We start from the raw sequence: 115,343 nt of genomic DNA on the forward strand, positions 1-115,343 counted from the left end.
CACCGCAACGGGTGGGTGAGCGGGGTCGAGGTGCTCGGCCAGGGCACGGAGCCGGTTCAGGGCTGAGCCGTGGGCGGTGAAGTCACCCAGGTCGCGTAGGAGTTGGAGGGGGGTACGGGACGGACCGGGTCTCCGGCCGGGTGGCGGGCCCGGCTTCGGAGCGGGGGCGGGGCGGGGGCGGCCGAGGCGGGCGGTGTCTTCCAGTTCGGCGGCGGCCGGACGTCCAGGCCGAGGACGGTGGCGAGGGCCTGTAGGGTGCGGCGCTGCGGCCCCGGGTACGCCCGCGTTCCAGGTCCGAAAGAGCCCGCACGCTCGACCCCGCGGCCTGCGCCAGTTCCTCCTGGCTCAGGCCGGCACCCGTTCGCAGAGCATGCAGGCGCGCGCCCGCTCCCGGGCACCTGCCGAGCCAGAGCCATTGTCGACATACGTGTGGATCTGCTCAGTGCAGTGCGGGTGCACGACGCGCTCAGCTCGTCATGTCGTACTCGTCGACATCGAGTACCGCACCGGTGGCAGCGAGGAATTCCAACGCATCCCGGTCCAGGTGCCAGCCGAAGAGGTTGGGCTTGACGTTGGGCTCCGCCTGACCGGGCTCGTCGGCGTCTCCGAAATAGCGGACGATCTCCAACACCGCGACGTTGCCCGTGTCAGGCTCCTGACCCAGTTGTCCGACGAGTTCGACGATGCGGTCCGTGTGAGGCCGAAGCCGGTTCAGCACGCACGCTATCTGCTCGTCGACGCGCAGGCCCGGCTCCCGGCATACGGTCTTCCAACGATGGCAGACCGGTATCGCCGGCCGGTTGCCACGGCTTCCGCGAACCGTCGTCTCGTCCGGTTCCACGCCCAACCGCGCCGTCATCTCCTGCGCAGAGGTGAGTTCACTGGACAGCGCGAAGTAGACGTACTGATCAAGGGGCATCCCAGGAGCGTACCTGTGCACGTCCACTCGTACCGGTCTGAGCATCCGGGTGTACCGCGACAGCGAGGAGACGCCCCGGCCCCCACTCCCGTTCGCGCGGCCTCTGCCGCCTCCGTCTGCATGCGGAAAGTACGACCGGCCCGGCCGATCGCTCGGCCGGGCCGTTTCGGACGGCGGAATCGCGCACCTGCCAGGTGCCCGGATCAGGCCCGCGGGGTCATCCTCGCGTCGGGCAGACGTCCAGCGTGACCTTGCCGGCCTTGCCGCCGTTCGTCGCCGGGTCCAGGGTCAGGCACTTGCCGGTCCACCGGTTGATGAAGTACGTGGCGCGCCGCCCGCCGTACTACTCCGCCGGCATGATCTCCCAGAGCTGGTTGTCCGAGGCCCACCGGCTCTCGCACGGCCACCAGAACAGCTGCGCGCCATTGCCGGGCGGCACGCCCAGGTTCCACGGGACGGTGAGGCAGTTGCCGTTGGCCGCCTTGATCCAGTAGTAGTTCTGGCTGTCGTAGGCCGGCAGGGCACCAGTCACTGCGGGGTGACCCCGCCGGTGTCGCTCCGCTCGTGGCATGGCTGGCATCCGGGCCCCGTCAAGCAGCAATCGGGACCGCCGTACGCGTCGGATCGCTACGCGCTGCCCATGTCTCGGCGTCTCACGGCCCTCTTGGGCTGATGTCCGAAGTGGACGGTGCGCGGAGGTGACCCGGATGTCATCCGGCGAGTCGAGCGGCCTGTTCGAAAGGCAAGGTCGGGAGGGGTTGCCAAGTGGCCGGGACGTTGCGCATGACCAGGGCGCAGTCCAGGACTGCACTGCCCGGCGGGAAGCGGGTCGGGTCGTCGAAGAACGACGAGGCGGCGGAGCTGACCCGGCCGGCTTCTACGTGCCAGGCGTCGGAGCGCAGTTGCATGCCCTCCAGGTGGCGGCCGGTACTGGTGGGCGAGAGGCCCTTCGACCCGTGCTGGAAGAAGAGGGAGGCCTCGGCGAGATCGGCGAAGAGCTCGCTGCCACGCAGCTCGTCGGACATCTCGACGGTCACGTCGACCTGGGTGTCGCCGTCCCGTGTCGCCAGTGCGACGCGCATCCGATCGGGCGTCTCGTCCACCTCGAAGTCGGCGCGGCCGTGTTCACCGGGGAACAAGACGCCTCCGGCCCAGGCGTTGAGCCGGGAGGCGGTGTCGCGGCGGGGGATGTAGACGCCGGACTCCACGCCGTGCGGGCCGTCCCACTCGACGGCGATGCGATGGGCCACGTTCTCGCTGCGCACTCCGAGCGCTGCGGGTGCCCAGGTGGGCCGGACGCTGCCCAGGCGCAGCAGGCAGATACCGGCGACGGCGTAGCCGTTCACCAGCTGCGGGCGGAGGGGATCGGGCAGCAGGCGTGCCGCTGCTTCCGGTTCAACCCGGTAGTTCACGAGGAGGCGCCGTTCGATGACGCTGGACATGGCCGGCTGCTTCATGATCCCTCGCTCTGCGCCCCGGGGCGCCATTTGGTGTGGCGGAGCACGATCTGTTCAGGGCATACGGCGCTGAGGAACCGGCCGACGGCGGTGGCCAGGCGGTCCTCGGCGAGTGTGTAGAGGATCCGGTTCCCCTCCCGTCGCTCGGTGACCAGTCCGGCGCCCTTGAGTACGCCGAGGTGGCGTGAGATGGAGGGCGCGCTGATCGAGAACCTGGCGGCGATCTCCCCGGCCGCGAGCTCGCCGCCCCTGAGGTCTTCGAGGATCTGCCGCCTCGTCGGATCGGCCAGGGCGCGAAAGGCCCCCGCCTCGTCCTGAGCTTCCGTCATGCCCGCAATTTAGCTCATTAGCTAAACAGCTAACAAGAGGTGCGGTTCAGGTTCAGCGATTCCAAGTGCGGACCATGACGGCGAGCAGAGGGCTGTCCGGGAAGGGCCTGCCCCGGTGCCCCACCTGGGTGTAGGACCAGGATTCGTAGAGGTTCCGGACCTCGGGGTGCGCGGTGTCGACCAGGAGGACAGCGAGGCGCACGGCCGCACGGCCCCACGGCCCCACGGCCCCACGGCCGCGCGATGGAAGACGCCCCCGCGCCCTTTCGCCGAGGACCTGTCAGAACCAACACCCCTACGACCTCTGCTGTTCTGAGCCCTGGGCCGGCGTCAGGCCGGGGGGACCAAGCGGTTCTCGTGGGCGAAGACGACGGCATGGATCCGGTCGCGGAGTTCCAGCTTGAGCAGGATCCGCCCCAGATGGGACTTCACGGTCGCCTCCGCGAGGTACAGGGTGGCCGCGATCTCGGCGTTGGACAGGCCGCGACCGACCTCGACCAGGACCTCGCGCTCCCGGGCGCTGAGCCGGTCCAGCCGCTCGTCGCGGACGGCGGTGCCCCCGTCGGCCAGGTGCGGACGGAAGTCCTCCAGCAGGCGCCGGGTGATCCGCGGCGAGAGCACCGCGTCGCCCGCCGCGACGTTGCGGATCGCGGTGAGCAACTCCTCGGGCCGGGTGTTCTTCAGCAGGAAGCCCGAGGCCCCGGCGCCGAGCGCGGCGAAGGCGTACGCGTCCAGGTCGAAGGTGGTGAGGATCAGCACCCTGCTCCTCGGGGAGACCTCGACGACCTGCCGGGTCGCCTCGATCCCGTCCGTCCCGGGCATCCGCACGTCCATCAGTACGACGTCAGGCCGCAGCTCCCGGGAGAGGCGGACGGCCTGTGCGCCGTCCGCGGCCTCGCCGACCGGGGCCATGTCGGGCTGGGCCTCCAGGACCGTGCCGAAGGCCATCCGGAGCAGCGCCTCGTCGTCGGCGATCACGATGCGGATCGTCATACGGCGCCCGTCCCGCCGCTGCCCAACAGGAGCCGGGTCCGCACACCCCAGCCGCCGCTCGGAAGCGGCCCGGCCCGCAGCGTCCCCCCGTAGGCGGCCGCCCGCTCGCGCATACCCGGGATGCCGTGGCCGGACGGTGCGGGTGCGGCAGCGGGAAGCGTCGGCCGCGGGCCGCTGTCGGTGACTTCCACGCCGACACTCCCGGCCGAACACTCGACCAGGACTGTCGCGCGGGTGCCGGCGGCGGTGTGCTTGAGGGTGTTGGTCAACGCTTCCTGCACCAGGCGGTAGACGGTGAGTTGTGCGGTGGCCGGCACATGGGCGTGGCAGCCGCGGACCTCAAGGCCGGTCGGCAGCCCGGCGGCGGCCATCTGGTCCGCGAGTGACTCCAGTTGGGCGATGCCGGGCAGCGGATGGCGCTCGGCGTCCGGCTCGTCGGCCCGTAGGACGCCCAACGAGCGGCGCATGTCGGTGAGGGCCTGCCGACCGGTCTCGGAGATCTGCAACATCGCGGCGGTCGCCCGCTCCGGGGAGCGGGGCTGCGCGAAGACGGCGGCGTCGGTGAGCGCGACCATGACGGACAGATTGTGGGTGACGACGTCGTGCATCTCGCGGGTGATCCGTGCCCGTTCCTCGGCGACGGCAAGCAACGCCTGCTGCTCCTGGTGCAGCGCCAGCCGTTCGGCCCGCTCCTGCACGGCGGCGAGGTAGGCGCGTCCGGTCCGCTCGTTCACCCCGAGGACCGTTGCCGCGACCACCATCGCGGAGAGCGCGACGAACGGGGTCAGGAACGCGCCGTTCGACGCCCACCGCAGACAGGCCGGCACGGCCCCGCCCTCCACGACGGCCGCGGCGAGCAGCGTGCCGCGCCGGCCCGTGTGCGCGGCCGTCGTGTACAGGGCGATCAGCAGGGCGATGTCCGCGGCCAGTTGGACGTCCGCCAGCCATTGGACGAAGGCCGCGGCGACCACGGCGACGAACACCGCGAGCGGGGCCCGGCGCCGCCACACCAGGGGCAGCGCCAAGCCGGCGGTGAGCGCCGCCGCCACCGGCAGCTCCCCGGCCGGGTACGTGGTCACGACGTGGAGCAGGAGCAGCGCCGGCAGCACCGAGTCCCACACCAGGGGCGGTAGCCGGTCCCGGTGGCGCACCGTCACCCCTCTCCGCGGATCGGTCGTCGTGGCGGCCCGGGCGGGCCGCCGGCGCATACAGGCGCAGCCTAGGCCGCGGGTCCGCGCCGCACATGATCTCGGCGTCGGAGCGCAGCGGGCAGGGGTACGACCAGAGGATGAGACCCGCAACCTCCCACGGTCGCAGGCCGGCCGTCGGTCCGGGCACCCGGTTGCCACCCCGGTCGCACGGCGGCCCGCCCCGGTTGCCACCCCGGTCGCAGTCGGCGGCGACCCGGGGCCGATGCGGCCGCGCGGGCCCGGCGCCGAGCATGACCGGGTGACCGAAACCATCCCGGGCCTGTACCTGTCCCTTCCGGAAGTCCTCGTCCTGCTGGGCGCCGTCGCGCTGCTGGTGGCGTCCTGGCTCCCCCCGGCCGCCCGTCGGCCAGGCACCGTCGCGGCCGGGGCGGTCCTCATACCGTCGGCGATCGTGCTGGGCGTCGTGGGGATCCGCTGGCAGACGCTGCCGGTTCTGACCGGCGCCGCCGTCGCCTCGGGGTTCGCCCTCCCGCACCTGCTACGGCTCCGTACCGGCCGACCGGCGCGGCGGGCCCGCTGGTGGCCGGCCCTGCCGGGCTCGCTGGCCTGCGCCGGCCTGATCGCCACCGGCCCGGTGGCCGCCTGGGCCTTCCCCGTCCCCGTCTTCCCCGCGACGACGGGCGACTTCGGGGTCGGCACCCGGGTGGTGCAGTGGACCGACCCGCTCCGCCCCGAGAGCTTCACCGCCGATCCGGACGACCGGCGCACGGTGGTGGTCCAGCTCTGGTACCCGGCGCGGAAGAGCCCTGCGGGCGTCCCTCGGGCCCAGTACCTGGGACGCACGCAGGACGAGGCGCGGACCGTCGCCGAGGCCCTCGCCGACGGGGCCGACCTGCCCGCTTTCCTGGTCGACGGCGTCCCGAGGGCCCGCAGCCGCGCGGTCGTCGACGCCCCGCCGGCCGACGGGGGTGAACGGTTCCCGGTCGTCCTCTTCTCGCCGGGGTCGGGCGGGGTGCGGTCCCAGAACACCGCATGGGCGGAGGAACTGGCCGGCCACGGCTACCTGGTCGCCGCCCTCGACCACCCGTACGACTCCAGCGTCGTCGTCCTCGCCGACGGCCGCACGATCCGCGCCACCACCGCCTCCTCCGGAGACCGCGCCAGGGACGAGGAGCTGGCCGCCGGGTGGACCGCCGTCCGGGCCGCCGACCTCGGCTTCGTCCTCACCCAGCTGGAGCGACTGGACCGCAGCGAGACCGCCGACCCGCTGACCGGACGCCTGGACACCGGCCGCGCCGCGGTGGCCGGCCACTCCCTGGGCGGAGCCGCCGCCTTGCAGGCGGCCCGGCAAGACCGCCGGTTCGACGCCGTCGTCGACCTGGACGGCTACCCCCACGGCCCCACCGCGCCCGCCCTCGAACAGCCGGCGCTCGCGCTCACCCAGGAGATCACCGCTGGCACCGACCCGCGGTACCTGCCCCGGCTCACCGAGGCCCTCGAGCACAACACCGCGAAGAGCTACCGGCTCACCATTCCCGGCGCCCGGCACCTCACTTTCACGGACGGCCCGCTCTACCTGCCGCCGCTGCCCTCGATCGTCGGCACCCTCGGCCGCACCAAAAGCCCGCGCGTCGTCGCCGGGGCCACCCTCGCCTTTCTGGACGCCACCCTGCGAGGCCGCCCCGACGACCCGGCCGACACCCTCCGGGCCTACGGCACGGTCTCGTCATCAGGGGCTCGCGGAACTGCGACACCACCCCCGTGAGGCATGGCTCGTCGAGCACCGGTTCCTCTCACTGGACGCGGACGTCGACGGGATCCTCCGGCGCTGGGTGAACCCGTCGCCGGCATTCCTGCCCGGGACGGATCCGCGGGTCACGGCGGCCCGACACGGGTTTCCGTACGTCAGGGACGCGGAAGGCACACAGCGCACTGAGGATCCGGCTGTCGTCCACCCGTACGAGCCGGGGTCGTGGGAGGCGGTCCGTGAAGCACAGCGAGACGTGTTCGAGGACCCGCCCGTCTTCTCCTACCGCGATCTCCACGCACGGTAGCCCGCAGCGATGTCAGCGGCAGCACCGCTTCCGGCCCGAAGCCTGCTGCCACTCCCACCGACCAGGACGGCTCAAGCAGCCCCTGGAGCTACTTCCGAGGCGTCGGCGGCCGTGCGGTGAAGGACGTGCGTGTCGAGGACGATGGTGTGGCTGTTTCGGACGGTGCCGTGGAGGTCCGAGAGAGTCCCGTCGAGGTGGATGGTCCTTCCCTCCGTGCGGTAGGTGCCCGTGTTGATGCCGATCTTGAACACGGGGCAGTTGTCCAGGTTGCAGATCACGTTGTTGATCTGCTCGAAGCGGCCGTCCGTGGTAAGGGTCAGCTTCTGGATGTAGTGGGTGATTCCGGGGCGCTTCCCGTCGACGGACTCTGTCCACTGACCCGTCAGCCGGGCCTCGTGTGCGTCCGGGGCGGCCGGCTCCGTCACCTGGGCGGCGGCAGAACCGCCGGTGGCCGTCATGGCACCCAGGAGGAGCAGTGCGGTGCCAAGTACGGACTGGGTCTTCGTCTTCACAGGCGGGCTCGTTCCTTGTCCGTCGGTACTGCGGTCAGTAGAGGGATGCGGCCGGGAGCGGCGCCTGCACGACCGGGGTGCGTGGCAACACCCTCGCCCCGGCGCAGCCGCCGGCCGGCCACCAGTGAGTGCGGCCGGGCCCGACAGGCTCGACCGTATCCGTTCACCCGCTGATGCCGTTCCATCCAGACAGGCACGACGGCTCGTTTCGGTGGCTTCGCGGGCACGGAAAACATGCCTCGTCAACCGCATGGGACACCGGGAGCGGCCCCATGCCGACCTCCGGTACGGGGCACACCGGCAGCCACTGATTGGCCGGAGCACACCGCCGCCACATGCCCAACCGCGCTGCCCGTGGTTCACACTGCCGCGCTGCCGCCCCGAGCCACCGCGGCGCGGAACTCCCAAGTCCTCAGCGGAACCGAGCCGCTCGTTGACGTTCCCGTGAGTCCCCCGGGAACGCTGCTGCGCACCGGTCGTTCTCGTCGCGGTCGGCCTGGCGGGCCTGTGTCCAGCTGCGCAGGACGTCGAGGTTGATCGTGAGAATCGTCCAGGGCGAGCAGGATGGTCTGGGCGACGCGGCCGTGTGCGAGTCGCCTGGCCGGATCGGCGATGTCGATGCCGTGGATTTTGCCCTGCCGTTGAGGCCCTCGACGTTCGCTCGGGCAGGGCGATCACCTCGACGATCTCCCAGAAGTGGCCCACGAAGATCCCCGACCTCGTCACCGGCGATCAGATCTGCTTCTCCTCGCGGCATTCGACAGCGGCTGAATCGGGTACGACGAGCAGCTTGCCGGTGGTACGCCGAGCCTCCAGATCGCTGTGGGCCTGGGCGGCCTCGGACAACGCGTAGCGGCCCGTTACGGTGACCTCAAGCGCCTTGGAGCGCACCCACTCGAACACATCGGCGGCCCGTCGGAGCAGTTCGGACCGATCGGCGATGAAGTCCCCGAGGCTGGGCCGGATCAGGGTCAGCGAACCGCCGTGGGCGAGCCGAATCGGATCAAACGGCGGCACGGCACCACTTGCCGCGCCGAAGAGCACGAGATGGCCGCGGGTTCGCAGGCTGGCGAGGCTCGCATCGAAGGTGTGCGCGCCGACGCCGTCGAAGACAACCGGCAGTCCCTGACCGCCGTTGAGCCGCCTCACCTCGGCTGCGAGATCGTCGACCGCGGAGGAAAGGATCACCTCAGCGGCCCCGGCACGCTTCGCCAGCTCGGCCTTCGCCGTGGTCGACGTCGTGCCGATCACCCTGCCGCCGAGATGGGTGATGAGCTGGGTCAAAAGCAGCCCCATGCCGCCGGCAGCCGCATGCACGAGCACCGTGTCGCCCCCCTGAACCGGGTAGGCGTCCTTGACGAGATAGTGCGCGGTCATGCCTTGGAGGAGCACGGCGGCGGCTGTCTCGAAGCCGATATCGTCGGGCAGCGGCACCAGCCGGGAGGAGTCCACGACGGCCCGCTCGGCATACGTGCCGGGAATCTCCACCCAACCGACCCGGTCCCCGACCGCGACGTCAGCGACGCCGGGTCCGACTTCGACGACCGTGCCGGCGCCCTCAGCGCCCGGGGTGAAGGGCAGCGGGAGGCTGTAGCGGCCTTCGCGGTGGTAGACGTCGAGGAAATTGACCCCGGATGCGGCGACCTCCACGACCGCCTCGCCCGGACCCGGCCGCGGCTGGTCCACCACGACCTCCTGCAGCACCTCGGGACCGCCCACTTCGTACACCTGAATCGCTCGCATGACCCCTCCAATAACGGCTCATCCCCCACCAACCCCGTTGATGGCGATTCGATTCCCGGCAAGCAGACCAGCCCGCCGGCGCCACTCTCATGGGCTGGTACGGGGGCCGCGAGAGGTCGAACCACTCGCCGCCCATATGGGTCGACGCACGGCACCAGGAGCAGAACGCCGACTGCCCCGCAGTCGTGTCCCACTGCACCGCCCCCGTCCCACCACCGGGGAGAGAGGCCCGGTGGACCTTCCCTCGATCGGTGTGGAAGCCGACGGTCCCCCCGCCGGCACACCTCGTAGTTCCACCTGCCCACCATGAGTCGCGAGCCGCTCTCCCACCTCGGCAACGCGACAACCGGCATGGGCCGTGAACGACACGTCCACATCCGCAGACTCGGCGATCCGGCTGCGGCCGGCACGGACCCCGGCCAGGACTGTCTCCGCGCTCAGTTCCTCGGCGAAGACCACGGTGTGAGCGATGCCCGATCGCCCCCTCCAATTGGGGGTCGCTGTTGCCCTCGCCGGCCGCCAAGGCCTCGCGCCCCAAGGACGGCCGAGCGGCCCATGCCCTACATCAGGGACGCCGCCAAACCACCGACCCACACGTGTCATACCCTCCACTGTCATGGACATGAATCAAGCCACGGAGGCAGGACCCACGGCCTTGCGGACCGCCCGCTTCGAGTACGCCGCGCAGGCCCCGGACTACGACGCGGCCCTGCGGCGGTTCACCCTGGGGACCTGGCCTGGGCGCACCGGAACGCTCTGGCTGCCAGCCCTGTTGGCGGCCGCGGCCGGACTTCTGCGCGTGTGGCTGAGGCACATGGGCTGGGGCGGAGTCGCAGTTGTGGGAGTCACCGTCGTGATCGCCTCGCTCGGCATCCGGCAGTGGCACCGCAGGTTCCGAATGAAGGAGCTGTACGAGAACGATGCCGCCCTCGGCACCATCCGCACCACGCTGACCGGCGACGGCATACGCACCTGCGGCGCCGACGGCGAACAGGGCGAGGCCGACGAGTGGCGCGGCTACCCCTGGTGGTTCGAGACCCCGGAACTGTTCGTGCTCACCGGCAGCATGGGCTATTTCTTCGTGCTGCCCAAGCGCGGCGCGGCCTCGACCGAGGACGTCGACCGGGCCCGCGCCCTGTTCACGGAACACCTCCGGCGCATCTGAGAGCGGCGGAAGCCGGCGCGGCGAGGTGCGGTGCCGGACGGCTCGGGTTTGGGGAACAAGATCCGAAAGAAAGGCCTATATCCCTATTTCGGCCGTCGGGTCCCAGAGGCCGCCGGCTTCGCCGCGGGTGAGGTGGTCGGCGTACACGCCGACCTTGCCCGCGATGACGGATCGGCACTTCTCCAGTGCCCGGATCCGCGCGTCGACGCGCTCTTGGTGGGTTTCGAGCAGGCGCAGGCGTTCCGCCTCGTTGCCCGGTCCCCGACGCACCAGTTCGGCGAAGTACTTGAGGTCGGCGAGCGGCATGTCGGACTCGCGGAGCCTGACGCAGATCAGCAGCCAGTCGACGTCGGCGGCCGAGTAGCGCCGTCTGCCACCCGACGTGCGCCGGACCGGCCCGACGAGGAGGCCCTCGCGCTCGTAGAAGCGCAGTGCGTGCACGCCCAGCCCGGTCCGTTCGGCCACCTCGCCGATGCTCAGCGACTGCACGGCGACGTCGGCGGGGGCGTGGGTGTCGGCGGTCGTCGTCATGTCGTTCGCTCCCAGACTTGATCTAGACCTCGGTCTCGATCGTACCGTCAGGGCCATGACTACCACTGATCAGCGGCCACTCGGCTCGCCCTTCTCCGCCACCTCCCGCGCCGAGGACGTCGTGGCCGGCCGCGACCTCACCCGTACGACCGCCTTGGTGACCGGCGGCTATTCCGGACTCGGCCTGGAGACCACCCGGGCGCTGGCGGCCGCGGGGGCGCGGGTCGTCGTACCGGCCCGCCGGCCGCGCGTCGCCCGGGCCTCCCTCCAGGGGATCGGGGGCTGCGAGGTCGTCCCGATGGACCTGGCCGACCTCGACAGCGTCCGCGCGGCCGCCGCGCACATCAGGGACTCGGTCGGCCGGCTCGACCTGCTGATGGCCATCGCCGGGGTCATGGCCATCCCGGAGCGGCGCGTCGGCCCCGGCTGGGAAGGCCAGCTCGCCGCCAACCACTTCGGGCACTTCACCCTCGCCTGCGAGCTCTACCCGCTCCTGGCCGCAGCGGGCGGCGCGGGTGGGGCGCGGGTCGTCGTCAACAGCTCCGCCGGGCACTCCCTCACCGACATCCGCCGGCACGACCCGCACTTCCGCACCGGCTACGACAAATGGCTGGCCTACGGGCAGTCCAAGACCGCCAACGCCCTCTTCGCCGTGCACCTCGACGCGCTCGGGCGAGGCGACGGCGTCCGAGCGTTCGCACTTCACCCGGGCAAGATCATCACGGGTCTCCAGCGCGAGATGTCCCTCGGGGAACAGGTCGACCGCGGCTGGGTGGACGAGCACGGCAACGTGATCGGCGCCGGCTTCAAGACCCCGTCCCAGGGCGCCGCCACCGGCCTGTGGGCCGCCACATCCCCACTCCTCGACGGCCGGGGCGGGCTCTACCTGGAGGACTGCGACATCGCCCGCGTCTCCGCTCCCGACGCGCCCATGGACGATGGCGGCGTCCGCGCGTACGCGGTCGACCCCGAGGGTGCCGCCCGGCTCTGGGACCTCTCCGCCGCGGCGACGGGCGCGACGCCGGTCCCGCGATGAACCCGCGCGCCTAGATCGGCGGTCTGCGCCCGGGCGGACGCAGCGCTGTGGACGTCAGTCCCTCCGCCCCGCGCCGACGTGGCGGGGCCCACTCAGGAAGTACGCGCGGGCGGAAGCCGCCATTCCCCGGAATGGCCGGGCGGGAGCGCCAGGTCACGCCGTACGGCCGCGTAGTACCCCTCGCGTGCTGCGCGTTGGCGTTCGAGCATGGCTGACCAGGCTTCCGGGCTGTGGGTCCGGTCTCGCAGGAACCCTTCCATCTCCATCACCACGACGACCCACTCGCGGGCCCTCTCCACCACGTCCGTGCTGCCGAGCATCAACAGCGCCTCGCCGGCCGGGTCCCGGGCATCAGTGGCATCGGCCAGGTGCGGCGTCGCTTCCTCGGGTGACATGGGGTGCGGGTGGGGGTCGTTGCCGAGGTGCGCCGCGATCCGGTACGCCAGGGTGACGCTCTTCTTCAGCGCTCTGGCGTAGTCGGTGTAGGCCGTCATCCGCCGCTCGTCCCACCGGGCTGCCTGCTCGCGACGGAAGCGGGCTTGATCGCCGCGCGTGGTCGCCAAGTACGATCCGAGGGCGCCGACCACCACGCCGATCAGGGCGGGGAGTTGTTGTATGAACGCTGACATGGCCCACACGGTATGTGAACAGGCAAGCCCATGGCAGCCGGCCGTCCTCTTGATTGGGCTTCGTGGCAGCAGCTTGGCCATCGTGTGTCATCCCTGACCGTGGGCCCGGCTCCATGGGGAGGTCACAGCATGGTCGACGCTCTGGCGGACAGGGACAAACATCTCAACATCGTGATCCGGAGCCGGGGCGCAGCCCGGGCGTGACGGGGGGTCACAACACCACGTCCGCAACGGGCGCGGGCCGATGAAGCGGGCCGCCCATCGCACGCCCGCAGACCACCGCCGGGCATCAGTCGCGTGTAACGCGGCGGGCAGGCAGGCTCGTTGGGCAATTGGGTGCCGTCCGATCGGGCATGCTCGTGTCACCATTATCGTCGAGGAGACGATAATGGGCTATCGTCGCCACATGAACGAAGAACCGAACGAGAACACCGGCGCCGTGGACGGCTCGGCAGCCGAGCACGCTCAGCGGGTGGCGGCGCAGGTCACGGCCGAGGCGGCAGGTGACACGGCATGGAAGCGCGACCACATGACCATGACCTTCTTCCTGGCCGGCGCCCGGTCCTCGCACGAAGAAGACCACCACGCCCGGCGGTTGGACAACTGGAGGAAGCAACTCGTCGACTGCCTCGAGGCGGACGCCTACGCCGAGGTCGCCGAACTGCAGGAGCAGCTCCAGGGCTGGATACTGAAGGAGCTCCGGTACCGCGACAACGCCCTGGACGCGCTGTTGAAGGCGTACCCCCCGCCCACGCCTCGGCGCGAGGCGCGCCCGCAGGTCCCCGTACCGCCGGTGGAGAGCCACCCCCCGGGCACCGAGGTCCCCTTGTACTTCACCGACGTCTTCGCCTTCGTCACCGACTTCCTCGCCCCCACCGTCCGCCGCCCCTTGGACGGTACGTCCGCCACATGGTGCCCGCGCTGGTGGGAACACCCCGAGGCGGGGGCCCGGCTGTCCGCACTCTGGCTCGCGTGGGAGCAGTTGCGCCTCGAACCGACCCTCGGCCTGACCACCTGGTGGATCCAGCACGCCGATCCGCACCTGCGCGTTCTGATGGACCCCAAGCAGGGCCCTTTCGCCGCCTGCTCACCCAAGGGACACACACGGACACCGTTCGAACCCCTCCCGAACGACCCTTGCGACAACCCTGCCCTGTGATTCGGGTCGGAAATCCGCCGGCGGATGGCGCCCGGACCGGAGCTCATCCGCGGCGAACGGCACGGGCAGCGCCAGCCCATCGGAGCCGCACCCGCGCCGTCACCCACCGCCCTGAAGATCACGCTCGCCGCGCGGCTCCGCCTGCGGGGCCTGCCGGACATGGTCGGGGGCATCCGCGCCCAGGTCATCGACAAGGACCGGAACCCCCACTGGCCCCGGCCACCCTCCTGGCGGTGGACGAGACCACCGTGACGGCCTTCTTCACCCCGGCCGTGGGCGCGACGCGTGTCGCGCCGTAGCGGCCCGGGGACCTGTCGTGTTCCGGGTCGCGTTCCGGCCCGGCCGACGGCGGTGAGCACGGTCGCTGAAGGGGTGTCAGGCCGCCTCCATTCGGCCGTGATCACTCCCGCATAATGACGGGGCTGCAGAACAGGAGGCGTCGGGTGCAGGTACGGGAACGGATCGAAGACCGTTACGAGCTGGAGGAATTGCTCGGTCGCGGAGGCTTCGGGGAGGTGTGGCGGGCCTGGGACAACCGGGTCGGCCGGTGGGTCGCCGTCAAGATCGGATACCCGGGCACCGCCGATGACGTCCGCCGGCTGGAGCGGGAGGCGAACCTCGCGGGGAGCCTCTCGCACCCGAACATCGCCACCGTCCACGACGTGGGCCGCGGCGTGCGGGAGGGCCAGGACATGGTCTTCCTGGTCATGGAGCTGGTCCAGGGAGACACCCTGGCCGGCCTCATGAGGGCGGGCCTACCCGAGGTCGCGGACGTCCTGGAGTGGGCCGTGCACATCGCCGACGCGCTCGGCGCCGCACACCGGGCGGGCATCGTGCACCGGGACGTCAAGCCCGCCAACTTGATGGTCACCACGAGCGGGGTCGTGAAGGTCCTCGACTTCGGCATAGCCAAAGCGCAGGGCGGACCGGCGCCGGCCCTCACGAACCTGACGGCCACTGGCATGATCATCGGCTCGTTCCCCTACATGGCTCCGGAGCGCTGGACCGGCGGCGCGGACGGGGCGCCGGTGGACGGGCGGGCCGACCTCTACGCCTTGGGCTGCGTCCTGGCCGAACTGCTCACCGGACGGTTGCCGTTCACCGGCGGCGAGCTGCACGAGCTGCTGGCCCAGCACCTCCAGGTCCCGCCGCCCCCTCCGAGCAGCCTGCGTCCCGGGATTCCAGCCGCGCTCGACCGGCTGGTCCTGGACCTGCTGGCCAAGGACCCCCGGCAGCGTCCCGCAGACGCGGAGGAAGTGGTCCGCCGTCTGAGGGACATCGCGCACGCGCAGGCCGCCGTCCCGGCCGGGTCTGCTGCCGCCATCCCGCCCGCAACCGTCGTGGCCGCTCCCGGAGCGATCCCGCCGCGCCCCTCCCACCTTCCGACGGTCCACGAGGCCGTACTCGACAAACGCTCCCCGCCCGACCCGGCGGGCGACCCGATCCGCCTCATGCTGGACCGGCGTCTCGCGCAGCTCGTGGCGAGCCGTCACGACAGTCCGTCCGATTACGGCGCCCGGCTGCGCGTGCTCGCGGATGACCTCACCGCAGAGCTCGGCCCCGACGACTGGCTGACCGTGGAGGCCCTGACCCTGTGGGCGTGGGACGTCCGCGGCGAGATGCCGAACGAGCTGGAACGGATCCTGCCGCGCATGATGCGGGTCTTCGGAGTGGACCACCGGGAGACCATCACCGCACGCGTCATGTGCGTCGGCAGGGCGGCGGCATACGGCCCCGGCGACGGCCTCCGGTACGAGGGCGAGCTCCTTGAGATCGTCGAACACGCCACCCGGGTGCTCGGCGCCTCCCACTCGGCCACCCTGGCGGCTCGCTACTACCTGGCCTGCGCCTCGTACCGCGGTTCCGGAGTTCTGGACGACACGTGGGCGCAGCGCACTCCCGAGGAAGCGGCCCGGCAGTACGCGCTGCTGGCGCCCCTCGTGCCGGATCTGCTGCTGGCGGACTACGGCCGGGGCGAGGCGGACGACCTGTGCTATCGGGTGGTCCACAACGCCTGGCTGACAGGCGATTTCCACACGGCCGCCGCCTTGTACCGCCAGCTCTACTGGAACCTGGACGAGCTGGCCGAGCGGAAGAACGAGGAGTTGGCGTACCGGGTGGCCCGCAGCATCGGTGAGGCTGGTGACCCTGAGCAGGCCCTGGCCATGATCCAGCCGCTGCTGCAGCGGGTGGAAACCGCCTTTGGCAGCAGCCACTGGCTGACCCGGGAGGTGACGGAGGCCCGCAAGCGCTTCCGCAAGGCCATGCGGGAGCAGCAGCGTGCTTCCGGCTCGGGCCGCTCGTGGGGGTTCGGCCCGCGCTGACAGCAGGGTCGCTTCCCACCCGGGCCACGGGCGCGCTCGAAGCCCCGCAGGTGTCCAGGCCCACGTGGGTGATCGCGTATCCACGCCCTGGCCCGCGCGCCGGCAGTCGGATCACCCGAGACCACGTGCGAACCGGCTGCCCGACGCCGGGAGGCGGGTGGCACGGAGGCGGCGTACCGCCTCCTCCGGCACGCCGCCGACGCGGGCCACGTCCGTCCGGCCCACCTGCTGTCCCTGCCGGTCGAGCGGGCCGGTGACCGGACGGAGGCCGAGGCCCTGGCGCGGCGGGCCGCCGACGGCGGCAGCGTCGAGACGCTGTTCGACCGTGCCGTCCTGCGGGCCTCGACCGGAAACGCCATGCCGATCTCCTGCGCGGTGTCAGGGAGGTCTGCGGACGGGCAGGCCGCGTCGGAACAGAGGTCACTCGCGTACGCCCGCCGGCTCCATCGCCCTACGGCGCAGGCAGAGGCCGGCCGGAGCGACCGCCGACACGACGGCGAGCACCGCGCAGGCGGCCAGGGCCGCCGCGAGCGTCGCCCATGGGAACTCGATGGACGTCCGCACCGAGAGCAGGCCCAGCGCGCCCCACATGCCCACCAGGTTGAGCCCGGCGACCAGCGCTCCCAGCAGTCCGCCGACCATCACCACCATCAGTGCCTCGGCGCCCACCAGCCGCAGCACCTGCCATCTGGTGGCGCCGGCCAGCCGCAGCACGGCCAGCTCGCGGACCCGGTCGGAGGTCGCCATCACCATCGTGTTGGCCAGTGAGATGCCGGTGTAGAGGAGAGCGATCCCCGGCCCGGGTTGGTCACCAGGGCCAGGGCCAGTGTCACGAGCACGGTGATCAGCAGGGCCGCGCCGAACAGCCGGCGGCCCCACGTCATCGGCCGGGTGTCGACGGACGCCTCGCGCAGTGCCTCGGTGGGACCGGTGCGCCCGGCCCGCCAGGACGCGGCCAGTACGCCGCACAGGGCCACGAACAGGCCCGTCCAGAAGGCCACGTGGTAGGGCCAGGTGTAGTCGCCGATGGTGAACCAGCGGGGCGCAAGGCTCTCGCCGACCGCCCACTGCACGAGCTTCGGAGCCCCGTGGAACCGAGCACGCAGCCGGCGGCCGAGGCGAGCACTCCGACCGCGAGCGCCTCGTCGCGAGGTGCTGGCACTGATCGCCGAAGGCAAGTCCAACGGCGCCATCGCCAAGGAGCTGGTGGTTTCCGAAGCGGCGATCGGCAAGCACATCGGCAACATCCTCACCAAGCTGGACCTGCCTCCGACGGACAAGACCCATCGCAGGGTCCTGACCGTCCTCACCTACCTGCGGGCATGACCCACCGAGGGCACCGAGCCGCTGTACCTGGCTGACATCAGCAGCAAGGCTCCGCCGGCCTTGGCCGGTCAGCGGGCGGCCGGGACCGAGGCCATCCAGTGGCCTGTCGTGGTCCAACCCTGGAAGCGGCGGGCCAGGCCGGCCAGTGCGGTGCCGTCCGCGTCGAACGTGCCGCCGCCCGCGACGAGGCGCAGTCCGGCGATCACCGGGGCGAGGCGGGCCGCCGTGTGCCACGGCTGCCCGGCGGCCTCCGCCGCCATCCGCTGGACGAGCGCGGCCTGCCGGCCGGGCGGGCACAGCGACAGGAAGAACAGCGTCTGCCGCCAGGCGTACGCCGCGTCCTTGATGGTGCCGAGCGGGCGCGGGTGGCCGTGGACGCGGGCGACGAGGCGGCACACCGCGGCGAAGCCCTCCTCGGCCAGGGCCTCCCAACCCGCCTCCGGGGCGATGCCCGCGTGCCGCACCAGGACGGCCAGGTTGTGGGTGGTCAGGATCTGCGCCTGCTCGATGACCGTGCCGTTGCCGGCCGGCGACCAGGAGCGGGCGGTGCCCGTACCGGCCCGTTCCCCGCACAGCCGGTCGAACGCGGGTGCCGTCCGGGCCGGACGCGTGCGACCGATGCCGTCGGCGGCGTGCACCACCGCCATGTTGCGTACCGCAGCGCAGTCGATCCCGTAGTAGCGGGTGTAGAGGCTGTCCTCCAGGAGGTCGGCCGCGGTGCGCGCGGCGGTGAGGAACTTCGGGCTGAAGGTCCCCATGAAGATGTCGGCCGCGAGCTCCTCGGTGAACGGCGCGGAGAGGTCGGCCTGGCGTGCGAGGTGGGACATCTCACGCACCAGCGGGTTCGGCAACAGCGTTCCGGGGAATGCGCCGACGGCCAGGTCTCCGAGGCGGCGCAGCGCGGCCTCCGCGGCCGCCCGCGCCCGTTCCTCCGTATCGGCGTCGCTGCCGTGGCCGGCGAGCGCGCGCACCCAGGGCAGCTCGTCCACCCGTACCTGGTGCGCCAGGTCGAGCAGCAGCAGCGAACGCCGGTTGCGGAAAGCCCGGTACGTGGCCGCCGCGAGGGTGCGCAGGGCGGGGTCGGCGTAGCGCTGTGCGGTGGCGTTGGCCACGAGCTGCGGAACGAGCTCGGCCAGCACCTCCGCGGACGGGACCAGGCCGCGCGCGACGAGTTCCTCCGGCGGGGCGCTGAGCGCGGTGCGGACCACCTGCCGAAGTCGCGGCGGGACGACGGTGCCGGTGGGCAGGCCGGTGCCGGACGCCTCCGTCTTCGTCACCGGTGCGAGCAGCCCGTCGATGTCGGGCGTGCCGGCCCGCTGGTCCAGCGGTGTGAGGCGCTCCGCCACGGCGGCGGCGATCTCGTGGTGTGCCGGCAGGGCCGCCTGGCGCGCCTGCTCGGCGCGCAGCCGGGCGTGCCGGTCCGAACCGGGCAGGCCCCGCTTGGCGATGACCGAGGTCACCGCGTGGCGCAGCAGCCCGGCGAGCCGGGGCGCGAGCGGGCGACCTGCGGCGGCCTCCTCCAAGGCCTGCAGCATGATGCCCGTGTTGGACTTCCGGTCGCGGTGCTTGCGGCACTGCGTGTGGACCTCGGCCAGGGCGCGGTAGCGCTCCAGCAGGGCGGCCGCCTGCACGCGCGCGTCGCCGCCACCGCGGCCGGTGCGGGGAGTGGTCGGGCCGGGGCCGGGCACGTGCTCCGGTCCGGGTCGATCCGCTGCGGCCCGGACCGGAGCGGTCGCTTCGCCGTGCTGCAGCCAGTAGCCGAGGAGCTCGTCGTCGAAGGGCCGCCACACGCCCAGGGCTTCGCGCTGCACCTCGATGGCGGTCTTGGGCCCGCGGGCCCGCAGCGCGTCCGAGACCTCGCCGACGCTGCGGCGGTGCACGGCGCTCGCGTCGGGGGCGGGCCGGTCGGCCGGGCGGGGCAGGAAGCGCAGTCGGTCGGCGAACGGCCGAAGTTCCGTCACCAGGGCTGCGGCCATGTCGAAGTCGTCGGCCCGTACCAGCCAGGCGACGGTCAGCAGGGCCGCCTCCTCGGGCAGGGACACCTCGTAGCGACCGGTGTCCAGCAGTTCCCACAGGTCTTCGAGGCCGTGCTCCGTCAGCGCGTGGGCGAAGAGCGCCGCGCGGTCGGCCGGTACGCCGGCCCGGCGGGCGGCGTCCGCTTCGTACGGGGCGAGGGGCCCGCCCGCGCCGGGCGTTCCGGTGGCGAATCCGCCGCGGAGGACCTCAGGGGTGACCCAGGCTGGCAGTCCGGCGACCGGGGTGCGCGAACCGATGGTGAGGCTGCCGTCCGCCATGCCCGCGAGCACTGCCCGCCACTTCTGCATCCGGCCGAGGGCGCGGTCGCGGGTGGCCGGCTCGGCGTGGGAGGCGGAGGTGCGCAGTGCACGTGCCAACTGGCCTGCGGCGTAGGCAGACGAGGCGGTGGCCAGGCCGGTCGTCGCGTCTGCGGGCGCACCGGCGGGACGGCCGGACTCGGTCGGGGGCTGCTGGTCAGCGTTCGCGTTCATAAGCCGGCGTGGCAGGATCTGCCCCTGCGCCCCCCGGGTAGGAAGCCCGGTGCTCTGACTGACTGAGCTACACGCCGTTCGATGCCCTGACCCTAGAACGATCTCCCAGGCCCGGCAATCGAATTGCGAGCCACCGGCCGAGCGGCGGCCGGGAACCGTTCGCGTTGCTGATCCAGCCACTCCTCAACGGCGGCATCGGTGTGGCGGTCCGAGGTGATGTCGCCCAGAATGCGGTCACGGTCAGGGTGGGCGCCGGCTCGTACCAGCTCGGCGGCAGCTGCGGAACCTCCGGTGAGCAAGTGGTAGAGGTGGTAGCCGAGAGCCGTGTCGAAGCTGATGTTCTTCGCGGTCCAGTGCAGCCAAAGGTCCTCCGCCTGCCGGTGCTCGGCGACCAGGAAGCCGGCCAGCGTCAGGTCTGGGGCCAGTCCCCCGGGGACGGCTTCCCGGTAGTAGGTGGTCTGCTCTTGGAGGAGGAAGCGCAGGAGCGGTAGGTCCTGGGGGCGGCGGTCGTATTGCAGTGCCCACAGGACCGCGAAGCGGGCGGCTCTGTTGCGGTCGGTCACGGACCCTTCGTCGGTGTCCTGGACACGGCAGTAGGCGAGGTCCGCCCACGTCGCCGGGTCGCGCCGGGCTCGTTCGAGTGCGGTTCTGGGTCCCCGCAGGAGTCTGTCCTGCTCGTCGGCGGTACTCATCGTTGTCCCCTCGCTTGGTCTCGCGTGATTCTCTCGCCTCGTTGTTCGCCCGGTGCGCCGGCCAGTTGGTCGCGGAGGCGGCGGTTCTCCTCCGCGAGTTGCCGGACGCGGGTGCTCGGCGGTGTGCTGCCCGCAGGCGCTCGACTTCAGCTCGCGGGTCTGGCCGGCCATGGAGCCAGGACCGTGAGACGCCCGCCTGCTCGGCGACGGCATCGAAGATGACCGGCTCCGGCCGCGTCGAGGGAGCGCAGTGCCTGGATGGCCTTGACAGGCGGCGTCGTCCGTGTCCGCACGATGCAGTCGAAAGCGACATTGCCACACGCGGCATCGGACGACGCGGGCTTGACCGGGAAGATCCGGAACAACACGCCCTGGCGGTCGCCCCGGCCAGGGGCACCGTCGTCGGGGGCGGGCCGCCCGTGGTGGGATGGTCTGGTGATCGCCACAGTGCTCTGGGAGCGCGAACTGCACCAGCGGGGTCGGCATTCCGCTTTCGTCGTCGGGCCGGACTGTGTCGTCCTGCACGAGCGGCACACCCGGCTGGTCTGCCTGGAACGCGCCGACGGCTCGGTGCGCTGGGACGTCCCGCTCGGTACCTGGCCGCGCGGGATCGTCCTCGCGGAGGACAGGGTGCTGGTCTTGCCGCAAACACCGAACAACCTGCTGTCCTGCATCGATCTACGGACGGGTGCGTCGTTGTGGAGCGCCTCGACACCAAGGTGGACGGGGAACCTCACGGTCCACTCGGACACCGTGGTGATAGGCGGTTGGCGCGGCTACACCCCGATGAGCGGCCTGGATCTCGCCGACGGGGGTGTCCGGTGGACGACACCGTCGCCGGTGACCTCCGTACGGACCCTCGCGTGGGCCGGCGGGGTGCTGACCGGCAGCGGGCACGAGGCAGTGCTGCTCGATCCGGCCGACGGGAGCGACCTGGCGCGGTGGCGGCTGCCGGACCGCTCGCGGAATCCGACGGGAAGGCGTTCGTCCCGGTGGGCGCGGAGCGGGTGGTGGCGGTCTGCGAGGCCTCGTCGCTGGTGACCTTCGGGATCGGCACGGACGAGCCCGCCCGGCTCGGATCCCACGATCCGTTCTGGGAGGTCGGACACGCCCACGGGTCGGTCTGGATGCTGCGGTCGGACGGAGGGCTCCTTGCCGTGGATCCCGCCGACGGGACGTCACAGTGGTCGGTCGAGGCGGATCGGCGGACGGTGGCCGACCCGCTGCCGTACGCCGACGGCCTCCTGGTGGGGGACGCCAACGGCGGCATCCGGCGGCTGGGGCCCGACGGCCGGAAGACGGCGGGGTGTTCCCTTCCTGGCCGACGCCTGGACGCGCTGGCCGCCGCGGGTGACGGCGGACTGTTCTTTGCGGCGAAGGGCACTTTCGGCTCGTTCATCCTCCTCCCGCAAACCCTGCGGCCGACCACATCCGCAGCCGGCGCGGGAGCCCTCCCCGTCCGAGAGTCCAGTCGACAGGATCCGAAAGAGGGGCCCAGGCCATGACCTGCTCGGCCGGCGCGCACGGCAGCCGCTTGTCGGGGCGGGGGAAGTCGTCGGGGTAGTACGTCGAGCTCGCCGGGAGGGTGTCGTCCCACCCGTGGCGACGCTGCGGCCGATGCTCCGCCGCCCCGTCGCAGTGGTCGGGCGGCGAAGCACCGCAGTTCCCGCGAACCGTGGAGTTTCGCGTACGAGCTCGCCGGACCCGCCGTCACCTGCCGCTGCCACCCGCGTGGTTCGGGTGTCGTGCCGGAGGGGAAGGATGCCGGCAGTCCTGGTGGAGGGGGTCCGCTATGAGTGCCGGTCTCGGGGCCGTTCCGCAGGCCCCCGGGCACCTTCCGCTCCTCGGGCACACGGCCGCGATGCTCCGTGACCGGCTCGGGTTCCTCGCCTCGCTCCCCGCGCACGGAGAGCTGGTGCGGTTGCGGTTCGGGCCGCAGACCATGGTGCTGGTGTGCGATCCCGAGCTCGTCCAGCAGGTACTGCGGGACGACCGCACCTTCGACAAGGGCGGTCCCTTCTTCGACCGGGCCCGGGAGATCGTGGGGGACGGGCTCGCGAGCTGTCCGCACGACCGGCACCGCAGACAACGCCGGCTGTGCCAACCCGCGTTCCGTCCCACACGGCTGCCCGACTACACCGGGGCCATCACGGCGGCGGCCTGCGAGGAGACCGCCGCCTGGAGCGACGGGGACGTCATCGACATCGACCGGGCGATGCCGGCCGTCGCCAACCGGGCCCTGGCACGGACGATGTTCAGCAGCCGCCTGCCGGCGGAGACCACCGGGCAGATCACCGAAGACACCACCACCTTGATGAACAGCGTCATCCGGCGCATGCTCACCCCCGCCCCCTTCGACCGCGCGCCGACCCCGGGCCACCTGCGCTACGAGCGGGCCCGCAGGCGTCTGCGGCAGACGGTCACCGGCATCGTCGCCGACCGGCGCGCCGACGGCGCCGTCGATCACGACCTGCTCTCGGCGCTCCTGTCGGCGGCCGATCCGGAAACCACCGAGGACGGGCCCCGCTCGCTGACCGACGAGGAAATCGCCGACCAGCTCGTCACGTTCTTCATCGCCGGGACCGAGACCACCGCCGGCCTGTTGTCCTGGATCCTCTACGAACTCGCCCGCCACCCCGGGATCCAGGAACACCTGCACGCCCACACCGACGGCGTGCTGCGTGGCCGACTGCCGCAGGCAGCGGAGCTGCCCGCCCTGACCTACACCGAACAGGTCATCAACGAGTCGTTGCGCCTGCACTCCCCCGTCTGGTTGCTCACCCGAACCGTCACCACCGACGCCCGGCTCGGCGGTGTGCGGCTTCCGGCCGGTACCGCCATCGCCATCAGCCCGTACACGGTCCACTGGAACCCGGCCCTCCACCCCCGCCCGCGGGCCTTCGCCCCCGACCGGTGGAACAGCCTGAGCGCCGATCGCAGCGCCTACCTCCCCTTCGGGTCCGGTCCGCGCCGCTGCATCGGCGACCGGTTCGCCCTGCGGGAAACCGCCGTCGTCCTCTCCATGCTGATCAGCTCCTGGAGGTTCGCCATGGTCACCGAACGGCCCCCCAGATCGGCTCTTTCCGCGTCGTACGTACCCCGCGGACTGCGCCTGCGCGTCCATGCCCGCCGACCCGGACACGGAGGTGGACCTTGACCAGCGCCGCCCCGCCGTCCTCGCGGAGTCCGGCGCGGGGCCTGATACCCACCGGCCGGAACGTGGTCCGGCTCGTGCTGCGGGAGCCGTGGCTGAGTTGGCAGTTCATCAAGAACGATCCCTGGGGCGGCCTCTACCCCGGTGTCGTCTTCACCCTCGCCGTCGCCGTTGCCGTCCACCACCAGCCGCCGGGCCGCCTCGCCGTGACCGCGGTGGTGTCGACCGTCTACTTCTGGCTCTATCTCTACACCTTCTGCCTCACCAACCAGCTCGCCGGGCTGCGCGAGGACCGTCTCAACAAGCCCTTCCGCCCCCTGGTGAAGAAGTCGGTCACCGCCCGCGGAGCAGTGGTCCGCACCGCTGTCGCCTTCACCCTGTTCCCCCTCGTCGGATGGGCGGCGGGGGTGCGGCAATGGGCTCTGCTCTGGGAGGCCATGACCCTGCTGCACAACCTCGGCGGCTCCCGGCACTGGATCGTCAAGAACGCCGTCATCGGTTTCGGCGTCCTGCCCATGCTCGGTGCCGCCTGGCAGATGACCGGCCCCCTCACCCCCGACGCCTGGCGGTGGATGCTCACCCTCGCCCTCGTGGTCCTCCTCCTGATCTCCGTCCAGGACCTGCGCGATCTGCGCGGAGACGCCGCCACTCACCGCAGGACCTTCCCCCTGGCCTTCGGCGAAGCGTTCTCCCGCCGCTTCCTCGCGGCGGGCTTCGCCCTCCTCCCGCTCGCCACCCACTTCCTCCTCGTCCGAGCGGCCACCCCGGCAGCCTGGTGCGCGGAAGCGGCCACAGCGGCTCTGTGCTGGACCACCGCACGCCGCGTCGTCGAGCGCCGCGGCCCCGCCTACGACCACCGCACGTACCGCTTGTTCGAGTACTGGTACACCGCGGTACTCGCCACCGCCTTCCTCACCCTCTGACGGTGACGGGGACGGTCTCGGGTCGCCGAGCGGGTGCGCCGGTCGACGGGACGACTTCGGCACGGTGGGGCGGGTGACGGGCCACGGAGCGCGGTGGCAAGTCGATGCCAAGTCGGCGCCAAGGGGCTGCGGGCACCGTTCGGTATCCGTTGCCGACGAGCGATCCAGGAGTACCCGAGCATGTCCCCCAGCAGTTCCCACGCACGCCTCCACACCCATGCGACGGATGCGACCCGGCGCGTCCTGTGGAAGGTCCGTGCCGATGCCCGCACCCTGCGCGCCCCGCGCCACGCCGGAGCGGCCCGATGACGGTCATCGACTCCGCTCCGCACGAGGTCCTGGATGCCTACCGGACCTGCGAGTTCGTCACCTTGGCCAAGGACGGGACCCCGCTGGCCTGGCCGACGGCCGTCGCCCGCCGCGACGACGGGACCCTCCTGCTGACCACCTCACTCGCGTTCGCGCAGAAGGCGTTGAACATCCGTCGTGACGGACGGGTCGGGCTGCTCTTCTCGGACCCGACCGGAAGCGGTCTCGACCACGCCCCGCAGATCTACGTCGGGGGCCGCGCCCAGTGCCCCGACACAGTCATGGCCGGTCCGCGAGGGGCCGAGGAGTACTGGCGCAGACTCTTCGAGCGGCAGCCGCACAGCCGCGCGTACCTGCTGCGTCCCATGAGGCCGGTGATGTCCTGGTACTACCTGCGTCTGCTCATCACCGTCGAACCCGAACTGGTGCTGGTCCGGCCGCCCCTCGCGGAACTGCCGACCCTTGGAGTGCCGGCGCCCGCGACCGGAACCGTGGCCCTGCCCGGGGCAGCGCAGCTGGCGAGCCTGCCCAGTGCCGTGCTGGCGGGGGCGCGACGCCTCGGGCGCACCGGTACTCACCCGCACCCGGCCGCGGCCGACACCGGCGGGCTACCTGGTCGACGTACCGGTGGACTGCCCCGTGGAGCGGGGCCCGGCGAGCCTCCTGGTGCACCGGCACGACGAACGGCTCGACCACATGTACAACGCGCTCGTACGAGGAGACCTGCGCCGCACCGACGCCGGGTGGCTGATGGTGCCGTCCACCGTGATCGAACCCATGGGTTCGGGCCGGGCCGCGGACGCCCTGCGCGTCCTGCGCCGCACGAAGCGGTCCACCGACCGGTACCTCGAACGGCGCGGCCTGCGCCGCCCGAAGGTGCAGTGGGACCAGTTCCGCGCCCTCGCGGACCCGGCGCCGCGAGCGGGGGCGGGGCGCAGCCGGCATCCCGCGGTGACGGGGTCGCCGCACCACTGAGCGCCGACGAGTCGATCCGGGCCGGACCGTGTGCGTCCGTCCGATGCGACGGTGCTCTTCCGTCCGGCCTCCGTGGGTGCTCTGCGGGCCGATTACGATGTTCTTGTCATGATCACATTGAAGGTGCTCGGCTCGTTCCGGGTCGAGGTCGACGGCCGTCCGGCCGAAGCGCGTGGTCGGCTCGCACGGATGGTTCTGGTCCAACTGCTGCTCGCCCGCGGCGCCGTCGTGCCCACGGAACGGATCATCGAGAGGCTCTGGCCGACGAGCGTCCCGCCGAGCGCACAGGCCTCGCTCCACGCCTACGTCGCACGTCTGCGGCGCTCCCTCGAACCGGAACGCGCACCGCGGACCCCCGCACGGACCCTGGTCAGCGCCCCCTACGGCTACGCCCTGGCCCTGGAGCCGGCAGCCGTGGACGCATGGGTGTTCGAGGACCGGGTGGCGGCCCGCGCGACGGCGGGGACACCGCCGCACCTCGCCGAAGAGCACCTGACCCGGGCGCTGGCCCTGTGGGGCGGACAGCCGTACGCGGAATTCGCGGACGAGCCGTGGACCGCGAGCGAACGCACGCGCCTGGAGGAGCTGCACCGCAGTGCCCGCGAACGGCTGGCCGCCGCGAGGCTCGCCTGCGGAAAGGCCGCACAAGCGGTCGCCGACGCAGGTGATCTGACGACGGAGCAGCCCCTGCACGAGGAGGGCTGGCGGCTGCTGGCCCTGGCGCTGTGGGCCCGTGACCGCCAGGGGGACGCCCTGGCCGCGCTGCGACGGGCCCGGCACGTCCTCGGCGAAGAACTCGGGGTCGAGCCCGGGCCCGCCCTGCTGGAACTCGAACAGGCCCTCCTGCACCAGCGTCTCGACCTGCTCCACCGCTCGACCACGGCACCTGTGCGCACTGGCACGGCCCCCGCGGTGCGCACGGTGCTGCCGGTGGAGCCGGTGCAGCCGACGGCGCCCCCCGTCACGGCCGTCGGGCCGGCGGCGCCGGCCGGGCCCACGGTGCTCACTGCCGACCGGCTCCTGGGCCGCGACGCGGAACTGGCCCTGCTCGCCGCCGCGGCGGACCGGGCGCACCTCGGCCGGGCGCAGGTGGTCCTGGTCTCCGGTGAGGCGGGAATCGGCAAGTCCAGCCTCCTGGACGCCGCCCTGCGGCAACTGCCCGGACAGGGCTGGCTGGTCGGCTCCGGACAGTGCCCGGAGACCGAGGGTGCCCCGCCCGGCCGTGCCTGGTTCGACATGCTGCCGGATCTCGCACGCACCGCCCCACCGGGAACGTACGCCGATGAGCTCGCTCCGCTCCTGGACCCCGGCGCGAGTGGCGCCCCGGGACGGACGGACGGCAGCCCCGCACAGCGCTTCCGCCTGCACAGGGCCCTGCTCGGATGGCTTCGGGACACCGCCCTGCGGCAGCCGCTGGCGATCGTCCTGGACGACCTGCACCGGGGCGACCGGGAGAGCATCGAGCTGTTCCTGCTCTGCGCCGAACAGCTGCGCGACGTACCGCTGCTGTTGGTCGGCTCGTACCGCACCGGCGAGGGGGACCTGACCGAGGCACTGGCGCGCCTGGCCGCCCGCTCTCCGGTGCGACTGGCCCTCGTCGGCCTCTCGGATGCCCAGGCGAAGGCACTGCTGCGCCGTGTCGCGACCGGCATGACGGATCGGGCGGCGACGGCTCTGGCCGAACGGGCCGGGGGCAACCCCTTCTATCTGCGGGAGAGTTCCCTGCTCCTGGCCGGTGAGGGCGAACAGCAGGCGCTGGCCCGCATCCCGCAGGGGGTCCAGGACGTCCTGCGGCGACGGCTGGCCCTGCTCGCGCCGACCGTGACGGCCGGATTGCGCCTGGCCGCCGTGGCGGGCCGCGAGGCACCGGTCGCGCTCCTGGTCCATGCCGCGGACAGCGATGCCGATCAGCTCCTCGACGCCCTGGAGGCCGGTGTCGACGCCGGTCTGCTCACCGAGCCGCGTCCCGGCACGGTCCGGTTCAGCCACGCCCTCGTACGGGACGCCCTGGAGGCCGACCTCACGCGGCTGCGGCTGGCCCGGATGCATTCCCGGCTCGGCAGGAGCCTGATCGCCCTCGACTCCGACGACGTCGCCGCCACCGCCCACCACCTGCTGCGGGCGGCCACGGTCGTGACCTCCGACGCGGCGTCCGCCGTCCATCACGCCCGGCTCGCATGCGAACAGGCCGTACGCCGCTACGCTCCGCAGAACGCCGAGGACCTCCTGAACGCGGCCCTCGGACTCCTCGCCGACCATCCGGCGGCCTTCGCGGACCAGGACGCCGCTCTGCTGCGCGTGACGCTGCTGGGCCAACTGGTGGACTGCCGGATCCGGATGGGCGCCGTGGTACCCGCCCGCGAGGCGCAGCAGCAGGCCGTGGCAGTGGCCCGCGAGGAGGGCCGGGCCGACCTGCTGACCGCCGCCTACACGACCTGGACCGAGCCGACGCCCTGGCGCGTGCGCCCCTACGCGGCGTCCGACCCGGAGGCCGTCGCCGAACTCGAGGTCCTGCTGGAGGAGCCGGGACTGACCGACCGGCAGCGGTGCCTGCTCCTCGACCAGTTGGCCGACGCGCTCGACGACACCGATCCACGTGCCGTGGCCGAGGCGCGCCGGGCGGTGGAGCTCGCCCGGGCCGCCGGCGATCCCCGGCTGCGCGGACTGACCCTCACCTCCCTGCTGCGCAAGGTCGACGGCGAACTCGAACCGGCAGCCTACGGGAAGCTCCACCGCGAGCTCACCGAGGTGGCCGAGGCCCAGGACGGCCCCGAGTACGCGTGGATGAGCGCCTACGTCGCCGCCCGGATCGCCGCCGCCCGCAACGACCCGGTGGAAATGGAGCGGTGTCTCGCACGATCGGACGAGATCGCCGGCACGTACGGGCTCCAGGGCGCGTTCGCCGTGGCGCGGCTGCGCCGTCCCATGCTCGCCATGGCCCAGGGCCGTTTCGAGGAGGCGGAGCACGCCATGGGGACGGCGGTCGCGGAGCTGCGGGCCCGCGGAGCGGTGGACCTCAGCGGGCTCGCGGCGCTGAGCATCGGGTGCATGCGGGTGCAGCAGGGCCGGCTCGCCGAGATGCTGCCCGTGCTCCTCGCGGTGTGGGAGCAGTACAAGCCCCACAACGAAGCCCTCGCCGCACTCGCGCTGCAGGCCGCGGGACGCCCCGAGGAGGCGCGGGAGGTCTTCGGCCTGCGCGTGCCGCTGCGGCGCGACTTCGCCTACTCCATCCTGGCCGGACTGCGCGGGGCCGCCGCCATCACCTTCGGCGACCGGACGGCGGCCGCCGAGGTCTACCGGGACCTGCTGCCGCTGCACGCACTGGCGGGAGGCGCGAGCAGCCTCAGCCTCGTCTTCCGCCCCGTCGCGCAGACCCTCGGAGACCTCGCCCGGTTCCTCGGGCGCCCCGAGGACGCCCGGCGCCACTACCTCGAAGCCGCGGAGGTGGCGGCCGCCTGGGAGTCCCCCCTCTGGGCGGAGGCCGCCCGCAGCGCCCTCGACGGGCTGGGTCCCGTCGTCGAACTCCCGTCGTCACGCTCCCGTCGTAGCCCGGAGGGCGGCCCCGCGGGGCAGACGGGAGTCTGACGACGGGCCTCAGGGCCGGGGCGGGACGGGAGGCCCTGATCGAGCGGGCTCGCCCAGCTCGGCCAGGAACTGCGCGGCCAGGTCGAGGAAGTGCTCGGGCGAGTCGGTCGTCAGCTGGAGGTCCACGAGCACCTCGTCGGCCTCCGCCCCGCACATCAGCCTGAGGTGGTCGCAGATCTGGCGCACCGTCCCGCGCTGATGGATCTCCCCGGGCGCGGCCTCCGTCGCGGTGACCTCGGGATTCACGCGGAACACCCGGCGCAGTGCCGCCGGGTCGCGTCCCGTCCGCTCGGCGGCCTCGACGGCCACCGCCCACAGACCGTGGAAGAAGGGCAGCGGCATGGACGCGCCGAGCCATCCGTCCGCACGCCTGCCGACCCGCTCCAGGGCGGCCGCGGTGAAGCCGCCCAGCAGGATGGGCGGCCTCGGCTCCTGCCACGGTTTGGGCAGCACGGTCGATTCGGCGATCCTCCACAGGGCGCCGGTGTGCACGACGGTCCCGGGCCCCCACACGGCCTCCAGGACGTCCAGGGTCTCCTCGAGCCGGGCGCCGCGCCCCCGCCACGACACCCCGGCGGCCTCGTACTCCTCGTGCATCCAGCCCAGGCCGAGGCCCACGTCCAGACGTCCGCGGCTGATCAGATCGAGGGTCGTCAGGGCCCGGGCGAGCACGAGGGGCGGCTGCCAGAGGGCGTTGAGCGTGCTGCTGCCCAGGCGTACCCGCTCGGTCGCCGAAGCCGCCATGGCCAGCGCGAGCAGCGGGTCGAGATGGGTGCCGTACCGCACGGACATCGGCTTCCCGCCCGCGTACCCGTCGGGCGGGACGACCGGGGCCAGGAGCCGGTCGGCCACCCAGAGGCTGTCGCAGCCGAGCGCTTCCATGGCCGTACACATCTCGGCCGAGCGGTGAGGGTCGGCGAACGGGCCGAACTGAGGGACGGAGAATCCGATGCGCATCGGTGAGAACTCCTCGATCGGTACGGGAAGGGCGAGGCGGACGAGCCGCACCTCATGCGCCGGCGCGCCGGCCACGGATCCGCCGGGTCTCACGGCGGTACTGGCGCTGCCCGAGCAGCTTCCACAGCACCCTCGCCGGTACCGGCAGCCTGGTGAGGAACTCCCGGCGCTCCTCGGGCGAACTGTCCTCCAGGATGGCGCCCAAGGCGATCATCAGCCGGTCGCGGGGCGTTTCGGCGAGCCCCCTCTCCCCCACCGCGCGCCACTGCTCCTCGGTCACGTGGAGCGAGACGAGCGGCATGACCTCCCGCTCCTCCTCGTCGAGATGGGCGCACAGCTGCCGGTGGTGCCTGCGCAAGGCCTCGGCCAGCTCGTCCCGGTCCTCGGCCAGAGCCCGTGCCTGCCAGCGGTCCATCAGCACCCGGACCTCACCGATCCCGTCGGTGAGCTCGCGGTGCTGCGCCTCCATCGCCAGCACGTGCTCGGCATCGAGATCCAGGTGGGGCAGGATCGCGGGCCAGAGCATCTCGTCCTCACCGGTGTGGTGGGCGTGCAGTCCGATGGTGTAGAGCCGCCAGTGCTCGGCGAGGATCCGGGCGCGTGCCGTGTCGGCGGGCTGGACCTCCTGGACGAGTTCGGCCAGCAGCCGCGACTCGCGGCGGAACACCTGGTGGATCATCGCCATCTCTCGGGTGTAAGCGTGGACAGGGGAGTCTGAAACCTTGTTCGTGGTCATGTGTCCCAGTCTTCGGAGGCTGATTGCAGGGCACTTGCACCTGACTTGCCGCTTCCGGCCACCGTGGCCCCGAAGGTGGCCTGAGACGTCGTCCGAAGGGGGCGTAGGACCCTTCGCCGACTCGGTGCCGGTGTCCTCGTCTGCCCGCCGTCGCGGTCCCGACGTTCCGGCGGGTGGCGCGGAGGTCTGCGGGCTCGTTCACGTGCGGAGGGCGGCGAGGGCCGCGGAGACGGTGTTCGCCAGGGTGCGCCGCGGCGGAGATGAACACCGTCGAACACATCCGGTCCCGGGGAGGGCACGTGGACGACGAGCAGAACGACCAGGCGCAGGCGCTCGCCGAACTCCGCCGGCAGCTGGTCGACGGACTGGCCACTGCCCGGCTCGACAGGACGCGGCTCGCCCGCCGGGCGGGACTGGGGCGCACCACGGTGTGGGAAGCGCTTTCGTCCGGGAAGCCGGTCCCGTCCGCGGAAACAGTGGCGGCGCCGGCCCGCGCGCCGGCACTGCCGGCACGGGACCTGCCGGCTCTACACCGCGCTGCGTCCCAGGAGTGCACTCCCTGCGGGCGGGCCGGGGCGCCCCATCGGGACTGGGAGCCGCACGAGTCGGAGGTGCATCCGGCCGGTCCTGGTGGTGGCGCAGCTGATCCTGACGCGTTCGCTCTTCGGGCATGGCGGCCTCGCAAGGTGGTCTGGTTGAACGAGGCCCAGCGCTACCTCGGCAACCCGGAAGTCGACGAACGGATCGCGGCGGCCGTGCACCACCTGCCGGTGACCTCGGAGCGCGGACCGGTCCTCGTGCTGGGCACGCTCTGGCCCGAATACGCCGCCCGGTACACGGCCCTCCCCACCTCAGGTGCGGACGTTCGGCACAGCCGAGTGAGGGAGCTGCTCGCCGGCCGCACCCTGCCCGTCCCCGACGCCTTCGACGCTTCGGCCCTGGTTGCCGCCGCGGTCCTGGCCGAAGACGGCGACCGGCTGCCGGGTGACGCACTCGCCCGCGCCCGGGACGACTGAAGAGTGGCCCAAGACCTCGCCCGCGCCATCTTCCGCACCCCCTACCACCACCGCGACAGCCCGCCCACTAGCAGGAGTTCAACCGCGACCCTGCCAGACCGAGAGCACCCGGCGAACGCGCCTTCGCCCAGTTGAAGTCCTGGCGAATCCTCCGACGAACCGGGCGCTCGACCCGGCGCATCAGCAACATCGTCCAGGTCATCCACACGCCGCCGACCTGCATCCATTCAGGATAAAAGAGCGCTCACCGAAGGAATCAAGCCGGACTCCTCGCCTATGGCTTCACATCGAGACGCACGAGCGCGCCGATCTCGACGAGTTGGTCCGGCAGCGCCAAGTCGGAAACGCCCATGACCGTGCTGGTGGGCCGGTGCTTCCCGAAGTACTCGGCGTGGAGGCGTGCTGTCGTGTCGAAGTTCTCGCGCAGGTTTCTCACCAGAACCGTGGTCTCTACTATCTGGCTACGCTCGGCCCCGAACTGCCTCAGTATCAGGTCCAGATTCTCCAGCGCGGTGCGGACCTGCAGTTCGAAGTCGTCGGCACCCACGAAGTTTCCGTGACTGTCATGAGACAGCTGCCCCGACACATAAACCGTGTCACCGACCTGAGTGGCCTGACTGTACCCGTACAACGATTCCCACGGCATGCCGAACCCGAAGGCCTTCACCTGAGAATTCATCACTCACTCCCTTGATACAGCTTGTGGGCCGTCAGTTGCAGATCGGCTCCTTACGCACAGAAGTTACGTGTTCGCGCAAACGATGCTTGTCTGGCAGCGCCTTCGAAGTGTTCTCTGCGCGCACAAAAATTGGCCGCATCGGACCTTTTCATCCTGTGCCGGGAGGGTGAAACGTCCTGCCCCCGATCGTTGGGGTGGCGATCGAAGCAAAGGCAGCACGGCGTGAACGCCCAGGTCACCGCCCGGCCGGACGGCACACCGCTCTGGTTTTCCCGGGCCACACCGGGACGCACCCACGACCTGACCGCCGCGCGGGCCCACCGCGTCGTCCAGGCCTGCCTCACCAGGCAGATCCTCGTCCTCGCGGACCGCGCCTGCCCAGGCGCCGGCGCCACCGTCCGCACCCGCTACCATCGCCATCGCGAACAGCCCCAGCACTACCAGCAGTTCAACCGCGACCACGCCAGACTCCTAGCGCCTGGCGAACGCTCCTTCGCCCTGCCGAAGTCCTGGCGACTGCTCCGGAGAGCCCCGTCACGTGGAAGTCCCCACCTCCGGTCCCACTGGTCACCGCGAGGTGAGCAAGGCGGCGAGAGTACTTCCCGCGGCCGTACCGAGAGCCGCCACGAGCCACATGGGCAGACGCTGGACGGTCAAGTGGAGCCCACCCCAGCGCAGTTCAAACTGTGGAGGGGCGGAGGAGGCAGGCCGGTACTGTCGGCCATCGCGGTGCTGCTCCAGTGCGGCTCTACGGCTCATGGGGATGTCCTTTGAACTCGACTGCGGGCGCACGCCCTTGACTTCGGTCGCCTGCAGTTGCGGGAGGTATCAACGCTAGGCCACCCGACCCCCCAACCGGATGGGCTCGCATCCGTACAAAACCAAGGGACGGCCTTTGACGGTCTGTATAGATACCCCTCAGACCTGCACGTGGTTCGGGAATGCGTCCGTCCGCGACGCACAGTGCGTCCCGCTTGGGGTACGGCCATTGGCAGTGCGACCACGCCGGTGTGCAGGTAGTAGCGCTGAAGGACCGTTTGACCCCTGTCACGTTCCTTTCCAGTCCCAGTCCGCGTGCTTGCCTCCCCCCCCGTCCGATGTTTCGCTGATCACGTGAGCGCGCTGAACCATCGCGGGGACCAACGCGTGATCCGCACGGCGAGATTCCACTCGCCGACCGGGCGGCGTCCTCTCCGACCAGGTCACCAGCCGGACCCGGGACGAGACGGGCCCGCCCCAATCGCGCGATGCCCGGGAATCCAGCCGGCACCGGAACGAGAGCCATGGCGAGGGGAGATCGGGACCCGATGGCGGCGTTTGACCGCTGGTCGTCAAGCCATCGACGCACCAGCCGCCGAACCTTGACTCGCGACACGGGGCGAGGACGTACGGTTCGCCCATGCCGACCAAAAATTCCGCTCCGGTCCACAACGCCCCGTCTGACAGCCCCTCCACCCTGCCCGCCTCCGCCGTGCGGGTGATCGCCGGGTTGACCCTGTGGTGGTCGGCATCGCCCGTCGCCTTCATCCTTTCCACGGTCGTCGGCCTCGGCTCGCGCGATCGCGATCCGTTCTGGGAAATCGTCTCCGTCGTACTGCTGTGGTCAGGCATCGGCGGCGTGGTGGTCGCCCCCGCCATAGGGCTCCTCATCGCCTTCCGCTTACGGCAACGGCCGGCGCGTCGGCGCTTCGCGATCATGGGTGCGGTGTCCCTCGCCGTGTGCACCCTCGCTCTGCTCTTCTGGGAGTTCGCCATGGAATGCGCACCCGGCCACACCTGCTGACAGTGAGCGCTCGTAGCCGGCTCCGGGCTGAACGGACGGCTGGGCGGTGGAGCGGCCCGGTCCGTCGAATCCGGCGCCGAAGACGAGCAGGGTAGGAACGGTGATGGCGGGAATCTCGGCGCTCCGGTCGTATTCCTGCCGCTTCAGCTCGGCATTCCTGCCCACCGTTCAGGCCTTCTTGACCACGCTCGACTTGAGCTGCATGGCGCCGAAGCCCTCGATGCGGCAGTCGATGTCGTGGCCGTCGACGCCGTCGACCAAGCGGATGTTGCGGACCTTGGTGCCCGCCTTGATGCCCGAGGGGCTGCCCTTGACCTTCAGCGCCTTGACGACGGTGACGCTGTCGCCGTCGCACAGCACGTTGCCGACGGCGTCCTTGACCACCCGCGCCCCGGTGGCGCCGGCGTCGCCTTCAGCGCTCTCGGCGGGCACCCATTCGTGGGCGCACTCCGGGCAGACCATCAGGGCGTTCATCTCGTAGGTGTACTCGCTGGAGCACTTGGGACACGGAGGCAGGTTGTCGCTCATTCACTCAGGTTTCCGGTCGTCGGGAAGCGGGCGCGCCCCGGGGCGTGACCGCCGGCCGGTCGACGGGCGTCCGCGCGTTGGAGTAGCCACATTATCAAATTGCAGAATTCTGCAATTTCATACATGCTGTGGGAGCTGTGTCCGTAGGTAGCCGCGGACACGGCACCAGGCGTTCGCCCCGTTCGGGGTGGTGAGAAGGGTGCGCGACCGTGCCGGTTCCGCTGTACGAAGCCAAGGCCGAGTTCTTCCGCATGCTCGGGCACCCTGTGCGGATACGGGTCCTTGAACTGCTGCAGGACGGCCCGATGCCGGTGCGGGACCTGCTGTCCGCGATCGAGGTCGAGCCCTTCGCCCTGTCCCAGCAGCTCGCGGTCCTGCGCCGCTCGGGAATCGTCACGTCGGCGCGTGACGGCTCGACCGTGGTCTACGAACCGGCAGGCGGGGACGTCGCACAGCTGATGCTTGCCGCGCGTCGTATCCTCACCGAGGTTCTGGCGGGGCAGCGAGTACTGCTGGAGGAACTGCGCGAGTCCGGGGTCCCGGCTTCGTGACCCCGAACGACTTCCTGACCGCCACGCTCGGGCGGCTCCGCTCGGTGCTGCCGGTCCGGGCCGACTTCAAAGCGATGGGCCGCAGCCCCCGCCGGGATCTCCTGGCCGGCCTGACCGTGGCGATCGTCGCCCTCCCGCTCGCGCTCGGCTTCGGCGTCTCCTCCGGGCTCGGCGCCGAGGCGGGGCTCGCCACCGCCGTGGTCGCCGGCGCACTCGCCGCACTGCTGGGCGGCTCGAACCTCCAGGTGTCCGGTCCGACCGGTGCGATGACCGTGGTACTGGTGCCGATCGTCGCCCGGTACGGGCCCGGCGGCGTTCTCACCGTTGGACTGATGGCCGGGATCCTCCTGGTCGGGCTCGCTCTGCTGCGGGCCGGCCGGTACATGCGGTACGTGCCGGCGCCGGTGGTGGAGGGGTTCACGCTCGGGATCGCGTGTGTGATCGGACTCCAGCAGATGCCGAACGCGCTCGGCGTCGACAAGCCGGAGGGCGAGAAGGTCCTGCTGGTGGCCTGGCGGTCGGTCGTGGACTTCGCGGCATTCCCGAACCGGACCGCGATCTGCCTCTCGGTCGGGGTCGCGGCGCTGATGCTGCTCGGGGCCCGGTGGAAGCCGGCGATCCCGTTCTCGATCGTCGCGGTGATCGCCGCGACTGCGATTGCCCAGGTCTTCCACCTGGACGAGGCGACCCCGATCGGGGAACTCCCCTCCGGCCTCCCCGCCCCTTCCCTCGCCTTCCTCGACGTCTCCGCGTTCGGATCACTGCTCGCCCCGGCGGTCGCAGTGGCCGCCCTGGCCGCGCTCGAGTCCCTCCTGTCGGCGACGGTCGCGGACGGGATGACCGTGGGGCAGCAGCACGACCCGGACAGGGAGCTTTTCGGTCAGGGGATCGCCAACCTCGCGGCCCCCCTGTTCGGCGGTGTTCCCGCCACCGCCGCCATCGCCCGCACGGCCGTCAACGTCCGCACGGGGGCCTCCTCCCGCCTCGCCGCCCTCACTCACGCCGCCGTGCTGGCGGTGATCGTGTTCGCCGCCGCTCCCCTGGTCTCGAAGATCCCCCTCGCGGCGCTGGCCGGCGTCCTGCTGGCGACGGCGGTCCGGATGGTAGAAGTCGGATCCCTGCGCGCGATGGCGAAGGCGACCCGCTCGGACGCCGTCGTGCTCGTCCTGACCGCCGTCGCCACCCTCGTCCTCGACCTCGTGTATGCCGTGATCATCGGCCTGCTCGTGGCTGGGGCCCTCGCGTTGAAGGCGGTGGCGAATCAGGCGCGGATGGAGCAGGTCGACTTCCGTGCGGACCTGCCCGGCGAGCACGGCGACGAGGAGCACGCACTGCTCGCGGAGCACATCGTCGCCTACCGCATCGACGGCCCCGTCTTCTTCGCCGGCGCCCACCGCTTCCTGCTGGAACTGTCGGAGGTCGCCGATGTGAGGGCGGTGATCCTGCGCATGTCGCGGGTGACCACCGTGGACGCCACCGGAGCACTCGTCCTCAAGGATGCGGTGGAGAAACTCAACCGGCGCGGCATAGCCGTCTTCACCTCCGGCATCAGGCCCGGCCAGCGCCAGGCCCTGGACGCCGTCGGCGCCCTGGACCTGCTGCGTCTGGAGGGCCGAGAGTACGCCACCACCCCCGAAGCCATCGCCGGGGCCCACACGTACCTGGAGCGGACAGGGCTGATGCCCCGGGGACTCCGACGACACCGCATCCGGAAGGCCGCACGATGACCGCCCCCGCCGATCGCCACCTCATCGAAGTCTCCGGCACCGAGGCCCTGTGGCTCCTCGAAGGCTCCGGTCGCGGCCGCCTCGTCTACATCCAGCGGGAGATGGCGATGGTCCGCCCCGCCACGCACGTGATGGAGTACGGGCGGCTGATCGTGCGCGTGCCCGTTCAGTCCGCCGCAGTGCTCGGCCGGTCCCTGCTGACCTACCAGGTCGACGAGATCAACGACACGACCGGAACCGGCTGGATGGTCACCGCCCACGGCCACGCCGACGTCATCGGCAACCCCGTCGAGGCCGCCCACCACCGGCGCACGCTGACCGGCTGGACCCACGGCCCCCACGACACCCTGCTGCGCCTGCACCCGCGGCAGGTGTCCGGGTTCCGCCTGGCCCGCCCCGTGACGGGGGCGGGCCAGTGAGCATCCAGGTCGAGAGCATGCCCTTCCGGCACGTGCTGAACGTACCGGCCATGGGTTCGGCCGTGCGCATCGCCCGCGAGACCACCGAACTCGTACTGGTGGAGTGCGGAGTGGGGCTCGGTCATCCGAGCGTGGGTCCGGCGTTGCTGATCCTTGCCGAGCTGGTCACCAACGCCGTCCGCCACGCGGCCGTGTGCTCTCCGATGGTCACGGTGACGTACGCGCACAGCCCGGGGGCGTTCGCGTTCGCCGTCCATGACCGCCACCCCTACCAGCCGGCCCTGTACGGCGCCCTGGCCTCTGCCCCGGGCAGCGGCCTGGCCACGGTGGTCGAAATGACAGTGGAGCTCGGCGGCACCGCGGTCGTGCGCCCGGACGCGGACGGCGGCGGCAAGGCCATCTGGATCACCCTCCCCCTCTGAAGCCGAGGAACTGACGAATGACGATCGAATGGCGCTACACCACCCGCCGGGACGTAGGCGTGCTGTCCCTGGCGGGATACCTCGGCGCCGATGCCGTGGACCGGTTCACCGGCGCCGTCGGCTGGGCACTCGCCCGGGGCACGGGCCCGGTCATCCTCGACATGACCGGGCTGCTGGGCTGGTCGGCCGGCGGGCAGATCTCCGTCGCCCAAGCCGCACGCCGCCTCGCCGAGAACGGACGCCGCCTCGAACTGGCGGCGATCCCCGCGGACGGCTCCCTCGTACCGGATGCCGGCAGCCCGCCCGTCATCGTCCACTGTGACCTCGCCGCCGCCCTGGCCGCCCACGGAGCCCAGGACGCGGTCAGGCAGTGGAGCACCGACGACTGGCCAGACCCGCGCCATCCGGCGGCACCCGCCCTCGCCTGAATGCCGGCACCACCATCGATATCGGGCACGAGCCACAGCGGGCGGGGGCCTGGTCCTTCGCGCAAGAAGGCCCGACCGGCGAACGACCTGTTTGCCGGGTCCAAACGTCACGAAGGCCGCCCGCCAGGTCCCGGGAGTTGCAGGGATCTGCAATTGTGGAGGTCACAAGGCATGGAGGGGCGCGTGGGCGCCCCCACGAGGGAACGGTTTCGGGTGGATGAGATGGGCAGTCAGCGCAGGGGGACCCAGGTGAGCACACCGCTCTACCAGCTCAAGGCGGAGTTCTTCAAAACGCTGGGGCACCCGGTGCGCATCCGCGTCCTGGAACTCCTGGCCGTGCGCGAGCACGCGGTCGCCGAGATGCTGCCCGAGGTCGGGGTGGAGGCCGCGAGCCTGTCCCAGCAGCTCGCCGTCCTGCGCAAGGCCAACCTGGTGGTCACCCGCCGCGAGGGCTCCAATGTGTACTACAGCCTCACGCACCCGCAGATCGCCGAACTGCTGCGGGTCGCCCGCGGGATCCTCTCCGGCGTACTGGAGGGCCAGGCCGAAATCCTCGCCGACCTCCGCGCCACCAGCCACACCTAGGCCGTCCCTTCCGGATCTTGCCCAGCCCGCGCCGCCCGGCAAGATCCGAAAGAGACGACCCAGTCGGCACATCGCGGCGCAGGGCCCACGGGCCCACGCCCCCGCATACGGCGGCCGTCTTCCGTTGGTGCTGGTTCAGCCCGCGCTTCTGACACCGGGAGACGGCCGCTTCTCACTTCTGGGCATGCCGGCCCAGATAGAACAGCAGCCAGACGAACCCGGCGAACACATGGGTGCCGAAGATGTAGAAGAAGGCACGGAGCGCAACGCCCTTCTCCTTCCACTTCTCACGATCGGCGGCCTTCCCCTCGGCGAGGGTGTCATCGGTCATGACGCGTCTTCCTTCTCGGGCCCGTCGTGCGGGCGCATGGAGGGGCGGGCCGGCACTCGCAGGCCGCGCTCGCCGGCATGCATGACGACGGCCGCGACTTCCCCGGCACCGGCGGAGCCGGGAACGGTGTCCGGTTCACCGGCTGTCCTCGGGGTCGGTGGTCACGCCGTGATCGCGGGCCACACGCAGGGCGTCCTCCAGCTCCTCGGCGGCCGCCGCCTCCTCGAAGGCATCATCGGCCTGCACTGCGGCCGCCAGCCGGGCCCGCGCCACGCGAACCCGGTCCAGCGCCGCTTCCTCGAACCCGGCCACACCCCAACTCCTGTCCCCGAGTTTCAAGAACTATCCACTTGCAGAACTCTGCAAGTCTAGCCGGTGCGGTCCCCCGGACACTCCCCGGTGGCGGGATCAGCGGACCGGCTGCCCCAGCCCACGCCGGCGCGGCCGGTGGTCAGGGCGTTGGTGCGGCCGTCCTGGCAAGCTGTTCGATCCTCGCGAAGTGGGCCGCACGGGCCTCCTCGTCGATCGGCCGCTCGATTTCGGCGCGCATCCCGGTCCGGCCGTCGACGCCCTCGCGCAGGATGTCGGCGTGCCCGGCATGCCGGATGGTCTCGCCGAGGACATGGACCATGACGGCGAACAAGTTCGTGTTAGGACTAGGCTCCGACCACCAGGGCACGTGGCCGGGGGCATCGAGGGCAAGCTCGTTGATCGTCGCGTCCGAGTGTTCCCAGGTGCGCCGGTAGAAACCGATGATCTGATCGCGCGTCTCGTTCTCGGCCGCCCATTGATCGCTGCCGTCGGAGTCCTGCCACCGGCACAACGGTTCCGGAGAAGGGCGGTCGAAGACCTCACCGAAGTACCGGGCCTCGACCGTGGCCACGTGTTTGACCAGGCCGAGGAGGTTGGTCCCGGTCGCCGTCAGAGGCCGGCGCGCATCGTATTCGGACAAGCCGTCGAGCTTCCAGAGCAGCGCCTCACGGTCCCGCCGCAGTCTCTTGTGCAGGTTGTCCTTCGCGAACTCATCGATCATGTGGCCCGAGCCTGCCACGGGCCGCTCACGGTCTCAAGATCCCGTACACGGTCCGCAGCGACAGTCGTCCGGCCCGCCGCTGCGGCCAAGTGTGCTCAGAAGTGATCAGGACCCGACCAGCTGTACCAGGGGCCGCTGACGTGGACGTACTCGTCGCTGTGCGGCGTCGGGCCGTTCGGCGGGAGGTAGGCGTAGCCGTGACGCGCGAAAAGGCCGGAACCTCCGATGGCGAACTTCAGGCCGCCGTCGGCGAGTTCGGCGTCTCGAACCGGGTAGCCCCCGATCCAGGTCTGGTGGTGGTCCACCGAGCCCGTGGCGAGGGCCTGCTCTGCATAGGAGGTGAGTGCGGGCCGGGCGATCGCGAATCGCGCCTGGAGGGGAAGGCCGTGGTGGATCAGCAGCACCGTGGCCCCGACCAGCAGTGGGGCTGCCGCCCAGCGCCAGAGGCCGCGCAGCCGCCCCGCTCCGGCCCCCTCGGTCGGCTCCGCGGTACTCGCCATCTGCCAGGCGAACCAGGCGAACGGCAACAGGCCGAGCACCACCAGGCCCATGGCCAGCATTCCGAGGTCCTCACCGGGCACGCTGTAGCCCAGCGCGACGGCACCCGACGCCAGCAGGCAGCCCAGCAGCACACTGTTGCCCGGGCGGCGGAGCCGCCGTACGCGGCTTCGCGCAGCGGGTGAGACGGCCAGCCTCACCAGGCCCCATGCGAGCATCGCCATGAGCGGCACCGCCGCGAACAAGCCGGTGAGCACCGTGCCGAACACCACGCGCTCGCGTACAGGACTGTCCGGCGCCGCGATGACGGCCAGCAACACGGCCAGAAGCAACGGCCCCCGGTATCCGGGCATGGGCAGACGGTGGAGCCTGGCGGTCAAGGACGGCGGGTTCGTGATCACGTCGCCATCCCTACCATGCCGTGGATCTCGTCCGAAAGGCCCGTTCGATGGCGCGACCGCGGCCGGGGTCCGCCCGGGCCGGCCCGGCCCGGTGAGCGCCTGACGCCGACGTCCGTGCCCGCGCGTGTGGCTCGACATCGATGTCAGGATCCGCGCCCGCACCGTCGGCTCCTCCCTGGTCCCCGGGTGCGCCGCCGATCGCGGTACCTGGATCCGCCTGTCACGGGATCGCGGTACCGGGGATTTCTCCGGGCGGATCGGGCGTCGTCAAGAGGCGTATTAGTGGGACTTTCGGGACCGTCCGGCCGTCGCGGACAGTGGCCTCACGTCGTCGTTGATCGACCGATCCGACTGAGGAGACTGACCACCGCATGCCCACTCACGACCGCGGGCCGCTGCCCCTGACCCCGCCGCAGAACGGCGTCTGGTTCGCACAGCAGCTCGACCCCACCCGCCTCGACTACACCATCGCCGAGTACCTGGAGATCCGCGGGGCGGTGGATCCGGAGCTGCTCGCCGAGGCGGTGCGCACGACGGTGGCCGGAACCGAGACGCTGTGCGTCCGCTTCGCCGAGGTGGACGGAGTGGTGCGCCAGATACCCGCCGGGCCGCCGCCGCTGCGGATGGAGACGGTCGACGTCAGCGACCGCCCGGACCCGGACGCCGAGTCCGAGCGGCTGATGCGCGCCGAGCTGGCCCGGCCGACGGACCTGGCGACCGGGGACGTGTGCCGGCACCTCCTGGTGCGGACCGGTCCGGCGACGTACCGCTGGATGCAGGGCTACCACCACCTCGTCGCGGACGGGGTCACCGGCTCGATCCTCGCCCGGCGGACCGCCGAGGTGTACTCGGCGCTGGTCGCGGGCGAGCCCGTACCGGCCGTCGAGAGCACGCCGTGGGAGCGGATCGTGGCCGGGGAGGAGGAGTACGCCCGCTCCGAACGGTCGGCGGAAGACCGGGAGTTCTGGCGGGGACGACTGGACGGCGCCCCCGAGCCCGTCTCCTTCACCGGCAGCGTCCCGGCCCCCGCCTCGGGTACGACGGTGCGGGTGAGCGGCGACCTCGACCCCGATGACGCGCGGACCCTGCGCGAGGCGGCACGCCGGCACGGCACGCGCTGGTCGGCGCTGGTGATGGCCGCGGCCGCCGCCCACCTGCACCGCGCGGGCGGCACCGAGGACGTGGTCCTGGGTCTGCCGGTCACCGGCCGCACCACCCCGGACGCCCGCCGGACACCCGGCATGTTCTCCAAGGTGCTGCCGCTGCGGCTGACGGTCACCGCGGACACGACGGTCGGCGATCTGCTGCGCGGCACCTCGGCCGGCATCAAGGAGGCCCTGCGCCACCAGCGGTACCGCATCGAGGAGTTCACCGGGACCGGACCCCGGTTGTGGGACGCCGCCGTCAACCTCATGTCCTTCGACTACGAGCTGTCCTTCGCCGGTGCTCCCGCAACCGCGCACAACCTCTCGGTCGGCCCGGTGGAGCACGTCTCCCTCAACGTCTACGACCGCGGCGGCGACAGCCCGCTGACCGTGCAGGCCGAGGGCGACGCCGCCGACCTCGATCGGGTCGAACTGGACGCGCTGCGGGTGCGCTTCACCCGCTTCCTGGTCGCCCTCGCCTCGGCCGAGGACGAGGCTCCGGTCGGCTCGCTGCCCTTCCTGACCACCGAGGACGAGGAGCGGCTCGCCGCCTTCGCCGAGGGCGGCGTCGACCCCGTGGCCGGGGGCGCGTCGCTGCACGCGCTCTTCGAGGAGGTGGCGGCGCGCACCCCCGAGCGGGCCGCCGTGATCTGCGCCGGCCAGGAGGTCACCTACCGGGAGCTCGACGCCTGGGCCGAGGACATCGCGGACCGGCTGCGGACGGCCGTCGAACCGGGCACCCCGGTCGGCGTCTGCGTGGAGCGCTCCCCGTCGATGGTCGCTGCCCTGCTCGGCGTCCTGAAGGCGGGCGGCTGCTACGTACCGCTCGACCCCGGCCTGCCGCCCGAGCGCATCGCGTACATCGTGCGCGACGCCGGGCTGCGCACGGTCGTCGCCGGGCCGGGCAGCCGCGACCGGCTGCCGCACGACCTGCCGGGCGTGGTCGACGCGAGCGCGCCGACCGACGGGTCCCGCTCCGGCCGGAGGTCCGTACCGGTGCCGGCCGCGTCCGCCGCGTACCTGCTGTACACATCGGGCAGTACGGGCGAGCCGAAGGGCGTCGTCGTCCCGCACGCGGCGGCCGTCGACTTCGTGCGCGGCCACCTCGCGCTGTGCGGCGCGGGCGACACCGGAGCATCCGCGACCGGGCGTACGGAACGGTTCCTCGGGTTCGCCTCGCTGTCGTTCGACGTGTCGGTCCTGGACGTGTTCGGTTCTCTGCTGAGCGGTTCCACCCTGGTCCTCGCCACCGACGCCGAGCGGGTCGACGTCGACCGGCTCCAGGCGTTGCTCGCCGAGCACGCGGTGACGGTCGCCGACCTGCCGCCGGCGCTCCTGCCGCTGCTGGACCCGGCGGGACTACCGGCGCTGCGGTTCCTGTCCACGGGCGGTGAGGCCCCGTCCGGGGACGCCGTGGACCGCTGGGCGACGGACGGCCGCGAGGTCTGGAACGCGTACGGGCCGACCGAGGCGGCCGTGTCCGTGACCATGCACCGCGTGGTTCCGCCCTCGCACGGCCGGATCCCGCCGATCGGGCGCCCGATGGTCAACCACCGTGCGTACGTGGTCGACCGGGGGCTGCGGCTGCTGCCGCCGGGAGCGACCGGCGAGCTCTGCGTGGCCGGGGCGGGTCTCGCCCAGGGGTACGCGGGGCGCGCGGCCATGACCGCGGACCGTTTCGTGCCGGACCCGTTCTCCGGTGTGCCCGGTGCGCGGATGTACCGGACGGGGGACCTCGTGCGCTGGACGGCGCGGGGCGAACTGGAGTTCGTGGGGCGGGTGGACCGCCAGGTCAAGATCAACGGCCACCGGATCGAACTGGGTGAGATCGAGGCGGTGCTCGGCCGGCAGCCCTCGGTGGGGCAGGCCGCGGTCGTCGTGCACGCCCCCGCGGGCGGAGCCCGCCGGCTCGTCGCCTTCGTGGCCCCGCCGGCCGGCGGCGGCCCGGTGCCCGAACCGGATGCGCTGGCAGCGGAGTTGGGCCGGGTCCTGCCGGGCTACATGGTGCCCCGCACCTTCGTGGCGGTGGACCGGCTGCCCCTCACCCCGGGCGGCAAGGTCGACCGCGCGAAGCTGCGCGTACCCGAGGTCGCGGCCCGTCCGGAGCACCCCGAGCGGGTGTACGGCGCCACCGAGCAGACCCTCGCGGCCCTGTTCTCCGAGGCCCTCGGCGTCACCGCGACCCCGGACGACAACTTCTTCGAGCTCGGCGGCGACAGCATCACCGCCCTCGGCCTGACCAGCCGGGCGCGGGCTCGGGGCTTCTCCTTCACCCTGCGCGAGGTGTTCGCGCACAAGACCCCGGCCGCCCTCGCCGCGGCCGTCGGCGAGCCGGGCCATGGTTCCTCCCAGGCCGCCGGTCCGATGGTTCCCGAGCACGGTCCGCTCCCCGCGACACCGGTCATGCGCTGGCTCCTCGACGGGCCGGGTCCCATCGGCCGGTTCAGCCAGTCCATGGTGCTGACCCTGCCCGAGGGCGCGGACGACGCGACGCTCGTACGGGTCCTGCAGTCGGTCGTGGACCGGCACGGGGCGCTGCGCCTCGGCGTGACCGTCGGCCCGGAGGGCCGGCTGTGCACGGTCGGCGAGCCCGGTTCGGTCGACGTGTCCCGGCTGTACCGCACCGTCGACGTGGCCGGGTCGGACGAATCCGCCCGCGTCGCGATCATGGCGGAGGCGGCCCGGGAGGCGGCCGGACAACTGGACCCCGCGACCTCGGCGATGCTCCGGGCCGTGCGCTTCGACACCGGTGGGGCGGCGCCGGACCGGCTGCTGCTGTGCGTGCACCACCTGGCGGTGGACGGGGTGTCCTGGCGGATCCTGACGGCCGACCTGGCCACGGCCTGGGAGGCCGCCGTCGCCGGGCGTCCGCTTCCGGCCGCGGACGGGGAGGTCTCGTTCCGCGCGTGGGCCCACCATCTCGAACTCCAGGCGGGTTCCGCGGACGTGCAGGCCGAGCTCCCCTTCTGGCGCGCGACGCTGGACACCCCCGGGGACGCCCCGGGGACGCGCGAGCCCTGGCAGCGGATCCCCGACCCGGCGCGGGACACCGCCGGCGCCACGCGCACGCTGACGCTCGACCTGCCCGCCGAGGTCACCGGCCCGCTGCTGGTCGGCGTGCCCGGCGCGCTGCGCACCGGCCCGGCCGAGGTGCTCCTCGCGGGACTGGTCCTCGCGGCCCACCGCCTGCGCTCCCCCGGCACCGCCCCGGGCTCGCTGCTGGTCGACCTGGAGGGCCACGGCCGCGTCGACCGCACCGGCCGGCACGACCTGGCGCGCACCGTGGGCTGGTTCACCACCCAGTACCCGGTCCGGTTCGACGTGGACGGCCTCGACCTGGACGCGGCGGCCCGGGGCGGCGACGCCCTCGCCGAGCTGGTCGCGCGGATCCACACGACGGTCGCCTCCGTACCGGACCACGGCACGGGCTTCGGCCTGCTGAGCCGGCTCGATCCGCGCAGCGCCGCGGAACTGTCCGGACTTCCGCGCCCCCGGGTCCTGTTCAACTACCTGGGCCGGTTCTCCGGCGGGGACGGGGCATCCTGGAGCCCCGCCCCCGAGGCCGGCGGCCTGCGGGCCGAGGTGGATCCGGCGATGCCCGTCGAGCACGCCCTGCAGATCGACGCCATGGCCGTGGACGGCTCCGACGGACCCGCCTTCACCGCGGTCGTCACCCATCCCGCGGAGCTGTTGACCGAGGCCGAGGCGGACGCCCTGGTGTCGGCCTGGGAGGATGCCCTGCGCCTGTTGGCCGGCTGGACGGGCGCCCCCCGGCCTCGCCGCCTCACTCCCCGTGACCTGCCGCTGGTCCGGCTGACGCAGCCGGAGACGGACGCCCTGGCCGCGCGCTACGCCGGGCTCTGCGACGTGCTGCCTCTCTCGCCGCTCCAGGAGGGGCTCTTCTTCCACTCCGCCTTCGACACGGGCGCGATGGACGCCTACACCGGCCAGATCGTCCTCACCCTGGACGGCGCCCTGGACGAGGACGTCCTGCGGGCGTCCTGCGACCGGCTGCTGCGCCGCCACACCGCGCTGCGCTCCGCCTTCACCGACCAGGGTCTGGACGGGCCGGCGCAGATCGTCGTCGAGTCCGTCGAGGTGCCGTGGGAGGCCGTGGACCTGGGCGGACTCGGCGCCGCGGACCGGGAGCAGGAGTGGCAGCGGCTGCTCGCGGCCGACCGGGCCCGCCGCTTCGACCTGGAGCGGCCTCCGCTGGTGCGCTTCACCCTGGTCCGGTTCGGCGCGGCCGAGCACCGGCTGATGATGACGAACCACCACATCGTCTGGGACGGCTGGTCCTCGGCGGTCCTGCTGCGCGAACTCCTCACCGGATACGCGGAATGCGGCGGCCCCGGCGGCCCGGGCGCGTCCGGTCCGGTCGGCGAAGGGGTCCCGTACCGCTCGCACCTGGACTGGCTCGCCCGCCAGGACGACGGCGCCGCCGAGACCGCGTGGAGCACCGCGCTGGCCGGGCTGGAGGAGCCGACGCTGCTGGGCGCGGCCGATCCGAACCGGATCGACGCGCTGCCCGAGCGGTTCCCGGTGGAGCTGTCGGCCGAGCTCACGGCCCGGCTCACCGCGCGGGCCCGTACCGCGGGCGTGACCCTCAACAGCGTGATCCAGGGCGTCTGGGCGATGCTGCTGGGCCGGGTGACCGGGCGGGACGACGTGGTGTTCGGCGGAACGGTCTCGGGACGGACCGCGGACGTGGCGGGCATCGAGGAGATGGTCGGCCTGCTGATCAACACCCTGCCCGTGCGGTTCCGGATCCGCGAGGACGAGCCGCTGCTGGCGGCGCTCGCCCGGTTCCAGGACGAGCAGGCGGAGCTGATGGACCACCAGCACGTCGGGCTCGCCGGCATCCAGCGGGCGGCCGGGCTGGGCGCCCTCTTCGACACGACGGTCGTCGTCGAGAACTATCCGCTCGACCTTGAGTCGATGCGGGACCTGGCCGGCGGACCGCGACTGACCGGGGTGGAGGGCTCGGACGCCACCCACTACACCGTCAACCTCATCGTGCTGCCCGGGGAGCGGCTGCGGCTCCACCTCGACCACCGCACGGACGTGCTGGACGCACGGACGGCGCGCAGCCTGGGCGAGGCGCTGGAGCGGCTGCTGACGGCCGTCGCCGACGCCCCCTCCACCCCGGTCGGGGAGGTGGACCTGCTCTCCGCGGAGCAGCACCGGCTGATCCGGGAATGGAACGGCACGGCCGTGCCCGTCCCCGACACCACGCTGGTGGAACTGTTCGAACGGCAGGTGGCCCGGACCCCCGGCGCCCCGGCGACCGTCTTCCGCGGCGAGCGCCTCTCGTACGCCGAACTCGACGCCCGCGCCGAACTGCTGGCCGGCGAGCTGTGCGCCCGGGGCGCCGGTCCGGAGCGGATCGTCGCGGTCGCCCTGCACCGCTCCACCGAGATGGTCGTCTCGCTGCTGGCCGTGCTGAAGTCGGGGGCGGCCTACCTTCCGGTGGACCCCTCGCTGCCTGCGGACCGGATCGCGTACCTGCTGTCCGACGCCGAGCCCGTCCTGCTGCTCGCCGACGACGAGGTGGCGGCGGCGCTGCCGGCCGCGGCGGACCTGCCCCGGCTGGATCCGGGGGCCGTGCCCGACGGGAGCGCCACCGGTGCGGTGCGGCAGGCCCCCCTGCCCGCGCACCCCTCGTACGTGATCTACACGTCCGGGTCGACGGGGCGGCCCAAGGCCGTCGTCGTGGAGCACTCGGCCATCGTGAACCGGCTGCTGTGGATGCAGGACCGCTACCGGCTGGGCGCCGACGACCGGGTGCTCCAGAAGACCCCGTTCGGCTTCGACGTCTCGGTGTGGGAGTTCTTCTGGCCGCTGATCACCGGCGCGGCCCTGGTGGTCGCCGAGCCCGGCGGGCACAAGGACCCCGCCTACCTCAGCCGGGTGATCCAGGAGGAGGCGGTCACCACCGTCCACTTCGTCCCGTCCATGCTGGCCGCGTTCGTCGAGGACCCGAAGGCGGGCGGCTGCCGGTCGCTGCGCCGGGTCGTGTGCAGTGGCGAGGCGCTGCCGGAGGAGCTGAAGAACCGCTTCCTCGACGTGCTCGACGTGCCCCTGCACAACCTGTACGGACCCACCGAGGCGGCCGTGGACGTCACGCACTGGGACTGCCGCCGCGAGGACGCCGGGCCCGTGCCGATCGGCCGGCCGATCTGGAACACCTCGCTGTACGTGCTCGACCCGCGGGGGCGCCCCGTCCCGGTGGGCGTCGCGGGCGAGCTGTTCCTGGCGGGCGCGGGCCTCGCCCGCGGGTACCTGCGCCGCCCGGCGCTCACCGCGGAGCGGTTCCCGCTGGACCCGTTCGGCCCGCCGGGCTCGCGCATGTACCGCACCGGCGACCTGGCGCGCCACCGGGCCGACGGCTCGGTGGAATACCTGGGCCGCACCGACGACCAGGTGAAGATCCACGGCTTCCGGATCGAACTCGGCGAGATCGAAACGGCGCTGGGGCGCCTCCCCGGTGTCGGGCGGGCCGCGGTCGTGGTCCGCGAGGACGTCCCGGGCGACCGCAGGCTCGTCGGGTACGTCGTCCCGGAGGCCGGGGCCGACCCGGCTCCGGTACTGGAGCCCGAGCCGATGCGCGCCGAACTGGCCCGCTCCCTCCCGGAGTACATGGTTCCGGTGCTGGTGGTCGTGGACGGGCTGCCCGTCACGGCGAACGGCAAGCTCGACCGCCGGGCGCTGCCGGCGCCCGCCGCGGCGGCCGCCACCGGGTACGAGCCGCCCGCCGGCGAGACCGAGGAACTGGTCGCCATGGTGTGGGCCTCCGTACTGGACGCGCCGCGGATCGGCCGCCACGACGACTTCTTCGCCCTCGGGGGGCACTCGCTGAGCGCCACCCGGGTGGCGGCCCGACTGCGCCAGTCCCTCGGCCTGGACCTACCCCTGCACACCCTCTTCGAACAGCGGACCGTCGCCACGCTCGCCATCGCCGTCGAGACGGTGCTGCTGGCCGAACTGGAGGCCGAAACGGCCCCGTTCGCCGCGGACACCGCCGACGCCGTTCCTTCACTCGTACTTCAGGGAGAGACCTCGTGACCACCCAGGAGAGCCTGCCGGCCACCGGCACGGACAGCCGCCTGGCCGCCGCCCGGGAACTGCTGCGCCGCCGGGTGCGCGCCGCGCTGGACGACTCGGCGGCCGGCGCGGCCGCCACGACGGCCCCCACCCCCACCGCCGGCCCCGGCGGTCCGGGCGCCGAGCCCGTCGCCTCGTTCGCCCAGGAGCGGATGTGGCTGGTGGACCGGATGATGGACGGCACCCCCGGCTACGCGATCCCCGAGGTCGTACGGCTGCGCGGCCCCGTCCGCCCGGACCTGCTGCGCCGGAGCCTGACGGCCGTCGTGGCCCGCCACGCACCGCTGCGCACCGTCTTCGAGGAGCGCGACGGCGCCCCGCACCCGGTGGTCCTGCCCGCGCCGGAGGCCGTCCCGCTGCCGGTGCTGGACCTGGGCGGCGCTCCCCTCGCCGAACTGGAGGAGCGGGCCCACGCCCTGGCCCGGGAGGAGGTCCGCAGACCCTTCGACCTCGCGACGGGACCGCTGCTGCGCGCCCTGCTGATCCGGCTGGGCGCGGAGGACCACCTGCTGGTGCTGGTGGTCCACCACATCGCCACGGACGGCTGGTCCATGGGCCTGCTCTGGCAGGAGTTCTCCGAGGGCTACGCAGCCCTGCTCGCGGAGCGGCCCCTCGCCCGGGCACCGCTCGCACTCGACTACCAGGCGTACGCCCGTACCCAGCGCGACCGGTTCGCGAGCGGTGCGATGAACGGGCAGCTGCGCTGGTGGGAGGAGTGCCTCGCCGGACTGGAACCCCTCGAACTGCCCGCCGACCGGCCCCGGCCCACCCGCCGCAGCGGTGACGGCGCGAGCCTGGACTTCACCCTCGACGCGCCGCTCACCGCACGGCTGCGCGGGATCGCCGAGAGCTCCGGCGCCACCCTCTTCATGACCCTGCTGGCCGGCTTCCAGGCGGCCCTGGCCCGCTACGCCGGCCGCACCGACATCGCCGTCGGCACTCCGGTGGCCGGGCGCGACCGGGTGGAACTGGAGCCCCTCGTCGGGTTCTTCGTCAACACCGTGGTGCTGCGCGCCGACCTGTCGGGCGATGCCGGGTTCCGCGAACTGCTCGGCCGGGTCCGGCGGGCGACGGTGGACGCGTACGACCACCAGGAGGTGCCGTTCGACCGGCTGGTGGAGCACCTGAGCCCCGAGCGCGTCGGCGACCGCAACCCGCTCGTGCAGGTGATGTTCGCGTCGGCCCCGGACGAGACGGCCGGGCTGCGACTGCCGGGGCTGGACGCGCAGTCCGTGCGGACCGACTTCGGCGGATCGCTCTTCGACCTGAGCGTCTTCGTCTCCGAGGGCGCCGAAACCTGCTCAGGCTCGCTCGTCTTCGACACCGACCTGTTCGACCGGGCCACGGCCGAACTCGTCCTCGGCCACTACCTGGAGCTGCTCTCGTCCGCCGCCGAGGAGCCCGACCGCCCCGTGGCCGAGCTGCTGCCCTCCGCCCCGACCGCGGCCCGGCTCGCCGCCGAGGGCCACGGCGCGGTCCGCCGCGACCTCGCCCCGGCCGGCCTGGTGGAGCTGTTCTCCGAGCAGGTCCGGCGCGCCCCCGGCGCCGACGCCGTGGTCTGCGGCACGGACCGCCTCAGCTTCGCCGAACTCGACTCCCGTTCCGACCGGCTGGCGGCCCGGCTGGCCGCCGCCGGGGTGGGGCGCGAGACCCCGGTGGCCCTGCTCATGGAGCGCTCGGTCCAGCTCCCGGTGGCGATCCTGGCCGTCCTGAAGGCCGGCGGGGTCTACGTCCCGCTCGGCGAGGGTTTCCCCGTCGCCCGGCTGCACTGGATGCTGGAGCGGACCGGCGCCCGCCTGCTGCTCGCCGATCCGGCGACGGCCGGCCACGAGGCGGTCCGCACGTCGCCCGTGCCGGTGCTCGACGTGAGCGCCCCGGCGGACGCGGTCCAGGCCGGACCGGTCCCGTACCCGCCCTGCGCACCGGACCAGTTGGCGTACGTGATGTACACCTCCGGATCCACGGGAGAGCCGAAGGGCATCGGCGTCACGCACGCCAACGTCGCGGCGCTCGCCCGCGACACCGCCTTCGGCGCCGCGCACCGGCGGGTGCTGGCCCATTCCCCGCTGTCGTTCGACGCCTCGACGTACGAACTGTGGGTGCCGCTGCTGTCCGGCGGCCAGGTGGTCATGGCGCCGCCCGGCCGGGTGGACACCGCGGCCCTGGCCGCGCTGGTGGAGGAGCACCGGATCACCTCGATGTTCCTCACGGCCGCCCTGTTCAACCTGGTGGTCGAGGAGTGCGTGGAGCTCCTGACGCGGGTGCGGGAGGTGTGGACGGGCGGCGAGGCCGCCTCCCCGCACTCCTTCGCCCGGGCCCTGGCGCAGGCTCCGGACACCGTCCTGGTCAACGTGTACGGTCCCACCGAGACCACCACCTTCGCCACGGGCCACCGGCTGGACCCCCGCGCCGGCGCCGTCGTGGACGGCCGGATCCCCATCGGCACGGCCCTGGACGACACCCGCCTGTACGTCCTGGACGAGCGCGGCCGCCCGGTACCGCAGGGCGCCGTCGGCGAGCTGTGCATCGGCGGCACCGGCGTGGCCCGCGGCTACCTGGGCCGACCCGGCCTGACCGCGCGGCAGTTCACCCCGGACCCGTACGGCGCCCCGGGCGCCCGGATGTACCGGACGGGCGACCTCGCCCGGCGGCGCCCCGACGGCACCGTCGACTACCTCGGCCGCAGCGACCAGCAGGTCAAGATCCGCGGCCACCGGATCGAGCCGGGCGAGGTCGAAGCCGAGCTGACCCGCTGCCCGCAGGTCGGGCACGCCGCGGTGGTGGTCCGCGAGGACACCCCCGGCGAGCAGCGCCTCGTCGCCTACGTGGTGCCCTCGCAGGAGCGGTCGGCCGAGCCTGCCGAGCTGCACCGGGCCCTCGCCGCCCGGCTGCCCGCGTACATGCTGCCCTCGGCGATCGTGCCGCTCGCGGCCCTGCCGGTGACCCCGAACGGCAAGCTGGACCGGCGCGCGCTGCCCGCGCCCCCCGAAGAGGGTGTGCGCCGGGCCGAGTTCGCGGCGCCGGCGACCGCGACCGAGGAACTCGCCGCGGCCGTGTGGGCCGAGGTGCTGGGCACCGGGCGGATCGGCCGCCACGACGACTTCTTCGCCCTCGGCGGCCACTCCCTGCGGGCCACCCGCGCCGTTTCGCGGCTCGGCGCCCGCCTGGGCACCGGCGTACCGCTGCGGCTGCTGTTCGAGCACCCGACGCTGGAGCGGTTCGCGTCGGCACTGGACGCCCTGCGCGGCGACGGTCCCGCCGCGGCCGCGGCCGCCGTCACCGCGATCGGCGCCCGGCCCGCCGGGGAGCCGGCCCCGCTGTCGTTCGCGCAGCAGCGGCTGTGGTTCCTGGACCAGCTCCAGCCCGGCCGGCCCGACTACAACATCCCCGTCGCGACCCGGCTGCGCGGCCCGCTCGACGCCGACGCCCTGGCCGCCGCGCTGTGCGCGGTGGTGACCCGGCACGAGGTGCTGCGCTCGCGGATCACCGAGGGCCCGCGGGGCCCCGTACAGATCGTGGAGGCTCCGGAGGTCTTCGCCCCCGTCCGCACCGACCTGGGGGACCTGCCCCGCGAGGAGGCCCGCTCGCGGGCGCTGGGCCTCGCCCACGCGGACGCCGCCGCCCCCTTCGACCTGGGATCCGCTCCCCTGCTGCGGGCCCGCGTGGTGCGGGTCGCGGACGACGAGCACCTCCTCGTCCTGGTCCTGCACCACACCGTCGGCGACGGCTGGTCGATGCCGGTGCTGTGGCGGGAACTGTCCGGGGCCTACGCGGCGCTGCGCCGCGGTGAGCGCTCCGCGCTCCCGGAACTTCCGGTTCAGTACGGCGACTTCGCGCACTGGCAGCAGCGCCGGCTGGCGGACGGCGACGCCGACGCGGGCATCGCCCACTGGCGGGCGGCCCTGAGCGGCCTCCCGGCCCTGGACCTGCCCACCGACCGGCCGCGGCCCCAGGTCCGCTCGGGAGCGGGCGACGCCTTCGTCTTCGAGGTCCCCTCCGAGCTCGCCGAGCGGCTCGGCGCGCTGGCCCGGGAGCGCGGCGCCACCCTGTTCATGGTGCTGCTCGCCGGGTTCCAAGCGCTGCTGGCCCGCTACACGGGCCAGGCGGACATCGCGGTGGGCTCTCCCATCGCGGGCCGCGACCGCACCGAACTGGAGCCCCTCGTCGGCTTCTTCGTCAACACCCTGGTGCTGCGCACCGACCTGTCCGGCGACCCGGCGTTCGGCGAACTGCTGGGCCGGGTGCGCCGGACGGCGCTCGCCGCGTACGAGCACCAGGACGTCCCCTTCGACCGACTGGTGGAGGAACTGAGGCCGGAGCGCGACCTCAGCCGCAACCCGCTCTTCGACGTCCTGTTCCAGCTGCATCCCGAGCAGCTCGACGCGCTGCCGCTGGAGGGGGTGGAGGTCGAGAGCCTGGACACCTCCAACGGGACGGCCAAGTTCGACCTCAGCCTCGCGATGACCGAACACCCCGGCGGACTGACCGGCACCGTGAGTTACGCGACGGACCTCTTCGACCGGGACACGGTCGAGCGGTTCGGCGCGCACTACCTGCGGCTGCTGGCCGGTGCGGCCGAGACCCCCGACGCACCGCTGTCGCGGCTGGACGTGCTGTCCCCGCAGGAGCACGCCGCCCTGCTCGGAGAGGAGTCCGCGCCGCGGACGGACCGGCCGGCGGCGCGGACCCTGCACTCCCTGGTGGCGGAGCAGGCCCGGCTGCGGCCGGACGCCCCGGCCGTGACCTGTGAGGGCCGCACCACCGGCTACGGCGAGCTCGACGCGGCCGCCAACCGGCTGGCCCACCGCCTGCGGGAGCTCGGGACCGGCCCCGAGACCCGGGTGGCCGTACTGGCCGGGCGCGACCCGCGCATGCTGGTCTGCGTCCTCGCGGTACTGAAGGCCGGCGGCGCGTACGTCCCCCTCGACGCGGGCCATCCGGCCGAGCGGATCCGCACGGTCCTCGCCGACAGCGGCGCCCACCTGGTGCTGACGGCGGGCCTGCCGGACGGGCTGCCCTCGGACCTGACCGGCGACCTGACGGTCCTGGACCTGGACGCCGAGCGGCAGCTGGTCGACGCGCTGCCCCCGACGGAGCCGGCCGCCCCCGCCTCCCCCGCGCACCTCGCCTACCTGCTGTACACGTCCGGATCCACCGGCCGCCCCAAGGGCGTGGCCGTCACCCACGCCGCGATCACCGGCTATCTGGAGGCGTTGACCTCCACCTTCGGCCTCGGCTCCGAGGACGCCGTGCTCGCCCGCACCGCCCTGACCTTCGACCCGTCGGTGCGCGACCTGTTCGCGCCGCTGACCACCGGCGGGCGGATCGTGCTGGCCTCGCAGGACGAGGCCGGGGACCCGGAAGCACTGGCCCGGCTGCTGCACGCCGAGGGCGTGACGGCGCTGCTGTCGATCGTCCCGTCGATGCTGGAGCCGCTGGTCTCCGCCGTCACCGAACCCGCGGCCGCGCTGCGGCTGGTGATGACCACCGGTGAGGCGCTGACGCCCGGACTGGCGCGCGCCGCCCACACCTTGGGCGTGCCCGGCCGCCTGCGGCTGGTCAACCAGTACGGTCCGACGGAGTGCACCAACACCACCACGTACCACGTGGTGACGGACGCCGACATCGAGGCGGGCCGCATCCCCATCGGGCGTCCGCTGCCCGGCGCCCGGGTGCTCGTGCTCGGCGAGCACCTCGAACCACTGCCCCGGGGCGCGATCGGTGAGCTGTTCATCGCCGGGCGCGGGGTGGCCCGCGGGTACCTGGGCGATCCGGCGCGCACCGCCGAGGCCTATCCGCCGGACCCGTACGGGCCGCCCGGCGCGCGCATGTACCGCACCGGTGACCTGGCGCGGCTGCGCTCCGACGGCGTGCTGGAGTTCCACGGCCGGCGCGACAACCAGGTCAAGGTCCGCGGCCACCGGATCGAACTCGGCGAGGTCGAGGCCGCCCTGCTGCGCCACCCCGACGTGGCCCGGGCCGTGGCCGCCGCACACGGCGAGGGCGCCGACCGGCTGCTCGCCGCGTACGTGGTGTGGCGGGACGGGAGCGGTGATCCGGCCGCCGTGCTGGACTTCGTACGCGCGGCCCTGCCGGCCGCGATGGTGCCCTCCGCGCTGGTGGTGCTGGACGCGCTGCCGCTGACCCCGAACGGGAAGACCGACCGCCGGGCGCTGCCCGCGCCGGAGGCCGGCTCGGCCGGTGGGCACCGGGCGCACGTCGCTCCGCGCACGCCGCTGGAGCGGACGGTCGTCGAGGTCTGGGAGGAGGTGCTCGGCGAGGGCCCGATCGGGGTCCGCGACCACTTCTTCGAGCGCGGCGGACACTCCCTGCGCGCAACCCGGGTCATCTCCCGGCTGCGCGCCCTGCTGGAGCTGGACATCCCGATGCAGCTGCTCTTCCGCCACCCGGTGGCCGAGGACCTCGCCCGGGCGCTGGCCTCGCCGGTCGCGGCGGGGGCGAAGGGACCGGCGATCCCCGCGCTGCCCGAGGGGCCCGGCCCGCTGTCCTTCGGACAGCAGCGGCTGTGGCTGCTGGACCGGCTCCAGCCGGGCCGGCCCGACTACAACATGCCCGGTGCCGTGCGGCTGACGGGGGAGCTCGACACCGACGCGGCCCTGGCGGCCCTGACGGACGTCGTCGCCCGCCACGAAGTGCTGCGCTCGCGAATCGAGGAGTCCGGGGAATCCGGGAAGGACGGCGGCGAGGGCGCCTTCGCGGCCCGCGTCGTACCCGGTCCGGCCTCGATGTTCACCCCGTCCTTCACCGACCTTTCGGAGCTGGGCGCGACGGCGGCCGGGGAGCGGGCGCGGGAGCTGGCGGCGCACGACGCCGCACTGCCCTTCGACCTGGCGGCCGCGGGCCCGCTGCGGGCCCGCCTGGTGCGGATCGCGGCGCGGGAGCACCTGCTGGTGATCGTCGCGCATCACATCGCCTTCGACGGCTGGTCGGTGGGGGTGTTCTGGCGGGAGTTCTTCGCCGCCTACCGGGCCCGCACCGTCGAAGGGTCCGAGTCGCTGCCGGAACTCGCCGTCTCCTACCGCGATTTCGCGTCGTGGCAGCGCGACCGGCTGGGCGGTGACGCGCTCGCCGGCACCCTGGAGCACTGGCGGGAGCGGCTCGCCGGGCTGGCCCCGCTGGACCTCCCCACCGACCGGCCCCGGCCGGCCACCCCGTCCGGGCGCGGCGAGCAGTTCCCCTTCCTCCTGCCCGAGCCGCTGCTGCACGGGCTGCGCGAGCTGGGGCGCCGGCACGACGCCACGCTGTTCATGGTGCTGCTGGCCGGCTTCCAGGCCCTGCTGGCCCGCTGGTCGGGCAGCGAGGACGTGGCGGTGGGCTCCCCCATCGCGGGCCGCGACCGCACCGAACTGGAGCCGCTCATCGGCTTCTTCGTCAACAACCTGGTGCTGCGCACCGACCTGTCCGGCGACCCGGCCTTCGGCGAACTGCTGGACCGGGCCCGGGAGACCGCCCTGGGGGCGTACGCCCACCAGGAGGTGCCGTTCGAGCGTCTGGTGGAGGAGGTGCGGCCGGAGCGCGACCTGAGCCGCAACCCGCTGTTCCAGGTGATGCTGGTGCTCGACGAGGAGGCCGCCGCGCCGCCCGCCCTTCCGGGGCTGGACGTCGAACCGCTCTCGCTGGCCAGCGGGGCCTCGAAGTTCGACCTCTCGCTGTACTTCGTGGAGGAGGAGGGCGCGCTGCGCGGTGAGGCAGTGTTCGCGACCGACCTCTTCGACCGGGCGACCGTCGAGCGCATGACCTCGGCGCTGACCGAACTGCTCACGGCCGCGGTGGCCGATCCCGCGACGCCGCTCGGCGCACTGCCCCTGATGGGGCCGGCCGAGGAGCGCCGGATCCTGCGTGCGGGCGGCGGGTCCGCCCTGCCGGCCGCCGACCGGCCGCTGCCCGCGCTCGTCGGCGAGCAGGCCTCCCGTACTCCGCAGGCCGTGGCCGTGGACGACGGGGAACGGAGCCTGTCGTACGCCGGGCTGTGGGAGGTCTCGGGGCGCCTCGCCCGTGAGCTCGCCCGGCTGGGGGTGGGTCCGGACACGGCGGTGGCCGTCTGCGCGGAGCGCTCCGTGCTGCTCCCGGCCGCGCTGCTGGGCGTCCTGCGCTCCGGCGGCCTGTACGTGCCCGTCGACCCCGGCTATCCGGCCGACCGGATCGGCTACATGCTCGCGGACAGCGGCGCCCGGGTGCTGGTGGTGTCGGGGCTGTCCGGCACCGCGCAGGCGCCGGACGGGGTCGCCGTGGTGGACCTCGACGCCCTGGCCGGTGACGGGAACGCACGGGCCGACTTCGCACCCGTGCGACTGGAGCCGGAGCAGTTGGCGTACGCCCTGTACACCTCGGGCTCGACGGGACGCCCGAAGGGGGTCACCGTCCCGCACCGGGCGCTGGCCAACTTCACCCGGGACATGGTGCGCAGGCTGGAGCTGACGGCCGGTGACACGGTCGCGGCCGTCACCACGGCCTCCTTCGACATCGCCGTGCTGGAGCTGTTGGTCCCGCTCGTGTGCGGAGCCACCCTACGGGTCGTCGACCGGGAGACCGCGCGGGACGGCACCCTCCTCGCGAAGGAGCTGGACTCGGCACCGGTCACGGTCGTCCAGGCCACTCCGGCCACCTGGCACCAGCTGATGGAGTCCGGCTGGCAGGCGCCCCACGTCCGGGCTCTGTGCGGCGGCGAGGCGCTGCCGTCGGCCCTGGCCGAGCGGATGCGTACGGCGCTGGGCACCGTCTGGAACGTGTACGGGCCGACGGAGACCACCGTCTGGTCCACGGCGCACCGGCTGTCCGGTCCCGTCGGCGACGGGCCGGTGCCGATCGGCTCGGCGCTCGCCAACACCCGGCTGCACGTGCTGGACGCGGGCCTGCGACCGGTGCCGGTCGGGGTGTTCGGCGAGCTGTACATCGGCGGCGACGGCGTGGCCCGCGGCTACCACGGGCGGCCGGCGCTGACCGCGGAACGGTTCGTGCCCGACCCGTACGCGGCCGGCGAACGGCTGTACCGCACCGGTGACCTGGTACGCCGGCTCGCGGACGGCAGGCTGGAGTACCGGGGCCGGGCCGACGGCCAGGTGAAGGTGCGCGGTCACCGGATGGAGCTCGGCGAGATCGAGTCCGCGCTCGCCCGCCACCCGCGGGTGCTGGCGGCGGCCGTGGCCGTCCACGGCACGGGGGTGGACGCCGTCCTGGCCGGCTACGTGACCTGGCGGGACGAGGAGGGCGACGTGCGCGAGCTCGGCGACTTCCTGCGTCAGGACCTCCCCGAGTACATGGTCCCGTCGGTCCTGACCGCCTTGGAGCGACTCCCGCTCACCCCGAACGGCAAGCTCGACCGCAAGGCGCTGCCCGCCCCTTCGGCGGACGCGGCGCGCGGCGACGGCGCGGGGCGGGTCGCGCCGCGCGACACGACGGAGCTGCGGATGGCGCGGCTGTGGGAGCAGACCCTGGGGACGGCCCCGATCGGGGTCCGCGACGACTTCTTCGCGCTCGGCGGACATTCGCTCAAGGCCTTCGCCCTGATGGCGGCCGTGCGCCGGGAGTTCGGCGTGGAACTGCCGCTGAACCTGGTGTTCCGTCGGCGCACCGTGGAGCTGCTCTGCGAGGCGCTGCCGGACGCGGGGGCGGCCGCCGCCAGGCTGCTGGTCCCGCTGGCCGACGGGGACCCGTCCCGGCCGCCGCTGGTCCTCGTCCACCCGCGGGGCGGCGACGTCGTCTGCTACCGGGACCTGGTGCGGGACCTGTCCGCCCGTCCCGGGGGCGACCGGCGGATCCTGGGCCTGGAGTCGGTGGGCTACAACACCGGCGAGACCCCGCTGGAGCGGGTGCCCGAGATGGCCGAGCGCTACCTGGCCGCGCTCCGCGAGGAGCAGCCGCACGGCCCGTACCTGCTGTCCGGCTGGTCGTTCGGCGGGACGGTGGCCTACGAGATGGCGGCCCGGCTGGAGGCCGCCGGTGAGGAGGTCGCCTTCCTCGGCCTGATCGACGCGGCGGCGCCGGGCACGGCTCCCGGGAGCCGAGCCGGTGCGACGGGCGGGGCGGGCGATCCGGACCTGCTGCGGTACGGCATCGCCGCCGGGATCGACGCCGGCTCGGCGCGCGAACTGGACGAGGAGGAGCTGCTCGACGTCCTGGTGCGCCGGGGCCGCGAGGAGGGCACGCTCCCCCGTACCTCCCCCACGGAGGCCCTGCGCAGACTGCTGCGGGTCGCCGAGGCGAACGGGGCGGCCTCCGCCGCCTACCGCACCGACGCGGTACTCGCCGTGGACCTGCACCTCTTCACGGTCGACGAGCGTCACCCGGAGCTCGCGACCCCGCTGGTGGACCCGGCGGGCTGGCGGCCGCGCACCGCGGGCGCCGTCGTACGGGCCGCGGTCCCGGGCAACCACCACGACCTGGTGGACCCGCCGCACTGCGCCGCGCTGGCGGAGCTGCTGGCCGCGGCCCTGCCCTCCTGACCCACCTGACCCACCTGAAGCGCCGTACCCCGAAGACCCTTCCGCATTAACGATCCCACGAGGAGAACACCGTGAACGAGTCGTCCCCGCAGCAGTACCTGGTCGTCGCCAACGACGAGGAGCAGTACTCCCTCTGGGAGGCCGGCCGGCCCGTCCCGCTCGGCTGGCACGACCAGGGCGTGCGCGGCACCAAGGAGGAGTGCCTCGCGCACATCGAGCGGGTGTGGACCGACATGCGCCCGCTCAGCCTCCGCGTGAGCATGGCCGGCTGACCCGACGACCCCCGGGCACCACGCCGCCCGGCAGACCCCACCGGGGGCTGCCGGGCGGCGCGGCGGTGCCGGAAGGAACCCCGTATGACCAGCTCGTACCCCGGCGGCTCCGCGTCACCGCGCCGCCGCACCCCGCTGGCCGCCCTGGTGGCCGCCTCCGGGATCTCCTCGCTCGGCATGGCGGCGACCCTGGTCGCCGTGCCCTGGTTCGTCCTGCACACCACCGGCAGCGGCACCCGGACGGGTCTCGTCGCCACCGCCGAGGTGCTGGGCCTGCTCTGTTCCGCCGTGTTCGCGGGTCCGGTGGTCGACCGGCTGCCCGTGCGCGCGACGAGCATCGGAGCGGACCTGTCGACGGCCGCGGCGATCGGCCTGATCCCCCTCCTGCACGCATGGGACGCCCTGCCCCTGCCCGTCCTGATCGTCCTGGTCTTCCTGGTGGGTGCCGCGCGCGCGCCTTCCGACACCTCCAAGCAAGTGCTCCTGCCGCAGGCGATGGCACGTGCGGGGGTCACGGCGGAGCGGGCCACGGGAGCCGTCGAGGGAGCCCGCCGGATCGGCATGATGGCGGGGGCGCCGCTGGCCGGTCTGCTCATCGCGACGGTCGGCCCCGTGCGCACCTTGTACGCGGACGTGGCGGCGATGGCGCTGGTCGCCCTCCTCGTGGCGACCTCGGTGCCGGCGTCGGCCCGCGCCCGCGCGGCCGACGGCGTACCGTCGCGCGGTGCGTACGGGCAGGAACTGCGCTTCGGGCTGGGGCAGTTGCGCAGGGACCGGCTCCTGGGGGCGATGGTGGGGGTCCTGATGCTGACCAACGCCTTGGACGGGGCGCTGAACGGCGTGCTCTATCCGGCGTACGGGACCCAGGTGCTGCGCAGCAGCGCCCTGTTCGGGGCGATGGTGACCTCCATGGGCGCCGGAGCGCTGCTCGGGGCGACCCTGTACGGCTGGGCGGGCCACCGGATGCCACGGCGCGCCGTCTTCGTCGGGGCCTTCGTCCTCGTCGGGGCGGTGCGGTGTGCCGCACTGGCCGCCGAGCCCCCGGTGGCGGTGCTGCTGACGGTACTGGCCCTGTCCGGCATCGGATCGGGGGTCGTGGGTCCGCTGATGATGTCGGTCGCCTACGAGCGGGTGCCCGAGGAGGTCCGCGGGCGGGTGTTCGGTCTGCTGGTGGCCGCCGCGCTGGCGGCGACCCCGCTGGGGATGCTCGGCGCGGGACTGGCCCTGGACGCCCGGGGTCTGGTGGCGGCGCTGCTGGGCACGGGGGCGCTGTACCTCGCGGTCACGCTCGCGCCGCTGGTCTTCCCGGTGTGGCGGGAGCTCGACGCCCGGGTCCCCGCGGAGGCCGCGGAGGCGCCGATCGGGCGGGAGGTGGGCCCGCCGGTCGCCGTAGGGGCAGGCATCCTGACCGAATAGGTGAGACATGAGAGGATTTGCGGCCCCTCACCATCGCGCCAGGCAGCTTGATGAACAGTCTGATCGATCACCGAAGTGCCCCGGGCACGGCAAGGTTGGTCATGCACCGACCGGCGCGGACGGCCCACAAAGTGGTTCGCGCCGAGACCAGACCGCTCGTACTCCTGGGGATCCCATGCTCAAGCGTTACGTCATCGCCCTGTCCGTGACCGCGGCCGCTCTGCTGCTGCCCGCCGGCGCCGCTCAGGCCGCCGACGACACCTCGGACGCGACCACCGTGACGACCACCACCGGGGGCGAAGGCAGCACGACCACCCCCCAGGCGCCCCGTCAGATCGTCACGCCCTCCGGCCACGTGGTGACCGTCGGCGCCACGACGAACGGCCGGGGGCGCGACACGAACGACAGCTCCTGGGGCGGCTGATCACCCCGGCCCGCAGGGGCCGAGGAATCGAAAGGGGGGAGGGAGGATCGCGACGAGATCCTCCCTCCCCCCTTTGGTACACCGAGCCGTCAGTCACCCGCACCGTCGAGGGAGACGACGGCGTACCGCGCCTCCGGTGCACCGACGCACCTGCGCGACCACCGGGCCGGTACGTACAACAGCTCGCCGGGCAGCAGCCGGCACTGGAAGGACTCCTGCCGGCCGCTCTCGCCGGTCCCGGTCAGCTGCCAGGTCACGGCGCCGGCGATCTGGTGGATCAGCAGGTGCTCCCGGTCCCCGGGCTGCCCGGTCCAGACGGAATCCACCCCGACGCCCGGGGCGGACCCGACCGTCTCCACCCGGTCCAACCGGACCGACAGGCCTGTCAGGGAGGCCAGTTCGGCGGTGAACCGGTCCACCTGCGCGGGGCGCACCCCGCCACCCGCCGGACCCGCCCCGGCACCGCCGGCGCCACGGGTGCCGTCGGGTCCATCCGCTTCTTCGACGTCGTCGGCGTCGTCGACGTCATCGACGTCGCCGAACGCCGGGTTGTCGTACTCGGGCCACAGCACACCCGGCGCCCGGTCCAGGTGGACCGAGAGGAACAGGACGATCTCCCGCAGGTGCGGGGCCTCCCGTTCGCAGGCATCATCCGGCATGTCCATCACGTGCCCCTCTTGTTCGGCTGCTCCGCAGCTCCCATCCCAGCAGCATGCGACACGCCGGCCACCCGCGACAGACACGAGAACGCGTGACACCAGGTCAGGAGGGCTGCACCGGGGCGCCGTCCACATCCGCTTCCAGGTCCAGCAGGCCGCGCGCGGCGGCGGCCACACCGGCCTGGAAGCGACTGCCCGCACCCAGCTCCTGCATGATGTCGGCGATGTGGCGCCGGGCCGTGCGCAGCGACATGCCGAGGCGCCGCGCTATGGCTTCGTCCTTCAGCCCGGCCGCGAGCAGCCGGATGATGGTCTCGTGGATCTCCCGGGCCACCTCTTCGAGCCCCTGGCCCGCCGCGGCCGAGAACGGCGAGGCCAGGTCCCAGGTCTGGTCGAAGATGTCGCACAGGTACGCGACGGTCGAGGGCTCGCGTATGACCACGGCGCCCCAACTTCCGTCCGAGACGGGTATGAAGGCCAGTTCCCGGTCGAAGGCGATGAGCCGGCCGAACAGTTCGTGCGCGGTGCGGTACTGCGCCCCCAGTGCGGAGGTGGCGGCGACGTAGGCCTGGCTCGGCCCGTTGAAGCGGGCCGTGTGGTGGTAGAGGGTCCGGATCGAAATCCCCCGCTGGAGCATCGTCTCGTCCCGCCGCAGCGCTTCCTGCATCGCCTCCGGCACCCGGCTGCCGCCCCCGGGCTGCGAGCTGAGCATCTCGGTCGTGCAGTTGAGAGAGGCCCGGTTGAGCGCCCCGCGCACGTCCTCCAGGCTCTCCAGGACCTCCAGCGACTCCCCCGTGGAGCGGCGGCCCAGGTAATGGGGCAGGAAGCGCCCCAGGTCCTCGCGGATCCCGCTGATCTCCCGCTGCTGCTCGCGGATCCGCGCCTCCAGGGGCGCGACGAGCTGTTCGGCGGCCGTGTCCGGGGCCACCGCGAAGGCCACCGCCGGGTCGATCGGACTCACGTGCAGCAGGCGTGAGGCGCGCAGGCGTGCCACGCTGCGCCGGACCCCGTCCGTGTCGTGCCCCGTACCTGCGGCCACCGCGTCCACGTCCACCGTGCGGTGTTCGAGCACCCAGCCGTAGACATCGATGTCAACATCAGCGTTGTTCGGATCCGGCTCCACGTCAGATGTCTGCATTGCCCCACTTTGCCTTTTTCGCCCCTGGTCGCTTTACTGCCAGGCACTTTGGTGAGGTGCCCGCCCCCTGGCGCCAGGATATGCAGGGCGAAAGGCTGTACCCGTCGAACAGCAGCGGGTGTCCGGCCACTTCAGGCCCCGGACGTCCGAAACGGTGCGATCACGCCCGGCGTGATCGCACCGTCACCGTCACCGGGGCCCCGAGCCCCGCTGTTCGCCACTCCCCTCCACCTTCGATCCGGAATCCGGAGCCCCACATGCTGCAGACCACGCTCACCGCCCGCGCGCCGGAGCTGCCCGCCCTGACCCCCCGCGAGCGGGAGGTGCTCGCCTACCTCGCGCAGGGGGACACGTACCGGATGATCGCCGGCCGGATGGGGCTGAGCCCGCACACGGTCGACACCTACCTGCGTCGGCTGCGCAGCAAGACCGGCGCGGTGAACCGGACCCAGCTCACCCACATCGCCTTCCGGCTGGGCTACTGAGCCGGCCGCGCGGCCCCGGCCTTGGCACCGGCCCCGGCCTCGGCACCGGCCCCGGCCCCGGCCCCGGCTACGGCACCGGCCTCAGGGGCGTCGTCCTCGAACTCGCGCATCCGCCGCAACGGGGAGCAGAGCAGGACCAGCGGGGCCGCCGACAGGGCGGCGGCGCACAGCCACAGCGCGTTCCGCACGCCCAGCAGTTCGCCGAGGAGTCCCGCCAGCAGGCCGCTCAGGGGCAGCACGCCCCACACCAGGAAGCGCATGGTGGCGGTCATCCGACCGAGCAGGTGCGGCGGGCAGACCGTCTGCCGGTAGGTGACCTGGCAGATGTTGTACAGGGTGACGCCGGCCGACTGGACGAGTGACCCGAGCACGAACAGGCCGATCCGCCAATCGTCGTCGGCGAGCGGGAGCAGCAGGCCGAAGGGCATGGTCACCAGCAGGGACAGCCACGTGAGCCGGGCCGCGCCGACGGCCCGGGTCACCCGGTCCGCGGCGGTGGCCGCGAGCACCGAGCCGATCGTGGCCGTCGTCAGCACCCAGCCGATGGCCGCGGGCGGCAGCCCCACGGTCCGGGTCAGGAAGAGCACCTCGATGGCCATCACCGCGCTGAGGAAGAGGTTCACAGCGGCCGTGTTCAGGGCGATCAGCCGCAGGATCCGGTGGCTCAGGACATAGCCCAGCCCCTCGCGGATGTCACGGAGCAGGTGCCGGCGCGGGGCGGGCTCCGGCTTCTCCTCCCGGGCCCCGATCCGCCCCAGCAGGACCACGGAAACCATCGAGGTGACCGCCTGCCCGGCCAACGTCCCGGCCGCGCCCAGCAGTTGCACCAGGAAGCCGGCGATGCCGGGGCCGGCGAACTCGGCTCCCGAACGCACGGTCTCCAGCTTCGAGTTCCCCGCGATCAGGGTGTCCTTGCCGATGAGGGTCGGCAAGTAGCTCTGATCGGCCACGTCACCGAAGAGCCGGGCGCAGCCGAGGAGCAGGGCGACCGCGTACAGCAGCGGCATCGAGTGCAGGTCCAGCAGGTAGGCCACCGGCAGCGCCGTCAGCAGGACGGCGCGCGCCAGATCGGCGCCCATCATCACGCGGCGCTTGCGCATCCGGTCCACCCAGGCTCCGGCGGGCAGGCCCAGCAGCAGGAACGCCGCGTGTTCCGCGGCGGACAGCAGACCGGCCTGCCACGCCGAGGCGTCGAGGGTGAGCACCGCCATCAGCGGCAGGGCCACGTACGTGATGCTGCCGCCGAGCTCGTTGCAGACGTGCGAGGACATGAAGAGCCGGAAGTCCCTGCGCCGCCGGCGCTGCACGGCCTGCACGGACTCGGCGGACCCTGTCGGCTCGGCGGACCCTGCCGGCTCGGCGGACCCTGTCGGCTCGGTGGACTGTGTCGGCTCGGCGGACTCGTCGGTGGTGACGGACACGGGTGCGTTCCTTGTCTGGTCGCGGACCGGGTCCGCGGGCTGCTGGTTCATCGGAAGTCGGGCGCGGGGAGCGCCCTGGGGTCGAGCTTGCCGCCCGGGGTCCGCGGCAGCCTGTCCATCAGTGTCACCACGGCCGGTACGAGGTACCCGGGCACCTTGGCCAGAAGGTGACGGCGCAGGGCGTCCGGGGTGAGAGGGCTGCCGGGGGTGACGGCGGCCCAAGCGGCCAGTTGCGGACCGTCGGCCCCCTGGGCGGCGCGGGCGACCACGTCGACGACGTCGGGGTGGTCGGCCACGGCCGCCTCCACCTCCTTGAGTTCGACCCTGTGGCCGCGGATCTTGACCTGATCGTCGGCGCGCCCGAGGAAGACGATCGGGCCGCCGGGCGCGCGGGTGACGCGGTCGCCCGTGCGGTACATGCGCTCGCCCGGGGCTTCGGCGAAGGGGTCGGCGACGAACCGCTCGGAGGTGAGCCCCGGTCGGCCGTGGTAGCCGCGCGCCAGGCAGGAACCCGCCAGGTACAGTTCGCCCGCGGCGCCGGGGGGTGCCTCGCGCAGCTCCTCGTCGAGGACGTAGGCGCGTACGCCCGCCAGCGGTTCGCCGAGCGGAATCAGCTCATCGCCCGCGAAGGCGGCCGGTTCGGCCGGTCCCGGTTCGTAGGAGGTGGCGGTGATGGTGGACTCGGTGAGGCCGTAGCAGCTGATCACCGGGGGACGACCGGCGGCCGTCCAGCGTGCCAGGTCCGCGGTGCGGCCCGCGTCGCTGCCGATCACCACGCGTCGCAGTGCGGACGGCAGCGGCCGCGGGGAGCGCTCCAGGTCCTTGGCCCACTGCGACCAGTACGGGGTCGGCAGGTTGACGACGCTGATCCGCTCCTCGTCGAGGAACGGCTCCAATTCGGCGGGCGAGAGGACGTTGTCCTTGACGAAGACGGCCGTGCCGCCCGTGCACCAGGTGGGCAGGGCCTCTTCCAGGCTGACGTCGAAGGCGGGGGCCGCGAACTGCAGGACCGCGTCCCCGGCGGTCAGCCCGTAGCGTTCGGCCAGGGTGCCGACCTGTGCGGCGAGTCCGGCGTGGCCGACCGCCACGGGCTTGGGCTGCCCGGTGGAGCCCGAGGTGAAGAGGACGTAGGCGAGGGAGCCGGGGGCGACGTCGGCGGGCCGGACCTGCGACGCGGGGGCCGCGGTCGAGGTGGAGGCCCAGAACAGCTCGCTGCCGGTGCGGCGTTGCAGCATCGCCGCCGCGTGGGTGTCCGGCGCGACCGCGTGCCGGGTCCCCGCCGCCCGCAGCAGGGTGCGCAGCCGATCGTCGGGGGCGTCGAGGTCCACCAGGAGGGGGGCCGCGCCCGCGTACCAGATCCCCAGCAGCCCCACCGCCCAGTGAACGCCCCGGCGCACCCCCAGGAGCACGGTGTCCTCCGGCCCGGCGCCGGCGGCGCGCAGTTCCTCGGCCACCGCACGCGCCCGCCGGTCGAACTGCCGGTACGTCAGCTCCCCTTCGGGTGCGCGGACCGCGGTGGCCTCGGGCGTGAGCCCGGCCCGGTGCGCGATGCGCTGGGGCACGGGGGTGGTATCGGTGGGGCTCATGGTGGTGGTGTCTCCTGGGGGTGCGGGCGGGGTCTTCGCAAGGGGGGTGCGGCCTGTGACCGCGTGGCCAGGGGCCCGAGGGCGCCCGGCCGCGCGGTCACGCGTGGTCAGCCCTGATCACGGGAGCGGGGGCGCAGGGCGGGGCGGGCGGGTGCGGTGGCGGCCTCGGCCAGGCGGGCGGCGATGCCCGCCGGCGTGGGTGTCTCGAAGAGGTCGCGGATGCCCAGTCGTACGCCCAGCTCCGTGCCGATGCGGCCGGCGAGCCGGGTGGCGAGCAGCGAGTGGCCGCCGTGGGCGAAGAAGTCGTCGTCCATGCCTGCCTCCTGCAGACCGAGGACGGACGCGAAGAGCTCGCAGACCGTCTTTTCGGCGGGCGTGGCGGGCAGCCGGCCCGCCGGCCGGTGCACGGTGGCCGGGTCGGGGAGCGCCTTGCGGTCGAGCTTGCCGTTGACGGTGAGCGGGAACCGCGGCAGGTGCAGGAACAGCGACGGCACCATGTAGTTGGGCAGGTTCCTGCCCAGTTCGGTACGGACCTCCTCGGCGGTGGGCGTGCCGGTGAAGTAGCAGACGAGCCGCTGCTGGCCCGCGTGGTCCCGGTCGACGGCGACGACGGCCTCGCCGACGCCCGGTACGGCGCGCAGCGCGGTCTCCACCTCGCCCAGTTCGATGCGGTTGCCGCGGACCTTGACCTGGTGGTCCTGGCGGCCGAGGAAGTCGAGCTGGCCGTCTGCCCGCATCCGGGCGAGGTCGCCGGTGCGGTACATGCGGCTGCCGGGGACGGCGGAGAACGGGTCGGGGACGTAGCGCTCGCTGGAGCGGCGCGGGTCGCGCAGGTATCCGGGGCCCACGCCGGTGCCGCCGATGAAGAGTTCGCCGGGCACGCCGGGCGGTACGGGGGCGAGCGCGGCGTCCAGCAGGTAGAGGGTGTTGTTGCGCAGCGGGCGTCCTACGGGAAGCCGGCCGTGCTCCAGCTGGGCGTGCACGTCGGGGCCGATGAAGGCGTGGGTGTTGTCGTCGGAGCACTCGGTCAGGCCGTAGGCGTTGACGATCGCGGCCTTCGGATGGCGCGCGTACCAGCGGGTGCACAGTTCGGGGGGCAGCACCTCGCCGTTGACGATGAACCAGCGCAGCTCGGGCAGGGCCGGCGGCAGTACGCCGGTGTCCCAGAGGTCCACGGCGGCGCGGACGAAGGAGGGCACGGTCTCCAGGACGGTGATCCCGCGGCGGGCGGCGTCGTCGAAGAGGGCGGCCGGGTCGCGGGCGGTGTCGCGGGTGACCAGGTGGACCTGTCCGCCGGTGATCAGCGGGGCGAGCATCTGCCACACGGAGATGTCGAAGGTGAGCGGGGCGTTCATCACCACGCGGTCGCCGTCGCCGAGGCCGAGGTCCTCGACCTTGGCCAGGAGGTGGTTGTTCATGCCCCGGCGGTGGACCATGGCGCCCTTGGGCTTGCCGGTGGATCCCGAGGTGAAGCAGACGTAGGCGAGGGCGTCGGGTCCGCCGGCCGGGGCCGGCCGCTCGTCCGGGGCGGCGGCCGCGTCGTCGATGACCAGGACGGGCAGGCCTCCGGGGACGGCGGCGGCGATCTCCTCGGCGCGGACGCGCTGTTCGGGGGCGGCCAGCAGCCGGGCGATCCCGCCGCTCGCGAGGAGGTCGGCGGTACGGGTGACGGGGCCTTCGGGGTCGAGGGGGACGTAGGCCGCTCCGGCGCCGAGGATGCCGAGCATCGCGACGGGGACCCGGGCGGTGGGCTCGCTCAGCACCGCGACGAGGTCGCCGGGGCGCACCCCGTCGTCGATGAGGGTCAGGGCGAGGGCGTCGGCGCGGGCGACGAGGGCCGCGTAGCTCAGCTCGCGGCCGGCTTCGTCGGTGGTGGCGACGGCGTCGGGCCGGCGCTCGGCCTGCTGCCGTACGCGCTCGACCGCCTCCGCGTACTGCTCGTCGCGCGCCGTGTCGTTCCATTCGACCAGGACGCGGTGGCGTTCGGCGGGCGAGAGCAGGTCCACGGTGCCCACCGGGCACGACGGGTCGTCGGCGACGGCTTCCAGGAGCCGGGCGAGCCGTTCCAGGAGGGCCTGGGCGGTGTCCCGTTCGAACACGTCCGGCCGGTAGTCGATCTGCAGGCGCATTCGGTCACCGGGGATGGCGGTCAGCGAGAGCGGGTAGTGGGCGGCGTCGAACGGGTCCACTCCGGTGACCCGGAGCCCGCCCGCTCCGAGGGCGGCGAGGCCGGCCTCGTCGACCGGGTAGTTCTGGAAGGCGACGCAGGAGTCGAAGAGCTCCCCCGCTCCGGCGAGGCGCTGGATCTCGACCAGACCCAGGTGGTGGTGGTCGATCAGGCGCGCCTGCTCGTCCTGGAGCCGTTCGAACAGGGCGACGAGGGACTCCGCGGGGTCGATCCGCACGCGGACCGGCACGGTGTTGATGCACAGGCCCACGATGTCGGCGACGCCGGGCAGTTCGGGGTCGCGGCCGCTGACGATGGCGCCGAAGACCACGTCCTCGGAGCGGATCTGCCGGCCGAGCAGGAGCGCCCACGCGCCCTGGAGCAGGGTCCCGGAGGTGATCCGGTGGCCGCGCGCGAGCGCGCCGAGCCGCTCGGTCAGGGATTCGGGGAGGTACGTCTCCACGCGGTCGGGCAGGACCGAGCCGGGCGGCGGGGACACGGGCGCGGTACGGGTCCCGCCCGCGAGGCCGTCCAGGGCGCGGGTCCAGGCGTCCTGGGCGGCGGCCGTGTCGCGGCTGTGGAGCCGGCCCAGGAAGGCGGAGTACGGGGTGACCGGGCCCAGGGGCGCGTCGTCGGCGTGGTGCAGGGCGAGGAGTTCGCGCACCAGGACCGGCCAGGACCAGCCGTCCATCAGGACGTGGTGGTAGGTCAGCAGCAGCCGGTGGGACAGCGGACCGGTGCGGATGAGGGTGAAGCGCAGCAGCGGCGGCCGGGCGAGGTCGAAGCGGGTGGCCCGGTCTTCGGCGAGGAGGGCCTCGACGGCGACGGCGCGCTCGGCCGTGCCGAGTCCGGAGAGGTCCGTCTCCTGCCAGGGGGCCCGTACGCCGCGCTGGACGACCTGGGCGGGCTCGCCCGTGGCGCGGCGCAGGAAGCCGGCGCGGAGGTTGGCGTGCCGTTCCAGGACGGTGTCGGCGGCGGCGCGCAGCCGGTCCGCGTCGAGGGGGCCGTCGAGGTCGAGGAGGAGCTGGGCCACGTAGACGTCGTGTTCGTCCTCGTCGAAGAGGGCGTGGAAGAGGATGCCGTCCTGGAGCGGGGAGAGCGGCAGGACGTCCTCGACCAGGGACCGTGCGGCGGGTGCGGCGGCCGGGTCGGGAGTGGTCGGCGGGTGGTTCACGGTGGTGTTCCTTCTGTGGTCAGGCGGTCTGGGTGCGGCGGGCCCGGCGGACGATCGGCGGGTCCTGCGCGGTGGCGCCGGCGGCCGCGGCCGCGGGCAGGGCGGCGGCGAGTTCGGCGACGGTGGGGCCGGTGAAGAACTGGCGGATGCCGACGGCGGCTCCGAACCGTGCCGTGACCTCGGCGAGCAGTCGGGTGGCGAGCAGGGAGTGCCCACCGAGGTCGAAGAAGCTGTCGTGGACGCCGATGCGCGGCAGGCCGAGGACCTGTTCCCAGATCGCGCACAGGGCGCGCTCGTCGTCGGTGCGCGGTTCCTGATGGGCCCCGGCGGTGCCGGCCGTGGCCGGGTCCGGCGCGGGCAGGCCGGTCAGGTCGGTCTTGCCGTTGGCCGTCACGGGGAAGGCGTCCAGCAGGGTGAGGGTGGCGGGCACCATGTAGTCGGGGAGCCGGGCGCGCAGGTGTTCGCGCAGTTCCCGGGGGTCGGGTGCGGGGGTTCCTTCGGCGGGGACGGCGTATCCCGCGAGCGCGGGTCCGGCGGCCGTGTCCACGACGGTGACGGCGGCCTGGCCCACTGCCGGGTGGGCGGCCAGGGCGTGCTCGATCTCACCGGGTTCGATGCGCAGTCCGCGGATCTTGACCTGCCGGTCGGCGCGGCCGAGGTACTCGACCTGGCCGTCGGTGTTCCAGCGGGCCAGGTCGCCGGTGCGGTACATGCGTGCGCCCGGCGGGCCGTACGGGCAGGCGACGAAGCGTTCCGCGGTCAGTGCCGCCCGACCGAGGTAGCCCTGGGCGAGCCCGGCGCCCGCGATGTAGAGCTCGCCGCTGACGCCGGGCGCCACGAGGCCGAGCCGCTCGTCCAGGACGTGGAGCTGCGTACCGTCGAGCGGCCGGCCGATGGGGACCTGCCCGTCGGGGGCCTCCTGGCCGGGGCCGACGGCGAAGGTCGCGGCGAAGGTGGTGGTCTCCGTGGGGCCGTAGGCGTTGGTGACGGTGGTGCGGGGGCAGGCCTCGCGGACCCGGCGGACCATGGACGGCGAGGCGGCCTCTCCCCCGGTCATCACCTCGTGCAGCGTGCCGAGTGCGGGCAGGCAGCGGTCGGCGAGGACGTTGAAGAGGGTGGCGGTGAGGAAGGTTCCGGTGACCTCCGTTTCGGTCATCAGTCGGGCCAGCGCGTCGACGTCGAGTTCGCCGGGCGGCGCGACGACGACCAGGCCGCCGTTCAGGAGCGGTACCCACAGTTCGTAGGTGGAGGCGTCGAAGGCGTGCGGGGAGCGGAACAGGACCCGCTCGTGCGCGCCGCCGCGCCAGCGCCCGTCGGTGGCGAGGGCGACGACCTCGCGGTGGGAGACGGCCACGCCCTTGGGGGTGCCCGTGGAGCCGGAGGTGTACATCAGGTAGGCGAGCGCGTCGGGATGCCCGGGGGTGCCGGCCGTCGCGGCGTCCGCGGCCGTGTCGGCGACGGCCCCGTCCGGGCGCAGTACGTGGCGCGGGCCCGCCGGTACGGGCTCGCCGTCCGGGAGGTCGGTGACGAGGACGGCGGCCGCGGCCGCCGTGATCACGGCCTCGGTACGGGCGCGCGGGGCCCTCGCGTCCAACGGCAGGTAGGCGGCGCCCGCCTTGAGGATGCCGAGGCAGGCGGCGACGAGGTCGGCGGAGCGGTCCATCAGTACGGCGACCGACTCGCCCGGTCGGACACCGAGGGCGCGCAGCCGTCCGGCGATCCGCTCGGCCCGGGCGTCGAGTTCGCCGTACGTCGTCTCCCGGCCGGCGCACAGCACGGCGGGGCGGCCGGGGTGGGCGGCGGCCCGCTCCTCGAAGGCCCCGTGGACGGTGCGGGCGTCGGGGGCCACGGGCGCGCCCTGCCAGTGCTCCAGCAGGTCGTTGCGCTCCCCGGGCAGGAGGACGTCGAGTGCGGACAGCGGGACGCCGGGCTCGCGGACGACGGCGCCGATGAGGTGGACGAGGCGGTCCAGCAGGCGCCGGGCCGTCGCCCCGTCGAACAGGTCGCTCGCGTACTCCAGGCCGAGGGCCAGGCCCCGGGGTTCTCCGGTGGCCGGGTCGTGGAGCTCCTCGACCTCCAGGGTGAGGTCGAACTTGGCGGTGTCGGTGCGGACCGCCTCGACCCGCGCGGCCAATCCCGCGAAGGCGGGGACCTGCGGCTCGCCGCGCTGGGCGGAGACGGCGACCTGGAAGAGCGGGTGACGGGCGGGTGAGCGCGCCGGGTTGAGGCGTTCGACGAGGGACTCGAAGGGCAGTTCCTGGTGGGCGTAGGTCTCGAGGGCGGCGGTGCGCACGCGGCCCAGCACCTCCGTGAAGGTGGGGTCGCCGGAGGTGTCGGCGCGCACGATGAGGGTGTTGACGAAGAGGCCCACGAGGTCGGTGAGGGCTTCGTCGTCGCGGCCGTCGACGGGGCAGCCGAGCGGCAGGTCGGTGCCGGCGCCGAGGCGGGTGAGCAGGACCGCGAAGGCCGCCTGGACGGCCATGAACGGGGTGGCGCGGCCGTCCCGGGCCAGCGCGGCCAGCCCGGCGTGGACGGCGGCGTCGGTCCGTGCCTCCACCAGTGCGCCCCGGTGGCCGGCCACGGCCGGACGCGGCCGGTCGGCGGGCAGTGCCAGTTCCTCGGGCAGACCGTCCAGGACGGCCGCCCAGTGGGTGAGCAGCCGGCCGTGCAGGGAGCCGGGGTCCTGGGCCGGGCCGAGGAGTTCGCGCTGCCACAGGGCGTAGTCCGGGTACTGGACGGGCAGTTCGGGCCATTCGGGCGGGCGGCCGGAGCACCGGGCGGTGTAGGCGGCTGCCAGGTCGCGGACGAGGACGTTCACGGAGTGGCCGTCGCCCGCGATGTGGTGCAGGACCAGGAGCAGGTAGTGGTCCTCGTCCCCGTCGGTGAACAGGTGGGCGCGCAGGGGCGGTTCGGTGGCGAGGTCGAAGGGCCGGGACGAGGCTTCCGCGGCCTGCCGGGCGCGCTCGGCGGGCGGGCATACGGTGACGGTGAGTGCCGGAGCGGCGTCCGCGGGGTCCAGGACCCGCTGGTGGGGGCGGCCCGCCTCGTCGGGGAAGACGGTGCGCAGGGCCTCGTGGCGGTCGGTCACGTCCGCGAGCGCGCCGTGCAGGGCCGGGCGGTCCAGGGCGCCGTGCAGCCGCAGCCCGATGGGGATGTGGTACAGGGCGCCGTCGGCGCCGTCCCGGGCGTGGAACCACAGCCGCTGCTGGGCGTGGGACAGAGGGATCACAGCAGGGCTCCGAGCTGGGATTCGAAGGTGTCGAGGTCGGCCTGGCTGACCTGCGCGAGGGAGACGTCGGAGGGGGTCAGCCCGCCGGCGTCGGGGCGGGCGGCGTGGGTGACGACGGCGCGCAGCATGGTGAACCACTCCCGCGCGAGGTCGTGGACCCACGGACCGGGGAGGGCGTTGCCCGCCCAGGTCCAGGTGGCGCTGAGGGTGAGGCCGTCCGGACCCTCGTGGGCGGCCGCGTTGACCTCCACGGCGTGGGCCATCGGCAGGCCTTCGTCGGCGTCGTCCAGGGCGAAGGCGTGCCCGGGCGCGGCGTCCCAGGGGGCGTCGCCGCCCATCGGGAACCGGCCGAGGTAGTTGAAGCCGATCTGGGGGATGCCGCGTGCGGCGAGGTCAGGCCCGGTACGGGAGTTGAGGTGGCGCAGCAGCCCGAAGCCGATGCCCTTGTCCGGTACGGCGCGCAGTTCCTCCTTGACTAGGCGCAGGGCGGCGCCGACGGCGGGTCCGCCGGCGCGGGCCTCGTCGAGGTCGGGTCGACCCAGCGCGAGGCGGACGGGGAACACGGTGGTGAACCAACCGACGGTGCGGGACAGGTCCGTGCCGTCGGCGACGTCCTCCCGGCCGTGGCCCTCGACGTCGACGAGGACGGCCCCGTCCTCGTCGGCCCCGTCCTCGCCGTCGGCGTCGCGCCGGCCGAGCACGGCGAGTGCCAGGGCGGTCAGCAGGACGTCGTTGACGGTGCCGTTGACGAGTCCGGGCGCGGTGGTGAGCAGGGGGCCCGTCACGTCCGGCCCGAGGGTCAGGGTGAGGGTGTTCTCCGGACTCTCGGGGTCGAGGCCGCCGACCGCGCGGACCCCGGCGAGGGGGTGCGGGGCCTCGCGCAGGGCGGCGGCCCAGCGGTCGGTCTCGGCGGTCCGGCGGCCGGAGGTGGCCTCCGCGCGCAGCAGGTCGGCCCAGTGCGCGAAGGGGGTGTGTGCCGGTTCCAGGACGGGCTCGCGGCCCTCGGCGAGGGCCGCCGCGCAGGTCCGCAGGTCGTCCTGGAGGATCCGCCACGAGACGCCGTCGACCACGAGGTGGTGGATGACGAGCGCGAGCCGTCCCTGCTGTCCGGCTCCCCGGTCCAGGAGTACGGCGCGCAGCATGTGGCCGTCGCGGGGCGAGAGCAGCCGCCGCGCGGCCCGCATCCGCTCCCGGGTCAGGGCGGGGAGTTCCGCCTCGCCGGTCCCGCGGGCGTCCACGTGCTCGATCAGGTCCGCCGCGGTGACGGAGCCCGCGGGCGGCACGAGCGGTTCGGCGCCGCCGGCCCCGATCCCGTCGGGCAGCCGCAGGCGGAGCATCTCGTGGGTGTCGAGGAGGGCCTGGACGGTGCGTTCGGCGGAGGCCGCTCCGAAGCCCGGCGGGGTGCGCACGACGAGCGACTGGTTGTACGTGTCGACGGGACCGCCGAGTTCGGCGAGCCAGCCCATGATCGGGGTGGGGGCCACCGGGCCCAGCCGGCGCGGGGGCACGGCGGGGCCGGCGCCCGCCCCCGCCCGGCCGTGGGCACGGGCGGTGGCGGCGAGCGCGCTCACGCTCTCGGCACGGAGCACGTCGCGGGTGCTGACGACGAGGCCGGCCGCGCGGGCGCGGCTGACGACCTGGATCGCCTGGATGCTGTCCCCGCCGAGCCCGGTGAAGCTCTGGCCCGCGTCGACCTCGGCGCGGCCGAGCACCTCCGCGAAGAGGGTGCGCAGGGTCCGTACGGGGTCGGCGCCCGAGTCGGTGTCGCTTCCGGTGTCGGCCGACTGCCCGGTGGGGTGGACGGGCTCAGCCACGGGGCGCGTTCCCGGCGAGGGCGGCCACCAGGGAGGCGGGACGCATGTCGGTCCAGACCCGCTCGACGTGGTCCAGGCACGCCTGCCGGCCGTCGGGGCCGTGCACCACGGTCCAGCCGGCCGGGACGGGGTTGGCCGCGGGCCACAGTGAGTGCTGGAGCTCGTCGTTTCGGACCACGACATAGGAGGCGTTGTCGTTCTCGAAGGGGTTGCTCATGGCGGTTCGCCTTTCGGGTCGGGTGCGGCCGTACGGTCGTACGGCCGCTTCGTTGGACGGGGTGCGACGGTGGGTCAGGAACGGGGTTCGGTCTCGATGTCGAGGCGGAGCAGGGCCCGCGCCGCGTCGAGGGCGGCGTGCACGCCCTCGGGCTCCGGATGGCGGGCGATCACGTGCCCGAGGCGGTCGGAGGCGCTGCGGGGCTTGCGTACGGGCGTGCCCGGGGCGGCGGTGACCAGCACCGACTCCACCCCTTCGACGGCGGCGGCCTCCCGGGTGCCGTGGGCGGCCGTGAGGGTGCCGTCGGCGTCGGCGAGGACGAACTGGATCCCGGCGTGGCCGGCCCCCTCGGCCTTGAGGTGCGGGGGCACGCCGAGGGCGACGCGGAGCTGTTCCCCGAGGAGGTCCACCCCGGTGGCCAGTCGGATCAGTTCGGGGATCATGCCGCCGGCCGGGCGCGGGTTGATCTCGATGAGGGCGGGCCCGTCGGCGGTCAGTTTGACCTCGGTGTGGGTGGCGCCCAGGCGGATCCCGGTCGCGTCCAGGGCCGCCGTCACCGTCTCGGTGATCTGCTGGGCGGTGGCTGCGGGCAGCGGGGCGGGGAAGAGGTGACGGTGCTCGACGAAGTGCGGGCCCTCGGTCACGGACTTGGCGGTGATGCCCACGCACACGGCCTGCCCGTCCCCGCCGAACATCTCGACGCTGTACTCCGGCCCGTCCAGGTACTCCTCGACGAGGACGGTGCGGGCGGTGGGCATGCCCCGTACGTTCGTGTCGATCGCGAGGATCTTCTCGATCTGCGCGCGGACCTCCGACTCGTCTGCGCAGAGCAGGACGTTGGTGGAACCCGAGTCGTCGGCCGGCTTGACCACGCAGGGCAGTCCGGTGCGGGCGACGGCCTCCGCCGCCCCGGCCGGCTCGCGCACGAGGGCGTACCGGGGCTGGCGGACGCCCTCGGCCCGCAACCTCTCGCGCAGGGCGGCCTTGTCGCGGCAGACGGCCACGGCGTCGGGCGGGTTGCCGGGCAGGCCCAGCCACTGGGCGATCCGGGCCGCGGCCGGTACGTAGAAGTCGCTGGTGGTGGTGACGCCCGCGATCTCCTCGCGGCGGAACCGCTCCTGTACGGCGGCGCGCAGGGCGGCGTCGGAGTTGGTGTCGCAGCGCACCACCTCGGCCCCGGTCTCCGCGAGGCCTCGGTAGCGGTCGGGGTCGCCGGTCAGCAGGACGGGTACGGTGCCCAGTTCGCACGCCCGGTCCAGCGCGAGCATGCCGGTGCCGGTGGTGTTGGACTCCACGAACAGCAGGTGCCGGCCGATCCCGGCGGGCGGGCTGTAGGCGACGGTGGACCAGGTGCGGGCGGTCCCGTCGGGTCCGAGGGCGGCCGGCGCGGTGGCGGTGGGCACCTCGCGCAGCCGGTGGGCGTCCCAGTGCTCGTCGTCGTAGACGGTGTCGGCGTAGCGGTCGCCGCGGTCGGGCAGGATGCCGACGATCCGGCTCCCGGGCTCGGCGAGGGCGGCGAGGCCGGTGAGGACCCGGTAGACGGAGCCCGAGGTGTTGCCGCCGAAGATCTGCTGCTCGCGGGCGAGGTCCCAGGTCGCGGCGAAGGCCTCGTGGTCGTTGAGCCAGTGCACCTCGTCGACGAGGGTGCGGTCCAGGTTCTTGGGCAGCAGGCTGTTGCCCAGCCCGCTCTGCAGCCGCTGCGGTACGTCGGGCTGGCCGAACAGGGCGCTGCCCACGCAGTCGACGCCGACGACGTGCAGGGCGGGCAGGCTCTCGCGCAGCGCCCGGGCGGTGCCGCACAGGGAGCCGCCGCTGCCGACGGCTCCGACGAGGGTGTCGAACCGGCCAAGGTCCGCGAGGAGTTCACCGGCGAGGGTGCGGTAGGCGCCGGGGTTGTCGGGGTTGGTGTACTGCTGCGGCCAGAAGGCGCCGGGCAGTTCGGCGAGCAGCTCCGCGAGCCGCTCCAGGCGGGCGCTCTGCCAGCCGTGGCTGGTCATGGCCTCGACGACGTGCACCCGGCAGCCCAGGGCGCGGAGCTTGGCGAGGGTGACGGGGTCGATGCGCGGGTCGGTGACGATGTGGACCTCGTGGCCCAGGGAGCGGCCGACGAGGGCGACGCCGAGGGCCATGGTCCCCGAGGAACTCTCGATGACGGGGTCGCCCGGCTTCAGGGTGCCCAGTCGCCGGGCCTCCAGGAGGATGTTGCGGGCGACGCGGTCCTTCATGGCGAAGAGGTTCTGCAGTTCCAGCTTGGCGTAGACCTCGACGCCCCGGGCCTCGCCCAGACGCAGCCGGACCAGCGGGGTCCCGCCGATCGCGTCCGTCACGGTGTCGAACAGCATGCTCAGATCTCCAGCTCGGTGGGGTGGGCGGGCGGGGCCTGCGGGCTCCAGCTGTCGTCGGCGCCGAGGGAGCGGTGTACGGACACCTCGCCGCCGAGAGCGGCGCAGCCGGCCCGGATGTGCTCGGTCTTGCCGGCGAGGGCGGGGTCGTTCGCCTCCAGGAGGACGCCGAGCATGGTGCCGCTGTGGGCGAGGACGAGGCCCAGCCCGTCGACCTCGCGGCACAGGGCGTGCAGTTCCGTGAATCCGGCGCGCCGGCGGCGGTGGGCGTTCATCTCGGCGCTGCGTGTGGCGACGGCGCCGACCTCGGCGAGGTCGCCGCGGGCCACTGCGTCGGTGAGCCGGTCCAGCAGGCGTGCGTACTCCTCCCGGTCGGCGGCGTCGATGGCCCGGGCGCCCCGGTTGTGCGCGACGGTGTCGACCTGGCCGCCCTCGTCGTGGGCGACGACGGTGAGCGGCGGGAGCACCCCGAGGCGGCGGCCCAGGCGCACCTCCCGGTGGTGGAAGGCGACGATCTCGTCGTACATGACCCCGTCGGCCGGTTCGATTCCGCGCAGGAAGTCCTCCGTCTCGGCCGGGGTGAAGGCGCGCCCGTGGGCGGCCCCGACGGCCCGTACGGTGGCGACGAGGTCGGCGGAGGAACTGGCGAGGCCCTTGCCCTCGGGCAGATCCCCGGCGACCTCCAGCAGGCCGCCGTCCGCCGTGCCGAGGGCGGCCAGGACGGCCTCGGCGACCCGACGGGACTTCGCCTTGTGCGCCGGGCGCACCCGGACCTCGCGGCGGCCGGGCTCGGGGAGGAACACGGCGGTGGCCCAGCGGGCGAGGGGAAAGGTGACCAGGAAGTCGCCCTGCGGCTGGGGCAGGGCTCCCTGGAGCAGTTCGCCGAAGGTGCCGAAGGCGCTGCCGGAGCCGGGGCCGACGGGGGCGGCGGTCGCCCCCGCGACGGTGTCAGTGGGCGTGCTGTACGCGGGTGCGGGTGCCATCGCCGTCCTCCTCGTGGATCGTGTCGTCGGGCGCTCCGTACAGGGCGCGGTCGCCCTCCGCCGCGCCCGCGCGGAGCGCGGCGGCGCGCGTCCGCCAGTCGGCGCGCAGCTGCTCGTACGTCTCCCGCTGGGTGCTCAGGACCGCGCGGACGGCGTCGGGGCGGGCCGACCCGGCGGACACCATGCGCTCCAGGCCCCGGTCGACGTCGAAGGCCTCGGCGAGGAGCCGGGCGGGGTCGGCGAGGGTGATGCCGTGTCCGGCGGCCGCCTCGACCAGCAGGGCGGGTTCGCCCGGAGCGGGGGCGGCGCCCGCCGTCGCGGCGAGCACGACGTACTTCCCGGCGACGACCTGGGCGGTGCGCCAGGGCACCCCTTCGGTGAGGCAGAGGGCGTTGGCGAGGCTGAAGCCGCCGAGGAACTCGCGCTCGCACACCTGGCGCATGCGGTCGGCGCGGAAGGTGAGCCTGCGCAGCACCTCGGTGAGGAGGCGGACGGTGCCGTGGGCCGAATCGAAGGCGTTCAGCAGGTGGGTGCCGGCCTCCTTGGACACCTCGACCAGGTTGCAGAAGGGTGTGTTGCGCTGGCCCAGGAGCACGTCGAAGTGGAAGGCGGTCAGGTGGGCGGTGCGCCCCCGGATGCGTTCCAGGACCGGGTAGTTCTTCTTCTGCGGCATGGCGGAGGAGATGCCGGACAGTTCGTCGGGCAGTTCGATGAACCCGTACTCGCTGCCGCCCCAGGTGAGCAGGTCGGTGGTGAAGCGGCTCAGCGCGGTGCCCAGCAGGCTGAGTTCCGCGGTCAGTTCGGCGCTCCACCGACGCGAGGCCACGGCGGTCAGGGCATGGGGCTGCGGCCGGGAGAAGCCGAGCAGCCGGGCCATCCGGTCGCGGTCCCAGGGCAGTTCCTGTCCGGCCATGGCGCCGGCGCCCAGCGGGCAGGCGTCGATGCCGTCGTAGGCGTGCAGCAGTCGGGCGTGGGTGTGCAGCAGGTGCTCGGAGAGAGCCGCGAGGTGGAAACCGGGGGTGATGATCTGGGCGGCCTGGAAGTGGGTGTACCCCGGCATGGGCAGGTCGCAGGTCTCCTGCGCCAATTCGCCTACGACGGAGCCGAGTTCGAGGAGCGCGTCGGCGAAGCGGGCGAGCTGGTCGCGGCCGTACATCACCTGGGCGCAGGCCTGGAGGTCGTTGCGGCTGCGGTCGGCGTGCCAGTGCGCGACCGGGGCGGGCAGGCCCGCCTCGACGTGCCGTTCGAGGGCGAAGGCGATGTCCGACATGTTGGCGCCGGGCTGCGCGCTGAGGGTATCGGGCCCGACGGCGTCCAGCAGGCCGGCGATCCGGTGGGCCTCCTCGCCGGAGATCAGGTCCATGCGGACGTACTCGGCGGCCAGGGTCTTCTCGATCGCGACGTAGTGGCGCAGCAGGTGGCGGGACTCGAACCCGAACTGCGGGGCGAGGACTTCGTCGTGGAGGAGTTCGGCGGGACCGCCGCGGATCCGGCCGCTCAGCTCGGGGGCGGGCCCCGGGGTGTCACTCGTCACGTGGTGTGTTCCGTTCCTGTTCTGGTGCGGCGGCGCGTCGGGGCATGCCTGATCGACGCGCGGCGCGGGAAGGGGGGACGGGTACCCCGGGCGGGCCGGGGTACCCGTTCAGCGGTGGTCGGCCGCGGTGAGGGCGGTGCGCAGGAGTGCGGCGGCCCGGGTGCTGTGCGGCGGCCGCATCAGCCCGTAGTGGTCGGTGGCGGCGTCGTGGCGGGTGAAGCCCGCCCCGGCCCGGCCCGCCCATCGATCGGCGGCGTGCTCCCGGGCCCCGGTGGTGCTCTGGAGGAAGAGGACCGGGCAGGGGGCGGCCGGGGGCTCGTACGCGGCGGCGGCTCGGATCCCGGTCCGGAACACCGCGTAGTGCCGGGCGAGGTCCCGCGGGTCCAGTCCGGGGGCGAAGCCGTCGCGTTCCACCTGCTCGGCGAGGACGGTGAGCCTGTCCGTGGTGTCGGCGACGCTCCGCAGGGCGCCGCGCAGCGCGGACGCGCTCTCGTCGGAGGGGTCGAAGCCGGCGGAGCGGGCCAGGTCCTCGTGGAACCACTCCAGCATCTCGCACTCGTCGTCGGGGACGTGGCCCGGCTCCGGGTAGCCGGTGTCCAGCAGCGCGAGGGTCGCCACCTCCTGCCCGGCGGCCCGCAGCCGGACCGCCATCTCGTGGGCGAGGAGCCCGCCGAAGGACCAGCCGGCCAGGTGGTAGGGGCCGGAGGGCCGGATCCGGCGCAGGGCCTCCAGGTGGGCGGCGGCCAGCTCCTCGACCGTGGCGTCGGGGGCCGCTGCGGGTTCGGTCAGTCCGGGCGCCGTCAGGCCGAACACCGGACGTTCGGTACCCAGTTCGGCGGCCAGGGTGCGGTAGCAGAAGACGTTCCCGCCGACCGGGTGGACGAGGAAGAGCGGGTCGAGGGTGCCCTCGGACTGGAGGCGGACCACCGGGTCCGGGGCCACGGCGACGTGGCGGCCCCGGAGCAGCGCCGCCTGCCGGGCGACGGTCGGGTGCTCCAGGACGGCCGAGACGCCGAGGCGTTCGCCGAAGGCCTGGTTGATGCGGCCGATCAGGCGCAGGGCGTCGATGGAGTGCCCGCCGGACTCGAAGAAGTCGTCGTGGACGCCGACCGTGCCGGCGTCCAGCAGCCGCTCCCAGATCCCGGCGAGGCGGGATTCGAGGGCGTCGCGGGGCGGGGTCGGTGCGACGCCGCCGCGCAGGTCGGCGGGGTCCGGGTCGGGCAGGGCGGCGCGGTCCAGTTTGCCGTTGGCGGTCAGCGGGAGGTCCGGCAGGCACACCCATGCGGACGGGACCATGTACTCGGGGAGCCGCTCCCGGGCGTGGGCGGCGAGTGCGCTCGGGTCGGGGGCGAGTGCGGCGTCCGGGCCTACCGCCCCGGGGACGAAGTAGCCGACGAGGCGTTCGCCGCGGGGCAGGACCGCGCAGTCGCGCACCCCGGGGTGTTCCGCGAGGACGGCCTCGATCTCCCCCGGCTCGACGCGGAATCCGCGGATCTTGAGCTGGTGGTCGGTGCGACCCGCATACTCCAGGGCTCCGTCGGGGCGGTGCCGGGCCAGGTCGCCGGTCCGGTAGAGGCGGCGGGTGACGCCGTCGGGACCGGTGTGCTCGATGAACCGCTCGGCCGTCAGCTCGGGACGTCCGTGGTAGCCGTCGGCGAGGCCGACGCCTTCGAGGAAGAGCTCACCGGTGACGCCGAGGGGGACCTCGGCCAGCCGGCGGTCCAGGACGTGCGTGCGCATGTTGGCGATGGGCCGGCCGATGGGCACGGTGTCGCCGCCGTCCGGCCGGCACTGCCAGTACGTGACGTCGACGGCCGCCTCGGTGGGCCCGTAGAGGTTGTGCAGCTCGACGCCGGGCAGCCGCTCGAAGAACCTGCGCTGGACCTCGTACGGCAGGGCCTCGCCGCTGCACACCACCCGGGTGAGCCCTGCCGCGCCGGCCACGGCCGCGGGGTCGTCGAGGAAGACGCTGAGCATGGAGGGGACGAAGTGCACCGTGGTGGCGCCCTCGTCGTGGATCAGGCCGGCGAGGTAGCCGGGGTCGCGCTGCCCGCCGGGGCGGGCGAGGACCAGGGTGGCGCCCGTCAGCAGGGGCCAGAACAGCTCCCACACGGAGACGTCGAAGGTGTACGGGGTCTTGTGCAGCACCCGCTCCCCCGGGACCAGCCCGTACTCGTCCTGCATCCACAGCAGCCGGTTGGCGATGGCGCGGTGGGAGACCACGACGCCCTTGGGCTTTCCGGTGGAGCCCGAGGTGAAGATCATGTACGCGGGGTCGGAGGGCTCGGGCGCCCCTGCGGGGCCCTCGGTGCCGGTCGCGGCCGCGTCCGGCCTGACGACGGTGACTCCTGAGCCTTCCAGCCGCTCCGCCCACGCGCCTTCGGTGACCACCAGACCGATGCCGGACTCGGCGAGCAGGGACCGCACGCGCGGCGACGGGTGCTCCGGGTCCAGCGGGACGTAGGCGGCGCCCGACTTCAGGACGGCGAGCAGGACGACGGGCAGGGCGAGGGAGCGTTCCAGCAGCAGGCCCACGAAGGTACCGGGGCCCGCGCCCCGCTCCCGCAGGGCCGCGCACAGCCGCTCGGCCTCGGTGTCGAGGGCGCGGTAGGTCAGCTCGGCGCCCTCGAAGCGCACGGCCGGGGCGTCCGGGGTCCGGTCGCGCTGGGCGTCGATCAGCCGGGTCAGGACGTGCGGCTGCGGGTAGTCGACGACGGTCCGGTTCCAGTCGGCGTAGCGGCGGTGTTCGGCCTCCGACAGCAGGTCGGCGGTCGTGCAGTCGCGATCGGGGGCCTCGGCCATGTCGCACAGGGCGGCGGTGTAGGAGGCGTGCGCGCTCTCCATCTGCGCCTCGGAGAACTGGGCGGCGTCGAAGCGCAGGCCGAGTTCGAGCAGGGAGCCGTCGGGGCTGCGGGAGAACTCCGCGCCGAACGCGAAGTCGGTGCCGGCCTCTCCGATCTCCTCCAGCACGGTGAACGCGCCGTCGGCGGGCCCGTCCCGCTCCACGTGGAAGTGGGTGTAGTTGAAGAAGGTCTCGAAGAGCGGTCCGCCGCCGGACAGGCGCTGGATCTCGGCGAGCGGGAAGCGACGGTGCGCGTGCAGCTCCGCCTCCAGCTCGGCGACGTGCGCGACGAGGCCGCGCCAGCTGAGACCGGTGATCTCGGCGCTCAGCGGAAGGGTGTTGAGGAAGACTCCGACGACCTTGTCGCCGTCGGTCTCCTCCGCCCGGCCGTTGTGGACCACTCCGGTGGTGACGGCGTCGCCGCCGCCCAGGAGGGCCATGGCCCTGAGGTGGGCGGCGAGCAGGACGGTGCGCAGCGGTGCGCCGCACTCGGCGGCCAGGGCGGTCAGCCGGGCGTGCAGCCCCTCCGGGAGCGGCGCGAGGTACCACGACATCCGGGCGGGTCCACCGGTCGCCGCCGGGCGGGGCAGCCGGGTCGCGGGGGCGTCGACGGCCTTGCCGGTCCAGAAGGCACGCTGCCCGGGGTCGGCCAGAGCGGCCCGTTCCAGGGCGACGAAGGAGGCGAACCGGGAGCAGGGGCCGGCCTGTGGGGAGGGGCCGTCGGCAGGGGTCCGGGCGGCGAGCGCCTCGGTGTGGCAGGAGGCGAGTTCGGTGAGGAGCGAGCGTTCGCTCCAGCCGTCGAGGACGGCGTGGTGCTCGGCGACGAACAGTTGGAGCCGGGTGTCGGAGAGCCGCTGGACGTGGAAGCGGATCAGCGGGGGCCGGTCCCAGGTGAACGGCCTGTCGCGCTCGGCGGCGTAGCGGGCTGCGACGGCGGTGCGCTGCGCCTCGGGGTCGAGGCCGTACAGGTCCTCGAAGGTGATCTCCGGGCGGGCGCCGCGGTGGACGAGCTGGAGGGGCTCGCCGAACCCGTGCGGGTCGAAGGAGGTGCGCAGCATCTCGTGCCGGGCCGCGAGGACCTCGACGGTGGTGCGCCAGGCGTCCTCGGAGTAGGGCGCCTCGACCAGGTAGGAGGCCACGTTGTGGTAGACGCGTCCGCCGGCCGACGGCAGGTCGCTGTGGTAGAGCATGCCGGCCTGGAGCCGGGTCATCGGGTAGGCGTCCTCAAGCCCCTCGGGCAGGGCGGCGCGGTCCGCGGGGGTCAGGAGTGCGAACGGCTCGTACGGGGCTTCGGCCGCGGCCGCGGCCCGGTCCCGCGGGGCGACGTGCGGGGCGAGGGCGCGGGCCGTCTGACATCTCATGAGGTCGGCGACGGTGAGGTCGAGGCCTCGTTCCCGGACCCGGGCGAGCACCTGGAGGGAACGGATGGAGTCCCCGCCGAGGGCGTACCAGTTGTCCAGGGCGCCGACCCGTTCGTGCCCGAGCACCTGGGCGAAGACATCGGTGAGCGCGGTCTCGACCGGCCCGCGGGGTGCCTCGTAGGCGGCGGTGGGGGTACGGCCGGCCGAGCCGGGGGCGGGCAGCCGGCGCCGGTCGGTCTTGCCGTTGGCGGTCAGCGGGAAGGCGGGCAGGGTGACGAACGCACCGGGGATCATGTAGCCGGGCAGCCGCCGCGCGAGGTGCTCGCGCATCTCCTCGACGGTGGGGCCCGCCCCGTCGTCGGCCCCGGTCACGGCCAGATAGCCGACCAGGACGTCGTTCCCCGCGGGATCCGGTGCGACGAGTGCGATCGCGGCGTCGACGAGGGGGTGGGCGGCCAACGCCGCCTCGACCTCGCCGAGTTCTATCCGGAAGCCGCGCAATTTGACCTGGTGGTCGATGCGGCCGAGGTACTCCAGGTCCCCGTCGGGCAGGGCGCGTGCCAGGTCGCCGGTCCGGTACAGCCGCTCGCCCGCCGCGAGCCCGGTGGGCCCGTCGGCGCCGCGGTCGGCGAGTCCGGTGGGGAAGCGCTCGGCGGTGAGTTCGGGCCGGCGCAGGTAGCCGCGGGCCAGGCCCGCTCCGGCGACGTACAGCTCCCCGACGGCGCCGCGCGGGACGGTCCGGCCGCGCGCGTCGAGCAGGTGCAGGCGAAGGTCGGGGATGGGCACGCCGATGACGCTGCCGCGGCCCTCCTCGGCGTCGCGGGCGGTCAGCGGCCGGTAGGTGACGTGCACGGTCGTCTCGGTGATGCCGTACATGTTGACCAGCCGGGGTGCGGTGTCGCCGTGCCGGGCGAACCACCCGGCGAGGGCGGCGACGTCGAGGGCCTCCCCGCCGAAGACGACGTGGCGCAGGGCGAGCCCGGGGTCGGCCGGTCCGGCCGTCCGGTGGTGTTCCTCGTCGGCCCGGGCCAACTGGTAGAAGGCGGAGGGGGTCTGGTTGAGGACGGTGACCCGTTCGGCGCGCAGCAACCGGTGGAACTCCTCGGGCGAGCGGCTGGTGCCGTACGGGACCACGACGAGGCGGCCGCCGTGGGCGAGGGCTCCCCACAGCTCCCAGACGGAGAAGTCGAAGGCGATGGAGTGGAAGAGGGTCCACACGTCGTCGGGTCCGAAGCCGAACCAGTGGTCGGTGGCGGAGAACAGCCGGGTCACGTTGGCGTGGGGCACCAGGGTGCCCTTGGGGAGGCCGGTGGACCCGGAGGTGTAGATGACGTAGGCGAGGTGCTCGGGGGTCACGCCGGTGTGGGGGGCGGTGTCCGGTTCGGCGGCCAGGAGCGGGGCGTCGGCGAGCAGGTCGACGGTGTGCAGGCCGGGGGCGTCCCACAGGGCCCGGGTGTCGGTGGTGCCCACGACGTGCTCCAGGCGGGCGTCCTGGACGATGTGGCGCAGCCGCTCGGGCGGGTTGTCGGGGTCGAGGGGCAGGTACGCGCCGCCGGCCTTGAGGATGCCGAGCAGAGCGACGACGAGGTCGGCGGAGCGGGGCAGGCACAGTCCGACGAGGGTGTCGGGGCCCACGCCGAGGGCGCGCAGCCGGTGCGCGAGCCGGTTGGCCCGGGTGTCGAGCTCGCGGTAGGTGAGGGAGGTGCCCTCGTGGACGAGGGCGACAGCGTCGGGGGTGCGGGCGGCGTGTCCGGCGAAGATCTCGTGGACGCAGGCCGGCTCGCCCGGGGTGTGCGGGAGGGCGGCGCGGTCCGGGAGCGGCGAGCCGATGCCGGTCCGTTCGTCGACCGCCAGCATCGGCAGTCCGCCGATCGACAGTTCGGGGTTCTCCGTGGCGGCGTCCAGGAGGCGGGCGAAGTGCCGGCCGAACTGTCGGACGGTGGCGGCCTCGAACAGGTCCGCCCGGTACTCCAGCCGGCAGCTCAGCGCGCCGCCGGTGCGCACGACGTCGAAGGTCAGGTCGAACTTGGCTGTTCCGGCCGGTCCTTCGAGCAGCGTGGCCTTCGGGCCGGGCAGGCCCTCGGTCATGCCGTCCTCGTCGTGCAGGCCGAACATGACCTGGAAGGGGGCGGCCTCCTCGCCGGTGCGTCCGGTGGCGATCCGGTCGACGACGCGTTCGAAGGGCAGGTCCTGGTGGTCCTGGGCGTCGAGCACGGTGTCCCGTACGCGCTCCAGGTGGACCCGGAAGGCGGGATCGTCGGACAGGTCGGCGCGGATCACCAGCGTGTTGACGAACAGGCCTACGGTGTCCTGGAACTCCTTGCGGCCCCGGCCCGCCACCGGCGTCCCGACGAGTACGTCGTCGGTGCCCGTGTAGCGGCCCAGCACGATCTGGAAGGCCGCCAGCATCAGCGTGTACGGGGTGCTGTGGGTGTCGCGGCACAGGCGCTCCATCCGGGCGAGCACCGGGGCCGGCACCTCGAAGGAGTGCAGCGCCGCCGCGCCGCGGGCCGCTCCTGCGGCGGGCCGGCCGTCGCGGGGCAGGGGCGCGTCGGGCAGTTCGCCGTCCAGTTGCTTCTCCCAGTAGGCGAGCTGGCGCTGGGCGGCGGCGCCGCGGAGCCATTCCTCCTGCCAGTCGGAGAAGTCTGCGTACTGGTACTCGGGGGCCTCCGGAGCCACGATCCCGGCCGAGCGCCGCCGGTCGGCGCCGTCGGGGCCGCCGGTCCCGTCGCCGTGGTGGGCGTACGCGGCGAGGAGCTCGCGGGCGAGGATCCCGACGGACCAGCCGTCGGCGACGATGTGGTGCATGGCGAGCGCGAGGACCGCGCCCTCGGGTGTGTGCAGCAGGGCCGCCCGGAAAAGCGGTCCGGACTCCAGGTCGAAGGGCCGGTGGTGTTCGGCGGCCATCCACTCCTCGACGTCCCCGGCTCCGCGCGCCGCGGCGGAGGACCAGGCGAGCGCGGCCTCGGTGTCGATGTGCTGCCACAGCTCGCCGTCCCGCAGCACGAAGCGGGTGCGCAGCGCCTCGTGCCGGTCGACCAGACCCTGGGCGCAGGCGCGGAGCGCGGCTTCGTCCACCGGGCCTTCGAGGCCGTAGAAGACGGGCATGTGGTAGGTCGGCCTGCCCTCCTCCAGCTGCTGGAGGAAGTACATCCGCTGCTGCGCTCCGGACGCGCGGAACGCGCTGAACGACGGCTCCGCAGGGCGTTCGATCGGATCGTGACTGGCCAAGACAACTCCCTCGGCGCCGCACCGGTGACCGGCCCGCGACGCATGCTCCGCTTGCTTGCCCGTCCAGCCTAGGAACGGCATCGATTCGGGTGAAGTCGCCTGTTTCCGTTCCCCTGTTCACGTGACACGAGCCGCGGACGACCTGCGCGAGCACGGGCTGAAGGCCGTGTTCCGACGCCGTTCGGGGACCTCGGGTCGGGACACCGCCGACACGGACCGAACCGAGATCGCCTCAGGAGGCACCGTGCCCTTCATCCTGGTCACCGACCGGAACGGGTTGCCGCTGTCCCTGCGCGTCCCCGGCGCGAACATGCACGACAGCCAGGCCCTGAAGCCACTCGTGCGCGGCATCCCGCCCATCCGCTCCGCCGCGGTCCCCGCCGCCGACGGCCGGCCGAGCGGCTCGCGGACGAGGGCTACGACCACGAGGGCCTCGTACCACCGCGGCCCCCGGCTCAAGTGGGGCACTACGAAGACACGTTCCGCAAGGTGGACGATGCCCGGCTGCTCACCACACGGACCCTCTTCGTCTCGTTCGCCGGTCCCACGGAACGGCTCGACGGGCCCGGCCAGTCATGAGAACGGCTCCCAACCGACCCACCGTCAAGGGTCCAGCGCCACGGGGAGTGACACTCCACAGACCTTGAGCGCAACGGGCCCTCAGTGACGGACCAGGCAGAAAGGATGCCCTGCGGGATCGGCGTAGATACGCCAGCTCCGTCCCTCGGAACCGTCGTCCAATACGGTCGCCCCCATGGCCAGCACCTGTTCTTGGGCTTGGTCCAGGTCCGCAACGCCGAAATCCATGTGGAACTGCTGGGGACGTGCAGGGTCCGGCCACAGAGGCGGCCGATAGTCCACTGACCGCTGGAAGGCCAACACGAGACCGGAGGGCGTGTGCAACGTCGCCCAGCCGTCGCCGACTGCCCACCGCCGATCCTGCTGATTGACGGTCCCGCCGAGCACCGATCGGTAGAACTCGGCGAGTTCCGCCGGATCCGAGCAGTCCAGCACGACACATTGAAGATCAGCGATCATGCACGGATCCTAGGTGTCCGTCAGCGGGACCTGCCCCTCTGAATCCAAGATCGCCCGGACAAGTCCCAGTCGCGACAGGCCGGACCACCAGTGCCGTCGCCCGCCGTCTCCAACGCCCGCCGTCTCCAAGGATTCCGATGACCGACATCGCCGCTCTCCGCCGCATCTGTCCCCCACCGAACACACCGCAGATCCCGACCGACTGGAACGCGGTGGAAACCGAACTCGGGATGATCCTGCCCGAGGACTACAAACAGCTCGCAGACACCTACGGAGCAGGTCTCTACGGCGACTACATCAACATCTTCCATCCGAACGCGAATACGCCCTGGACCAACCTCACCGGGCCCATGCCCGCTCGGGTCCGCAACCAGCTGCGACACGACTACGACAAGGGCACGCACCCCGTCCCCTACCAGCCACAACACCTGTTCACCATCGGAGTCACCAGCAACGGCGAATACCTGTTCTGGATCACCGACCCGCTGCGCACTCCCGGCAACTGGCACATCGCCGTCAACGAAGCCCGCGGACCACAGTGGTACACCTACGAAGGGACCCTCACCTCCTTCCTTACGTCCCTCCTTACCGGGGAGGCATCAGCCCCCCAGTTCCCCAGCGATTTCCCCGCCCTCCCCGGCACCTTTGCCCCTTCCACTGCCCCAGCCGTCGAATACACCGAAGCCCCGGCCCGGCCTTCCGTCAGCACCGAGACAATCCGCGAGTGGGCACGGGCAAACGGCCACCAGGTCCCACTCCGCGGCCGCATCCCCGCTGAAATCCTCGACGCCTGGGAACGCTCCAACCCGGCTTGACGGGGACAGTGTGCGTGCGGCGACGTGCCGCGGTGGCGGGCCGGGGGCCTGGCGAGGGATCTCGACATGGCCGGTCTGCCGGGGGGCATCACGGGCTCGGCCGGGCAGGCAGTGCGCGCCTGATCATCCCGTCCGGCATCGACTGGCCCAGGAAGTGGGCGAACGCGGTGATGGCGCGGTGGAGTTGCTCCGTCTCGTAGTGGGCCCTGTCGAGCCGAGCCGGGTCGTCTTGCCCCCTGGCTGTTCACGAGCGGCTCTGATCAGGCATGCGCGAAGCCCTTGAAGATCCCTTCCCGCCAGACGGAGGATCGCTTACCAGGTGTAGGTCGGATCAGTCCCACCAGAAGTCCCAGCGGTGGGCGCCGGTGAGCCGGTCGGCGTACGCGGTCAGTGTGTACGGTCTGCGGCCCTGCCGGACGTTGTCCGGACAGAACGCAGAGCGCTCGGCCGCGACCAGGAGGGCATCCGGCTCGCTCACCGGCGGTGCGGCAACGCCGAGGTGCAGCGTGTCGAACCCCGCTGCGACGACACGGGTGCCCAACCGGTGCTCCCAGTCGTGGAGCACCGCGGAAATCTTCGCGGTGTCGTTGTCGTGGTTGCAGGGTCCGGACACTTCGACCGCACCCCCCTCGACCGTCGCCGGCACCCACGCCGCCTCTTCGCGGAGCTCCGGGCTGCCCGTCGGCAAGCAGCACCTGGCCGAGATCCGGCGGAAGGCCGGCATCGTCTTCCAGGACCCCGACGACCGGCTTTTCATGCCGACCGTCCACGAGGACGTGGCTTCGACCCGGCCGCGGCGGGCGTCCGGAGCGCCGCGCCGGAGGCGGTGGCCTGCGCGCTCCGGAGAAGGTCGGGATGGCGGACCTCGCACCACCTCTCCTTCGGGCAGCGTCGCCGGGTCGCCGTCGCCACGGTCCTCGCCATGGAGCCGGAGATCCTCGTCCTCGACGAGCCGTCTTCCGGCCTCGACCCGGGATCGCTCGGAGCTGCCGTTCGCCTTCGCGCCCAGCTCCGCCGCCTGACTTTGGTCCGACCGGCTGGATGTGCCGGTGGTTCGTGCCGGGGTGCCCTGCGGCTCGGTGGAGTCGAGGCTATCAAGGGAATCGAACGAAACCGGATGGAAGTTCGCCATCCGGTCATTCACGAACTTCAACCTCAGGAGTCGCATGATGCGCCCCATCAGAGCGGCCTGCCTCGGCACGGCCACGTTGGTCACCCTCCTCGCCTGCACCCCCGTCGCGGCCGCCGCGACGGACACCGGTTCCCCCCAGGCCGCTGACAAGGGCCGTACCATCACAGTCCTGGCCGAGGTGCAGCAGCTGACCCGCTTCCCCGTCACCCCCGGCAGCGTCTCGCAGGGCGATCAGGTCGTCGTCCGCTCGGACCTCTTCGACGAGGCGCACAACAAGGTCGGCGAGACCCACGGCACCTGCACCACCACCCGGGGCGGCGCCGATGAAGCGGAGCAGTGCGTCGTGACCTACGTCCTCCCCGGCGGCCAGCTCACCGTGCAGGGGATGTACTTCAACTACGTCGACCAGGGTCCCTTCGACAACGCGATCACCGGCGGCACCGGGAGGTACGAGAGGGCTCGCGGCTCGGTCCACTCCGACACGATCGCCACGACCCCCAAGATCGTGAGGCGCTTCACGATCCACCTCGTCTGACGGCCCCCGACGTCCACCTGACCCCGGAGTCCGGCTTTCTCCCGCGCTCGCGGCGCCCTGCCCGGGACCACGAGACCCGGCCCGAAAGCGGCGAAGCGCCGTCCTGTGGTCGGTGACCGTGCTCAGGGGACGCCACCTCGCCCGCCCCGGAGCAGAAACGTCACCCGGCAGCCCGCCTCGGGTGAACACCCCGGGACGCTCCTCGGCCGGCGCCGACTCCGGCGGGCGGGTCGGCCTCTGCGGCGGGCTGGAGGCGGGGTCGAACTCCTGGTGTGCCAGGATCTGCTGCTGTGACCGACGACCCTCTGGCCGACCTGGACGATGTGCCATGGGCCGAACTGCAACACTCCTACGGCAAAGCGGATGACGTCCCCGGACACCTCCGGGCGATGCAGGCCGGGGACCGGGACGGCCGGTACCCGCCGAGTGCGCAGCTCGCGAACCACATCGTGCACCAGGGCACGCGATCGCAGGCCGCGGTGTACACCGTTCCGTTTCTCGTACGGATGGCCCTCGACCCGAGATTGGTCAACAGGTACCGGTTCGTCCGCCTGCTGGTCGCCATCGCGATCGGGCTGGACAACAACTTTCTGCCGAACGGCTACGACCCTCGGGAAGACCGCGACAACCTGGCAAGCCTGCGAGGTGAAGCCGAGGACTGGGCCCAGTGGATCGCCGAAGCCACGGACGACGATGAGCGCAAGCAGCGGGAGGAGAGCTGTGAGCAGGTGCTCATCGATGCCGAGGCGATCGTGCTTTCCTACGACGCCGTTCGGGAGGCTCTTCCCGCCCTCGCCGTCCTGTTGACCTCGGACAGCCCTGAGCTGCGCGCCGAGACGGCGAACCTGTTCGCGTGGTTCCCGGAGTCCGCGGCGACCTTGATTCCGCTGCTGAAGGCGTTCGTCGCCGATGAAGCCTCGCCGGGGGCCGCGGCGACGGGCTTGGTCGCCCTCGGGCTGCTCGGCGATTCGGCGGCCGTCCCCTTCGTCCAGGGCTACCTGGACAACCCTGTCGTCGAGTTGCGCTGGGCCTCCGCCTTCGCGCTGACGCGGCTCGGCATCGTGGGCCCGGCCGTCGTCGACGTGCTGATCCAGGTCGTCGCCCGGCCTCCGGAGAGGGCCGAGACCATGTCGTTCCTGAGCGGCTCCTACGGCAGCCTCGCGGCGATGGCCCTGGCCGAGACGCCCGAGGCCACGACGCCGCGGGCGGTGGAGGCCATGCTCGTCGGTCTGGCTGACCGTAGGGGCGTCGAGAGGTACCACGACAGGTACTACACGGCGCAGAGGCTGTTCACGTTGGTCTTTCCGGGCGAACCCGCCGAAGCGCCGCAGTCCTTCGGAGACCTGAGCAACGTGCAGCAGCGGGTCGTGCGGTTCATCGCCGACCAGGACTCCGATGGCTGGCCCACCGGCGGAATGGACGCTCTGCGCCGGTGGAAGGTGCCGACCGGACGCTCCGACCTGCGCGTATACGTCGGGAGTGGCTAGACCGACGACAGGCCGACATCCGACCTGTCATCGTGCGTCGATACCTCCTGTCTTGACGGCCACCTTCACGTGCGGCTCGCCGGCCGGCTCATCGCCACCCTCGCCCTTGGGCCGTGACACGTCCTCGATGCCCGGGTGCCGGCGGGCCGATACAACGAGGCAGGCGATGGCACCGAGGAAGACCACGACAGAAGTCCAGTTGTTCACGCGGAGGCCCAGGAACGTGTGGGACTCGTCGATGCGCAGGTACTCCGTCCAGAAGCGGCCGACGGTGTAGGCGGCGACGCCGCCGAGTGCGATGGCGCCCCGGATACCGAGTCCGCCCTCCACTGGTCAAGCCACAGAGCATAGTGATCGGCCTTGCCACCCAAGTTCGGGCCCCGTCGTGCCGTCCCGGCCGCCGCCGCGCGATGTGCCGCGGAGGGCGGGGCGCTCTGGAGCGCCCCGCCCCCTGCTCGTGGTGCGGTCAGCTCTGGTCGGGTCGGTCGGTCACCCGGAGCGTGTTGAGGAGGGGCTTGCCGAATCCGGTGTGCGTGACGAAACGGATGTTGAGCACCCCGTCCGTCACCATGACCGTGTACGTACGGGTCAGGGCCGTGTACGTGCCCGCCTCCAGGGCGATGTCGAGGGAGGGCAGTACCTGCCGGCCCTCGGCCAGGACGTCGAACACCCGCTTGTTCGGCTTGGTGGAGGAGAGCTCGGCGAAGCCCAGTTCCACCGTGTAGGTCCCGTTCGGCACGTTGTCGAAGCGGTACTCGTACATGCCCTCGCGGGCGGTGCGCAGCAGCCGCTGGTCCTGTGTACCGGTGATGGCGCGGTTGGTGTCGAGGGTGGAGCCGTTGCCCTGGTAGCCGTAGGAGCCCGCGGTGTACTTGCGGTCCGGGGACCAGGCGTCGCCCAGTACGTCCGTGCTCGCGGAGTTCGATCCCGCGTCCAGGGCGACCTGGTAGCGCGGGACGACCACCTTGACGGGGACGGTCAGGTCCGGGGTCCGGCCGCTGGCCGAGGTGATCTTCAGGTCTGCGGTCAGGACCGACCCCGGGGCCAGTCCCGTCGTGTCGACGGTGAGGGTGACCGGGGCCTTGGCTCCCGTCGGCAGATCCCCTGCCGCGGGCGTGGCCGTCAGCCAGGTCGCTCCCTCGGTCACCGTGAAGGCCGTGGCGAGGCCCGGGTTGGTCAGGTCCAGGGTTCGGGTCCGCTGCTGGTTCGGCTGGAGGACCACCTCCACGGCGGGCTTGGACGGTGTCACCCGACCGGTTCGCAGCGACTGGGTCAGGGACGTCACGTCGGCCGCCTTCACGTCCACGGTCGCCTGCCCGGACTCGTACTGCGGTGCCGAGATGGCGACGGGCCGCGAGCCGGACGGGCTCTGGACCACGTAGCCGCCGTCCGCCGCCGTGGTGGCGGAAACGGCCGCGTCACCGGTGCCGACGGTCACGGTGGCGCCGGCGACGCCGCCGCCGTCGTTGGCGTCGAGCACGCGGCCCGTCACCACGCCGCTCCGGGTGGTGCGGAAGGAGATGCCGAGGCCGTCCGTGATGACGGGGGTGTTGAAGGAGTACTTGAAGGCGTCGGTGCCGGTGGCGTTCTCCACGCCGACGGTGGCGGTGGAGCCGCCCTTGATGCCGGTGCCGCCCGTGCCCTTGTAGACGTAGGTGACGGTGCCGTCCTCACCGATCGAGGCCGAGAAGGAGAACTTGTCGGCCTGCGCCGACCAGTGGGACACCTCGCGCCACTCGATGACGTAACTGCGGTGCGGCGCGGTGCCGGTGACGGCGGTGAAGACACCCGATCCGCTGCCTGCGGCGCCGACGACCAGGTCGTCCCAGAAGGGGTAGAGCGCGGCATTGGGGGTGGCGGTGCTCGGCAGGTCGCCGTTGACGTCCGCGGTGTGGTTGCCGCCGAAGCTGACGGTGCCGTTGGTGCCGATCCAGGCCTGCGCGTACGTCTTTCCGTACAGCGGCAGCGGGAACGGCAGGTCGACGCGCTCGGTGGTGTTGTCGCCGGTGAGCGCGAGCTGACGGCTGCCCGGCGTGTACGGGCGGTCGTTGGCGGTGGCGCAGGCGTAGCCGTAACCGTCGGTGCGTTCGGGCAGGTTCACCGAGACGGTCGTGTCGCCCGCGACGGTGGCCCTGGTGGATCCGCCGGTGACGCAGCGGGACGGGTGGGTGGCCCGTACGTCGTAGGTGCCGTGGGGCAGGGTGACCTCGAAGCGTCCCTGGGCGTCGGCGGTCGCGGTCACGGGGGTGTCCGCGACGGTGACGGTGGCACCCGCCATGGGTCCGGAGGCGGCGGTGACCGTGCCGGTGAGCTTGCCGGTCGGGGCCTGGACGAGGGTGAAGTCCCCGGCGGCGGTGGCGTTCTCGGTGACCGTGGCCGTGGCGGTCTGCGTTCCGTAGCCGAACTTGGCGGCGGTCAGGGTGTAGTCGCCCGCCGAGAGCGTGGTGAACCGGTAGGTGCCGTCGGCGGCGGTGGTCGTCGTACGGTCGATCGGACCGTCGGCGGTGACCGTGACGCCCGCGACCGGCGCGCCGCCGGAGCTGACGGTGCCGGCGAGCGCGCCGATCGCCCCGCGCGGGGCGGCGTTCACGGCGGCGAGGGCATCGAGCCTGCCCTCGCCGAAGACGTTGTTGTCCGCGGGGCTGCCGCCGCACTGCGCGGCGTCGGTGTCCAGGGCCGTGCCGTCGAGGAGTGCTTCGGTCTGCGCGACGTCGCCTTCGAGGGCGGGCGCCGCGGACCACAGCAGGGCGACGGTGGCCGCGGTGTGCGGCGAGGCCATGGACGTGCCGGAGAAGGCCTTGTAGGCGCCGCCCGGGGTGGAGGAGCGTATGTTCACGCCCGGGGCGGCGATGTTCGGCTTGATCAGGCCCCCGGGACCTGCGCCGCGCGAGGAGAACGACGCTATGGCGTTGTTGATGTCGAATGCGCCGGAGCTGTACGAGCTCGCGTAGTCACCGGGTGAGCCGCTGGTGGAGCAGCCCGGTCCGGAGTTGCCGTTGGAGAACGCCGGGAAGATGCCGGCGGCCCGCCAGGTGGTGACGATCTCCTGGTACCAGGTGTCCCCGCCCGGACCTCCCCAGGAGTTGTTGACGATGTGCGGGGCGAGATCTGGTCGCGGGTTCTGACCGTTCGCGTCGGTCGGGGCGACGATCCACTGGCCGGAGGCGAGCAGGGACGCCTCGGAGCAGGAGTCGGACTCACAGCCCTTGGCGGCGATCCACTTGGCGCCGGGGGCGACGCCGATCTTGTTGGCGCCGCCGTCGTCGCCGACCATCGTGCCCATCGTGTGGGTGCCGTGGTCGTTGTTGTCGCACGGGGCGGCCCCGGCACAGATCCCGGCGGGGTCGAACCAGTTGTAGGCGTGGGTGTAAGTGCCGTCCCCGTTCTTCCCGCGGTACTGGCGGTTCACCGCGGGGTGGGTGTAGTCCACGCCGCTGTCGATGTTGGCGACGACGATGCCCTCGCCGCGCACCCCGGCCTGGTCCCAGACCTGCGGGGCCTTGACGCGGTCGATGTTCCACTCGATCGCGTCGGCGACGGACTGCTCCCGCCGGCCCTCGGCGGGTTTGGGCAGGGCGACCTTGTCGTCGGCGGCGACCCGGGACACCTCGGGGCGCTCCGCGAGAGCGCCGGCCAGCTTCTCACTGCCGACGACGCGGAGCGCGTTCACGATCCAGTACGAGGTGTACTCGGCCCGGGCGCCTTCGATGGCCTTGACCACCCCGGCCTGGCTGCGCGCGGCGTGCTCCTTCTTGGTCCGCAGTACGGTCTCGGCCTTGGCGGCGCGGCTCGGCTGCCTGCTCGCGGCGGTGAGGTCGGCGGCGCTGTCGAGGTAGACCCAGAAGACGGCCTTGTCGGAGGCGTCGAGCTGGGCGCGGAGCTCGGGCTCGATCTTGAGTCCGGCCGCACCGGACGACGGGCCGGGGTCGGGCGCGGCCGCGGCGACACCCGAGCCGAGCGGGAGGAGCAGGAGGGAGGCGAGGGCGGCGAGCGCCGTGCGTAAGGAACGTCTGGTGCGTTGTACCACGTGTTGTCTCCTCGTACGCCGTGTGAAGGTTGTGCGGGAAGAGAGTGCGTGATGCGCGCGGATCATGTTGATTGAAGGTCATGCCCGTTACAAGAGCACCAATTGAGCCGCGCCCCGGGAGGTGACCGGAGGTCGCCTGTCCGACGAGCCGGCCGCCGCCGGGGCACCGGGGCGACCCCGCAAGTCTGAGCGGAACGGCACTTTTGCGGGTGGAACTTCGTGTTCTGCGCAGGCCGCATCGGGTTGGCTCGGGGCATCACGGACGCGGGGCGGGCCTGCCCCCTCCGGCCTCCCGCGCCGTGAGTTCTTCAGCGCGTGCCCGGACAGGAGCCCCATGCCCCACACCACCCCATCCGACACGGGCGGCGGATCCCGGCGGCGGCTCCCGCGCCTGTCGGCCCGCCTGATCGCGGTCTGCGCCGCACTCGGCGCGGTCCTGCTCGCCCCCGGACCCGCGGGGACCGCGGAAGCGGCCGGGTCGGGCAACGGCGACGCGTACTGGAACATCGGCGAGCCGAACCGTGCTGCCGACTGGATGAAGAACGTCTCGGGCGGGTCCTGGCCGGCCACCGTGTCCCTGCCCGGTACCCACGACACCCTGTCCATCCACTGCGGCCCGCTCGCGCAGACGCAGGAGGACTACGGCTACGTCTTGGGAAAAGCGCGCCATTTCCTTGCGGGCCGTCCTGGTGATGACCGTCGTCACGCGGCTCCGCGCCGAACGCCCCGTCACGGGTGGGGACGTCACCCAGTGCGCGAACGACCCGACCACTGTGGACCACGCCAGGATCGAGGAGGTCTTCGGCCGCCGGCATCGAAGCGGCCGTAGGCAGCCCCACAGGTGGGCTGTTCGCGACGCACACGTCCGCCGGCCGATGGAGTACCTCGACAACGCGGACGGCGACGGTCACCCGGGCATCGTGAGAATGGACTTCCCCGGCTGGGCCCTGGTGGACGACATCATCGCGCGCAATGACGCCCGCGCCGTCGTCAAGGGCGGCAACCGGGGTCTGTGACGACAGGACCCTCTACGACTGGACGGGCCTGTGCCTGTCCATCGACTCGGCCACGGCCACGGCCGACGAAGCCGGCGGCAAGGTCACCCAGGACGGCTGCCCGAAGTAGGACGTTTCCCCGCGCACTGCGCCCACGAACTGCGCCCGGGGCGGGTACCGGTCCCCCCGCCGGTCCCCGCCCCGGGCGCGCCCCGCGCACGCGGACACGTCCACGCCGCCGAGGCCGGTGCGGCCGCTCCGTGGCGGACCGCCCCCGGCTTCACGTCCGCGTCATGAGCCTGGCGACCGCCGCGTCGTACCGTGCCCGGAGTCCCCCGTCCGCCGACGCTCGCAGCAACGCGCCGAGCGCGCGTACGGCGCCGTCGTCGTAGCCGGAGGATTCCGCCTCCCGGGCCGCCAGGTCGAGTTGCCCGATGCCCCCGGCCTCGTCCCCGAGCCCCAGCAGCGCCTCTCCCCGCACCATGAGGAGCAGGATGCGGGGCACGTCGGCCGTGTCCGCCCGGTCGTCGAAGGCCAGCGCCTCGGTCGCGGTGTCGAGCGCCTGGCGCCACTTCCCGGCGTCGGCCCAGTGGCGCGCGAGGTGCTGCATGGCCAGTCTCTCGATGGTCCGGTCCCCGGCCTCGCGCGCCAGCTCCACGGCGCGCTCGCATCCCCGCGCGGCCTCGCCCAGGCTGCCGAGTGCGGCTTGTGCGACGCCCAGGACGACCAAGGCGTTCGCCTCGGCCACCGCGTCGCCCGCGCGGGAGGCCAGCGTGGAAGCGTCCTCCAGGTGGGTGAGCGCCTCCGGGATGCGACCTTCCTCGGTCAGCACCCAGCCGAGCACGTTCAGCACCCGTGACTCGCCGTACCGGTCGCCGCCGGCCCGTGCGGCCTCGAGCGCGGTCTCCAGGAGCGGGGCCCAGCCATCCCGGACGCGCCACACGATCAGCGGCCACATCGTCAGGGCGATCCGCCAGGTCCGGTCGTGCAGTCCGGCGGCGTGTGCCGCGGCCACCGCCTGTGTGAGGTCGTCCCGCTCGACCGCGTACCAGGCCACGGCGGCGGACCGGTCGTCGAACTCCCGCACCACGGCGGGCGGCAGGTAGTCCGCCGGTAGCGGGAAGCAGTCCTCGTTGCCGGGCTCGGCCGCCGCCACGGCCGCGATGCCCGTGGCGATGTAGTGGTCGAGGACGCGCCGCAGCGCCTCGGGCCCGCCCTCCAGGCTGCGTGCGTAGAGCCGCACCAGATCGTGCATCGTCCACCGGCCGGGCGCCGTCTCCGTGACGAGGTGTGCCACGGCCAGTCGCTCCAGGGAAGCCTCGGCGGCCGCCGGGTCCGTACCCGCCAGGGCCGCCGCCGCGAACCGGTCGACGTGCGTACCGGGGTGGCGGCCGAGATGGGCGAACTGACGGGAGACCTCCCGCGGCAGCTGTTGCAGCGTCACGCGCAGCGCCGCCCGTACGCCGGTGTCCTCCACGTCCAGCAGGCTCAGCCGGCGCGTCTCGTCGGACAGTTCGGCGGCCATCGCGCCCAGCGACCAGGCGGGGCGCCCCGCGAGCCGGGCGGCTGCCACGCGCAGCGCGAGGGGCAGCCCGTCGCAGAGCTCGGCCAGCCGGAGCGCGGCCTCCGGCTCCTCGCGTACGCGTTCCACGCCGAGCACTTCGGCGAGGAGCATCGTGGCGTCCTCCGGTCCGAGCACGTCCACGGCGACGGACCGGGCGGTGTCGGTGACGATCAGCCCCGGAAGCCGGTGTCTGCTGGTAACGACGGTGACGCAGTGGCGACCGCCGGGCAGGAGCGGCCTGACCTGCTCGGAGTCCCGGGCGTTGTCGAGCACCACGAGGAGCCGACGGTCGGCGGCGAGCGACCGGAACAGCGCGGCCGCGCCGTTCGCCGACTCCGGTATCCGGTCGTGGGGCACACCGAGCGCCGGCAGGAACTCGCGAAGCACCTCGACGAGGGCGGGCTCGCCCGTGCCGCCGAATCCGCGCAGATCGGCGTAGAGCTGCCCATCGGGAAAGTCGGCACGCCGGTGGTGGGCCCAGTGCAGCACGAGGGCCGTCTTCCCGACCCCGGCGGGCCCGACGACCAGGCAGACGGGCGCCTCGCCCTCGGCGGCCCGGGACAGCGCGACGAGCTCCGCCGCCCGCCCGTGAAAGCCGCGCGGCGCGCGCGGCAGCAGATCGGGCCCGCCGGTCGGCGGGGCGGCGTCCTGTACGACGGCAGGTGGCGGGGCATGCCTCACGGAAACCCGCCGGGGCCGGCCCAGGCTCGCCGCGCGCTCCAACTCCCGGGCACCGGCCGCGTCTTGGCCCAGGGCCGCGGCCAACGCCTGCACCGTGCGGCGCTGGGGCCCTCGGGAGTGTCCGCGCTCCATGTACGACAGCGCCCGCACGCTGACCCCGGCGGAGTGGGCCAGCTCCTCCTGGCTCAGCCCGGCCCGCTTGCGCAGTCCGTGCAGAAGGGCACCGAAGTCGCCGGTGGCCGGTGTACCGGTGTCCATGTCGAAAGTCCCCTGGTCGGTGCGGCCCAGCGGAACGCCGTACCTCGCCCGCAAAAGTATGCCCGACATGGTTTTGCGGGTGGCACTCGCTGCTCCGGCCGACTCCCCCACAGGCGCGGCCGCGGGCCCGCAATGAACGACCGACCGTACTTCTGCCGGTGGAAGTGCCTGGGAACGTCACCGTGCACCGTGATCGACTGGGCCTGCCGCAGGGGTGCCACCTCACGCAAGGGCGCTGCTCCGCATCGGCGGGCAACCTCCCGGCCCACGCACGACGCCCCAGTCCGACCCTCGGTGGTCCGGAAACCACACCTCGGACACGCCGAACCATACGAAAGGCAAGACCCAGCATGCAGAAGAAGATCATTCTCCTCGCCGGTGCCGCCGCCGTGGCCGCCGGTGTCCTCCTCGCAGCCCCGGCCGCCGGCCAGGAGTCCGCGGCGGACCACGGGCGGACCGCTTCCACCCCCGCGCCGCACGCCACCGTGGCCCTCGGCTACGAACTGTCCGACTCCGACCTCGTCACGCCGATGGGCGAGTGGGGCGTCGGCCGACGGACGCCCCGCGCCTGAGCCACCTCGGTTCCGGTCCGACTACCCGACGACAGGTCGTCGGGTAGTCACGTCAGCGGCCGTCGGCGCGGGCTCTGCGGCTTGACTCCCCCGTCGGGCAGCCCGTCTGCCCAAGTTGGTACTCAGCGCTCCACGCCGACGGTCCGACCGGGATGAGCCCTGCGGAACCGCCAGCCGTCACTGGTGAGCCGGCATCGACGCCGCGGCCCCGTCGCGCCCACCCCCGCCTACGCGTCCCCCAGGCCGGCAGCACCATGGCTGTCAGTGCCGGGCACTAGCGTGCGGTTCATGGGTTTCACCAGCGCTTGGGCGATCAGCAGTCACAGCGATGCCTTCATCGCAGGTCTCTCCCCTCTGCTGCTGCCGGCCATGGAGGCAGACCGAGCCGCGCAAGGTGCTCGGCAGCGGTGGGAGCGTTGGCAGCGGGCACCCCTGCCCGACTACGAGACGTGGTGCGTCCCGGCCGCGAGCCCGGCACGCACGGCGGCGGATGCTGCCGCCGTCGAGTCGTTCCGGGAACTGACCGCCCCCGGCGACAACGTCGAGGAGGCCTGCTTCGGCCGTGTGGAGCCGGACTTCTACGTCGTCGACGACATGTGGGCGGAGCAGGAGCGGGACGGCATCTTCATCTCCGTCCATTCCAAGGAGTACGCGGTCGCTTCGTTGTTCCACGCCATCGGTCCGGCCCGCGCCGCCCTCCTGCCGGGCTGGTGCGGCAACTTCCTCCTCACGTCCGGGCAGGTCCGCCAGTCGCTTCCCTCCGTCGAGCGGGCCCTGTCCTTCACCGACTCCGAGCGTGCCGCCGCGCAGGCCCGGGACTGGTTGTACTACTCCGCGAACCAGGAGCACGTCCTGGACGGCCCCCTGCGCATCTGGCGCACCGCCGCGCGGGAGGGGCTCGGTCTGTGCGGGGTGGCCGTGCACCTGTGCTGACGGGTCGACTCCCGGGGACCGCGACGGGTAACCGTCGTTCGGCAGCCATGGGTGCCCGACGTTCGTCCGCGGACGAACGTCGGGCACCCGGCCTGCCCTGCTCTCCGGTCTACTCGGTGACCTCGTACTCGACCCACAGCAGCACGTCCCGCACTGCCGCGAGCCTGTCGGCGTCGCTCCCCTTGGTGATCTCGAGTTCGACGACGCGGGCGGGAGAACCGCTGACAGCGGCGTTCAGGGCTTGAGGCTGAGTTCCGGTCCCCGTGCCCAGCACGCCGAGGTTGGACATCGCGATGCCGTCCACGATCTGGAACTGGGTCTGGGGCGAGTTGCCGAAGCGGAGCTTGCCCGTGATGCTCCCGCCCACGACGCCCGGCAGGACCACCGCGAGGTTGGTGACCGTGCCGCCCGCCGGCAACGGGAGCTTGTTGAGCGGGAAGGTCAGCTTCGCGAACTGCCCCGGTGTCCGCAGGCTCGGCAGTCCCGTGATGTTGACCGACAGGGCCGAGACGAGCAGCGAGCGCGACATCTTCGTGGTGGACGGGGCCGCCGCGACGCCGGAGCCGGCCGGGCCGCCGTCGTAGGCCGCCTGCATGTCGAAGGTGAGGAGTACGTCGGCGACGCGGTCGAGCCCGACGGGGCTCGTGCCCGCGGGAAGCGCCAGGTTCCAGGTCGTCGTGAACGCGGTGCCCTCGAACGGGAGCAGCTGTTCGCCGGGCAGGCCGAACAACTCCAGGTCACGCCGGCTGCGGAAATCGCTGACCGGGTAGGCGTCGGCGTAGCGCAGCAGCGGGACGCGCGGGGCCGACGGGGAGCGGCGGAGCAAGGAGAACCCCATGTTGGTGAGGATGCCGCGTGGCCGCTGTGTGGTGCCCGGGACGTCCACGAGGACGTCGGCGGTGCGGATGCGGTGGGCATAGGTGCCGGGGTGGCCGGCCAGGAGGTCGTCGTCGGTGAGGGTGAACGTGCACGTGCCGGTCTTCTTGAGCTGGCCGAAGGCGAGCGGCAGGTCGCGGGCGAGGGAGTAGGTGCGGGTGAGCGGAAGGCTGAGCCGGGCCGATCCCAGGCGTACCGCCTCCAGCTCGGCGAGGTCCAGGGCCAGCCGGTCGGCGCCGCCCAGGTCACGCATGCGCGGGTCGAAGTACCCCAGGCGGACCACCCGCAGCGGTGTCGCCAGCTGGTAGGACAGGGCCCGCTCGGCGAACCACGCGGACTGGCCGGCGAGGTCGAGGTAGCGGTGCAGCGAGCGCCGGGCGACGCCTGACAGCGCGTCCCAGAAGTCGCGGTTGAGGAACCGCTCGTTCTGGTACGTGATCAGGTCACGGGTGTAGGCGAGCTCACTCGCGGCGATCTCGCCCTGGAGCTGGGCGATGGCCACCTGCCGCTCCTGCACCTGGACCGCGGCCTTGGCGGCGGGCAGGGATTCTCCGGTCAGGGCGTTCAGTTCCTGCTGGCGTTTGGTGGCGGCGTCGGCCATTCCGATCAGGGTGGTCGTGCTGATCACGGCGAAGGCGGAGTACCCTCCGACGGCGGCCAGGCCACCGGCGGTGCCGTCGCCAGACCACGCTTCGCTGCCCGTCTGCTTGACCACCGCCTTGAGGTCCTCGTCGGAGACCGCTTGCAGGTCCTTGCCCACCGACGCGGCGTCCTTCGCCACGTCGACGATGGACATGACGCCGGTCTTCAAACCGGTGAAGTAGTCCTTGAACTGGCCGAAGATGGAGTCCGAATCATCGATCTCCTTCTTCTTCAGCTCGATCAGCTTCTCGACGTCCGTCACCAGTTTCCGAGCCACGACCACACTGGCCTGCGCCCCCGCGACCTGCTCGGTGGCGATCGCGACGGCCCCCTGGGCCCTGCGCTCCTGTGCCTTGGCGGCGAGCAGGTCGAGGTCGAGCTGCTCCGCCCGGGAGACGTACGAGAGGTAGTCGTTCTGGGCCGACTTGGCCGCGGTGGCCCAGCGCTGGGCCGCCGCGACGAGCGTCTGGTAGCGGAGCGTCGGCACCGTGTCGTCGTCGTAGCCGTAGAAGTTCAGGCCGGCGTCCAGCTGCTGGAGGGCGAGCTTGGCGCGGTTGATCTGGTTGAGCCGGCGCGGGTTCTGGACCAGAACGAGGCCGGGCGAGGGCTGGAGGAGGTCCTTCGGCCGGTAGGCCATCGTTCCCGGGTTCCTGCCGTGCAGGAGGAGCACCGCCTTGTAGAGCTCGCGGGCCCGCTCCAGGCTCGCAGGATCGTCGCTGCGATACAGCATCTCGCCCCAGGTGAGGAGGGCGTCGGCCTGGACGATCCGGGCGTACTGCTCCTCCAGGGGGTGCAGGATCGGTGTGGCGGGCGTCGTCACGTCGCCGAAGTCGTTGGTCTGAGGTGTGAGCGTGAAGGGACCGGTGAGGCGGCGCTCGCTGTCGAACACCAGCCGGGCCGTGTAGGGACGGTCGCCCAGGGGGTCCATCGCCCGCTGCCGGCCGGCCACGAGGCGCTTGGCGTTGCCGACGTAGTAGTGCTTCACCATTCCGGCCGGCATGCCGAGCATCCCGATGCCGATGTAGAAGCCGGTCACGCCGGAGAGGATGTCGACGGCGCCGGGGACGTCCCCCAGTCCGGACCGGATCGTCGCGCGCAGCATCGGCAGCAGGAACCTCTGCTGGTAGACGCGCAGCCGGGTCGCCTGGTCGCGGGCCATCCGGAAGTGCACGATGTCCCAGGTCTCGCTCGGCCGGGACAGTTCGTAGATCCGCTCGAATCCGTCCGGCAGGTACGTGGTGCTGGTCCCGGTCAGCTCGACGATGTTGGAGACCGTCACCGCCCGGCGGAGGGCGAAGCTGACCGGGCGCGGGGTGCCGGCGGTGTAGTCAGGCTCCCAGTTCTCACTTCCGGACGGTGCGGGCTGTGCCGCGTTGAGCAGTTCCTCGGCTTCGTCGGCCAGGCGTGCCGCCGTGGCGAACTGGCTCTGGTCGATGGCCTGGACGAGCTCGGTCAGCTTGGCGTCGGCCTCGCCGTAACTGCGCAGGAAGGCAGCCGACCGCTTCACCTCGCCGATCGAGTCGAAGTAGGGCTTGTAGTCGTTGACGGTGTGGCCGGAGTCGATCTCCGCGTGGAACTTGAGGAACTTCTTGAGGTCCTCGTTCAGCCACAGGCCCCTCGTGACGCTGTGGACCTGCGTGCGCAGGGCGAAGAGGTTCTCGGGGAAGAACGGCTGCTGCCGGCCGAGCCACTCGTCGAAGCGCAGGAAGAACGGCGCCGAGCCGACGACCTCGGGCCACAGGATCGGCTTGCCCGACGCACCGGGAAGCTGCGGGACGATCACGTTCTCGGGTGGCTCGACGGGGCCTTGCGCGGTGTCGCTCAGGATGCGCGAGAGGGTGTAGGAGCTGAGCAGCACCGGCGAGGAAACGACGGAGTCCGGCTCGTTCAGCGGGAGCCGGTAGCGGTTGGCGAACTCGGCCGGCAGGGCGGTCGACGCCAGCCCGAGGAGGGTGTCGAGGTAGGCGCGGACGGTCTGGGTGCCGGCCTTCTCCGGGATGTTCGCGGCCGGCACGCCGAACCCGAAGCCGCTCCCGGTCGGAGCCGTCAGGATCGCCTTCACGAGGGGGACCAGCAACTGGTTGAGCGGGGCCTCGGTGCGGTCGGTGGTGGCGAAGTCCTGGAAGAAGCGGTGCGTGAGCTGTTGCTCGACGATGGCGGGGAACTGCGTGGCGTCGGCCGAGACCCCGAGCTTCTGCTGGTGTGCGAACAGTACGAACACCCCGCGGAGATAGTCGCGGTAGGCCTGGTCGTCGGGCAGTGCCCAGGGGAAGAGCCCCCAGATCGGCTTCGGCCACGTGGGGTCGTCGAGGTCGATCGTGTCGAAGTCGAAGTGCGTGTCGAGCTCTGGGAGTTCGAGGAAGGAGATGGTGCCGTGCCGCAGGGCGTCCGGATCGACCAGGCGGGTGGCGGCCTTCGCGTGTCCGTGGACGTGGCCGTTGCCGCTTCCGTCAGGGTCCCCGTGCCCGTCGTCCCCGTGCCCGTCGGCGCGGCTGAGGTCGTCGAGCAGCCGGGCCCGCTCGCCGGGCGTCAGGAGGCGGATCAGGCTGTCGGGGGGCGGGCAGGTCAGGTCGTCGGCCAGGTTCTCCGCGAGCACCCGGCGCGTGGCGACCAGATGGTCGGCCAGTATGGCCAGCCGGCCCGGGTCCACATGGTCCTCGCCGGACACGGTCACCGTGATGGGCTCCTCGTCGAACAGGGCCTCCCTGGTGACCGGGACCTCCTGGCTGTGCCGGTCGCCGTGGTCGATCCGCACGGTGAGCGGCTCGCGCCACAGGTCCTCGCCGATCTCCAGTCCGGCGAAGCCCCCACCGTCGGTCCGGCCCTCGGCGACGACCCGGTCGCCCGCCACCGCTTCGACGCCGACCTCCGACAGCAGCCGATCGGTGGTCGGGTGATGGATCAGCACGCGGATGGTGAGGGACTCGGGAGCCTGGGTCATGACTATCCCTCCGGAATATCGAGGGCCGGTGTTGTCACCGAGAGCATGAGAGCGAGGGCCCGATGCGCCGGGGCCGCCATCCCCGGCGTTCCTTCGAAAGCATGAGGCGGGCGGTGCCAGCCAGCGGGGCGCGCGGAGGTGAAGAAGCCGACGTTCGAGAGCGCCACCCGCCCCCTTTCCACACCCTTCACTCGCCGGGGCGACTTGCCGCGGTACGCGGCGGGGCCCCGGCGGGGCCGGGACGACTCGGCATCGTCGGCTTTCGGATCGCCGACGAGGCGGGCGAGACGCGACGCCGCCACATCCCGCGCCAGCGGGCAATGGGCCCGGTGCGGCACGGGCTGGTCACCACGTTGCTCGGGGGCGGCCACGCCTTGTCGATGCCGATGCCGATGCCGATGCTCGGGGAAACGAGCGGCCGGCCCGAAGGGTTCTTCTTCACCCGTGAGTCGGGGTGAGGACCGGATCGCCCGGTGACGGCTCAGAGGTCTTCGGGGGACTCGTGGCCCCAGGGCCTCCGGTACCCGTCTTTCCCATGTGTCGGAGAGAATCTCCTCGATCATGGCCATGAAGGCCCTGGCGAATACCCCTGTTGGTGGCCGACCTGCTCGGACCAACCTCGCATCCGACCACCGGGACGACGGCTCGTTCACGGCCGTCAGCGACGCTGCCGTCCTTGAAGGAAGCCAGGGTGCACTCCGTCCTGGGCTGCCGCTTGACGGTCCGGGTGCGGATCGCCTCGTCGCCGCGTACGGCCCGGCCCGTCCGTCGCACAGCTCACCAGCGGGCGTCGAGGCGGACTCCGCCATCTCCTCTGAGGCGAGCGACGGCCCCCGTCCACAACCGGTCACCGCTGGCGCGAGTCCGCCGCCAACCACTGCGGCAGCCACCCGTCTGACATGTCGATCTGCATGAATACCCTCCCTGGCCGACCCGCAGACTCTGGACGCCTCCCGAAGGGACACGTACACACGGGTCAGTTCCCGGGCCGGAGGCGGGATTTCAGCATGCGAGTGGGGGCCGCGCTGCCGAGACTGCCGCAGGCCCCGGTCGCGGCGGCGGCCAGGGCCCGCAGGTGTCCGGTCTGCCCGGCCGGGTCGTCAGTCCCTGGTGTCGGGCCGGCCCATCCACCAGTTGCCCGGGGCGGTGGGGTCGGTGCTGGACCAGTACTCGACCACGGCGGATTCGAATTCGGCCGGGTCGAGGGAGCCGTCGCCGTCGCGGTCCAGGTGGGCGAATGCCGCGTCCAGGTCCGCCCGGCCGATCCCCGGGAAGTGGCTGCGCTGGAAGGTGTCGAATTCGGTCCTGCTGACCAGGCCGTCGGCATCGACGTCGGCGATGGCGAAGAACGCCCGCGCGAGGGCGCCGACGGTGGTGGCCGCGGCCTCGGGGTCGGCGGCCAGGGTGAGGGTGCTGGTCACGAATTCCTGCTTGGTCATACGACCGTCGGCCCCGCCTACGTGCGGGGCGTGCAGGTCTCGCCAGACCGCGACGTAGGCGTCGACCATGCGGGTGTGCCCGGCCGAGCCGCGGCCGTACCCGAGCTGGTCGGCGGCCCGGTTGCCCATGATGACGTGGTCGGCCTCGGTCAGGGCCCCATCGCCGTCGGCGTCCAACAGATCGAAGCCGTGGCTGATCTTCTCGCGCAGGATGTCCATGGCGGTGAACGTAGCGCAGGAGCCGCAGGCCCGGGCGCCGGACGAAGTGGTGACCCACGATCAGGCGACACCGCAGAACGGCTTGGCCACTGCGGCGGGGAGCCGGGGCCGGGGCCAACCAGGAACGACAGTCCCGGTGCGTACGCGTCGACGGCAGCCTGCGCCTTCTGCGCCACCCGGCCGCGTTCGACCACGACCAAGGCGAGAAACAGCCCAGTTCACCCCTGGGGCCGGACGGCGATCACAGCCTCGGTGCGGACGCACTCGTCGAACGATCCGCCGTCGGGACCGAAGGCGATGAGAGCCCGGCGGAGCTCATGCTCGCAGGCTGCTCGGCCGGGGCCGAGCGCGGCCGGGCTGGTGAAGCCGTGGGAGCGGCCGGGCCGTAAGAGAGCCGGGCCCGGCCGATGTCCGCAGCTCTCGGCGGTCGAGGCCTCCCGCGCCGGTCGACCATTTCCATAAGCCATGAATATAAAAATGCTAAGCTTCGGGCATGAGTCGTCAAGACACCGCTCCTGACGCGTCCGCCGCCATCGGGGCAGCCCTCTACGGTCTGGCCACCAGGGCCGTGAGACGCCTGCCCCGGGACATGAGCCTGACGTCCGCCGCCACCCTGGCCACCCTCGACCGCACCGGCCCGCGGCGCATCACCGATCTGGCCGCGGTCGAGGGCGTCACCCAGCCCGCGATGACCACCCTGGTCCGGGTGATGGAGGAGTCCGGGCTGGTCGAGCGGCGGGGCGACGCGTCCGACAAGCGGGTCACGCTGGTGTGCCTGACCGAGGCCGGCGCCTCCTATGTCCGGACGCGGCGCCAGGCGGGCGTCCACGCGTTCGAGCGGTTGATCGGCGAGCTCACCGGCGACGAGGTCGAGGCGCTGGTGGCGGCCCTTCCGGCGTTGAAGCATCTGGCAGAGCTCGAAAGCCAGGACCGCGAAGGGCCGAAGCGGTGACCGGGCAGCCGGTCGGCGGGGGCGCGGCGAAGGCGTTACCGGCGGCGCGTTCCCAGGCGCGGCTGCTGGTCCCCGCCCTGATGTTCATCCCTCTGGTCGTGGCGGCGGTCGGCAGCCTCGGGGCGCCGCTCATCACCAGCGTGGCGACCTCGTTCCACGTCACGCTCGGCAGCGCGCAGTGGACGCTGACCGTCGCATTGCTCAGCGGCGCCGTCGCCACGCCGGTCCTGGGACGGCTCGGGGCCGGCCCGCACCGGCGGGCCACGATCCTCGCCACGCTCGCGGTCGTCGTCGCCGGCAGCGCGCTCACCGTGCTGCCGCTGCCGTTCGCGTGGCTGCTCGTCGGCAGGGCGGCCCAGGGTGTCGGGCTCGGGCTGACGCCGCTGATGATGGGCGTGGCCCGGGACCACCTCCCCGAGGAGCGCGGCGCGGCCGTGATCGCCCTGGTCTCGGTGGTCTCGATCATCGGGGCCGGCGTCGGCTACCCGCTGGCCGCACTGCTCGCCGAGCTCGGCGGAGTACGGGCCGCCTACGGCCTCGGCCTGGTCGTCACCGCCGCCGCCCTCCTGACCGCGTGGCGCTCCATGCCCGAAGCCCCCGAAGGCCGTTCCGCCCACGTGGACGTGACGGGCGCGGTCGTCCTGGCCGCCGCGCTGGTCCTGGTGCTGTTCCTCGCCGGCGAACGGGATCTGTGGAGCGGGCACCTCGCCGTGGCGGCGGGCCTCGCCGTCGTCGCGGTGGTGCTGCTCTGCCTCTGGGTCGTCATCGAGCTGCGCAGCACGGCGCCCCTGGTCGATGTGCGGGCGGTGCGGCACCCGGCGGTCGCCGGGGCGAACCTCGCCATGTTCGTCGGCGGGATCGGCATGTACCTCCTGCTCACGCTCATCACCCGGTACGCGCAGACGCCGCCCGGCGCCGGCTACGGCTTCGGGCTGACGACCTTCGTCGCCGGGCTGGTCCTCGTCCCGTTCTCGGTGCTGGGGTTCGTCGCCGGCAAGCTCACGCCGCGCATCCGGAAGCGGATCGCCGACCCCCTGCTCCTGGCCGGCAGCGCCGTCGTGGTCGGCGGCGGGTTCGCCCTGTTCGCGGCGGCCCGGTCGGACCTGGTCGAAGTGTTCGCGGCGATGGGCGTGCTCGGCCTCGGCGTCGGCGGCTTCTCGGCCGCGATGCCCGGCGTCATCCTGGCCGTCACCCCCAAGAGCGAGACGTCGAGCGCAATGAGCTTCAACTATGTCGTCCGCAGCGTCGGGTACGCCCTGGGCAGCGCCATCGGCGGTCTGATCCTCGCCGCGGGCACCGACCCCGGCCACCACTTCCCCGACGACAGCGCCTACACCACCGCGGCGCTGGTCGGCATCGGCGCCATGGCGATCACTACGCTGACGAGCCTCGCTCTCGCCCGCCGACGCCCGTCCGAGACCAACCCGTAAGTCGGATGCACTCATCCCCACACTGGAGGTTCCATGCCCAAGGCCTACTGGGTCAGCGTCTACCGCACCATTCTTGACCCCGAGAAGCTGGCTGCCTACAGCGAACTGGCCGCTCCGGCCGTCAAGGCCGCGGGCGGTCGGACCCTCGTCCGTGGCGGTCGGGTCGTGGCGTACGACGCCGGAATCGCCGAGCGCACCGTCCTGATCGAGTTCGACAGCTTCGAGCAGGCCGTCGCGGCGCGCGAGAGTGCGGCCTACCAGGAGGCGCTGGCCGCCCTTTCCGACGGCGTCGAGCGCGACTTCCGCATCGTCGAAGGCATCGACTGACCGAGGTCCGGTTGTCGCACGCTGTTCTGCCGGCGGCAGAACAGCGGCCCGACCGGGCTCGGCGATCACTACCGTCCGGTCTCATGACGACGATCACGACGATCACGACGCGTACGGTCGAATACCCGGCCGATGGTTTGACGATGATCGGGCACCTCGCGCTCCCGGCCGGCATCGACCGCCGGCCCGCGGTGCTGCTCGGACCGGAGGGCATGGGGCTGAGCGACGTCGAGCGCCGCCGGGCCGACGCTCTCGCCGAACTGGGATACGTGGCGCTGGCCTTCGACCTTCACGGCGGTCGCTATCTGGGTGACCCCGAGGAGATGCTGGCCCGTTGCATGCCACTGCTCGCCGACCCCGACCGGATGCGGGACATCGGCCATGCGGCGCTCGACGTGTTGCGCACCGAACCGCGGACCGACCCCGACCGGATCGCCGCCATCGGATACGGCACCGGGGGCGCCGTCGGGCTGGAACTCGGGCGCGCCGGCGTCAACCTGCGCGCGATCGGGACGGTCAACGCACTGACCACGGGCCGGCCGGGCGAGGCGGCGCGCATCCGCTGCCCGGTGTGGGCCGGGGTCGGGTCGGAAGACCCGATCATGCCGCCCGCGCAACGGAACGCGTTCACCGCCGAGATGCAGTCCGCGGGTGTCGACTGGCGCCTCACGGTCTACGGCGGCGCCTTGCACGCCTTCCACCACCCAACGGTCGACCACCCCACGGTCCCCGGCGTCGGCCACCACCCGCGGCACGCGCAGCGAGCCTGGCACGACGTCGTCGACCTGCTCGCCGAGTGCGTGCCCGTGACGGAGAACCTGGAGGCATGACAGGCGAACATGCAGGCGCCGGGCCTGGTCGACGTCGGGCACTGACCGTCCCCTCCCCCGCCCCTCCCCTCAATCCCCTCTGGGACCTGGCGGAGCACCCCTGGCGCCGCCCTGTTCGAGTGGGCTGTCGTTCGGTCCCTCAGCGGCTCAGGTCCCGGAACCGCTTCACCGCCAGTGGGAAGAACACCGCGGTCAGGGCCACCGGCCAGGCCACCGCGAGGAGTTCCGCGTGGGCCACGGCCCATGAGTCCCCGTCCGCACCCGGGTTGCCGAACAGGCCTCGTACGGCCGTCGCCGTCGCGGACATCGGGTTCCACTCCACGATCGCGCCCAGCCACGCCGGCATCGATGCGGGCGAGGCGATGGCGTTGGAGAGGAAGCTGACCGGCCAGACCAGGATCTGCACCGCCTGTACCAGTTCCGGCTTGCCGGCGACCATCGCCAGGTGGATGCCGATCCACAGCATCGCGAACCTCAGCAGCAACAGCAGTCCCACCGCCCCCAAGAAGGAGCCGAATCCTCCGTGCCAGCGCCAGCCGACCGCGTACCCGACCGCGATCATCACGGCCAGGCCGACCGCCGACTGCAGCATGTCGGCGACGCTCCGTCCGACCAGGACCGCGCCCGAGTTCATGGGCATCGACCGGAACCGGTCGATGACACCCTTCCCGAGGTCCTGAGTGACCGAGAGCATCGTCGACTCGAGGCCGAAGGCCATGGTCATGGTGAGCATCCCGGGCAACAGGTAGGCCTTGAAGTCCCCGTCGACGCCCTGTCCGCCGCCGATCAGGTAGCTGAACATCAGCAGCATCATCACCGGGAAGACCAGGCCGACCACCACCTGAACGGGCCGGCGCGCCCAGTGGGCCAGTTCACGCCTGGTCATGGTCCAGGAGTCGACGGCCGCCCAACGCAGCTTCGAACCTGTACCCGTGCCCGTGCCCGCGCCCATGCCCGTGTCCGTGTCCGTGTCCGTGCCGTACTCCGTGCTCACACCTTGCGTCACGCTCACGCCGCGTCCCCCTTCGTCAGGTGCATGAAGACCTCGTCGAGCGTCGGCCTGCGTACCGCGACGTCCTCCGCCTCGATGCCGGCCACCTCCAGCGCCCGTACGGTCCCGGTCAGCGCGGCCATCCGGTCGACGACCGGGGCACTGACCATCCGCCGGTCCTCGTCCACGACCACGTCACCGGGCAGGAGAGAGACCACGCGCGCCAGTTGGGCCGTGTCGCGCAGGACCACGTCGATGCGGTCACCGCCCGTCCTGGACTTCAGCTCGTCCGCCGTGCCCTCCGCGATGACCTTTCCGTGGTCGACCACCGCGATCCGGTCGGCCAGTTGGTCGGCCTCCTCCAGGTACTGCGTGGTCAGCAGAACGGTCGTCCCGCCGCCCACCAGCGAGCGCACCGCGTTCCACACCTCGGTGCGGCCTCGGGGGTCGAGCCCGGTCGTGGGCTCGTCCAGGAAGAGCACCTGCGGCCGGGAGATGAGGGACGCCGCCAGGTCGAGGCGCCGCCGCATACCGCCGCTGTACTGCTTGACGGCCTTGGTATCGGCGAGCCCGAAGCGTGCCAGGAGCTCGTCGGCCCGCGCGCCGGCGCGGCGTGCGCCGAGGTGGTGGAGGCGGCCGAACATCTCCAGGTTCTGGCGGCCGCCGAGCTCCTCGTCGACGGCGGCGTTCTGGCCGAGCAGCCCGATCAGCGAGCGCACCTCGTCGGCGCGGGTCCTGACGTCGACTCCCGCCACCTCGACCCGTCCCTCATCGGGGCGCAGCAGCGTGGACATGACGCGTACGGCCGTGGTCTTGCCGGCGCCGTTCGGGCCGAGGATCCCTTGGACGGTCCCGGCCCGGACGGTGAGGTCGAGGCCGTCGAGGGCCTTCTTGTCGCCGTACCTCTTCCGCAGGCCTTCGACGACGATCGCCGAATCGTGGTCGGACAAAACACCCTCCCGAGGCAGTAGTCAAACTTGACTAGCACGCCGAAGGTACGCCCTCGCGGCCCACTAGTCAAACTTGATTACCTACGGACGCCACCCCATCCCCGACCCTCTGGTCAAACTTGTACAGTGGCGCTGGCCGAATGACCCGAGGGGAGACGCACATGTCAGCGATCCGGCTGCTGATCCTCGGCGCGGTCCGTCAACACGGGCGGGCGCACGGCTATCAGGTGCGCAACGACCTGGAGTTCTGGGGGGCCCACGAGTGGTCCAACGCCAAGCCGGGCTCGATCTACCACGCGCTCAAGCAGATGGCGAAGCAGGGACTCCTCGTCGCCCACGAGGTCGCACCGAGCACCGTCGGCGGCCCGCCCCGCGTCGAGTACGAGATCAACGACAAGGGAACCGAGGAGTACTTCACGCTGCTCCGCGAGGCCCTGAGTTCACACGAGCAGAAGACCGACGTGCTCTCGGCCGGCATCGGCTTCATCGTCGACCTGCCGCGGGACGAGGCCGTCGCACTCCTCAGGAAGAGGATCGCGGGGCTCGAACAGTGGCGGTCCGCGGTCACCGGGTACTACACGCCGGAGGGGGGCCCCGAGCAGCTCGGGCACATCGGCGAGATCATGAACCTGTGGGTGCACTCGGCCGATGCCGGCGCGGAATGGACGCGCGGTCTGATCGAGCGGATCGAAGGCGGCGCGTACACCTTCGCGGGAGAGGGTGAACCCTTCGTGGGCGTACTCGCGGACGACGAGCCGAACCCGTACGCGACGGGACCGCACCCGCAGGACAAGCGCTAGCGACGCACCGCGCCCACGGAGCCAAGGCGTTCAACGACCTCACCGACCGGATCCGCCCCGGCCGGCACGCCACACCGACGGCCGGACCGACACCCCGGTCGAGCAGGGTGTACACGACGACCTCCTCACCATCGGGCACCTCGCCCGCCCGTGCCGCCCTGGCCGTGGAGCGGCTACGGGCTTACGACGACATCGGGCTGCGTGGCACTCGTGTCACCGATCCTGTCGGATTGCTCCGTACCCGGCTGGTCCGGCGGCTCGTTGGCCGGGATCGCAGAGCCTCCGAGGCGGTCCGCGAGGTGGAGCAGATCTGCCAGGTACAGCACCCGTCCCTC

At 72.8% G+C, this 115,343-nt stretch carries 83 protein-coding genes, 1 tRNA gene and 8 pseudogenes (2 of these 92 only partly in view); 45 read left to right on the top strand and 47 right to left on the bottom strand.

The genetic code is table 11. The features are described 5' to 3' along the window. The 9 genes from ACFYYJ_RS17310 to ACFYYJ_RS17350 form a co-directional block, all read right to left on the bottom strand. Window positions 1-3, bottom strand: partial view of a hypothetical protein gene (locus tag ACFYYJ_RS17310; RefSeq protein ID WP_389133258.1) — the beginning only. Its footprint begins 303 nt before the window's first position; the window shows 3 of its 306 coding nt (coding positions 1-3); its start codon is at window positions 1-3; its stop codon lies off the left edge, out of view. A gap of 79 nt (window positions 4-82) precedes the next feature. Continuing rightward, window positions 83-376, bottom strand: coding sequence for a helix-turn-helix transcriptional regulator (locus ACFYYJ_RS17315; protein WP_389133514.1), 294 nt, complete (start codon window positions 374-376; stop codon window positions 83-85). Between the two features lie 90 nt (window positions 377-466). Next, the gene (locus ACFYYJ_RS17320) at window positions 467-919 is read right to left on the bottom strand and encodes a DUF4279 domain-containing protein (RefSeq protein ID WP_389133261.1); all 453 of its coding nucleotides are present in this window, start codon (window positions 917-919) and stop codon (window positions 467-469) included. Window positions 920-1,262: 343 nt separating this feature from the next. Continuing rightward, window positions 1,263-1,451 carry a hypothetical protein gene (locus tag ACFYYJ_RS17325; protein WP_389133264.1) on the bottom strand — a complete coding sequence of 63 codons (189 nt, stop codon included), beginning with the start codon at window positions 1,449-1,451 and terminating at the stop codon, window positions 1,263-1,265. Window positions 1,452-1,629: 178 nt separating this feature from the next. Next, window positions 1,630-2,376 carry a DUF2071 domain-containing protein gene (locus ACFYYJ_RS17330; protein WP_389133266.1) on the bottom strand — a complete coding sequence of 249 codons (747 nt, stop codon included), beginning with the start codon at window positions 2,374-2,376 and terminating at the stop codon, window positions 1,630-1,632. After that, window positions 2,373-2,705, bottom strand: a complete 333-nt coding sequence (locus ACFYYJ_RS17335) for a metalloregulator ArsR/SmtB family transcription factor (RefSeq protein ID WP_385364562.1) — start codon at window positions 2,703-2,705, stop codon at window positions 2,373-2,375. The genes ACFYYJ_RS17330 and ACFYYJ_RS17335 overlap by 4 nt, the downstream gene beginning before the upstream one ends. Before the next feature lie 52 nt (window positions 2,706-2,757). Next, entirely contained in the window at window positions 2,758-2,907 is a 150-nt protein-coding gene (locus ACFYYJ_RS17340) for a hypothetical protein (RefSeq protein WP_389133269.1), read from the bottom strand. Between the two features lie 128 nt (window positions 2,908-3,035). Continuing rightward, complete coding sequence (locus ACFYYJ_RS17345; RefSeq protein WP_389133271.1) at window positions 3,036-3,698, bottom strand: response regulator; 663 nt, start codon at window positions 3,696-3,698, stop codon at window positions 3,036-3,038. Beyond that, complete coding sequence (locus ACFYYJ_RS17350) at window positions 3,695-4,906, bottom strand: sensor histidine kinase (RefSeq protein WP_389133273.1); 1,212 nt, start codon at window positions 4,904-4,906, stop codon at window positions 3,695-3,697. Before ACFYYJ_RS17350 ends, ACFYYJ_RS17345 begins: the two co-directional genes overlap by 4 nt. A gap of 205 nt (window positions 4,907-5,111) precedes the next feature. On the opposite strand from ACFYYJ_RS17350, the gene ACFYYJ_RS17355 reads away from it, so the two are divergent. Next, window positions 5,112-6,614: an alpha/beta hydrolase family protein gene (locus ACFYYJ_RS17355; RefSeq protein WP_389133276.1), complete on the top strand. Its 1,503-nt coding sequence runs from the start codon at window positions 5,112-5,114 to the stop codon at window positions 6,612-6,614. 360 nt (window positions 6,615-6,974) lie between these two features. Here ACFYYJ_RS17355 and ACFYYJ_RS17360 read toward each other — a convergent pair whose 3' ends face one another. Next, complete coding sequence (locus tag ACFYYJ_RS17360; protein ID WP_389133279.1) at window positions 6,975-7,415, bottom strand: hypothetical protein; 441 nt, start codon at window positions 7,413-7,415, stop codon at window positions 6,975-6,977. Window positions 7,416-8,147: 732 nt separating this feature from the next. After that, on the bottom strand, window positions 8,148-9,158 hold the full coding sequence (locus ACFYYJ_RS17365) for a quinone oxidoreductase family protein (protein ID WP_389133281.1): 1,011 nt from the start codon (window positions 9,156-9,158) through the stop codon (window positions 8,148-8,150). A 616-nt stretch (window positions 9,159-9,774) separates the two neighbouring features. On the opposite strand from ACFYYJ_RS17365, the gene ACFYYJ_RS17370 reads away from it, so the two are divergent. After that, the gene (locus tag ACFYYJ_RS17370) at window positions 9,775-10,323 is read left to right on the top strand and encodes a hypothetical protein (protein ID WP_389133283.1); all 549 of its coding nucleotides are present in this window, start codon (window positions 9,775-9,777) and stop codon (window positions 10,321-10,323) included. A 75-nt stretch (window positions 10,324-10,398) separates the two neighbouring features. Here ACFYYJ_RS17370 and ACFYYJ_RS17375 read toward each other — a convergent pair whose 3' ends face one another. After that, window positions 10,399-10,854, bottom strand: coding sequence for a MerR family transcriptional regulator (locus tag ACFYYJ_RS17375; protein ID WP_389133286.1), 456 nt, complete (start codon window positions 10,852-10,854; stop codon window positions 10,399-10,401). 55 nt (window positions 10,855-10,909) lie between these two features. Here ACFYYJ_RS17375 and ACFYYJ_RS17380 point away from each other — a divergent pair, with 55 nt between their 5' ends. Beyond that, complete coding sequence (locus tag ACFYYJ_RS17380) at window positions 10,910-11,890, top strand: SDR family NAD(P)-dependent oxidoreductase (RefSeq protein ID WP_389133289.1); 981 nt, start codon at window positions 10,910-10,912, stop codon at window positions 11,888-11,890. Window positions 11,891-11,982: 92 nt separating this feature from the next. On the opposite strand, the gene ACFYYJ_RS17385 is transcribed toward ACFYYJ_RS17380, so the two are convergent. Beyond that, the gene (locus tag ACFYYJ_RS17385; RefSeq protein WP_385120205.1) at window positions 11,983-12,519 is read right to left on the bottom strand and encodes a hypothetical protein; all 537 of its coding nucleotides are present in this window, start codon (window positions 12,517-12,519) and stop codon (window positions 11,983-11,985) included. A 406-nt stretch (window positions 12,520-12,925) separates the two neighbouring features. Here ACFYYJ_RS17385 and ACFYYJ_RS17390 point away from each other — a divergent pair, with 406 nt between their 5' ends. The 3 genes from ACFYYJ_RS17390 (at window position 12,926) to ACFYYJ_RS17400 (ending at window position 16,002) form a co-directional block, all read left to right on the top strand. Next, window positions 12,926-13,678 carry a DUF4913 domain-containing protein gene (locus ACFYYJ_RS17390; protein WP_389133292.1) on the top strand — a complete coding sequence of 251 codons (753 nt, stop codon included), beginning with the start codon at window positions 12,926-12,928 and terminating at the stop codon, window positions 13,676-13,678. 24 nt (window positions 13,679-13,702) lie between these two features. Then, window positions 13,703-13,930, top strand: a complete 228-nt coding sequence (locus ACFYYJ_RS17395) for a hypothetical protein (protein WP_389133294.1) — start codon at window positions 13,703-13,705, stop codon at window positions 13,928-13,930. Between the two features lie 191 nt (window positions 13,931-14,121). Continuing rightward, complete coding sequence (locus tag ACFYYJ_RS17400; RefSeq protein ID WP_385366541.1) at window positions 14,122-16,002, top strand: protein kinase; 1,881 nt, start codon at window positions 14,122-14,124, stop codon at window positions 16,000-16,002. A gap of 420 nt (window positions 16,003-16,422) precedes the next feature. Here the strand turns inward: ACFYYJ_RS17400 and ACFYYJ_RS17405 are convergent. Beyond that, window positions 16,423-17,176 (bottom strand): annotated as a pseudogene (locus ACFYYJ_RS17405) (FtsX-like permease family protein); the annotation flags it as partial. Between ACFYYJ_RS17405 and ACFYYJ_RS17410 the strand changes: the two are divergent. Further along, window positions 17,128-17,328 (top strand): annotated as a pseudogene (locus ACFYYJ_RS17410) (response regulator transcription factor); the annotation flags it as partial. The pseudogenes ACFYYJ_RS17405 and ACFYYJ_RS17410 overlap by 49 nt on opposite strands. Window positions 17,329-17,396: 68 nt before the next feature. On the opposite strand, the gene ACFYYJ_RS17415 reads toward ACFYYJ_RS17410, so the two are convergent. The 3 genes from ACFYYJ_RS17415 to ACFYYJ_RS17425 form a co-directional block, all read right to left on the bottom strand. Next, on the bottom strand, window positions 17,397-19,835 hold the full coding sequence (locus tag ACFYYJ_RS17415) for a hypothetical protein (protein ID WP_389133297.1): 2,439 nt from the start codon (window positions 19,833-19,835) through the stop codon (window positions 17,397-17,399). A 3-nt stretch (window positions 19,836-19,838) separates the two neighbouring features. Further along, window positions 19,839-19,912, bottom strand: a tRNA-Gly gene (locus ACFYYJ_RS17420). 15 nt (window positions 19,913-19,927) lie between these two features. Continuing rightward, window positions 19,928-20,527 carry a hypothetical protein gene (locus ACFYYJ_RS17425; protein ID WP_389133300.1) on the bottom strand — a complete coding sequence of 200 codons (600 nt, stop codon included), beginning with the start codon at window positions 20,525-20,527 and terminating at the stop codon, window positions 19,928-19,930. 435 nt (window positions 20,528-20,962) lie between these two features. On the opposite strand from ACFYYJ_RS17425, the gene ACFYYJ_RS17430 reads away from it, so the two are divergent. The 8 genes and pseudogenes from ACFYYJ_RS17430 (at window position 20,963) to ACFYYJ_RS17465 (ending at window position 29,473) form a co-directional block, all read left to right on the top strand. Continuing rightward, complete coding sequence (locus ACFYYJ_RS17430; RefSeq protein ID WP_389133303.1) at window positions 20,963-21,568, top strand: PQQ-binding-like beta-propeller repeat protein; 606 nt, start codon at window positions 20,963-20,965, stop codon at window positions 21,566-21,568. Continuing rightward, the gene (locus tag ACFYYJ_RS17435; RefSeq protein ID WP_389133305.1) at window positions 21,538-22,032 is read left to right on the top strand and encodes a hypothetical protein; all 495 of its coding nucleotides are present in this window, start codon (window positions 21,538-21,540) and stop codon (window positions 22,030-22,032) included. The genes ACFYYJ_RS17430 and ACFYYJ_RS17435 overlap by 31 nt, the downstream gene beginning before the upstream one ends. Window positions 22,033-22,319: 287 nt before the next feature. Next, entirely contained in the window at window positions 22,320-23,684 is a 1,365-nt protein-coding gene (locus ACFYYJ_RS17440) for a cytochrome P450 (RefSeq protein ID WP_389133308.1), read from the top strand. Continuing rightward, window positions 23,681-24,604, top strand: coding sequence for a UbiA family prenyltransferase (locus ACFYYJ_RS17445; protein WP_389133312.1), 924 nt, complete (start codon window positions 23,681-23,683; stop codon window positions 24,602-24,604). The genes ACFYYJ_RS17440 and ACFYYJ_RS17445 overlap by 4 nt, the downstream gene beginning before the upstream one ends. 180 nt (window positions 24,605-24,784) lie before the next feature. After that, entirely contained in the window at window positions 24,785-24,913 is a 129-nt protein-coding gene (locus ACFYYJ_RS17450) for a hypothetical protein (RefSeq protein ID WP_389133315.1), read from the top strand. Next, window positions 24,910-25,086, top strand: a pseudogene (locus ACFYYJ_RS17455) (pyridoxamine 5'-phosphate oxidase); the annotation flags it as partial. The gene ACFYYJ_RS17450 and the pseudogene ACFYYJ_RS17455, both read left to right, overlap by 4 nt. 358 nt (window positions 25,087-25,444) lie before the next feature. Beyond that, window positions 25,445-25,888, top strand: coding sequence for a hypothetical protein (locus ACFYYJ_RS17460; RefSeq protein ID WP_389133318.1), 444 nt, complete (start codon window positions 25,445-25,447; stop codon window positions 25,886-25,888). A 108-nt stretch (window positions 25,889-25,996) separates the two neighbouring features. After that, entirely contained in the window at window positions 25,997-29,473 is a 3,477-nt protein-coding gene (locus ACFYYJ_RS17465) for a BTAD domain-containing putative transcriptional regulator (protein ID WP_389133320.1), read from the top strand. A gap of 9 nt (window positions 29,474-29,482) precedes the next feature. Here ACFYYJ_RS17465 and ACFYYJ_RS17470 read toward each other — a convergent pair whose 3' ends face one another. Both ACFYYJ_RS17470 and ACFYYJ_RS17475 read right to left on the bottom strand, forming a co-directional pair. After that, complete coding sequence (locus ACFYYJ_RS17470) at window positions 29,483-30,430, bottom strand: TIGR03619 family F420-dependent LLM class oxidoreductase (protein WP_389133323.1); 948 nt, start codon at window positions 30,428-30,430, stop codon at window positions 29,483-29,485. Between the two features lie 52 nt (window positions 30,431-30,482). Then, a complete protein-coding gene (locus tag ACFYYJ_RS17475; protein WP_389133326.1) occupies window positions 30,483-31,166 on the bottom strand; it encodes a hemerythrin domain-containing protein in 684 nt (227 codons plus the stop codon). Between the two features lie 695 nt (window positions 31,167-31,861). Between ACFYYJ_RS17475 and ACFYYJ_RS17480 the strand changes: the two genes are divergently transcribed. Both ACFYYJ_RS17480 and ACFYYJ_RS17485 read left to right on the top strand, forming a co-directional pair. Then, a complete protein-coding gene (locus ACFYYJ_RS17480) occupies window positions 31,862-32,182 on the top strand; it encodes a hypothetical protein (protein ID WP_389133328.1) in 321 nt (106 codons plus the stop codon). Between the two features lie 18 nt (window positions 32,183-32,200). Beyond that, window positions 32,201-32,418: pseudogene (locus tag ACFYYJ_RS17485) on the top strand (transposase family protein); the annotation flags it as partial. Between the two features lie 38 nt (window positions 32,419-32,456). On the opposite strand, the gene ACFYYJ_RS17490 reads toward ACFYYJ_RS17485, so the two are convergent. Beyond that, complete coding sequence (locus tag ACFYYJ_RS17490) at window positions 32,457-32,861, bottom strand: RidA family protein (RefSeq protein ID WP_385120170.1); 405 nt, start codon at window positions 32,859-32,861, stop codon at window positions 32,457-32,459. A 150-nt stretch (window positions 32,862-33,011) separates the two neighbouring features. On the opposite strand from ACFYYJ_RS17490, the pseudogene ACFYYJ_RS17495 reads away from it, so the two are divergent. Both ACFYYJ_RS17495 and ACFYYJ_RS17500 read left to right on the top strand, forming a co-directional pair. Beyond that, a pseudogene (locus ACFYYJ_RS17495) lies at window positions 33,012-33,392 on the top strand (transposase family protein); the annotation flags it as partial. Between the two features lie 868 nt (window positions 33,393-34,260). Further along, window positions 34,261-34,644 carry a hypothetical protein gene (locus ACFYYJ_RS17500; RefSeq protein WP_389133332.1) on the top strand — a complete coding sequence of 128 codons (384 nt, stop codon included), beginning with the start codon at window positions 34,261-34,263 and terminating at the stop codon, window positions 34,642-34,644. Between the two features lie 168 nt (window positions 34,645-34,812). On the opposite strand, the gene ACFYYJ_RS17505 is transcribed toward ACFYYJ_RS17500, so the two are convergent. Further along, the gene (locus ACFYYJ_RS17505) at window positions 34,813-35,172 is read right to left on the bottom strand and encodes a zinc ribbon domain-containing protein YjdM (protein ID WP_385366157.1); all 360 of its coding nucleotides are present in this window, start codon (window positions 35,170-35,172) and stop codon (window positions 34,813-34,815) included. Between the two features lie 209 nt (window positions 35,173-35,381). Between ACFYYJ_RS17505 and ACFYYJ_RS17510 the strand changes: the two genes are divergently transcribed. From ACFYYJ_RS17510 to ACFYYJ_RS17535, 6 genes are all read left to right on the top strand, one after another. Continuing rightward, window positions 35,382-35,723 (top strand): ArsR/SmtB family transcription factor, encoded by a 342-nt coding sequence (locus tag ACFYYJ_RS17510; RefSeq protein ID WP_389133335.1) that lies wholly within the window; start codon window positions 35,382-35,384, stop codon window positions 35,721-35,723. A gap of 74 nt (window positions 35,724-35,797) precedes the next feature. Continuing rightward, window positions 35,798-37,450, top strand: coding sequence for a SulP family inorganic anion transporter (locus ACFYYJ_RS17515; protein ID WP_389133517.1), 1,653 nt, complete (start codon window positions 35,798-35,800; stop codon window positions 37,448-37,450). Continuing rightward, window positions 37,447-37,869: a pyridoxamine 5'-phosphate oxidase family protein gene (locus ACFYYJ_RS17520; RefSeq protein ID WP_389133338.1), complete on the top strand. Its 423-nt coding sequence runs from the start codon at window positions 37,447-37,449 to the stop codon at window positions 37,867-37,869. Before ACFYYJ_RS17515 ends, ACFYYJ_RS17520 begins: the two co-directional genes overlap by 4 nt. A 17-nt stretch (window positions 37,870-37,886) precedes the next feature. Further along, window positions 37,887-38,291 carry an ATP-binding protein gene (locus tag ACFYYJ_RS17525; RefSeq protein ID WP_389133520.1) on the top strand — a complete coding sequence of 135 codons (405 nt, stop codon included), beginning with the start codon at window positions 37,887-37,889 and terminating at the stop codon, window positions 38,289-38,291. A 17-nt stretch (window positions 38,292-38,308) separates the two neighbouring features. Then, window positions 38,309-38,719: an STAS domain-containing protein gene (locus ACFYYJ_RS17530; RefSeq protein WP_389133341.1), complete on the top strand. Its 411-nt coding sequence runs from the start codon at window positions 38,309-38,311 to the stop codon at window positions 38,717-38,719. Between the two features lie 249 nt (window positions 38,720-38,968). After that, complete coding sequence (locus ACFYYJ_RS17535) at window positions 38,969-39,304, top strand: ArsR/SmtB family transcription factor (protein ID WP_385120155.1); 336 nt, start codon at window positions 38,969-38,971, stop codon at window positions 39,302-39,304. A gap of 172 nt (window positions 39,305-39,476) precedes the next feature. On the opposite strand, the gene ACFYYJ_RS17540 is transcribed toward ACFYYJ_RS17535, so the two are convergent. The 4 genes from ACFYYJ_RS17540 to ACFYYJ_RS17555 form a co-directional block, all read right to left on the bottom strand. Beyond that, complete coding sequence (locus tag ACFYYJ_RS17540; protein ID WP_385120152.1) at window positions 39,477-39,635, bottom strand: DUF6126 family protein; 159 nt, start codon at window positions 39,633-39,635, stop codon at window positions 39,477-39,479. A 135-nt stretch (window positions 39,636-39,770) separates the two neighbouring features. Next, window positions 39,771-39,947 carry a hypothetical protein gene (locus tag ACFYYJ_RS17545; protein WP_385120150.1) on the bottom strand — a complete coding sequence of 59 codons (177 nt, stop codon included), beginning with the start codon at window positions 39,945-39,947 and terminating at the stop codon, window positions 39,771-39,773. Between the two features lie 139 nt (window positions 39,948-40,086). Next, window positions 40,087-40,668: a DinB family protein gene (locus ACFYYJ_RS17550; RefSeq protein WP_385120668.1), complete on the bottom strand. Its 582-nt coding sequence runs from the start codon at window positions 40,666-40,668 to the stop codon at window positions 40,087-40,089. 95 nt (window positions 40,669-40,763) lie between these two features. Next, the gene (locus tag ACFYYJ_RS17555) at window positions 40,764-41,519 is read right to left on the bottom strand and encodes a hypothetical protein (protein ID WP_389133347.1); all 756 of its coding nucleotides are present in this window, start codon (window positions 41,517-41,519) and stop codon (window positions 40,764-40,766) included. Between the two features lie 419 nt (window positions 41,520-41,938). Here ACFYYJ_RS17555 and ACFYYJ_RS17560 point away from each other — a divergent pair, with 419 nt between their 5' ends. From ACFYYJ_RS17560 to ACFYYJ_RS17580, 5 genes are all read left to right on the top strand, one after another. Next, the gene (locus ACFYYJ_RS17560) at window positions 41,939-49,777 is read left to right on the top strand and encodes an amino acid adenylation domain-containing protein (protein WP_389133349.1); all 7,839 of its coding nucleotides are present in this window, start codon (window positions 41,939-41,941) and stop codon (window positions 49,775-49,777) included. Beyond that, complete coding sequence (locus tag ACFYYJ_RS17565) at window positions 49,774-60,279, top strand: amino acid adenylation domain-containing protein (RefSeq protein WP_389133351.1); 10,506 nt, start codon at window positions 49,774-49,776, stop codon at window positions 60,277-60,279. Before ACFYYJ_RS17560 ends, ACFYYJ_RS17565 begins: the two co-directional genes overlap by 4 nt. A 71-nt stretch (window positions 60,280-60,350) precedes the next feature. Then, the gene (locus tag ACFYYJ_RS17570; protein ID WP_385120141.1) at window positions 60,351-60,551 is read left to right on the top strand and encodes an MbtH family protein; all 201 of its coding nucleotides are present in this window, start codon (window positions 60,351-60,353) and stop codon (window positions 60,549-60,551) included. Window positions 60,552-60,635: 84 nt separating this feature from the next. Further along, a complete protein-coding gene (locus tag ACFYYJ_RS17575) occupies window positions 60,636-61,967 on the top strand; it encodes an MFS transporter (protein ID WP_389133353.1) in 1,332 nt (443 codons plus the stop codon). A gap of 175 nt (window positions 61,968-62,142) precedes the next feature. After that, window positions 62,143-62,391 carry a hypothetical protein gene (locus tag ACFYYJ_RS17580; protein ID WP_385367205.1) on the top strand — a complete coding sequence of 83 codons (249 nt, stop codon included), beginning with the start codon at window positions 62,143-62,145 and terminating at the stop codon, window positions 62,389-62,391. Window positions 62,392-62,480: 89 nt separating this feature from the next. Here ACFYYJ_RS17580 and ACFYYJ_RS17585 read toward each other — a convergent pair whose 3' ends face one another. Then, window positions 62,481-63,056 (bottom strand): hypothetical protein, encoded by a 576-nt coding sequence (locus ACFYYJ_RS17585; protein WP_389133357.1) that lies wholly within the window; start codon window positions 63,054-63,056, stop codon window positions 62,481-62,483. 97 nt (window positions 63,057-63,153) lie between these two features. Continuing rightward, window positions 63,154-64,188: a LuxR C-terminal-related transcriptional regulator gene (locus ACFYYJ_RS17590; RefSeq protein WP_385366661.1), complete on the bottom strand. Its 1,035-nt coding sequence runs from the start codon at window positions 64,186-64,188 to the stop codon at window positions 63,154-63,156. Window positions 64,189-64,445: 257 nt separating this feature from the next. Between ACFYYJ_RS17590 and ACFYYJ_RS17595 the strand changes: the two genes are divergently transcribed. Beyond that, on the top strand, window positions 64,446-64,673 hold the full coding sequence (locus tag ACFYYJ_RS17595; protein WP_385366660.1) for a response regulator transcription factor: 228 nt from the start codon (window positions 64,446-64,448) through the stop codon (window positions 64,671-64,673). Here ACFYYJ_RS17595 and ACFYYJ_RS17600 read toward each other — a convergent pair. From ACFYYJ_RS17600 to ACFYYJ_RS17645, 10 genes are all read right to left on the bottom strand, one after another. Further along, a complete protein-coding gene (locus ACFYYJ_RS17600; protein WP_389133360.1) occupies window positions 64,667-66,094 on the bottom strand; it encodes an MFS transporter in 1,428 nt (475 codons plus the stop codon). The two genes, ACFYYJ_RS17595 and ACFYYJ_RS17600, sit on opposite strands and share 7 nt — an antisense overlap. A gap of 47 nt (window positions 66,095-66,141) precedes the next feature. After that, window positions 66,142-67,680, bottom strand: coding sequence for an amino acid adenylation domain-containing protein (locus ACFYYJ_RS17605; protein ID WP_389133362.1), 1,539 nt, complete (start codon window positions 67,678-67,680; stop codon window positions 66,142-66,144). Window positions 67,681-67,787: 107 nt separating this feature from the next. Beyond that, on the bottom strand, window positions 67,788-71,021 hold the full coding sequence (locus tag ACFYYJ_RS17610) for an amino acid adenylation domain-containing protein (RefSeq protein ID WP_389133365.1): 3,234 nt from the start codon (window positions 71,019-71,021) through the stop codon (window positions 67,788-67,790). A gap of 19 nt (window positions 71,022-71,040) precedes the next feature. Beyond that, a complete protein-coding gene (locus tag ACFYYJ_RS17615; protein WP_389133368.1) occupies window positions 71,041-74,250 on the bottom strand; it encodes an amino acid adenylation domain-containing protein in 3,210 nt (1,069 codons plus the stop codon). After that, window positions 74,247-76,064 (bottom strand): condensation domain-containing protein, encoded by a 1,818-nt coding sequence (locus ACFYYJ_RS17620; protein WP_389133370.1) that lies wholly within the window; start codon window positions 76,062-76,064, stop codon window positions 74,247-74,249. The genes ACFYYJ_RS17615 and ACFYYJ_RS17620 overlap by 4 nt, the downstream gene beginning before the upstream one ends. Then, window positions 76,057-76,281: an MbtH family protein gene (locus tag ACFYYJ_RS17625; protein ID WP_366451758.1), complete on the bottom strand. Its 225-nt coding sequence runs from the start codon at window positions 76,279-76,281 to the stop codon at window positions 76,057-76,059. The genes ACFYYJ_RS17620 and ACFYYJ_RS17625 overlap by 8 nt, the downstream gene beginning before the upstream one ends. A 74-nt stretch (window positions 76,282-76,355) precedes the next feature. After that, window positions 76,356-78,623: a pyridoxal-phosphate dependent enzyme gene (locus ACFYYJ_RS17630; RefSeq protein WP_389133372.1), complete on the bottom strand. Its 2,268-nt coding sequence runs from the start codon at window positions 78,621-78,623 to the stop codon at window positions 76,356-76,358. Window positions 78,624-78,625: 2 nt separating this feature from the next. Then, the gene (locus ACFYYJ_RS17635) at window positions 78,626-79,606 is read right to left on the bottom strand and encodes a kinase (RefSeq protein ID WP_389133375.1); all 981 of its coding nucleotides are present in this window, start codon (window positions 79,604-79,606) and stop codon (window positions 78,626-78,628) included. Next, the gene (locus ACFYYJ_RS17640; RefSeq protein WP_389133377.1) at window positions 79,572-81,140 is read right to left on the bottom strand and encodes an argininosuccinate lyase; all 1,569 of its coding nucleotides are present in this window, start codon (window positions 81,138-81,140) and stop codon (window positions 79,572-79,574) included. The genes ACFYYJ_RS17635 and ACFYYJ_RS17640 overlap by 35 nt, the downstream gene beginning before the upstream one ends. Before the next feature lie 108 nt (window positions 81,141-81,248). Beyond that, window positions 81,249-88,574 (bottom strand): amino acid adenylation domain-containing protein, encoded by a 7,326-nt coding sequence (locus tag ACFYYJ_RS17645; protein ID WP_389133380.1) that lies wholly within the window; start codon window positions 88,572-88,574, stop codon window positions 81,249-81,251. Between the two features lie 256 nt (window positions 88,575-88,830). On the opposite strand from ACFYYJ_RS17645, the pseudogene ACFYYJ_RS17650 reads away from it, so the two are divergent. Next, window positions 88,831-89,009, top strand: a pseudogene (locus tag ACFYYJ_RS17650) (IS5/IS1182 family transposase); the annotation flags it as partial. A 225-nt stretch (window positions 89,010-89,234) separates the two neighbouring features. Here the strand turns inward: ACFYYJ_RS17650 and ACFYYJ_RS17655 are convergent. Continuing rightward, window positions 89,235-89,612 carry a VOC family protein gene (locus ACFYYJ_RS17655; protein ID WP_385120107.1) on the bottom strand — a complete coding sequence of 126 codons (378 nt, stop codon included), beginning with the start codon at window positions 89,610-89,612 and terminating at the stop codon, window positions 89,235-89,237. Window positions 89,613-89,749: 137 nt separating this feature from the next. Here ACFYYJ_RS17655 and ACFYYJ_RS17660 point away from each other — a divergent pair, with 137 nt between their 5' ends. After that, entirely contained in the window at window positions 89,750-90,427 is a 678-nt protein-coding gene (locus ACFYYJ_RS17660) for a histone-like nucleoid-structuring protein Lsr2 (protein ID WP_389133383.1), read from the top strand. Window positions 90,428-90,758: 331 nt separating this feature from the next. On the opposite strand, the gene ACFYYJ_RS17665 is transcribed toward ACFYYJ_RS17660, so the two are convergent. Beyond that, window positions 90,759-91,073: a DUF4253 domain-containing protein gene (locus ACFYYJ_RS17665; protein WP_389133385.1), complete on the bottom strand. Its 315-nt coding sequence runs from the start codon at window positions 91,071-91,073 to the stop codon at window positions 90,759-90,761. On the opposite strand from ACFYYJ_RS17665, the pseudogene ACFYYJ_RS17670 reads away from it, so the two are divergent. The 3 genes and pseudogenes from ACFYYJ_RS17670 to ACFYYJ_RS17680 all read left to right on the top strand — a co-directional run. After that, window positions 91,009-91,406: pseudogene (locus ACFYYJ_RS17670) on the top strand (ATP-binding cassette domain-containing protein); the annotation flags it as partial. The gene ACFYYJ_RS17665 and the pseudogene ACFYYJ_RS17670 sit on opposite strands and share 65 nt — an antisense overlap. A gap of 190 nt (window positions 91,407-91,596) precedes the next feature. Next, window positions 91,597-92,094: a hypothetical protein gene (locus ACFYYJ_RS17675; RefSeq protein WP_389133388.1), complete on the top strand. Its 498-nt coding sequence runs from the start codon at window positions 91,597-91,599 to the stop codon at window positions 92,092-92,094. Window positions 92,095-92,384: 290 nt separating this feature from the next. Further along, the gene (locus ACFYYJ_RS17680) at window positions 92,385-93,581 is read left to right on the top strand and encodes a HEAT repeat domain-containing protein (protein WP_389133391.1); all 1,197 of its coding nucleotides are present in this window, start codon (window positions 92,385-92,387) and stop codon (window positions 93,579-93,581) included. A 27-nt stretch (window positions 93,582-93,608) separates the two neighbouring features. Here ACFYYJ_RS17680 and ACFYYJ_RS17685 read toward each other — a convergent pair whose 3' ends face one another. Continuing rightward, complete coding sequence (locus ACFYYJ_RS17685; protein WP_389133394.1) at window positions 93,609-93,911, bottom strand: prolipoprotein diacylglyceryl transferase family protein; 303 nt, start codon at window positions 93,909-93,911, stop codon at window positions 93,609-93,611. Between the two features lie 136 nt (window positions 93,912-94,047). After that, entirely contained in the window at window positions 94,048-97,608 is a 3,561-nt protein-coding gene (locus ACFYYJ_RS17690) for a S8 family serine peptidase (RefSeq protein WP_389133396.1), read from the bottom strand. A gap of 692 nt (window positions 97,609-98,300) precedes the next feature. On the opposite strand from ACFYYJ_RS17690, the gene ACFYYJ_RS17695 reads away from it, so the two are divergent. Then, entirely contained in the window at window positions 98,301-98,624 is a 324-nt protein-coding gene (locus tag ACFYYJ_RS17695) for a hypothetical protein (RefSeq protein WP_389133398.1), read from the top strand. Window positions 98,625-98,883: 259 nt separating this feature from the next. Here ACFYYJ_RS17695 and ACFYYJ_RS17700 read toward each other — a convergent pair whose 3' ends face one another. Beyond that, window positions 98,884-101,175: a helix-turn-helix domain-containing protein gene (locus ACFYYJ_RS17700; RefSeq protein WP_389133400.1), complete on the bottom strand. Its 2,292-nt coding sequence runs from the start codon at window positions 101,173-101,175 to the stop codon at window positions 98,884-98,886. Between the two features lie 281 nt (window positions 101,176-101,456). Between ACFYYJ_RS17700 and ACFYYJ_RS17705 the strand changes: the two genes are divergently transcribed. Both ACFYYJ_RS17705 and ACFYYJ_RS17710 read left to right on the top strand, forming a co-directional pair. Beyond that, entirely contained in the window at window positions 101,457-101,678 is a 222-nt protein-coding gene (locus tag ACFYYJ_RS17705; RefSeq protein ID WP_385366799.1) for a hypothetical protein, read from the top strand. 288 nt (window positions 101,679-101,966) lie between these two features. Next, on the top strand, window positions 101,967-102,611 hold the full coding sequence (locus tag ACFYYJ_RS17710; RefSeq protein WP_389133402.1) for a hypothetical protein: 645 nt from the start codon (window positions 101,967-101,969) through the stop codon (window positions 102,609-102,611). Window positions 102,612-102,720: 109 nt separating this feature from the next. Here the strand turns inward: ACFYYJ_RS17710 and ACFYYJ_RS17715 are convergent, their stop codons facing one another. After that, window positions 102,721-107,070: a hypothetical protein gene (locus ACFYYJ_RS17715; protein ID WP_389133404.1), complete on the bottom strand. Its 4,350-nt coding sequence runs from the start codon at window positions 107,068-107,070 to the stop codon at window positions 102,721-102,723. A 230-nt stretch (window positions 107,071-107,300) separates the two neighbouring features. On the opposite strand from ACFYYJ_RS17715, the pseudogene ACFYYJ_RS17720 reads away from it, so the two are divergent. Then, window positions 107,301-107,519 (top strand): annotated as a pseudogene (locus ACFYYJ_RS17720) (glycosyltransferase family 2 protein); the annotation flags it as partial. Window positions 107,520-108,170: 651 nt separating this feature from the next. On the opposite strand, the gene ACFYYJ_RS17725 reads toward ACFYYJ_RS17720, so the two are convergent. Beyond that, on the bottom strand, window positions 108,171-108,728 hold the full coding sequence (locus tag ACFYYJ_RS17725) for an EF-hand domain-containing protein (protein ID WP_389133406.1): 558 nt from the start codon (window positions 108,726-108,728) through the stop codon (window positions 108,171-108,173). 589 nt (window positions 108,729-109,317) lie between these two features. Here ACFYYJ_RS17725 and ACFYYJ_RS17730 point away from each other — a divergent pair. The 4 genes from ACFYYJ_RS17730 to ACFYYJ_RS17745 all read left to right on the top strand — a co-directional run bounded on the left by ACFYYJ_RS17730 (window position 109,318) and on the right by ACFYYJ_RS17745 (window position 112,267). Next, window positions 109,318-109,680: a MarR family winged helix-turn-helix transcriptional regulator gene (locus tag ACFYYJ_RS17730; protein ID WP_385367388.1), complete on the top strand. Its 363-nt coding sequence runs from the start codon at window positions 109,318-109,320 to the stop codon at window positions 109,678-109,680. Further along, window positions 109,677-111,110: an MFS transporter gene (locus ACFYYJ_RS17735; protein ID WP_389133408.1), complete on the top strand. Its 1,434-nt coding sequence runs from the start codon at window positions 109,677-109,679 to the stop codon at window positions 111,108-111,110. Before ACFYYJ_RS17730 ends, ACFYYJ_RS17735 begins: the two co-directional genes overlap by 4 nt. Before the next feature lie 33 nt (window positions 111,111-111,143). Further along, on the top strand, window positions 111,144-111,437 hold the full coding sequence (locus ACFYYJ_RS17740) for a DUF1330 domain-containing protein (protein ID WP_385132947.1): 294 nt from the start codon (window positions 111,144-111,146) through the stop codon (window positions 111,435-111,437). A 92-nt stretch (window positions 111,438-111,529) separates the two neighbouring features. Further along, window positions 111,530-112,267, top strand: a complete 738-nt coding sequence (locus ACFYYJ_RS17745) for a dienelactone hydrolase family protein (RefSeq protein WP_389133524.1) — start codon at window positions 111,530-111,532, stop codon at window positions 112,265-112,267. Between the two features lie 139 nt (window positions 112,268-112,406). On the opposite strand, the gene ACFYYJ_RS17750 is transcribed toward ACFYYJ_RS17745, so the two are convergent. After that, entirely contained in the window at window positions 112,407-113,219 is an 813-nt protein-coding gene (locus ACFYYJ_RS17750; protein WP_385366627.1) for an ABC transporter permease, read from the bottom strand. A 56-nt stretch (window positions 113,220-113,275) separates the two neighbouring features. Next, window positions 113,276-114,208 carry an ATP-binding cassette domain-containing protein gene (locus ACFYYJ_RS17755; RefSeq protein ID WP_389133411.1) on the bottom strand — a complete coding sequence of 311 codons (933 nt, stop codon included), beginning with the start codon at window positions 114,206-114,208 and terminating at the stop codon, window positions 113,276-113,278. Window positions 114,209-114,369: 161 nt separating this feature from the next. Between ACFYYJ_RS17755 and ACFYYJ_RS17760 the strand changes: the two genes are divergently transcribed. Then, window positions 114,370-115,008: a PadR family transcriptional regulator gene (locus ACFYYJ_RS17760; protein WP_389133414.1), complete on the top strand. Its 639-nt coding sequence runs from the start codon at window positions 114,370-114,372 to the stop codon at window positions 115,006-115,008. Window positions 115,009-115,181: 173 nt separating this feature from the next. On the opposite strand, the gene ACFYYJ_RS17765 is transcribed toward ACFYYJ_RS17760, so the two are convergent. Continuing rightward, a protein-coding gene (locus ACFYYJ_RS17765; RefSeq protein WP_389133416.1) for an ADP-ribosylglycohydrolase family protein crosses the window boundary here: on the bottom strand, window positions 115,182-115,343 show its 3' portion. The gene runs 870 nt beyond the window's last position; only the last 162 of its 1,032 coding nucleotides appear in the window; the start codon falls outside the window, past its right edge; it ends in the stop codon at window positions 115,182-115,184.

Source organism: Streptomyces sp. NPDC002467, from assembly GCF_042889825.1.
GTDB lineage: Bacteria > Actinomycetota > Actinomycetes > Streptomycetales > Streptomycetaceae > Streptomyces.

Bases quoted from the DNA above. Each gene is read 5' to 3' on its own strand.
- ACFYYJ_RS17320 (WP_389133261.1), bottom strand. From the start codon at position 919: ATGCCCCTTGATCAGTACGTCTACTTCGCGCTGTCCAGTGAACTCACC.
- ACFYYJ_RS17330 (WP_389133266.1), bottom strand. From the start codon at position 2,376: ATGAAGCAGCCGGCCATGTCCAGCGTCATCGAACGGCGCCTCCTCGTG.
- ACFYYJ_RS17335 (WP_385364562.1), bottom strand. From the start codon at position 2,705: ATGACGGAAGCTCAGGACGAGGCGGGGGCCTTTCGCGCCCTGGCCGAT.
- ACFYYJ_RS17345 (WP_389133271.1), bottom strand. From the start codon at position 3,698: ATGACGATCCGCATCGTGATCGCCGACGACGAGGCGCTGCTCCGGATG.
- ACFYYJ_RS17350 (WP_389133273.1), bottom strand. From the start codon at position 4,906: ATGCGCCGGCGGCCCGCCCGGGCCGCCACGACGACCGATCCGCGGAGA.
- ACFYYJ_RS17355 (WP_389133276.1), top strand. From the start codon at position 5,112: ATGCGGCCGCGCGGGCCCGGCGCCGAGCATGACCGGGTGACCGAAACC.
- ACFYYJ_RS17365 (WP_389133281.1), bottom strand. From the start codon at position 9,158: ATGCGAGCGATTCAGGTGTACGAAGTGGGCGGTCCCGAGGTGCTGCAG.
- ACFYYJ_RS17370 (WP_389133283.1), top strand. From the start codon at position 9,775: ATGGACATGAATCAAGCCACGGAGGCAGGACCCACGGCCTTGCGGACC.
- ACFYYJ_RS17375 (WP_389133286.1), bottom strand. From the start codon at position 10,854: ATGACGACGACCGCCGACACCCACGCCCCCGCCGACGTCGCCGTGCAG.
- ACFYYJ_RS17380 (WP_389133289.1), top strand. From the start codon at position 10,910: ATGACTACCACTGATCAGCGGCCACTCGGCTCGCCCTTCTCCGCCACC.
- ACFYYJ_RS17385 (WP_385120205.1), bottom strand. From the start codon at position 12,519: ATGTCAGCGTTCATACAACAACTCCCCGCCCTGATCGGCGTGGTGGTC.
- ACFYYJ_RS17390 (WP_389133292.1), top strand. From the start codon at position 12,926: ATGAACGAAGAACCGAACGAGAACACCGGCGCCGTGGACGGCTCGGCA.
- ACFYYJ_RS17395 (WP_389133294.1), top strand. From the start codon at position 13,703: ATGGCGCCCGGACCGGAGCTCATCCGCGGCGAACGGCACGGGCAGCGC.
- ACFYYJ_RS17415 (WP_389133297.1), bottom strand. From the start codon at position 19,835: ATGAACGCGAACGCTGACCAGCAGCCCCCGACCGAGTCCGGCCGTCCC.
- ACFYYJ_RS17425 (WP_389133300.1), bottom strand. From the start codon at position 20,527: ATGAGTACCGCCGACGAGCAGGACAGACTCCTGCGGGGACCCAGAACC.
- ACFYYJ_RS17440 (WP_389133308.1), top strand. From the start codon at position 22,320: ATGAGTGCCGGTCTCGGGGCCGTTCCGCAGGCCCCCGGGCACCTTCCG.
- ACFYYJ_RS17450 (WP_389133315.1), top strand. From the start codon at position 24,785: ATGTCCCCCAGCAGTTCCCACGCACGCCTCCACACCCATGCGACGGAT.
- ACFYYJ_RS17465 (WP_389133320.1), top strand. From the start codon at position 25,997: ATGATCACATTGAAGGTGCTCGGCTCGTTCCGGGTCGAGGTCGACGGC.
- ACFYYJ_RS17470 (WP_389133323.1), bottom strand. From the start codon at position 30,430: ATGCGCATCGGATTCTCCGTCCCTCAGTTCGGCCCGTTCGCCGACCCT.
- ACFYYJ_RS17475 (WP_389133326.1), bottom strand. From the start codon at position 31,166: ATGACCACGAACAAGGTTTCAGACTCCCCTGTCCACGCTTACACCCGA.
- ACFYYJ_RS17490 (WP_385120170.1), bottom strand. From the start codon at position 32,861: ATGAATTCTCAGGTGAAGGCCTTCGGGTTCGGCATGCCGTGGGAATCG.
- ACFYYJ_RS17500 (WP_389133332.1), top strand. From the start codon at position 34,261: ATGCCGACCAAAAATTCCGCTCCGGTCCACAACGCCCCGTCTGACAGC.
- ACFYYJ_RS17505 (WP_385366157.1), bottom strand. From the start codon at position 35,172: ATGAGCGACAACCTGCCTCCGTGTCCCAAGTGCTCCAGCGAGTACACC.
- ACFYYJ_RS17515 (WP_389133517.1), top strand. From the start codon at position 35,798: ATGGGCCGCAGCCCCCGCCGGGATCTCCTGGCCGGCCTGACCGTGGCG.
- ACFYYJ_RS17520 (WP_389133338.1), top strand. From the start codon at position 37,447: ATGACCGCCCCCGCCGATCGCCACCTCATCGAAGTCTCCGGCACCGAG.
- ACFYYJ_RS17525 (WP_389133520.1), top strand. From the start codon at position 37,887: ATGCCCTTCCGGCACGTGCTGAACGTACCGGCCATGGGTTCGGCCGTG.
- ACFYYJ_RS17530 (WP_389133341.1), top strand. From the start codon at position 38,309: ATGACGATCGAATGGCGCTACACCACCCGCCGGGACGTAGGCGTGCTG.
- ACFYYJ_RS17540 (WP_385120152.1), bottom strand. From the start codon at position 39,635: ATGACCGATGACACCCTCGCCGAGGGGAAGGCCGCCGATCGTGAGAAG.
- ACFYYJ_RS17550 (WP_385120668.1), bottom strand. From the start codon at position 40,668: ATGATCGATGAGTTCGCGAAGGACAACCTGCACAAGAGACTGCGGCGG.
- ACFYYJ_RS17555 (WP_389133347.1), bottom strand. From the start codon at position 41,519: ATGCCCGGATACCGGGGGCCGTTGCTTCTGGCCGTGTTGCTGGCCGTC.
- ACFYYJ_RS17560 (WP_389133349.1), top strand. From the start codon at position 41,939: ATGCCCACTCACGACCGCGGGCCGCTGCCCCTGACCCCGCCGCAGAAC.
- ACFYYJ_RS17575 (WP_389133353.1), top strand. From the start codon at position 60,636: ATGACCAGCTCGTACCCCGGCGGCTCCGCGTCACCGCGCCGCCGCACC.
- ACFYYJ_RS17580 (WP_385367205.1), top strand. From the start codon at position 62,143: ATGCTCAAGCGTTACGTCATCGCCCTGTCCGTGACCGCGGCCGCTCTG.
- ACFYYJ_RS17585 (WP_389133357.1), bottom strand. From the start codon at position 63,056: ATGGACATGCCGGATGATGCCTGCGAACGGGAGGCCCCGCACCTGCGG.
- ACFYYJ_RS17590 (WP_385366661.1), bottom strand. From the start codon at position 64,188: ATGCAGACATCTGACGTGGAGCCGGATCCGAACAACGCTGATGTTGAC.
- ACFYYJ_RS17595 (WP_385366660.1), top strand. From the start codon at position 64,446: ATGCTGCAGACCACGCTCACCGCCCGCGCGCCGGAGCTGCCCGCCCTG.
- ACFYYJ_RS17605 (WP_389133362.1), bottom strand. From the start codon at position 67,680: ATGAGCCCCACCGATACCACCCCCGTGCCCCAGCGCATCGCGCACCGG.
- ACFYYJ_RS17625 (WP_366451758.1), bottom strand. From the start codon at position 76,281: ATGAGCAACCCCTTCGAGAACGACAACGCCTCCTATGTCGTGGTCCGA.
- ACFYYJ_RS17630 (WP_389133372.1), bottom strand. From the start codon at position 78,623: ATGCTGTTCGACACCGTGACGGACGCGATCGGCGGGACCCCGCTGGTC.
- ACFYYJ_RS17635 (WP_389133375.1), bottom strand. From the start codon at position 79,606: ATGGCACCCGCACCCGCGTACAGCACGCCCACTGACACCGTCGCGGGG.
- ACFYYJ_RS17655 (WP_385120107.1), bottom strand. From the start codon at position 89,612: ATGATCGCTGATCTTCAATGTGTCGTGCTGGACTGCTCGGATCCGGCG.
- ACFYYJ_RS17660 (WP_389133383.1), top strand. From the start codon at position 89,750: ATGACCGACATCGCCGCTCTCCGCCGCATCTGTCCCCCACCGAACACA.
- ACFYYJ_RS17675 (WP_389133388.1), top strand. From the start codon at position 91,597: ATGCGCCCCATCAGAGCGGCCTGCCTCGGCACGGCCACGTTGGTCACC.
- ACFYYJ_RS17695 (WP_389133398.1), top strand. From the start codon at position 98,301: ATGACCGTCGTCACGCGGCTCCGCGCCGAACGCCCCGTCACGGGTGGG.
- ACFYYJ_RS17700 (WP_389133400.1), bottom strand. From the start codon at position 101,175: ATGTCGGGCATACTTTTGCGGGCGAGGTACGGCGTTCCGCTGGGCCGC.
- ACFYYJ_RS17705 (WP_385366799.1), top strand. From the start codon at position 101,457: ATGCAGAAGAAGATCATTCTCCTCGCCGGTGCCGCCGCCGTGGCCGCC.
- ACFYYJ_RS17710 (WP_389133402.1), top strand. From the start codon at position 101,967: ATGGGTTTCACCAGCGCTTGGGCGATCAGCAGTCACAGCGATGCCTTC.
- ACFYYJ_RS17715 (WP_389133404.1), bottom strand. From the start codon at position 107,070: ATGACCCAGGCTCCCGAGTCCCTCACCATCCGCGTGCTGATCCATCAC.
- ACFYYJ_RS17725 (WP_389133406.1), bottom strand. From the start codon at position 108,728: ATGGACATCCTGCGCGAGAAGATCAGCCACGGCTTCGATCTGTTGGAC.
- ACFYYJ_RS17730 (WP_385367388.1), top strand. From the start codon at position 109,318: ATGAGCCTGACGTCCGCCGCCACCCTGGCCACCCTCGACCGCACCGGC.
- ACFYYJ_RS17740 (WP_385132947.1), top strand. From the start codon at position 111,144: ATGCCCAAGGCCTACTGGGTCAGCGTCTACCGCACCATTCTTGACCCC.
- ACFYYJ_RS17750 (WP_385366627.1), bottom strand. From the start codon at position 113,219: ATGGGCGCGGGCACGGGCACGGGTACAGGTTCGAAGCTGCGTTGGGCG.
- ACFYYJ_RS17760 (WP_389133414.1), top strand. From the start codon at position 114,370: ATGTCAGCGATCCGGCTGCTGATCCTCGGCGCGGTCCGTCAACACGGG.